The organism is Pseudomonas marvdashtae, assembly GCF_014268655.2.
Lineage (GTDB): Bacteria > Pseudomonadota > Gammaproteobacteria > Pseudomonadales > Pseudomonadaceae > Aquipseudomonas > Aquipseudomonas marvdashtae.
Map to the genome: position 1 here is coordinate 1,737,800 of NZ_JABWQX020000001.1, position 113,002 is coordinate 1,850,801.

Here is a 113,002-nt window from a genome sequence, read left to right on the forward strand (position 1 = left end):
CTCATTGGGCGCCAACCGATGTCGATGACTTCTCGCTGAACTTCCACTATTACGATGCCAAGGCCGACATGCCCGGTGGCTTGACCCAGGCCCAATACGACGCGGACCCGTACCAGTCCGACCGCGACTGGGACAACTTCAGCGGTCGGCGCAAGGATGTGTCGTTCAAGTGGATCCGCGAGATCAGCGAGCGCACCCAGGCCGAAGTGCTGACCTACTACTCCGACAGCTACCGCGGCAGCACCATCGCCTCTCGGGACCAGCGCAACCTGGTGTCGTACCCGCGCACGTATTACACCTTCGGTATCGAGCCTCGGGTGTCCCATGTGTTCGACCTGGGGACGACCACCCAGGAAGCCAGCGTCGGTTATCGCTACCTCAAGGAAGGCATGCACGAAGAGGCCAGTCGACTGGCATTGCGCAACAACGAACCCGTGGTGCGTCCGGGGTCCGATGGCCACGTGTATCAGGATCGCACCGGCGGCACCGAAGCTCACGCGGTGTACATCGATGACAAGATCGACGTCGGCAAATGGACCATTACTCCAGGCATTCGCTTCGAAAGCATCAGCACCGAATGGCACGACCGCCCGGTGCTCGACACCGCCGGCCGTCCTGTGCAGGAAAAGCGCCGCAGCATCGACAGCAACGAGCCGCTGCCGGCCTTGAGCGTGATGTACCACCTGTCCGATGCCTGGAAAGTGTTCGCCAACTACGAGACCTCGTTCGGCAGCCTGCAGTATTTCCAACTGGGCCAGGGCGGCGATGGCAACAACACCGCCAACGGCCTGAGCCCGGAGAAGGCCAAGACCTATGAAATCGGCACGCGTTACAACGATGACGTGTGGGGCGGGGAAGTGACGCTGTTCTACATCGATTTTGACGACGAGTTGCAGTACATCAGCAACGATGTCGGCTGGACCAACATGGGCGCCACCAAGCATCAGGGCCTGGAAGCTTCGGTGCATTACGACATGGCCGCGCTGGATCCACGCCTCGACGGCCTGACCGCCAGCGCCGGTTTCACCTACACCCGCGCGACCTATGAAGGCGAAATCCCCAGCTTCAAGGGCCGTGACCTGCCGTTCTATTCCCGCCAAGTAGCCACCGTGGGCCTGCGCTATGAGGTCAACCGCTGGACCTACAACCTCGACGGCTTCGCCCAATCCAAGCAGCGCTCACCGGGCAACAGCGTGAATCCCGACGGCAGCTTCAGCGACAACTACATCACCGACGGCAGCGCCGATGGGCAGTACGGCGACATGCCGGGCTACATGCTTTGGAACGTACGGGCCGGCTATGACTTCGGCGAGCAGCTGTCAAACCTGAAAGTCGGTGCTGGGGTGAAGAACCTGTTCGACCACCAGTATTACACCCGTTCCAGTGACAACAACTCGGGCATCTACGTCGGCGCGCCGCGTACGTTCTTCGTGCAGGCGAGTGTGGGGTTTTGATCCAGTACCCGGCGGCTTGAAACGCAAATCTCGTGGCGAGGGAGCAAGCTCCCTCGCCACGGGTGAATCTACAAGGCTTCAGACCTTCAACACCTTCCCACTGGCCGCCACCGCTACCAACGACATCGCAATCAAACCGAACGCGATGCTCAAGCTGCTGCCATGGGCAACGAACCCTATCAGCGCCGGGCCGGCGAGGATGCCGGCGTAGCCGATGGTGGTGATGGCCGGGACGGCAATGGCTTCCGGCATCAGGGTCTGTTTGCCGACGGCGGTGTAGAGCACTGGCACGATGTTCGAGCACCCGGCGCCGACCAGCGCATAGCCGAGCAGCGCCGCTTGCCACATTGGGGCGAGAGTCGCCATGAAAAAGCCCGCTGCGGCGATCGAGCCGCCATAGATGATCACGCGCCTGGCACCCAGGCGATGCACCACGGAATCGCCCGTCAACCGGCCGACGGTCATGGTCAGCGCAAACGCGGCATAACCCAGCCCGGCGTAGGCGGTATCCACCGCGCGCTCGGTGGTCAGGAACACCGCGCTCCAGTCCAGTACCGCACCTTCGGCCAGGAACACGATAAAGCACAGGATACCGATAAACAGCACCACGCCATGGGGGATGGCAAACGCCGGCCCCGAGCTTTCACTGCCGTAGGGCAACAGGTGCGGCGCAGCCTTGAACAACGCCACCAGCAACACCGCGTTGACCACCAGGGTCGCCGCCAGCGGCGACAGCCCCAGGCCGAGCAGGGCGCTCACACCCGCCGCGCCGATGATCCCGCCGAGGCTGAACATGCCGTGGAAGCCCGACATCATGGTCTTGCCACTGGCCCGCTCGACGATCACCGCCTGCAGGTTCACGGTCGAGTCCACGGTCCCGAGCCCGGCGCCGAACAGGAACAGTGCCGCCACCAGCCAGGGTAGCGAGGTCATCGTCGCCAGCAGCGGCAAGGCCAGGCAGATCAGGATCGTGCCGCCACTGAGCACCCGACGGCAGCCGAACCGCGTCGCCAGCGCGCCGGAAATCGGCATCGCCAGGATCGACCCGACCCCAAGGCACAGCAGCAGCAACCCGAGGGTGCCTTCGTCCAGATTCGCCCGCGCCTTGGCGTAAGGCACCAACGGCGCCCAGGCGGCGATGCCGATACCTGCGATGAGATAGGCGATGCGGGTGGACATCTGTTCCAGGCGTCCGGGAACAAATGTGGGAGGGGGTGTAATTGCAGTCATGAAACGTCCTTGGCTTTCGTGCGGTGCGGTGATGCAGGTGGGGGCCTATGCTTGCATATCCACTGACCTCGCTGCGACCCCAAGGTGCCGACGCGATGTTCGCACCCACCACAAGCTTTGCCCCTGTGGGCCCAGCCGGCATAAAGTGGCGATTCTTTCGCTGGTTGACCGGATCAGGTGCATGACACGATTTTATGATGCGCGTGGCAATATTTATGGCGTGGTTTCACCGCAGCAGGTCCGTGCCCATGGCATTGACTTGCCGCTGTCTGCCGCCCAGGCCGCACAAACGCGAGAAGCCTGGAGCACCGCCGCCGTGCAGGCCTTCTGCGGTTGGGCACCGGGAAAGGCACCGCCGGACGCCAAGGCCCATCGCAGTGACGGTTTATTGATCGGCCCGTTCCAGGACGAGCCGCCCTTTGATCTGCTGATCGTCAATACCGACGGCACACTGGCCGAGCGCAGTGGCAATGGGCTGACGATTTTCTCCCTGTCGCTGCAAGAACGAGGATGGCTGCCGGAGGATGATGACTGCCTGCTACAGGTTCATCACGACAAGCACGGCGGCTCACCACTGCAAACATCGGTTCGCGCCGCTGAATTCGAAGGTGTCAAAGGCTTTTGGCTGGACTTGGGCGCACCGTCGTTCGGTCCCTTGGCCGTCGATGCCGAAGGCACGGAAAGCGTGACGTTCAACCAGTGCGACGTGAGTCGCGTTCCACCGCTTCATGCATTGAACCTGGCCTGGTGCTACAGCCAGTTCGTGCGCATCGGCAATCCTCATTGCGTGACCTTGGTGGATGACGCGGCCGCGCTGCCGAGCCTTGCACAGATGCGCGCCGAGCCGCTGTCGCAAAACCTGGCTCGTATTGCCTATGCGGCGCCCGGCGGGACGGGGATGCCTTGTTTGGCGGGGGTAAACCTGCAGTGGGCATCGCCCACGGCCGAGGGACGGATCGACGCCCGGGTGTTCGAGCGGGGCGAAGGTCCCACCGCGTCGTCTGGCACCAGCGCCAGCGCCGTGGCCAGCGCTGCGTGGCGGGTGGGCTGGGTGAAGGCCGGGCCGGTGCGCGTCGTGATGCCCGGCGGCACTGCGCCGATCCTGCTGGAGGAACAGGCGGGTGAATTGGTCCGGGTCAGCCTGTTCGGCACGGCGCGGCTTCTGCCATAGCGTATCAGCGCGCCAATGACGTTTCCACTGGCAAGCTCCCGCTCGCCGATTTTGCGCTTCAGCCCAACTGCGGGCCAAATTCCACCACCGGCATCTGCCGTTTCATCAGCACTTCGCCGTTGCGGATCGAGTAGATCGGCAGGCCTTGGCTGCGGATCACTTCGTAGTCGCTGTCAGCCGAGAGGATCAGCAGGTTCGCCGGGCGTCCGGGTTCCAGCCCGTAGCGTTCGCCCAGGGCCATGGCCTTGGCGCTGTTGTCAGTGACCAGGTCCAGCGCGCTTTGCAGGTTGCGGTAGCCGAGCATATGACAGATATGCAGGCCGGCTTCGAGCACTCGCAGGATATTGCCGTTGCCCAGTGGATACCACGGATCGACGATGGAGTCCTGGCCGAAGCACACGTTCATCCCGGCTTCGAGCAGCTCATTGACGCGGGTGACGCCGCGGCGTTTGGGGAAGTTGTCGAAGCGTCCTTGCAGGTGAATGCTTTCGGTGGGGCAGGATACGAAGCTGATGCCCGAATGCCCCAGCAGGCGGAACAGTTTGGCGCAGTAGGCATTGTCGTAGGAACCCATGGCCGTGGTGTGGCTGGCGGTCACCCTGGCGCCCATGTCGCGGCTGCGGGCTTCTTCGGCGAGCACTTCCAGGAAGCGCGAATGCGGGTCGTCGGTTTCGTCGCAATGCACATCCACCAGGCAGCCGGTGCGCTCGGCCAGGTCCATCAGGAACTTCACGGAGCTGACGCCCTGGTCGCGGGTGTATTCGAAATGCGGAATGCCGCCCACCACGTCGGCGCCCATGCGGATGGCTTCCTCCATCAGCTCGCGGCCGTTGCGGTAGGACTCGATGCCTTCCTGGGGGAAAGCCACGATCTGCATGTCGACCAGATGACGGCTTTCCTCGCGCACTTCCAACATCGCCTTGAGCGCGGTGAGCGCCGGATCGGTCACGTCGACGTGGGTGCGCACATGCTGGATGCCATGGGCGGCAAGGGCCTGCAGGGTTTTCTTGGCGCGGGTCTTGGTGTCTTCCTCGGTGATGGTGGCCTTGCGTTCGCCCCAGCACTCGATGCCCTCGAACAGCGTGCCGCTCATGTTCCAGCGCGGCTCACCGGCGGTGAGGGTGGCGTCCAGGTGGATGTGCGGCTCGACGAAGGGCGGCACCACCAGGTTGCCGCCGGCGTCGAGGTCTTCGGGCCCCAGGGTGGGGGCCTCGGTCTGGCGGGCGATGTTGGCGATCAGGCCGTTTTCCAAGTGCAGTTCATGCAAGCCTTCGCGGTTGCGCAGGCGGGCGTTGATGATGTGCATCGGACAATCCTTTATAGGTCTTGGAGTGGCGCGGTGGCGGTGCGGCTACCCAGTACGCCGATCAATAGCACATACGTTAGCGCGCCGGTGGCGATTCCTACCAGTGGCGCGATCCATGGCGAGTTGAATGCCGCGAGGGTGCCGACGCCGTAGGCACATAAGCCTGGCCAATTGAACGCCGGCAGTTGCGCCTCGGCCAATCGAGGATAGCGACCACGCCAGCGGAAGAAGAAATCGGCCATGATCACGCCGCCAATGGGCGGGATGACCGTGCCAAGCAGGATCAGATAAGGCACCAGCATGTCGTACATGCCCAGTAGCGCCAGCAATGTGCCGATCACCGCGCCAGCCAGTGTGACCGTCCTGCGGCGACGGGTGCGCAGCAGGTTGCAGCCGGCCACGGCGAAGTTGTAGATGGTGTTGTCCTGGGTGCTCCAGATATTGAGCAGCAGCATGGCCATCGCGGCCATGGCGAAACCCTGCAACAACAGGACTTCGACCACGTCCGGCTGCTGATAGACGATGGCTCCGTAGGCACCGATCAGGACCATCAGGCCGTTGCCGATAAAGAAGCCAATCAGGCTGGCCAGGACCGCGACCTTCGCTGAGCGGGAAAAACGTGTCCAGTTGGTCGCCTGGGTAGCACCGCTGACAAAGGTGCCAAATACCAGCGTGATCGCGGTCGACCAGTCCAGGCTGCCCGTGGGTACCACCGCCAGCAGGCCATCAAGGCCGCCGACCTTATCCGTCGCTACCCACATGGACAGCATCAGCAGCAACATCATCGCCGGGACGGCGATGTACGAGAGGATTTCCAACCCTCGATAGCCAATGTAGGCCGTGGCGCAGAACCCCAGCCCGAACAGCACCATCAGCCCCAGCACCGTGCCTTGGTTCAGTTCGAAATACTTGCCCAGCACCACCGCCGCGGTGGCCGTGCCCCAGGCATACCAGCCGATCTGAGTGAAACCCAGGATCAAGTCGCTGAGCTTGCTGCCCACCTCGCCGAAACACAAGCGCCCCATCAACACCGAATTGAGCCCGCTCCTGAAGGCGATGTAACCCAGGCCTGCGGCATACAGGCCCAGCAGCAGGTTGCCAATGACGATGACGCTGAGCATCTCGGCGAAACCGAACGCCACGCCCAGCTTGCCTCCGGCAAACATGGTCGCGGTGAAAAAGGTGAAGCCCAACAGCACCATGGCCGTGGAGGCCAAACCCTTGCGCGCATGCATCGGCACTTCGCTCAAAGGATAGTCGTTGCCCGGATCGTTCTGAGTCATGTGGCGTTCCTTGCGGAAAATAGGAAAAACGCAAGCGTGCAGCGGCCGTGCCAAACCAGCGATCCCCGGTTATCTATAGCCAAGTTGTGGATCCGATGGGGTTCAAGGAACAAAAGCGGAGCAGGGATGGGGCAAGTTGGAACACGGACCGTCCGGCTCAGAGGCCCGCTTCCACGAAACGATGCGTTCAGGTCTGAACGTGCACCAATAAAAATCGCAACAGCGCCGCGACGACGGCTTCCGGCGCGTCTTCCTGAACCAAGTGCCCGGCGTTCGGTACCGGGTGAAACTGCGCGCCCGGAATCATGTTGTGCAGCGCCCGGCCGCGCTCGATGGGGATCCATTGGTCATCCTCGCCCCAGAGGATTTGCGTCGGGCAGCGCACTTGCGGGTACAGGTCCTGGACCTGATGGGTGTAGCACTCGTCCATCTGCGCAATCTGCCGATAGAGCGCGGCCTGGCCGGTCTCGCCGAGCCATGGCTGCACATAGGGCGCCAGTTCTGCGTCCGGGATGTCTCGTTTGATTGCGCCGCGGATATACGCCGGCACGATGGCTCGCTGAATGTAATCGGGCAAGCCGCTGAACGCCGCTTCATGCTGGCGCACGTGCTGGACAAAAGGTGAACCCCAGGGCGACAAAGCCACCGGGTCGATCAGCGTAAGGCTTCGGTAGTCCTTGCCATCGAGCAGATGCGCACGCAAGGCGGTGGCACCGCCGAAGTCATGGGCCACGACGTCTGGACAGTCCAGGCCCCAATGCTCAAGCAGCCGTGCGAACAAGCGGTTCTGCACGCCGAGAGACACATCGGCGTCAGGTTGCGCGGACTGGCCGTAACCCAGCAGGTCGAAGTAATGGACTTTATGCGTGGTGAAGAACAGCGGGGCGATCCGGTGCCATACATAAGAAGAGAATGGCGTGCCGTGCACAAACACCAGCGACGGGCCGTCGCCTTGGACGGCGTAGCGGATGGGGTATCCGTCGAAGTTGTAGACCTGATCCAGCGGCCAGTGGGTCATGATTGTGTCCTCTTGGCATGTTCGAGCCAGAAAGCATAGACACAAAACCCTGACGCGAGTCTGCAGACAACAACCTGTGCGAGGGGATTTATTTACTCGCCGTGATAGATGCAACCGCTGGTGCAGGTCTCATGGATACGAATGGCGCTGAGTTCCGGCAGCAACGGCTTCAACTCGTTCCAGATCCACTTGGCCAAGACTTCGCTGGTGGGATTTTCCAGGCCCGGAATGTCATTAAGGTAGTTGTGGTCCAGGCGCTCGTAGAGCGGCTTGAAGATCGCCTTGATTTCCGAGAAGTCGCGAATCCAGCCGGTGTGCGGATCGATGTCGCCACTGAGGTGGATTGCTACCTTGAACGAGTGACCATGAAGGCGACCGCACTTATGGCCATCCGGCACGTGAGGCAGGCGGTGGGCGGATTCGAATGTAAATTCCTTGAAGATTTCCATAGATTTGGCTCTTTGAATGGGCGGGCGCGAGGCAGGCGGCGCAGTTTATCAGTTTGATCCAGGTGTTGCGCGAGCGTGCTGACTAAAGGGTCAGCAAACGCTCGCCCAATCCGCCATTGGCGGCCAGCTCGAGGAACTCGTCGCCCAGCCGGCGGCTTTCGTCCATCGCGGTGCTCCAGTATTTGCGACGGCTCGCGTCATCGCCCATGAAACGCTTGAAGTCGTTGCGGTCCGGCAGTTTGCCGAACGGCAGGCGGGACAGGTATTCGCGCGACGGCGCCAGCAGCAACACGTCCTGCAGGCGCTCGACGTTGCCGCGACGCCACGGCAGGCCCTTGTCGAACCAGCCGGGGATGACCCGATCGGTAAAGTGCGGATACAGGACGATGTCTTCGCCGCTGTAGGGAAGGTCGAGGTGGTAATCCAACAACCCGCCATCGCGGAAGGTCCCGGCACCGGCGCCAGGCAAGTCGCGCACGCCTTCCATCACCATCGGGATCGAGCCCGACGCCAGCAACGCCTGGCGCAGGTTGCCGGCCACCAGCGGCACGAAGCGCGACGGGAAGTCGGTGAGCGGATGCAGCGGCGGCGCCAAGCGGGGATCGTGCACGATCAGCCGTTCGAAATGCCGCGACAACCGCGCCCGGCCGCGCAGGTTGTCGGCGATCACCGACGACAGGCCCAGACCCAGCCGTGCGCGGTGATCCAGTGCAAGGCTGCCGTGGCTCTTGACCACCATGATGTTGAGCCGGTAATGCGGGTTTTCGAGAATGCTCAGGTCGCGCCCGTCAAGCAAGTCATTGAGCATGCGTTGCGAACTCTGGCTGACCCCAGCCATGGTCACGCCTTTGGCAAAGCTCTGTTCGTTATACAAGCTACCCAGGCGGCGGATTCCTTCTGCAGCGTCCGGCAGGCAGGCGCTAGCAAAGCGCCAGGAACCCACCGAAGCGCCGATCAACGAACGCTCTCGCGGGGCGGCGGGCAGCCATTCGCCGAACAATGCCAAGTCCAGCCCCTGGATACCCAAGGCCTTCGGACCACCGGCGGCGCCCGGAAGGATGCCGACGTCGGCGGGCTTGAGGCCGGCCTGGCGGATGCGCTGGAAGGCGCGAGGGCCGGCCTTGAGCGTGAGGGCAGGATACTTGATGTGAATGGCGGTCATACCGATCTCGAATACAGGCAAGCGGGTGATTATAACGACACACCTCGCAGATTTGACTTGGGTCCAATGATGGCAATTCAGTTTCAGTTAAGTTCCTGCCGATACAGTTGTCCGGTGAAGATTATAAGAAGGAGATAACCCGTGAACCGTCTGACTGCCTTTTCCATCGTGACGCTTCTGGTGATCGGTGCCGGGCTGGCTCAAGCGCGAGACCTCAGCGCCGCCGAAGCCCAAAACCTTTTGGACGCTGGTACCATCCTGCCTTTCAAAAAACTCAACGCCACCGCCCTGGCCGAACACCCTGGCGCCACCCTGACCGATACCGAGCTGGAGGAAGAGTATGGCAAGTATCGTTACAAGGTGGACCTGCGGGATGCCAAGGGCATCGAGTGGGACCTGGAGCTCGACGCCGTCACCGGCAAGGTGCTCAAGAATCATCAGGATACGTAATGAAGTTTAATCAACGCACCCGGGGCCGCTGGGCGCTGGTGCTGCTGACATTTTGTTCGCTGGCCGTGGCGCGGGACCTGGATCAGGACGAAGCCTTGCAATTGCGCCAGCAGGGCGTGATCTTGCCGCTCGAGCAGCTGTTGCAGCAGGCGCTGGACCGGCATCCGGGCGCGAAACTGTTGGAGGCCGAGCTGGAAGAAAAAAACGGCGTCTACATTTATGAAGTCGAGCTGCTGGACACCGATGGCGTTGTGCGCGAATTGGACCTGGAGGCCGCGACCGGCCGTTTACTCAAAGATAAGGAAGACTGATGCGCCTGCTATTGGTGGAGGATCACGTTCCCCTGGCCGACGAGCTGATGGCCGGGCTTGCCCGTCAGGGCTACGCCGTCGATTGGCTCGCCGATGGTCGCGACGCGATTTACCAGGGCAGTAGCGAGCCCTATGACCTGATTATCCTCGACCTTGGCCTGCCAGGGGTGCCCGGGCTTGAGGTCCTGGCCCAATGGCGTGCCGGAGGCTTGACCGCCCCGGTGCTGATTCTCACCGCCCGCGGATCCTGGGCGGAGCGTATCGAAGGGCTCAAGGCCGGCGCCGATGACTACCTGACCAAGCCGTTCCATCCAGAGGAACTGCACCTGCGGATCCAGGCGCTGTTGCGTCGTTCCCACGGCCAGGCGAACCAACCGACGCTCCAGGCGGCGGGGCTGCACCTGGACGAAGGCCGGCAGTGCGTGATTCGTGACGGCGCGGAAATCCAGCTGACCGCGGCGGAGTTTCGCTTGTTGCGCTATTTCATGCTCCACCCCGAACAGATCCTCTCCAAAAGCCATCTCGCCGAGCACCTGTACGACGGCGAGACCGAGCGCGATTCCAATGTGCTGGAAGTCCACGTCAATCACCTGCGGCGCAAACTGGGGCGCAGCGTGATCGAAACCCGTCGCGGCCAGGGGTACCTGTTCGGCGGGCAGGCGCAGTGAGATCCATCCAGCGGCGCTTGAGCCTGGGCTTGATCGGCGTGATGGTCGTGGTCGGCCTGGTCCTGGCGCAGACCAGCCTGTGGCTGTTCGAACTGGGTTTGCAGCGCTACCTGGAGGCGGGATTGCGCAACGACAGCGAGAATCTGCTGGTGGCGTTGGTCCGTGGTCCGCAAGGTTTGCAACTGGACGAGCGACGTTTGTCGCCGGCTTATCTCCGGCCGTTTTCCGGGCATTACTTCCGCATCGATTTTGCCGACACGCATTGGCGCTCCCGCTCCCTCTGGGACCAGGAGCTGCCGCGGCTCGATCATCCGGGCCTGCACAGCAATCTGCAGCTGGGGCCTGAGGGTCAGAAACTGCTGGTGCTGCGCACCGACTATCGGCGCCTGGGCCAGGCGATTTCCATCAGCGTGGCCCAGGACTACACGCCGGTCCGTGACAGCTTCCTGCGGATGCAGCAGATTGGCGTTGGCCTCGGCTTGGCGGGGTTGCTGCTGATCCTGTTGTTGCAGCGCTTCACCGTGCACCGTGCCCTGCGTCCTTTAGAGAGGGCCCGGGAGCAGATTGCCCAATTGCAGCGCGGGCAGCGCTCGCAACTCGACGAACAAGTGCCCAGGGAACTGGAGCCGCTGGTGGCGCAGATCAACCATTTGCTGGCCCATACCGAAGACAGTCTCAAGCGTTCACGCAACGCCCTCGGCAACCTGGGCCATGCCTTGAAGACGCCGCTGGCGGTGCTGCAAAGCCTGGCTTCGAACGAGAAGCTCGATCCATATCCCGAGTTGCGCAAGCTGCTGCTGGAACAACTTGAGCAGGTTCGCCAGCGCCTGAACCGCGAACTCAACCGCGCCCGGCTGTCCGGCGATGCCTTGCCTGGCGCGCACCTGGATTGCGACGCCGAACTGCCGGGGCTGCTGGCGACCCTGAACATGATCCATGGCGAGCATCTGCATCTGGCTTACATCGCACCGCCCGGCTTGCACCTGCCTTGGGATCGCGAAGACCTGCTGGAGTTGCTGGGCAACCTGCTGGACAACGCCTGCAAATGGGCCGACGCCGAAGTGCGCCTGAGCGTGATCGAAACGGCCGAGGGCTTTAGCCTGGTGGTGGAAGATGACGGTCCCGGTATCCCCGAGGATCGCCGCGACCAGGTCTTCAGCCGCGGCACGCGCCTGGATGAGCAGACCGACGGCCATGGCCTGGGGCTGGGCATCGTGCGCGACATCGTTGATACCTGGGGCGGCACGCTGGCGTTGGACAACAGCGAGTGGGGCGGGTTGAAGGTCGTGATCCAACTGCCTCGGCGCTGATCCGGGTGCGGGGCGCCTTTGGGTGAACAAGCAAGCCCGCACACGGCACATCTGGAATGAATGCAAAACCCGCCGCTTGACCCTTGCAGCTTGCCGCCGCTTGCTGCAAAGTCGCGACCTTTTTGTCCGGTGGCTTTCCATCGCTGTGCTCTGAGGTAACGATGATAAATGCAGTAATTGCCGCGGTTGGCGTCATGCTGGTGCTCAGCCTGTCCCGCGTGCATGTGGTGATCGCGCTGATTGTCGGCGCACTGGTGGGCGGCTTGATGGGCGGCCTGGGCATCGAGGCGACGCTCAAGGCGTTCAATGCCGGGCTTGGCGGCGGCGCGACAGTGGCGTTGTCCTACGCCTTGCTCGGCGCTTTCGCGGTGGCAATCGCCAAGTCAGGCATGGCCCATGCCCTGGCCGACAAAGCCCTGGCCATGGTCGATCGTCAGGACGCCGCGGGTGGTTCGGGCGTCAAGTGGGTACTGATTGGCCTGCTGGGCACGGTTGCGGTCGCTTCGCAGAATATCCTGCCGATCCACATCGCCTTCATCCCGCTGCTGGTGCCGCCACTGCTTTATGTGCTGACCAAGCTGCAACTGGATCGTCGATTGATCGCCTGCGTCATGACCTTCGGCCTGATCACGCCCTACATGTTCCTGCCGGTGGGCTTCGGCAACATCTTCCTCAACGAAATCCTCTTGGCCAATATCGCCCGCAGCGGTGTGGACGTCAGTGGCATCAACGTCACCCACGCCATGGGCATCCCGGCGCTGGGCATGGTGTTTGGCCTGGTGCTGTCGTTTATCACGTATCGCAAGAAGCGCGTCTATGACCTGAAGAAAATTGCCAAGGCCGAGCAAGTGGCCGTGCGCTACAACCCGCTGAGCCTGCTGGTGGCGGGTCTGGCGATTGCGGCGGCGTTCGCCATTCAACTGTTGCTGGATTCGATGATCATCGGCGCCTTGGCTGGCTTCCTGATTTTCTCGGTATCGGGCGTGGTGCGCTGGCGCGAGACCGACGATCTGTTCACCGAAGGCATGAAGATGATGGCGATGATCGGCTTCATCATGATCGCCGCCTCGGGGTTCGCCGAAGTGATGAAGGCCACCGGTGAAGTCCAGAGCCTGGTGGAAACCTCAGCGGCCTGGATCGGCCACAACAAGGGCGTCGGGGTATTGCTGATGCTGTTGGTGGGCTTGCTGGTGACCATGGGCATCGGCTCATCGTTTTCCACCGTGCCGATCCTGGCGACGATTTTCGTGCCGTTGTGCCTGCAACTGGGCTTCAGCCCATTGGCGATCGTCTGCATCGTCGGCACCGCCGGCGCCTTGGGCGATGCTGGCTCGCCTGCGTCGGACTCGACCCTCGGCCCGACCTCCGGCCTGAACATCGACGGCCAGCATCACCACATCTGGGATACCGTGGTCCCAACCTTCATCCACTACAACCTACCGCTGCTGGCGTTTGGTTGGGTGGCGGCGATGGTGTTGTAACACCAGTTGCAGTCGGCTCCTTCGCGACCAGGCTCGCGAAGGAGCCTTCAAACTCAGCGTCCCGGTTTCTCGTCCGCTCGGCGTACCGTCTCACCTTGTCCTACAGTTTTCCCGCGTAGTGCCGTTAACACGTCTAACCACGCCATAAAACCTACAAGAGTGAACAGCATGCGCCTGAGCTTGAAGGCTAAAGTCCTGTCCCTGGCAATACTGCCGGTATTGCTGTCCGCGGTGATCATCAGTCTGACCACTGCGTTCATCTTGAAGGAACAGGCCAGCAAAGAAGTCCAGCAGACCCGCGAACGCCTGCTCAGCGAGGCCAAGGCCACGCTGCAGAATTATGTCGCGGTCGGGCTTACCGCCATCAAACCGCTGTACGATGCCGCCGCACCCGGTGATAACGAGGCGCGCGCCCAGGCGATCAAGCTGCTGTCGAATATCAGCTACGGCAAGGACGGCTACTTTTTCGGCTACGACTCCGAGACCATTCGCCTGTTCAAGGCCAACAGCCCGGATGGCGTGGGCAAGAGTTTCAAGGACAACCGCGACCCGAACGGTGTCTACGTCAACCGTGACCTGGTGAAAGTCGCCAAGGACGGGACGCATTACCTGGAATACAGCTCGCCGCTGCCCGGCAGCAAGGACCTGGTGCCCAAGCTCGGCTACACCGACTACCTGTCCAAATGGGACATGGCGGTCGGCAGCTCGGTCAACCTGGACGGCATCGAAGCCCAGGTGGCGCTGGTGGAAGCCAAGGTCCATGATCGCCTGCAAGGCGTGATCCTGAGCATCGTCGGGATCGCCGCCGTGGTGTTGCTGGTGATCGCGGTGGTGGGCCTGGTGCTCGCCAATACGATCCTGCGTCCTCTGCACTTGATGAAAGCCAACCTCGATGACATCGCGGCGGGCGAGGGCGACCTGACCCGGCGCTTGACCATCACCAGCCAGGATGAACTGGGCCAACTGGCCGGTTCGTTTAACCGCTTCGTCGACAAGATCCACGGCCTGGTAAGGCAGATCACCGACATGACCTCGCAACTGACCGGGCTGGTAACGCAAGTGTCCGAACAGGCCCAGCGTTCCGAGCAGGCCATGGAGCGCCAGCGCCACGAAACCGACCAGGTCGCCACGGCGATCAACGAGATGTCCTCCGCTGCCCAGGAAGTCGCTCGCAGTGCCCAGGGCGCCGCCGTCGCGGCCCAGCAGACCGACGAAGAAGGGCAATCGGCCAAGCGCGTGGTCGCCGGCAGCATCCAGCAGATCCATGCGCTGGTAAACGACATCCGCAGCAGCGGCGTATCTTTGGACAGCCTGCAGCAGGACGTGGCGTCGATCGTCAGTGTGCTTGGCGTGATTCGTTCGATCGCCGAGCAGACCAACCTGCTGGCGCTCAACGCTGCTATCGAGGCCGCGCGTGCCGGCGAGGCGGGCCGTGGTTTTGCGGTGGTCGCCGACGAAGTCCGCGCCCTGGCCAGCCGAACCCAGCAAAGCACCCAGGAAATCCAGGGCATGATTGACCGCCTGCAATCGGGCACGCATGCGGCGGTGGAGGCCATGCGCCGGTCCAGCGAGGCGGGCGACGGCACGTCATTGCAGGCCAACGAGGCGGGCGCGTCGCTGGACACCATGGCGCAGTTGATCGGTACCATCAATTCGATGAACGCCCAGATCGCCAGCGCGGCCGAAGAGCAGACCGCCGTGGCCGAGGAAATCAACCGCAGCGTGCACCAGATTGCCGTGGCGGTGGACAGCGTCGCTGACGAAACGCAGCTTGGCGCCCAGACCTCCCGCAGCCTGGCCGAGCTGGGCCAGCGCTTGGGCAAACTGGTGGGGCAGTTCCGGATCTGACCTCGGCGCGGCAGGAGCTGCCGAAGGCTGCGATCTTTCGCTTTCGATCCAGATGTTTTCACCCGGGCAACCGGGTCCTATCGGGAAAGAAGGATCGCAGCCTTCGGCAGTTTCTGCCGGCCCGCGCAATTACCTTGCATCAGCGAGGCGCACATCGCGCATCAACAACCCAAACCGCAAATCCACCGCATCCGGGATCGGCACGTAAACCACGTGTCCATCCCCCGGCGCCACGTCGATGCCTTGGCCTTTGACGTCCTGCAACTGGTGCAGGTCGAAGTGGAAGTTGCCCTTGGGCGTCATCAGTTCCATGTGATCCCCCAGGCCGAAGCGGTTCTTCACCTTTATCTCCGCCATGCGTTCGCGGCGTGCGCCGGTCAGTTCGCCGACGAACTGCTGGCGCTCCGAGACCGAGCTGCCGTTCTGGTAGTTCTGATATTCGTCGTGCACATGACGCCTCAGGAAACCCTCGGTATAGCCACGTTGGGCAAGGGATTCCAAGTCGGCCATCAGGCTGCGGTCGAACGGCCGGCCGGCGACCGCGTCGTCAATGGCGCGGCGGTACACCTGGGTGGTCCTGGCGCAATAAAAGTGCGATTTGGTCCGGCCTTCTACCTTCAAGGAATGCACACCCATGCGCGTCAGTCGCTCGACGTGTTGCACCGCACGCAGGTCCTTGGCATTCATGATGTAGGTGCCGTGCTCGTCCTCGAAGGCCGGCATGGATTCCTCCGGGCGATTGGCTTCCTGGAGCAAGAACACCTGGTCGGTGGGCGCGCCGAGACCCAGGGTCGGTTCGGGCTGGTACGCCTGCACAATGTCTCCCGCCGCGTTCTCCATTGCCGGTTGCGCCGAGTACTTCCAGCGGCAAGCATTGGTGCAGCTGCCCTGATTGGCGTCGCGCCTGTTCAGGTAACCGGATAGCAGGCAGCGCCCGGAATAGGCCATGCACAGCGCGCCGTGAACGAACACTTCCAGCTCCATGGCCGGCACTTGCTGGCGAATCTCGTCGATTTCTTCCAGCGACAGTTCGCGAGACAGAATGATCCGGCTCAAGCCCTGTTGCTGCCAGAACTCGACGCTGGCCCAGTTCACCGTGTTGGCCTGCACCGACAGATGGATCGGCATGTGCGGGAAATGCCGGCGAACCAGCATGATCAGCCCAGGATCGGACATGATCAAGGCGTCCGGCGCCATGGCGATCACCGGTTCGAGATCCTTGAGGAACGTGCGCAGCTTGGCGTTGTGCGGGGCGATGTTCACCACCACATAGAAGCGCTTGCCCATGGCATGGGCCTCTTCAATTCCCAGCGCCAGGTTGGCATGGTCGAATTCATTGTTGCGCACCCGCAGGCTATAGCGGGGCTGGCCGGCGTATACCGCGTCGGCGCCGTAGGCAAAGGCGTAGCGCATGTTTTTCAGGGTGCCGGCGGGGGCGAGCAGTTCGGGGGCTACGAGGGGCATGGTGGCGTCGAATCGCAAAAAGCGCCGAGGGTACGCCGAGGCCTGCCGGACGGTATTGATCTGGATCAGTGTGGCGCAACAGACGCGACGGCACTCCGGCGAATCCTGGCTGACTAACGTTTATCTGCCAAGGACATGGAAAGCAAATGAACCGCAAGAATCTCCAAGATAAATCCCAGATGCTGTTGCTGATCCTGGTCAGCATCGCCTTCGTCTGGATCCTGCTGCCATTTTATGGAGCGGTTTTCTGGGCGGTCATCCTGGGCATCGTCTTCGCGCCGCTGCAGCGACGCCTGCAGCTGAGACTCAATTGGCCGCGCAACCTCACCACACTGCTTACCCTGACCATCTGCATGCTCATCGCTATCTTGCCGGTGATCGTCATCAGTACCTTGCTGGTTCAGGAAGGTGCGGCGCTGTACAAGAGCCTGGAAAGTGGCGAACTGGACGTCGCCGATTACCTGGCCCGCTTCAAGGACGCGCTGCCGCCTTATTTTCAACATTTGCTGGACCGTTTCGGCCTGGGCAACTTGAGCGGGCTGCGGGACAAAATCGTCAAGAGCGCGATGCAGGGCAGTGAATTCTTCGCCACCCAGGCTTTCAGTTTCGGCCAGGGCACGTTCCAGTTCCTGGTGAGCTTCTTCGTCATGCTCTATCTGTTGTTCTTTTTCCTGCGCGACGGTCCTGAACTGGTGCGCAAGGTCCGTTCGGCCATTCCCCTGGCGGAGCACCAGAAGCGCCGTCTTCAACTGAAATTCAACCGGGTCGTCCGGGCGACCGTAAAGGGCAACCTGCTGGTAGCAATCACCCAAGGCGCCTTGGGCGGCTTGATTTTCTGGATCCTCGGCATTCCGACGGTTCTGCCCTGGGCGGTGCTGATGGCATTCCTGTCGCTGTTACCGGCCGTGGGGGCGGGCATCGTCTGGGCGCCGGTTGCGGTGTATTTCCTGTTGGCGGGTTCGATCTGGCAGGGCGTGGTGCTGACGTTGTTCGGCGTATTCGTGATCGGCCTGGTGGACAATTTCCTGCGCCCGATCCTCGTGGGCAAGGACACCAAGATGCCGGACTACATGGTTCTGGTCTCGACCTTGGGCGGCTTGGCGGTGTTCGGGTTGAACGGCTTCGTCATCGGGCCGCTGATTGCGGCATTGTTCATGTCCTGCTGGGCCTTGTTCGTCGAAGGCAAGCCGCGGGTGCAACTGCCTTAGGCAGTCAGCACATAAGGACCGATACGTTGCGACAAAGCCTGGGCGGCGGGCAGCGAAGTCAGCGGGCCGCTGATCGTCACGCCGTCCTGCACCAGATACCAGCAAGCCAGTAGGCCACGCTCCCTGAGCGGGGCGGGTACGGCACTGCCAATCACAGACATGATTTGAACCTTGGGCATGGGAACCTCCATCAATCGATGGGGTTACCTTACGACTCAACCGGGATGACGAAAAATCAACCGCTTCAATAGTAGGAATCGATGCCGCTCAATCGACGACCAGATCGAGCATGTGCACCACTTCCTGCTCATTGAGCACGCCCTTGCGCACCAGGTTTTCCGCCAGCAGGGAAAGGAACTTGGCAGTGCGGTGGCCTTCCAGCTGCTTGAGTTCGGTCAGCACGTTGTACACCTTGCTGGAGGTGCAGATTCCAACAATGCGATGGGGATTTTGTGTTGGCATGGCTTCGTCCTTGTTGTTATGAAGCTGTTCGGCGGACAGCGACAGTGTGCGGCACTGCCATGACGCTCGGGTGACAGCTCGGTTTTTTGGAAAAAGGAAGCAGGATTCAGACCATAGTGCCTTGTTGGCGCCAAACTATTGTCCCGTTAGCGACCTCAGGCAGGCGGGTATGCGGCCACTCATCGAAAAATGCCCACAAAAAAGCCCCTGGACCTTTCGATCCAGGGGCTTTGATTTGTTGCTATCTGGCTCCACGACCTGGACTCGAACCAGGGACCCAGTGATTAACAGTCACTTGCTCTACCAACTGAGCTATCGCGGAATGGCGCGTATGTTACTGATTGGAAAAGAGAAGTCAAGCGTCCGTTGCCCGGCGGCACATTCCTTTCGCCTATCGAGGTACTCAACAACGATTGGCTGTTACCGCAATGGCGAGAGAGGACTACCATGGTTGCCCGGAAGTGGCAGGATGCGCTGCCGGCCATTCGCCGACTTTAAGGTACGCGCCATGAACCACCTGTTACCCCTTCACCCAGCCCACCGCACCGAGGTGTGCCTGTGAGCACCGCCCAGATCAGCTTGCCCAAGGGCGTGGGGCCTCACGCCGAGAAACTCTACGACGCCATCACCCAGGCCAGCACCGCCGAGGAACTGAACCGTGCCGGTGGCAAGGCCGAGGGTTTTGTCCTGGGGCTGGAAAGCACCAAGGCTATCAAGAGCCAGGTGGCCGAGTCGTTGTATGTCATCTACGACGATGCGGCGAGCCAGCGGGCGACGGAGTTATAGCCTCACAGAAGCAGTCACAAAAGCATCAGGCCAAAAAAAGGGAAGCCCAATGGCTTCCCGTTTTTTCATCCGGCCCGAAACCGTCAGATCACCTGGACGATGGCCTTGGTCACCGCGTCGATGTTGTTCTGGTTCAGCGCGGCCACGCAGATGCGGCCGGTGTCCAGGGCATAGATGCCGAACTCGTTGCGCAGGCGCGTCACTTGCTCAACGGTCAGGCCGGAGTAGGAGAACATCCCGCTCTGGCGTGCGACGAAGCTGAAATCGTGATGCGGTGCGGCCTTGGCCAGCATGTCGACCATCTGGTCGCGCATGCCGCGAATGCGCAGGCGCATCTCGGCCAGTTCGGCTTCCCACTGCGCCCGCAGCTCAGGGCTATTGAGCACGGCGGCGACGATGCTGGCGCCGTGGGTCGGCGGGTTGGAGTAGTTGGTGCGGATCACGCGCTTGACCTGGGACAGTACGCGGGCACTTTCTTCCTTCGACTCGCTGACGATCGACAGGGCGCCAACGCGCTCGCCGTACAACGAGAACGATTTGGAAAACGAGCTGGAGGCGAAGAAGGTCAGGCCCGACTCGGCGAACAGGCGCACGGCCGCGGCGTCTTCGTCAATGCCTTCGCCAAAGCCCTGGTAGGCCATGTCCAGGAATGGCACGTGGTTCTTGGCCTTGACCACCGCCAGCACGTTTTTCCAGTCTTCCGGGCTCAGGTCCACGCCAGTCGGATTGTGGCAGCAGGCGTGCAATACAACGATCGAGCGGTCGGGCAGGGCGCTAAGGTCTTCCAGCAGGCCGCTGCGATTCACGTCGTGAGTGGCGGCGTCGTAATAACGGTAATTCTGCACCGGGAAACCGGCGGTTTCGAACAGGGCGCGATGGTTTTCCCAGCTTGGGTCGCTGATGGCCACGACGGCGTCAGGCAGCAATTGCTTGAGAAAGTCGGCACCGATTTTCAGTGCGCCGGTGCCGCCCACGGCTTGGGTGGTAATGACGCGACCGGAAGCGATGAGCGCGGAGTCCTTGCCAAACAGCAGGGTCTGGACGGCCTGGTCGTAGGCGGCGATGCCATCGATTGGCAGGTAACCACGGGAAACGTGCTGAGCCACGCGAATCGTCTCGGCTTCAACCACGGCGCGCAGCAATGGAATACGCCCCTCCTCGTTGCAGTAAACACCCACGCCCAGGTTGACCTTATTGGTACGAGGGTCGGCGTTGAAAGCTTCGTTGAGGCCCAGGATGGGGTCGCGTGGTGCCAATTCGACAGCAGAAAACAGGCTCATTATTGCTCGGCTCTGAATGGAGAGTGAGGGGACGTGTCGCGCTCCAGCCGAATGCACTAGAGCGGTGCACAAACGGGGAGCTAGTATAGAGGCCATCACGGGGCAGGGCGACAGGCTATTCGGTGTTTGCGGTAAGTATTTTCGATTTTTTTCGACCGTTAGTCCCTTCCGCGCATCAAAGTCTTCAAAGGGTGTAGGACGTTCGTCTTGAAAGCGAAGGCATTCACCTCCACATTGAGTGCATTCCAGCTTTTTCCTCGGGCGACGTCAGTCGTTTCGGTCTTTCTCGTTCCCGTCGCTTGATCGACAGGAGTGAACCAGGGGTTATGTCATGTCTGAATTCCAGCTAGTTACCCGATTCCAGCCCGCCGGCGATCAGCCGGAAGCCATCCGCCTGATGGTCGAAGGCATCGAGGCCGGCCTGGCGCACCAGACGCTGCTCGGTGTGACCGGCTCGGGCAAGACCTTCAGCATCGCCAACGTAATCGCCCAGGTGCAGCGCCCGACGCTGGTGCTCGCTCCGAACAAGACCCTGGCGGCGCAGTTGTATGGCGAATTCAAGGCGTTTTTCCCGAATAACGCGGTGGAGTATTTCGTCTCCTACTACGACTACTACCAGCCCGAGGCCTACGTGCCATCGTCGGACACCTTCATCGAGAAGGATGCCTCGATCAACGACCACATCGAGCAGATGCGGCTATCGGCGACCAAGGCGTTGCTCGAGCGCAAGGACGCGATCATCGTCACCACGGTGTCGTGCATCTATGGCTTGGGCAGCCCGGAAACGTACCTGAAGATGGTGTTGCACGTGGATCGCGGCGACAAACTCGACCAGCGCGCCTTGCTGCGTCGCCTGGCGGACTTGCAGTACACGCGCAACGACATGGATTTCGCCCGGGCAACGTTCCGGGTCCGCGGCGATGTGATCGACATCTACCCGGCGGAATCCGACCTGGAAGCGATCCGTATCGAGCTGTTCGACGACGAAGTGGAAAGCATCTCGGCCTTCGACCCGCTGACCGGCGAGGTCATCCGCAAGCTGCCGCGCTTCACCTTCTATCCCAAGAGCCACTACGTGACCCCGCGGGAAACCCTGCTGGACGCCATCGAAGGGATCAAGGTCGAGTTGCAGGAACGCCTGGAGTACCTGCGTTCGAACAACAAACTGGTAGAAGCCCAGCGCCTGGAGCAGCGGACCCGCTTCGACCTGGAAATGATCCTCGAACTGGGTTACTGCAATGGTATCGAGAACTACTCGCGCTACCTGTCGGGCCGTCCGTCCGGCGCGCCGCCGCCGACCTTGTATGACTACCTGCCGGCCGATGCCTTGTTGGTCATCGACGAATCCCACGTCAGCGTGCCGCAGGTCGGCGCGATGTACAAAGGCGACCGTTCCCGCAAGGAAACCTTGGTGGAATACGGTTTCCGCCTGCCATCGGCCCTGGACAACCGGCCGATGCGTTTCGATGAATGGGAGAGCGTGAGCCCGCAGACGATTTTCGTCTCGGCCACCCCCGGCAACTACGAAGCCGAGCATGCCGGCCGCGTCATCGAGCAATTGGTCCGGCCGACCGGGCTGGTCGACCCGCAGATTGAAGTGCGCCCGGCGCTGACCCAGGTCGACGATCTGCTCTCGGAAATCAGCAAGCGCGTGGCACTGGAAGAGCGAGTGCTGGTCACTACGCTGACCAAGCGCATGTCCGAGGATCTCACCGATTATCTGGCCGACCATGGCGTGCGGGTGCGTTACCTGCACTCGGACATCGACACGGTGGAGCGGGTCGAGATCATCCGCGACCTGCGCCTGGGCACCTTCGATGTGCTGGTGGGGATTAACCTGCTGCGCGAAGGCCTGGACATGCCGGAAGTGTCGCTGGTGGCAATTCTCGACGCGGACAAGGAAGGTTTCCTGCGCTCCGAGCGCTCGTTGATCCAGACCATCGGTCGCGCCGCGCGTAACCTCAACGGCCGGGCGATTCTGTACGCCGATCGCATCACCGGCTCCATGGAGCGGGCCATCGGCGAGACCGAGCGCCGTCGCGACAAGCAGATCGCCTTCAACCTGGCCAATGGCATCACCCCCAAGGGCGTCTTCAAGGATGTCGCCGACATCATGGAAGGCGCCACCGTGCCCGGCTCGCGCAGCAAGAAGCGCAAGGGCATGGCGAAGGCCGCCGAAGAAAGCGCGCGCTACGAGGCCGAACTGCGCTCACCGAGCGAAATCGCCAAGCGTATCCGGCAACTGGAAGAGAAAATGTACCAGCTGGCCCGGGACCTCGAGTTCGAGGCGGCGGCACAGTTGCGCGATGAGATCGGCAAGTTGCGTGAACGCTTGCTGACGGTCTGAGTTCGCGGCAGCTTCGATGGTCCTGCCGCGAGCGTGCTTGCGGCAGGGCCATTCGGTCTGAGGGTTGCCCACTCATATCCGCTCTCACTGGAGCCCGCCCGCCATCGCCTGTTACCATTCGCCCCCTGTTTCATCTTCGCTTTTATATTCTTTTCGAGACATGCCATGACCACCGTCCGTACCCGCATCGCGCCGTCGCCCACTGGCGATCCTCATGTCGGCACCGCTTATATCGCCTTGTTCAACTATTGCTTTGCCAAGCAGCACGGCGGTGAGTTCATCCTGCGGATCGAGGACACCGATCAATTGCGTTCGACCCGCGAGTCCGAACAGCAGATTTTCGACGCGCTGCGCTGGCTCGGCATCGACTGGAGCGAAGGCCCGGACGTCGGCGGTCCACACGGTCCGTACCGCCAGAGCGAACGGGGTGAGATCTATAAGCAGTATTGCCAGCAACTCGTGGACATGGGGCACGCGTTCCCGTGCTTCTGCACCGCTGAAGAGCTGGACCAGATGCGCGCCGAGCAAATGGCTCGCGGTGAAACCCCGCGCTACGACGGCCGTGCGCTGCTGCTGTCCAAGGAAGAAGTCGCCCGTCGCCTGGCCGCTGGCGAGCCTCACGTGATCCGCATGAAGGTGCCGAGCGAAGGCGTCTGCGTGGTGCCGGACATGCTGCGTGGCGATGTCGAGATCCCATGGGATCGCATGGACATGCAAGTGCTGATGAAGACCGACGGCCTGCCGACGTACTTCCTGGCCAACGTGGTCGACGACCACTTGATGGGTATCACCCACGTCTTGCGCGGTGAAGAGTGGCTGCCGTCGGCGCCGAAACTGATCCTGCTTTATGAATACTTCGGCTGGGAGCAACCGCAGCTGTGCTATATGCCGCTGCTGCGTAACCCGGACAAGAGCAAGCTGTCCAAGCGCAAGAACCCGACCTCGGTGACGTTCTACGAGCGCATGGGCTTCATGCCCGAGGCGATGCTCAACTACCTGGGGCGCATGGGCTGGTCGATGCCGGACGAGCGCGAGAAGTTCTCGCTGCAGGAAATGGTCGAGCATTTCGATCTCTCGCGCGTCTCCCTGGGCGGGCCGATCTTCGACGTCGAGAAGCTGTCCTGGCTCAACGGCCAGTGGCTGCGCGACTTGCCAGTCGAAGAATTCGCCACGCGGGTGCAGAAGTGGGCGTTCAACCCTGAATACATGATGAAGATCGCTCCTCATGTGCAGGGCAGGGTGGAGACGTTCAGCCAGATTGCGCCATTGGCCGGCTTCTTCTTCGCCGGTGGCGTGACCCCGGACGCGAAGCTGTTCGAGTCCAAGAAGCTCTCGGGCGATCAGGTCCGCCAGTTGATGCAACTGATCCTGTGGAAACTCGAAAGCCTGCGGCAGTGGGAGAAAGACAGCATCACCGCGACCATCCAGGCGGTGGTCGAATCGTTGGAATTGAAATTGCGTGACGCCATGCCGCTGATGTTCGCTGCGATCACCGGCCAGGCCAGCTCGGTCTCGGTGCTCGACGCGATGGAAATCCTCGGGCCGGACCTGACGCGTTTCCGCCTGCGCCAGGCCATCGACCTGCTCGGTGGCGTGTCGAAGAAGGAGAACAAGGAGTGGGAAAAACTGCTGGGTGCGATCGCCTAAGCGGTCGGTGAGGCTGGACATACCCCGGTTTTGCGGGGTATGTCGGTAAGTGATTGTTATCCCGGCAAAAAACTTTCAATTTCTTTGAAAATAAATTTGACAGCCCTCCGATACGCCCTTAAGATTCGCCCCGTCCTCAGCGATGAGGGGCTATAGCTCAGCTGGGAGAGCGCTTGCATGGCATGCAAGAGGTCGACGGTTCGATCCCGTCTAGCTCCACCAATTTACACTTCAAGGCCTGGCCACACCGGCCTTGAAGCGATCAGCACTCAGTGTTGATCAGTTGTATAGAAGGGTTTGCGTCCCCTTCGTCTAGTGGCCTAGGACACCGCCCTTTCACGGCGGTAACAGGGGTTCGAGTCCCCTAGGGGACGCCAGTTTTACAGAAGTGATGTTGCAAGATGTCGCTCCGCCGCGAGGCGAAAATCCGGGGCTATAGCTCAGCTGGGAGAGCGCTTGCATGGCATGCAAGAGGTCGACGGTTCGATCCCGTCTAGCTCCACCAATTTACACTTCAAGGTCTGGCCACACCGGCCTTGAAGCGATCAGTCCTCAGCGCTGATCATGTTCAGAAGGTTTGTGTCCCCTTCGTCTAGTGGCCTAGGACACCGCCCTTTCACGGCGGTAACAGGGGTTCGAGTCCCCTAGGGGACGCCACGATTACCCGCTCTGCGGGATTTTATAAGGGTCATTCAATTCTTGAATGGCCCTTTTGTTTGTCTGGCGTTCAGCCAATTTCCCATCCTCAATGAATATGTCTGACCGGCGGTTGAAGATTTCGCTTGCAGAAATTTATTATGGGAATAATATTTCAATCGTAATATTCGGAGGCAACGATGAACGATAAAAAGGCACAAACCCGTGAACGCATTCTCAAGGCCGCCAGCGATGCGCTGATCCAGCGCGGGCCGGCCGAGCCGAGCGTCGGCGAGGTGATGGGCGCGGCGGGGCTGACGGTGGGCGGTTTCTATGCCCATTTCGAAAGCAAGGATGCCTTGATGCTGGAGGCGTTCAAGCAATTGCTCAGCCGCCGCCGTGGCTTGATCGCCGATATGGACTCCGAACTCACCGGTGAAGAGCGGCGCGCGTTGGTTGCGGCGTTCTACCTGTCGCGCAAGCACCGCGACTCCACCGAGCAAGCGTGCCCGATCCCGGCGTCGGTCGGCGAGCTCGGGCGGCTGCCGGATGCGTTTCGTGAAGTCCTCAATGAACACATCGAGCTGATGGTCGCGCAATTGGCCGCCAGCCCGGAAGACGCCGACAAAGCGTTGTCCGACATCGCCTTGATGGTCGGTGGCCTGGCCCTGGCCCGGGCGTTGGGCCCGGGCGAGTTATCGGATCGTTTGCTGCGCGCCGCCAAGTCGGCGGTGCGCTGAGCTAAGGCGCAAGCCCTGGAGATGAGCATGGACAGGTTGAGCTGGATTCGTGGCGTCAATGGCACGCTTGGCCGGATAGCACCGAGCCTGGTGGCGAAGAAAATGCGCAAGGTGTTCATGCATCCCCGCAACCTGCCGCCGCGGGACTGGGAATTGCCCTTGCTGGTCACGTCCGAGCGCATCACCTTGCGCTTCGGCCTGTCCGCCTTGCGCTGGGGCAAAGGCCCGGCTGTCCTGCTGATGCACGGTTGGGAAGGGCGGCCCACTCAATTCGCGGCGCTGATTACCGCGCTGGTAGACGCCGGTTACACCGTGGTGGCGCTGGATGGACCGGCCCATGGTCGTTCGCCGGGGCGCGAGGCCAATGTCCTGCTGTTCGCCAGGGCGATGCTCGAAGCTGCCGCCGAGCTTCCGCCGTTGCAGGCAGTCATCGGCCATTCCATGGGCGGTGCCAGTGCCATGCTTGCAGTGCAGTTGGGCTTGCGTACCGAGACGCTGGTCAGCATCGCCGCGCCGGCACGTATTCTTGGTGTCCTGCGTGGATTCGCGCGGATGATGGGCCTGCCGCCTCGGGCACGTTCAGCCTTCATTCGCCAGGTGGAACAGGACGTGGGCATGCAGGCGTCGAAGATGGATGTCGCGCAATACCAGTTGGATATTCCAGGGCTGATTGTCCACGCCGAAGACGACAATTCAGTCTCGGTCAAGGAGTCGCAATTGATCCATGAAGCCTGGTTCGACAGTCGCTTGCTGCGCTTGCCCCAGGGTGGGCATCAGCGAGTGCTGGCCGATCCCCGTGTTATTGATGGTGTGTTATCACTGTTGGCCGGGCGCAGCCTGCAGGCGCGGCAATCGGCCTGAGCTTCCGTTACACTGCCCCGATCCATTTTGACAGGAGACGGGCATGGGTTGGGATCGCGCAACGCCGTTCATCATTGATCTTCAAGTGAGTGCCGAAGACATCGATGGGCTGGGCCACGCCAATAACGCGGTGTACGTCACCTGGCTGGAACGCTGCGCCTGGCGGCATTCCCAGCGCCTTGGCCTGGATCTGGTGGAATACCGGCGGCTGGACCGGGCCATGGCGGTGGTGCGCCATGAAATCGATTATCTGGCGGCGGCCTACGAGGGCGACGAGCTGCAGTTGGCGACCTGGATCGTCGATTGGGACCAGCGCCTGAAAATGTCTCGGCATTTCCAACTGGTCCGCCCCAGTGATAACGCGACGTTGTTGCGCGCCCAGACTACATTTGTCTGCATCGAACTCTCCACCGGCCGCCCCAAGCGCATGCCGCCGGAGTTCATCGAAGGCTATGGCCCCGCGCTTATCGCTTGTTGAATTGCCGATTTGGTAAGCGAAATCCGCTAAACTGCCGCACGTTTTTTCGTTGAGTGTGTTTTCCATGCAAATTGCCCTGGCGCCCATGGAGGGGTTGGTCGACAACATCCTGCGGGACGTCCTGACCCGTGTTGGCGGTATCGATTGGTGCGTCACCGAGTTCATCCGTATCAACGACCGTCTGCTCACACCGGCTTACTTTCATAAGCTCGCCCCGGAATTGTTGACCGGCGCTCGAACGGCGGCAGGCGTACCGCTGCGGGTGCAGCTGCTGGGTTCCGACCCGGTGTGCCTGGCGGAAAATGCCGCGCTGGCCTGCGAGCTGGGCTCCGAAGTGATCGACTTGAATTTTGGTTGTCCGGCCAAGACCGTGAATAAATCCCGAGGCGGCGCGGTGCTGCTCAAGGAGCCGGAGCTGCTCAACCAAATCGTCGAGCATGTACGTCGTGCCGTCCCCAGGCATATCCCCGTCACCGCCAAGATGCGCCTGGGTTTCGACAGCCCGGACGGCGCGCTGGTCTGCGCCACGGCGCTGGCCGAAGGCGGTGCGGCACACATCGTCGTGCATGCGCGGACCAAGACCGACGGCTACAAGCCACCGGCGCATTGGGAGTGGATTCCGCGCGTCCAGGAAGTGGTCAAGGTGCCGGTGTTCGCCAATGGTGATATCTGGAGCGTGGAAGACTGGCGCCGCTGCCGCGAAATCAGCGGTGTCGAAGACATCATGCTCGGACGCGGCCTCGTTTCCCGTCCCGACCTGGCCCGGCAGATCGCCGCTGCCCGGGCCGGTGAGCAAGTGACGCAGATGTCCTGGGCCGAGCTGCAACCGATGCTCCAGGATTTCTGGATGCAAGTGGTCGAGCAACTGACCCCGCGCCAGGCGCCCGGCCGATTGAAACAATGGCTGGCGATGCTGACCCGTAATTACCCCGAGGCGGTTGAGCTATTTACCGCCCTGCGCCGGGAAACCGATCTGGACGCAGTGGGGCATTTGCTGGGTGTGAAACGCACCGAAGCGGCCTGAAAAAAATTCAGAAAAAGCTCTTGAAAAGTTTTTGGCGGTCCCTAGATAAGGGTTACGCGATGCCGAATTCGGGTCGCGGAGACAAAAAACCTTGCTGAACTTTTCAGGAGATTTGAATCATGAGTACTGCATTTTCCCTGGCCCCTCTGTTCCGTTCCTCGGTGGGCTTCGACCGTTTCAACGACCTGTTCGAAACCGCGCTGCGTAACGAACCGGGCAGCAGCTATCCACCCTACAACGTGGAAAAACATGGCGATGACGAGTACCGCATCGTAGTCGCCGCCGCCGGGTTCCGGGAGGAAGATCTCGACCTGCAAGTGGAAAAAGGTGTGCTGACCATCAGCGGCGGCAAGCGCGAGGCCAGCAACGACAGCGTGACCTTCTTGCACCAGGGCATCGCCCAGCGTGCGTTCAAGCTGTCCTTCCGGTTGGCGGATCATATCGAGATCAAGTCCGCTGGCCTGAGCAACGGTCTGTTGAGCATCGACCTGTTGCGCGTGGTACCGGAAGAGGCGAAAGCCAAGCGCATTCCAATCAACGGTGCGCAGCAGAAACCTGCACTGGAGAATTGATCCAACGCCAATGAAGAAGGGCGCCGAAATGGCGCCCTTTTTCATTTTGTATCGCTAGAGGATTAAGTTGTGGCGAGGGGATTTATCCCCGCTGGGTTGCGAAGCAGCCCCAAAAAAGAACAGACGACGCTGTTCAGCCTGACACACCGAGGCGACGGTTTTTAGGGCCGCTTCGCTGCCCAGCGGGGATAAATCCCCTCGCCACAAAAGCCTGTCTTGTATCGCGGTCCAAATTACGGCAACAACCGCTCAAACGCCTCCAGCGGCAACGGTCGGCTGTGCAGGTAACCTTGGTACAAATGGCATTCAAGCCCCTGCAAAAACTGCAATTGGTCCAGCGTCTCAACCCCTTCGGCGATCATTTCCAGGTTCAGGCTGCGGGCCATGGCGACGATGGCGCGGATGATTTCGGCGTCGTTGGGGTCGCTGGTGGCATCGCGTACGAAGGATTGGTCGATTTTCAGCGTGTCCACCGGCAGCCGCTTGAGATAGGTCAGCGATGAATAACCGGTGCCGAAATCGTCCATGGCGAAGCTCACGCCCATTTTCTTGAGACGGCGCATCTTGCCGATGGTGTCGTCCAGGTTCTGGATCACGATGCCTTCGGTGATTTCCAGTTTCAGCATGGCGTAGGGCAGGCCGTGGCTGGCGAGGCAGTTTTCGATGCGCTCGACAAAATCGCTCTGGCGGAACTGCCGTGGACTGATGTTCACGCACAGCTTGAACCGTTGCGGGTCAACCTTGCCCTTGGCGATCAGTTGCTTGAAGCCATCGCAGGCCTCGTCGAGGATCCAGGTGCCGACCTCCAGGATCAAGCCGCTGTCTTCCAATACCTTGATGAACTCACTGGGCGACTGCGCGCCCAGGTCCGGGTGATGCCAGCGCACCAAGGCTTCGGCGCCGATGATGCGGTTGTCGCGGGCGTCGACCTGGGGCTGGAAATGTACGCTGAATTCGTTACGGGCCAGGGCCTGGCGCAAATCGGTTTCCATGCGCAGCCGTTCGCTGGCGGCTTTTTGCATGGTGGCGTGGAACATCTGCGAGGTGTTGCGTCCCGAGTCCTTGGCGCGGTACAGGGCTATGTCGGCGCGCTTGAGCAGGTCGGTAGGCGTGGAGCCGTGGTCCGGAATCAACGCCATGCCGATGCTCGGGGTGACTTGCAGCCGTTGGCCGTCGAGGAACATCGGTTCCGAGAGTAATTCACGCAGGGTATCGGCGAGGGTCTGGACCTGTTGTGTGACCGCGCCGCGCGTACCTTCCAGGCCGCTGAGCAGTACCACGAATTCATCACCGCCCAGTCGCGCTACGGTGTCTTCGAGGCGGACGCTGGCTTCGAGGCGCGCGGTGATGATTTTCAGCACCGTGTCGCCGACCGGATGACCGAGGGAGTCATTGATGTGCTTGAAGTGGTCCAGGTCGAGGAACAGCAAAGCCCCGCGCAGGTTATGGCGCTTGAGCAAGGCGATCTGCTGGCTCAACCGATCCAGCAGCAGCGCCCGGTTAGGCAGATTGGTCAGTGGATCGTGGTAGGCCAGGTGGCGGATCTGCGCTTCGGCGTTGCGCAGCAGGCTTACGTCCCGGGCGGTCAGCAACAGGCATGCGGTCTCGTTGAGCGTGATGGGCTCGACCGACACTTCGACGGTGAGGGTTTCTCCGCGTTTGTTGCGTCCAAGCATTTCCTGATGCACGACGCGGCCCTTGAGCTGCAATTCGGCCAGCAGCGCCGTTCGCTGTTTCTCTTCGGCCCAGATGCCGACCTCGTAGACCGTGCGGCCAATCACCTCGTCGGCGCGGTAGCCGGTCAGGCGGCAGAAGCCGTCGTTGACCTCCAAGTAGCGGCCGCTTTCAAGTTCGGTGATGGTGATGGCGTCGGGGCTGGAATGGAACGCCTTGGCGAACTTCTCCTCGCTGGCCTTTAGCGCCGCTTCGGAGCGTTGCTGCTGGGTGATGTCGCGCAGTGTAGTGACTATGCAGGGCTGGTTGCCGACGTGGATCTGTCGGCTGGAAATGACGCAGGTCAACGGCTGGCCATTTTTGTGATAGACCACCATGGCGACGTTGCTCAGCGATTGCTCGCGGATCACCCGCTCGATGCGTTGCAGGCTGCTGCCCGAGGCGTCCCACAGGCCGATCTCGTCGGCGCTGCGACCGAGCACGTCGCTGGCTGCCCAACCGAAGGTCTGGGTGAAGCTGGAATTGATCTCGAGGAACCTGCCGTCATCCTGGTGGGTGACGCAAATCGGGTCCGGGCTGACCTGAAACAGAGTGGCGAACTTTTCCTCCGACGCCGCGAGGCTCTGCTCGCGCTCTACCTGGTCGGTGATGTCAAGCAAAGTGCCGGCCATGCGCAAGGGGCTGCCGTCGTCGTTGCGGTAGAGGCGGGCGCGGCTTTCCAGATAGCGGGAGGTGCCGTCCGGCAACTGCACGCGATAAGTCAATTGATAGTTGCCCGCCGGGCCTTCGCGCAGGCTGCGGTAAGCGTTGCGCATGTTGTTGCGTTCCTCGGTGGGCACGCCTTCGAAAAACGCGTCGAACGATTCGTGAAAAGCCTTGGGCTCCAGGCCATGAAGTTGCGCGGCCCGGGCCGAGCCGTAGAGCATGCCGCTGGGAATGTGCCAATCCCAGGTGCCCAGTTGCGCCGAGTCGAGGGCCAGGTCGAGGCGGTCCTGGCTGTCCTTCAGGGCCTGTTCGGCGAGTTTGCGTTCGGTGGTGTCGAGGAACGTGCTCAGCAGGTACGGTTGGCCTTCCAGTTCGACTTTCTGGGCGCTGAGAATACCGTTGTGAACCTGGCCGTTGCTGGCCCGGAACTCCACTTCCATGCTGATCAGTTCGCCTTTGGCCTTGGTCGCCTCAACCAGCTTCGCCCGCTGCGAAGGGTCGACCCACAAGCCCAATTCGAGGGTGGTACGGCCAATCACAGCGTGCACCGGCCAGCCGAACAGGCTTTCGAAATACTGGTTGGCTTCGCTGATGAGCCCGTCCTCCTGGCGGGTCAGCAAGACCATGTTAGGGCACAGGTGAAAAAGCGTGGCGAAGCGCTTTTCCGAGCTGCGCAGTGCCTGTTCCCGTTCGCGCTGGTGGGTGATTTCGCGGATCACCCCGATCATGCGGGGGCGGCCGTGCTTGTCCGGCAACACACTGCCGTTGATTTCCAGCCAATGCAGGCTGCCGTCGGGCCAGACGATGCGGTGGTGCATCGCCTGTTCCAGTGGCGCGCCGGCCACCGCCGCGTGAAAAGCGCGTATGGCCCTGGCTCGGTCTTCGGGCAATAGCAGGTCGAGGTAGTCCACGTCCGCCGGTAACGGCTGGCGCGGATCGAATCCGAACAGCGCCTGGGTGCCTCGCGACCAACTGATCTGCCCGGTGTCGATGTCCCACGACCACGCACCCAGGCGCGCACCGTTCAGGGCGGCCAGCAACTGTGGCGCGCTGTCCCAGCTTTGCTCGGACCGCTTCGGGTCGAGTGCCTGGATGCGCGGCAGGGGCGGGAGGTGGTCGGCGGGTTTGGGCATTCTTTAGCGGGCCTTGGGCAGATGGGGGTTAAGCGCAGGCGTAATGGCCCTATAGGAGTAGCACAACTTATGCCGGTGTCCGTGGCAGATCGACTTGTGCATCCAATAGAGCCATGAAAGCCCGCGCAGCGTTCGACAGCGTCCTTTCGGTGTGCAAGATATAGCCTAGCTGGCGACTGAGCTGTATGCCCGGTAAAGGCACGCGCGCCACCTGTTCATCGAGCATGGTGCGTGGCAAAACGCTCCAGGCCAGGCCGATGGAGACCATCATTTTTATGGTTTCCAAGTAATTCGTGCTCATGGCGATGTTCGGCGTCAGCCCCTGGGCCTCGAACAGCCGTCGCACAATGTGGTGGGTGAAGGTGTTGCCGCCTGGAAAAACCGCCGGATGCAGGGCGATGTCCGCCAGGCTCACCGCGCCGTTGTCCAGCAATGCATGTTCCGGCGCGACCACGAAATCCAGCGGGTCGTCCCACACCGGTGTGGCTCGCACCAGTGAGTGGGGCTCGGGGGCCAGGGTAATAACCGCCAGTTCCGCCCGGCCATGGAGGATTTCCTCGTAGGCCACTTCTGAATCCAGGAACTGAATATCCAATGCCACCTGTGGGTAACGTCGGGTGAATTCCCTTAACAGCGGCGGCAGTCGATGCAAGCCGATGTGGTGGCTGGTGGCGAGCGTCAGGCGCCCGGTCACTTCGCCGGTCAGGTTGGTCAGGGCACGGCGGGTGTCGTCCAGCACGTTGAGGATCTGATAGGCCCGTGGCAGCAGGGCCCGCCCGGCTTCGGTCAGGCCGACTTCCCGGCCCAGCCGGTCGAACAGGCGCACCTTGAGTTGCTGTTCCAGCCCGGCGATGCGCTTGCTGATGGCCGGCTGGGTCAGGTGCAGGCGCTCGCCGGCGCCGGAGAAACTGCCGGTTTCGGCGATGGCAATAAAGGCATTGAGGTTGGCAAGGTCCATGGCGTTTCTGGTCGGATTCCAGTTAGTTATGCAAAGCATGAAAAATATGAATTTGAGTTATTTAATGTAGCCTCTTACCATCAGCCTCACAAGCCAAGGGGTTATTGATTCGTTCGAGGCCCGGGGCATAGAAACAAGCTGATGAGGAAACCGTCTGATGGCCGGCAAAACGCTCTACGACAAACTCTGGGACTCGCATTTGGTCAAGCAGCGCGACGATGGCTCGGCGCTGATCTACATCGACCGTCACATCATTCACGAAGTGACCTCGCCGCAAGCCTTCGAAGGTCTGCGCCTGGCCGGGCGCAAGCCTTGGCGCATCGATGCCAACATCGCCACCCCGGACCACAACGTACCGACCACGCCGGAGCGCAAGGGCGGCATCGAAGCGATTGCCGACCAGGTCTCGCGCCTGCAAGTCCAGACCCTCGACGATAACTGTGACGAATACGGCATCGTGGAATTCAAGATGAACGATGTGCGCCAGGGCATCGTCCACGTCATTGGCCCGGAGCAGGGCGCGACCTTGCCCGGCATGACCGTGGTCTGCGGCGACTCGCACACTTCGACCCACGGTGCTTTCGGCGCCCTGGCCCATGGCATCGGCACCTCCGAGGTCGAGCATGTGCTCGCCACCCAGTGCCTGGTCGCCAAGAAAATGAAAAACATGCTGGTGCGCGTCGAAGGCCAGTTGCCGTTCGGCGTGACCGCCAAGGACATCGTCCTGGCCGTGATCGGCAAGATCGGCACCGCCGGCGGTAACGGCCATGCCATCGAATTCGCCGGCAGCGCGATCCGCGACTTGTCCGTCGAAGGCCGCATGACCATCTGCAACATGTCCATCGAGGCCGGCGCCCGCGTCGGGCTGGTGGCCGCCGATGAAAAAACCGTGGAGTACGTCAAGGGCCGTCCGTTTTCGCCCAAAGGCGCCGAGTGGGGCATGGCGGTCGAGGCCTGGAAAGACCTGGTCTCCGATGCCGATGCCCAGTTCGACACCGTGGTCGAGCTCGACGCGACGCAGATCAAGCCGCAAGTGAGCTGGGGCACCTCCCCGGAAATGGTCTTGGCCGTGGACCAGAACGTGCCGGATCCGGCCAAGGAAATGGACCTGGTCAAGCGTGACTCCATTGTCCGCGCCTTGAAGTACATGGGCTTGAGCGCCAACCAGGCGATCACCGACATTCAGCTCGACCGCGTATTCATTGGCTCTTGCACCAATTCGCGGATCGAAGACCTGCGCGCCGCTGCCGTGATCGCCAAGGGCCGCAAGGTCGCCTCGACCATCAAGCAGGCCATCGTGGTGCCGGGCTCGGGCCTGGTAAAAGCCCAGGCCGAAGCGGAAGGGCTGGACAAGATTTTCCTCGAGGCCGGTTTCGAATGGCGCGAGCCAGGGTGCTCCATGTGCCTGGCGATGAACCCGGATCGCCTGGAGTCGGGCGAGCATTGCGCCTCGACGTCCAACCGAAACTTCGAAGGCCGTCAAGGCGCCGGTGGCCGCACGCACCTGGTGAGCCCGGCGATGGCCGCCGCCGCTGCCGTCAACGGCCGTTTTGTCGATGTCCGCGAATTGATCTGAAGGAGCGCAGCATGAAAGCTTTTACCCAGCACACCGGTCTTGTCGCGCCTTTGGATCGTGCCAACGTCGACACCGACCAGATCATTCCCAAGCAGTTCTTGAAGTCCATCAAGCGTACCGGCTTCGGCCCGAACCTGTTCGATGAATGGCGCTACCTGGATGTCGGCCAGCCGTACCAGGACAACTCCAAGCGTCCGTTGAACAAGGATTTCGTGCTCAACGCCGAGCGTTACCAGGGCGCCAGCGTGTTGCTGGCGCGGGAGAACTTCGGCTGCGGTTCCAGCCGCGAGCACGCGCCATGGGCCCTGGAAGAGTACGGTTTTCGCAGCATCATCGCGCCGAGCTACGCCGACATTTTCTTCAACAACAGCTTCAAGAACGGCTTGCTGCCGATCATCCTCAGCGATGCCGAAGTGGATGAGCTGTTCCAGCAGGTCGAGGCCAACCCTGGCTATCAATTGCAGGTCGACCTGGCCGCCCAGACCGTGACCCGTCCCGACGGCAAGGTGCTGGGTTTCGAGATCGACGCGTTCCGCAAGCACTGCCTGCTCAACGGCCTGGATGACATTGGCCTGACCTTGCAGGACGGCGAGGCGATTGCCACCTTCGAGGCCAAGCACCGGGCGAGCCAGCCTTGGTTGTTTCGCGATGCTTGATTTTGCGTAACGAGTAAAGACGCCAGAAACACGAAACCATAAGGACATCCCATGACCAGCGCCGCCCACAGTCAGGTTGTACAAAAGCAATTCGGTGAACAGGCCTCGGCCTACCTGAGCAGTGCCGTGCACGCCCAGGGTGCTGAATTCGCACTGCTACAGGCGGCGTTGGCCGGTCGCGGCGATGCCCGCGTGCTGGATCTGGGCTGCGGCGCTGGCCATGTGAGTTTCCACGTGGCGCCGCTGGCCGGTGAAGTGGTGGCTTATGATTTGTCCCAGCAAATGCTCGACGTAGTTGCCACGGCGGCAGCGGAGCGTGGCCTGGGCAATATCAGCACGGTACGTGGCGCCGCCGAGCGCTTGCCGTTTGCCGACGGCGAGTTCGATTTCGTCTTCAGCCGGTATTCGGCGCATCATTGGAGCGACCTGGGCCTGGCGCTGCGCGAAGTTCGCCGGGTGCTCAAGCCGGGTGGGGTGACGGCGTTCATCGACATCCTGTCGCCGGGCACGCCGCTGTTCGATACCTACTTGCAAAGCGTCGAAGTGCTGCGCGACACCAGTCATGTGCGCGACTATTCGGCTGCCGAGTGGTTGCGCCAGGTCAGCGAGGCGGGGCTGCACACCCGTAGCACCTCCCGTCAGCGCTTGCGCCTGGAGTACCAATCGTGGGTCGAGCGCATGCGCACCCCGGACGTGATGCGAGCGGCGATTCTTGAGTTGCAGCGCTCGATGGGCGATGAAGTGCGTGAATATTTTCAGATTGAGGCCGATGGTTCGTTCAGTACGGATGTGCTGGTGCTGTGGGCCGAGCGATAACATTTTTCCCGGCCATGCCCAGAGGCGTGTTCCGACAGAGCAAATGAGGAAAGCATGAGCAAGCAGATTCTGATTCTCCCAGGTGATGGCATTGGCCCGGAAATCATGGCCGAGGCTGTCAAGGTCCTGGAGCTGGCGAACGACAAGTACGGCCTGGGCTTCGAGCTCAGCCACGACGTGATCGGCGGCGCGGCCATCGACAAGCACGGCGTGCCGCTGGCCGATGAAACCCTGGACCGTGCCCGCGCGGCCGATGCCGTGCTGCTGGGCGCCGTGGGTGGCCCGAAATGGGACAAGATCGAACGCGACATCCGTCCTGAGCGCGGCCTGCTGAAGATTCGCGCGCAACTGGGCCTGTTCGGCAACCTGCGCCCGGCGATCCTTTACCCGCAACTGGCCGATGCCTCGAGCCTGAAGCCGGAAATCGTCTCGGGCCTGGACATCCTCATCGTCCGCGAGCTGACCGGCGGTATCTACTTCGGCGCCCCGCGTGGCACTCGTGAGCTGGAGAACGGCGAGCGCCAGGCCTATGACACGCTGCCGTACAGCGAAAGCGAAATCCGCCGCATCGCTCGGGTCGGCTTCGACATGGCCCGCGTGCGTGGCAAGAAGCTCTGCTCCGTGGACAAGGCTAACGTGCTGGCGTCCAGCCAACTGTGGCGCGAAGTGGTCGAGCAGGTGGCCAAGGATTACCCGGACGTCGAACTGAGCCACATGTACGTCGACAACGCCGCCATGCAACTGGTACGCGCGCCGAAGCAGTTCGATGTGATCGTCACCGACAATATGTTCGGCGACATCCTGTCCGACGAAGCGTCGATGCTCACCGGCTCCATCGGCATGCTGCCGTCGGCCTCCCTGGACGCCAACAACAAGGGCATGTACGAGCCATGTCACGGTTCGGCGCCGGACATCGCCGGGCAGGGCATTGCCAACCCATTGGCGACCATCCTGTCGGTGTCGATGATGCTGCGTTACAGCTTCAACTTGAACGATGCCGCCGACGCGATCGAAAAAGCCGTCAGCGTGGTCCTGGACCAAGGCTTGCGCACCGGTGATATCTGGTCGCAGGGTTGTACCAAAGTCGGTACGCAGCAAATGGGCGATGCAGTAGTCGCCGCGCTGCGGAATCTGTAATCTTTGCGGCCCACCGCTTCGACGGTGGCCCACTTTTGTATAGGTGTAGTTGCGATGAAACGTGTAGGTCTGATCGGTTGGCGCGGCATGGTCGGTTCCGTGCTCATGCAGCGAATGCTGGAAGAGCAGGATTTCGATCTCATTGAGCCGGTGTTTTTCACCACCTCCAATGTCGGTGGCCAAGGCCCATCCGTGGGCAAGGACACCGGTGCGCTCAAGGATGCCTACAGCATCGAAGAGCTCAAGACCCTCGACGTGATCCTGACCTGCCAGGGCGGCGACTACACCAGCGAAGTGTTCCCCAAGCTGCGTGAAGCCGGCTGGCAGGGTTACTGGATCGACGCCGCTTCCAGCCTGCGCATGCAGGACGACGCGGTGATCATCCTCGACCCGGTCAACCGCAAGGTCATCGACCAGCAGCTGGATGCGGGCACCAAGAACTATATCGGCGGCAACTGCACCGTCAGCCTGATGCTGATGGGTCTTGGCGGCCTGTTCGAAGCCGGCCTGGTGGAATGGATGAGCGCCATGACCTACCAAGCGGCGTCCGGTGCCGGCGCGCAGAACATGCGTGAGCTGATCAAGCAGATGGGCGCGACCCACGCCGCCGTCGCCGATGATCTGGCCAACCCGGCCAGTGCCATCCTCGACATCGACCGCAAGGTCGCCGAGGCGATGCGCAGCGATGCCTACCCGACCGAGAACTTCGGCGTACCGCTGGCCGGCAGCCTGATCCCCTGGATCGACAAGGAACTGCCCAACGGCCAGAGCCGTGAAGAGTGGAAGGCCCAGGCCGAAACCAACAAGATCCTGGGTCGCTTCAAGAGTCCGATCCCGGTGGACGGCATCTGCGTGCGTATCGGTGCGATGCGTTGCCACAGCCAGGCGCTGACCATCAAGCTGAACAAAGACGTGCCGATTGCCGACATCGAAGGCCTGATCAGCCAGCACAACCCTTGGGTCAAACTGGTGCCGAACAATCGTGAAACCAGCATGCAGGAGCTGAGTCCGACCAAGGTCACTGGCACTCTGAACGTGCCGGTGGGCCGTCTGCGCAAACTGAACATGGGGTCGCAATTCGTCGGTGCCTTCACCGTTGGCGATCAACTGTTGTGGGGCGCGGCCGAGCCGTTGCGTCGCATGTTGCGGATCCTGCTCGAACGTTGATCGATTGCTGCCGTGAAAGAACCCGTGCCTTGTGAGAGGTGCGGGTTTTTTTATGTGCCGGCAGCGGTTTTCCTACGCTCAATTGCTTGCCCGCCAACCAGCCGGTAAAGTGCCGCTCCCCACGTTTTACCTGAGGTAGACCCATGAGCCAGTCCTTTGATATTGCCGTGATCGGCGCCACCGGTACTGTCGGCGAAACCCTAGTCCAGATTCTTGAAGAGCGGGATTTTCCGGTCGGCACCCTGCACCTGCTGGCCAGCAGCGAATCGGCGGGAAGCTCGGTGATGTTTCGCGGCAAAAACGTGCGGGTACGTGAGGTCGATGAATTTGATTTCAGCAAAGTCCAACTGGCGTTCTTCGCGGCCGGACCGGCGGTCACCCTGAGTTTCGCCCCGCGTGCCACGGCTGCCGGCTGTGCGCTGATAGATCTGTCCGGCGCGTTGTCGCCAGAACAGGCCCCGCAGATTGTGCCGGAGGCCAACCCGAAGAAGCTGGCTGGCCTGCGCAAGCCGATCCAAGTCAGCAGCCCCAGCGCCTCGGCGACGGTGTTGGCTGTTGCATTGGCACCGCTGCGCGAATACTTGGAGATGGAGCGCATCAGCCTGACCGCCAGCCTCGCCGTGTCCGCCCAAGGACGCGCGGCGGTGAGCGAGCTGGCGCGCCAGACCGCCGAGCTACTCAACGCTCGCCCACTTGAGCCGAAATTCTTCGATCGGCAGATGGCATTCAATCTGCTGGCCCAGGTCGGTGCTCCGGATGAACAGGGTCACACATCGCTGGAAAAACGCCTGGTGGGCGAGTTGCGCCAGGTGCTGGAACAACCTTTGTTAAAGATTTCCGTCACTTGCATTCAAGCCCCGGTGTTTTTTGGCGATAGCTTTAGCGTGACCGTGCAGTCTGCCCGTGCCATTGACCTGGCGAAGATCAACGCAGCTCTGGAAGCGGCCCCTGGCATCGAGCTGGTAGACGCGGGCGATTACCCGACCCCAGTGGGGGATGCGGTGGGGCAGGACGTGGTTTATATCGGACGCGTACGCGGCGGTATCGACGACCCGGCGGAACTAAATATGTGGCTGACGTCAGATAACGTGCGCAAGGGTGCGGCGCTCAATGCGGTGCAGGTGGCTGAGTTGTTGATAAAAGACCTGCTGTAAAAGATACTTGGCAACAATTTGTCGAATGGTTCTAGCTGGGCGCTATGCTTGGTCAGAATGCTGAAGGCGAACCTCCCTCCCGGGGACTTCTCCTGGGCATGAGTGAAACGATCGCGCGCGCCGTCGCTTCGGGGCTGCGCGCAATGCCTTACGGCAGCGGCATCAACACCTTCTCGCTGGCCGAGGAATGTTCAAACAAAGGAAGAGGCTATGGTTCAAGTTCGCAAACTGGTGTTAGCAATAGCGGCCGCCTCGGCGCTGTCCTCCGGTATGGCGCAAGCGCTCGGGCTCGGGGAATTGACCCTGAAGTCGCCGCCGAACCAACCTCTTGTGGCGGAGATCGAGTTGCTCGATGTCCAGCAGCTGACGGCCGCCGAAGTCGTGCCAAGCCTGGCCCCGCCCGAAGAATTCGCCAAGGCAGGCATCGATCGCCAGGCGTTTCTCAATGACCTGAGCTTCACCCCGGTCATCAACGCCAACGGCAAGAGCGTCCTGCGGGTAACGTCCAGTCGGCCAATGTCCGAGCCCATGGTCAAGTTCCTCGTGCAAGTGATGTGGCCCAATGGCCGTTTGCTGCGCGACTACAGTGTGCTGATCGATCCTTCCAAATTCTCGCCGCAGGCCGCCGATGCCGCCAGGGCCAAGCCGTCCCAGGCGGTCTCTTCGCCAGTAACCGGCGCCACCAAGCCTTCCCAATACACCACCACGCCGCGCGACACCCTGTGGGAAATCGCCGCCAAGGTGCGCAATGGCGGGTCCGTGCAGCAGACCATGCTGGCGATCCAAGCGCTGAATCCGAACGCATTCATCAACGGCAACATCAATCTCCTCAAGACCGGCCAAGTACTGCGCCTGCCGGACCCAGTGCAAAGCACCGCGTTGCCACAACCCCAGGCCATCGCTGAAGTGGCCGCGCAGAATGCTGCCTGGCGCCAGGGGCGTCGGGGTGTGGCAGGTAACGGTCGACAGCAGTTGGACGCCACCAAGCGTGGCGCTAATGAAGGCGCCCCAGCCCAGGCGGCCGGTCGCGATAACCTGAGCCTGGTTTCCGCCGAGTCGGCGAAGGCCGGCAACAAGGGCAAAGGGGCCGCTGGCGATGCCCAGGCGCTGAGCGACAAGCTTGCGGTGACGCAGGAGAGCCTCGATTCGGCCCGCCGCGACAATGAAGAACTGAAAAGCCGCATGGCCGATCTGCAAAGCCAGCTGGACAAGCTGCAGCGCCTGATCGAGCTGAAGAACAATCAACTGGCCACGATGCAGGGCGAGGGCGCCGCTGTTCCTCCGGCCGGCGGGTCGACCCCGACGATGTCGGCAGAGTTGACCCCTGGGCCGTCGGCACAAGCGCCGACACCAACGCCAGCACCCGAAGCCGCCTCAGAGGCGACTCCGCAGGCCACTCCGGTCGAGTCGACAGCTGCTGCTTCCGATGAGAAAAAGTACAACGACCTGCTGACCAATCCGATCCTGTTGGGTCTGATCGGCGGTGGCGCGTTGGTCCTCTTGCTCCTGCTGTTGTTGCTCGCCCGTCGCCGCAAGGCCCAGCAGGAAGCTGAGAAACATCTGCGCATGGCCCGAGCCCTCGAGGAGGAGGCCGACTTCTCCCCGGAGCTCGATCTGCCCCCGAGCAGCTTCGAGGGCATTGACGTTCCACCGCCAAGCGTAAAGCTCGAGCCCAAGCCAGCCCCGGCGCCAGTACCCAAGCCAGCGCCGTTGGTTGCGCCCGTGATCGTCACGCCACCGATCGCCGCACCGCTGGTGGCACCGGCCGCCGAGCCTTCCGATGACGATGTGTTGCCCCAGGCCCAGTCTCACATCGACCGCGGTCGCTTGAATCAGGCCGCTGACCTGCTGGAGCAAGGCATCAAGGCCGAGCCCCAGCGCAGCGATCTGCGATTGAAATTGATGGAGGTCTATGGCCAGCAAGGCGACCGCGACGCCTTTGTGGCCCAGGAGCGCCAACTGGTCGCCAACGGCGAGAACTACGCGCAGGTTGAACAGCTCAAGAGCCGTTTCCCGGCCATGGCGGTCGCCGCCGGCGCAGGCTTGGCCGCTGCGGCGGTCGCCGCCGAACTGGATGCTCAATACGTCAAGTCGCTGCTGGAAGACACGCCGGCGACCAATGAAGAGCTCGACAGTGCCTTTGACTTGAGCCTGGACGATCTGGAAACACCGACCCCCGCGGCGCCGGAGCCTGCTGTCGAGCTGGACGCATTTCCAGCCGACGACGACTTGGACTTCGAGGCGCTGCTCAAGCAGCAGACCGAAGCCAATCAGGCTGACGAAAGCCTCGACGATCTGTCGGACTTCGACCTGGACCTGGGTGCCGATGCTCCGGCGCCAGCCTTGGCTGATGAAGACTTCCTGCTGGACCTGGACGACGATCTCAAAGGCTTGGACACGCCAGCCGCCGACACGCCTGCCCTGGATGACACCCCGTCCGACGATCTCGAGCTGCCAGCGGATTTCGATCTGTCCCTGGCCGACGAAATGGACGCCCAGGACCGGCCGAAAGACGCTTTCGAATCGGAGTTGGATGATGTCAACGCCGAGTTGGATCGCCTGTCCGACAGTCTGAGCCAGCCAACCTTCACCGCCGAAGATGCCTTGGCGAGTGCTGGCGATGAACCGGAAGACTTCGACTTCCTCAGCGGCACCAACGAAGTGGCAACCAAGCTCGACCTGGCCCAGGCCTACATCGATATGGGCGACAGCGACGGTGCGCGGGATATCCTCGGCGAAGTCCTCAGCGAAGGCGACGCCACGCAGAAAAGCGAAGCGCAGGAAATGCTCTCGCGCCTGGCGTGAGTCAGCAGTAGACCAAGAACGGCAGCCGATGAGGCTGCCGTTCTTGTTTGCGCGCGATTCATCGTGGCGAAGGACCGCCGGTTGCACTGGCATCCCGTCGCTGCGGCCTTATAATGCCCGCCTTTGCGTATCTCAGCAGGCTGTAATTCCTTGGCAAACATAGACAACCCAGCCGCCGAAATGGCGGCCGACGGCTTCTTCCGGATCGCCCTGGGCGTTGAATACAAAGGCTCGCGCTATCGCGGCTGGCAGCGTCAGGCCTCCGGCGTACTGACGGTGCAGGAAACCCTTGAAAACGCGCTGTCCAAAGTCGCCGACTCGCCCGTGTCGCTGCATTGCGCCGGGCGTACCGATGCCGGCGTGCATGCCTGCGGCCAGGTGGTGCATTTCGACACCCAGGTCGAGCGCTCGATGAAAGCCTGGGTCATGGGCGCCAACATCAACTTGCCCCACGACGTCAGCGTCAGCTGGGCCAAGGCGATGCCTGCGCATTTTCACGCGCGCTTCAAGGCCATCGCCCGGCGTTATCGCTACGTGATCTACAACGACCAGATCCGTCCGGCGCACCTGAACGAAGAAATCACCTGGAACCACCGCCCGCTGGACGTCGAACGCATGGCCGAGGCCGCGCAATACCTGGTCGGTGTCCATGACTTCAGTGCCTTTCGCGCCGGCCAGTGCCAAGCCAAGTCGCCGATCAAGGAACTGCATCACCTGCGCGTGACTCGTCACGGCAAGATGATCGTGCTCGACATCCGCGCGAGCGCATTCCTGCATCACATGGTGCGCAACATTGCCGGCGTGCTGATGACCATTGGCGCGGGTGAGCGACCGGTGGAATGGATCAAGGAAGTGCTCGAGAGCCGCATCCGCCGTACCGGTGGCGTCACCGCGCACCCGTTTGGCTTGTATCTGGTGCAGGTGGAATACCACGATGAGTTCGAGCTGCCGGAACGTTACATCGGGCCACATTTCCTCACGGGCTTCTCGGAACTCGACGGCTGACGGCCTTCGTTGCATTTGTTACCATCCGGGACTTTCACGGATTTGCCTGAGGGTTTACCCACCATGCCGGTCGTTCGCAGCAAGATTTGCGGGATCACCCGCGTCGAGGACGCGTTGGCGGCGGTCGAGGCCGGTGCGGACGCCATCGGGCTGGTGTTCTATGCCAAGAGCCCGCGAGCGGTGACGGTGCAGCAGGCGAGGGCGATCATCCGGGCGTTGCCGCCGTTCGTGACCCCTGTAGGGTTGTTCGTCAACGCCAGCCGTTGCGAGCTGGGCGAGATCCTCGATGCGGTGCCGCTGGCCATGCTGCAGTTCCATGGCGACGAGACGCCGGACGATTGCGAGGGCTGGCATCGACCCTATATCAAGGCGTTGCGGGTCAAGGCAGGCGATGACATTTCGGCCAGTTGCCAAGCCTTTTCCGGTGCCAGCGGCATCCTGCTGGACACCTACGTGGAAGGCGTTCCGGGTGGGACTGGCGAAGCGTTCGACTGGGCTTTGGTGCCTCGAGGTCTTTGCAAGCCGATCATCCTCGCCGGTGGCCTGACCGTGCAGAACGTGGCTGAGGCCATTGCCCATGTTCGCCCCTATGCGGTGGACGTCAGCGGCGGGGTGGAGCAGGCCAAGGGCATCAAGGATCAGGCAAAGATTCGCGCGTTCATGGCTGCTGTTCGCAACAGCCAGTAGTCAATGTGACGGCTGGCAGACTGCCGCCGTCCATACCTGCACTGTACAAAGCAGGCAGGCACCGCCTCCGGGTGGGTCGATAGCGTAGTGGCGACCGCAGTGCAGCGGTTGTCGGGATGGCTGAGGAGGTTGGGCTGCACGCAGGTCATGTTTCGCGCTGACCGTGGTGGCCGTTCGATCCTCGCCGCACAATGAATTTAGCTCAAGGGCATACGCGGGGCCGCGAACCAAAGCGTTCGGGCCGCCGGTACTGGAGAAAGAAAGCATGAGCAACTGGTTGGTAGACAAACTGATCCCTTCGATCATGCGTTCCGAGGTGAAGAAAAGCTCGGTGCCTGAAGGTCTGTGGCACAAATGTCCGTCCTGCGAGGCGGTGCTGTACCGTCCCGAGCTGGAAAAGACCCTGGACGTTTGCCCCAAGTGCAACCACCACATGCGCATCGGCGCGCGTGCCCGTATCGATATTTTCCTCGACGCAGAAGGTCGCGTGGAACTTGGCGCCGACCTGGAGCCGGTGGACCGCCTGAAATTCCGCGACGGCAAGAAGTACAAGGATCGCCTGACCGCTGCCCAGAAGCAGACCGGTGAAAAAGACGCTCTGGTGTCCATGAGCGGTACCTTGCTGGGCATGCCGGTGGTGGTTTCGGCTTTCGAGTTCTCCTTCATGGGCGGTTCCATGGGCGCCATCGTCGGCGAGCGCTTCGTTCGCGCCGCCAACTACGCCCTGGAAAACCGTTGCCCGATGATCTGCTTCGCCGCTTCCGGCGGTGCGCGGATGCAGGAAGCGCTGATCTCTCTGATGCAAATGGCCAAGACCTCGGCGGTGCTGGCGCGTCTGCGTGAAGAAGGCATTCCGTTCATCTCGGTGCTGACCGACCCGGTCTACGGCGGTGTTTCCGCCAGTCTGGCGATGCTGGGCGACGTGATCGTCGGCGAGCCGAAGGCGCTGATCGGCTTTGCCGGCCCGCGTGTGATCGAGCAGACCGTGCGCGAGAAGCTGCCGGAAGGCTTCCAGCGCAGTGAGTTCCTCTTGGAGCACGGCGCCATCGATATGATCATTCACCGCCAGGAACTGCGTCCGCGCCTGGGCAACCTGCTGGCGCAGCTGATGGGCCTGCCGACGCCGAAATTCGTCGCCGCACCGATCGAGCCGATCGTGGTTCCGCCAGTGCCTGCCGGGCTATGACCCAACGCACCCTGGGCGACTGGCTTGCCTACCTCGAGCAGTTGCATCCATCGGCCATCGACATGGGGCTGGAGCGCTCGCAAGCGGTAGCGTCCCGCATGGGACTGGCCAAGCCGGCGCCCCGGGTCATCACGGTGACCGGCACCAACGGCAAGGGTTCGACCTGCGCCTTTGTGGCTTCGCTGCTGCGTGCCCAGGGGCTGAGCGTCGGGGTCTACAGTTCGCCGCACCTGCTGCGCTACAACGAGCGGGTACAGGTGAACGGCGTCGAGGCGACTGACGCCCAGCTGTGCGAAGCCTTTGCCGCGGTGGAAGCCGGGCGGGGCGAAACATCCCTTACCTATTTTGAGATGGGCACCCTCGCGGCGTTCTGGTTGTTCGTTCGTGCCGGCCTGGATGCTGTCGTGCTGGAAGTCGGCCTGGGCGGACGGCTGGATGCGGTCAACCTTGTCGATGCGGACGTCGCGCTGGTCACCAGCATTGGCGTGGACCATGCCGATTACCTGGGTGATACCCGTGAATCCGTGGCGTTCGAAAAAGCCGGCATCTTCCGCCAGGGCGCGCCCGCGCTCTGTGGCGACCTCGATCCGCCGCAGCCTTTGCTGGACAAGGTTCGCGAGCTGGGCTGCCCATTCTTCCTGCGCGGGCGGGATTTCGACCTGGCGATGACCGAGCAGCATTGGCAGTGGCGCGGCACCGATGCCAAGGGCAACCCGGTGGAGCTGCATGATCTGCCGCTGCTCGACCTGCCGATGGAAAACGCCGCGCTGGCGCTCCAGGCTTACTCGTTGTTGGGCTTGCCTTGGGACGCCGGCCAGAGTATCCAGGCGTTGCAGGCAACCCGCGTCGTCGGTCGTCTCGACCGCCGTTCGTTCGATTGGCAAGGCAAGCGCATCAACCTGCTGCTGGATGTCGGCCATAACCCCCATGCGGCCCAGTACCTGGCCGAGCGCCTGGCGCGACGGCCGGTGGCAGGCAAGCGTTTGGCGGTGTTCGGGCTGCTGTCGGACAAGGACTTGGATGGCGTTGTCGACGCGTTGAATGCTAGTGTCCAGCATTGGGCCGTGGCGCCGCTGGATTCACCGCGCTCGCGTCCGGCAGGCGAGTTGAAGGCAGCATTGCAGCGTCGTGGCGCTTCGGTTGATGCCTATGGCAGCGTGACTGACGCGTTGGAAGGGCAGTGCGCCCTGGCGACGGCCGCTGATGAGATCCTGCTGTTCGGATCATTTTTTTGCGTTGCCGAGGCCCTTCAATGGTTAGCCCGGCGCTCCACGGAGGAAGCTGCAGATGGCATTGCTGGATAAAGCGTACAAGCAGCGCATGGTCGGGGCCTTGGTATTGGTGGCCTTGGCAGTGATTTTCCTGCCGATGCTGTTTTCCCGTCAGGACGAGCAGCGCCAGGTCACGGTTGATGCTCCGTCCGCGCCCCAGGCGCCATCCGTGCCGCCGGTACAGGTCGAACCGGTGGCGGTGCCCGAGCCGCAGGCGTTGCCTCAAGAGCCTGTTCCGAGCGACGAGGAACTGGCCGAGCAATCCACCGAGCCTTCCGCGCCGACTGCCTCCGCGCCCGCTGCCGTAGCGCCTGCTCCGTCGGCGCCGAGCAAGCCGGTCGTTGCGCCAACGCCTGTTCCGGCCACACCAGCGGTCAAGCCGCCGCCAAGCCAGCCGATCACCCCCGCTACCAAGCCGGACACCACGCAAAGTCGCGTCGATGCCAACGGCCTGTCGGTCAGTTGGTCAGTGCAACTGGCGAGCCTCACCAGCCGCGAAAGCGCTGAAAAACTGCAGAAAAACCTGCGCAGCCAAGGCTATAACGCCTATATCCGTTCCGCCGATGGCAAGAACCGGGTGTTTGTCGGCCCGCTGATCGAGCGTGCCGAAGCCGACCGCCTGCGTGACCTGCTCAATCGCCAGCAAAACCTCAAGGGTTTCGTGGTGCGTTTCCAGCCAGAGCGCGGTTGAACGGCCATTTAGCTGATTTGAGTCATGCAGCTTACCGACAGCCCTGCGCTCTGCTAAAATGCGCCGCCTTATCCGTCTGTAGGCTGCACCGTGCCATTTACCTGGGTTGACTGGGCGATCGTTGCGATCGTCGCCATCTCCGCATTGATCAGTCTGAGCCGCGGCTTCGTCAAGGAAGCCCTCTCGCTGCTGACTTGGATCATCGCGGGAGTCGTCGCCTGGATGTTTGGTGGCTCGCTGTCCCAGTACCTCGCCGGATACATCGAAACCCCATCGGCTCGCGTGATCGCGGGTTGTGCCATCTTGTTTATCGCCACCTTGCTGGTTGGCGCAATGATCAACTATCTGATCGGTGAACTGATTCGCGTCACCGGGCTTTCCGGGACCGACCGGTTCCTGGGCATGGCCTTCGGCGCGGCGCGTGGCGCGTTGCTGGTGGTCGTGGCCGTCGGGCTGCTGAGCCTGGGGCCGGTCCAACAGGATACGTGGTGGCAGGAGTCCCGGCTCGTGCCACAATTTCTATTGGTCGCAGACTGGTCCAAGAACCTGATCCTGGGTTGGAGCAGTCAGTGGCTTGCCAGCGGTATCAGCGTACCCGCTGAAATACCGTTCAAGGAACACCTCTTGCCGATGGCCAAAACGCCGCAGTGAGTGTTGTTCAGTTCAGATCCATTAAGTAGGGGTTGCGTCGCATGTGTGGCATCGTCGGTATCGTCGGTAAGTCGAACGTCAATCAGGCGCTGTATGACGCGCTAACCGTGCTCCAGCACCGCGGCCAGGACGCTGCCGGTATCGTGACCAGCCATGACGGCCGGTTATTCCTGCGCAAGGACAATGGCCTGGTGCGCGACGTGTTCCATCAGCGTCACATGCAGCGCCTCGTCGGCCACATGGGCATCGGCCACGTGCGTTACCCGACCGCGGGCAGCTCGACGTCGGCCGAGGCCCAGCCGTTCTACGTCAATTCGCCGTACGGCATCACCCTGGCGCACAACGGCAACCTGACCAACGTCGAGCAACTGGCCAAGGAGATCTACGAATCTGACTTGCGCCACGTCAACACCAGCTCTGACTCGGAAGTGATGCTCAACGTGTTCGCCCACGAGCTGGCCCAGCGCGGCAAGCTGCAGCCGACCGAAGAGGACGTGTTCGCCGCCGTGACCGACGTGCACAACCGTTGTGTCGGTGGTTATTCGGTGGTGGCGATGATCACTGGCTACGGCATTGTCGGCTTCCGTGACCCGCACGGTATTCGTCCGATCGTATTCGGCCAGCGTCATACCGACGAGGGCGTCGAGTACATGATCGCCTCCGAGAGCGTGTCCCTGGACGTGCTGGGCTTCACCTTGATTCGCGACCTGGCCCCGGGCGAGGCCGTCTACATCACTGAAGACGGCAAGCTATATACCCGCCAGTGCGCGACCAACCCGAGCCTGACCCCGTGCATCTTCGAGCACGTCTACCTGGCGCGTCCGGACTCGATCATCGACGGTATCTCGGTCTACAAGGCGCGCCTGCGCATGGGCGAGAAGCTGGCCGACAAGATCCTGCGCGAGCGTCCTGACCACGACATCGACGTGGTCATCCCGATTCCGGACACCAGCCGCACCGCGGCCCTGGAACTGGCGAACCACCTGGGCGTGAAGTTCCGCGAAGGCTTCGTGAAGAACCGCTACATCGGCCGTACCTTCATCATGCCCGGCCAGGCTGCCCGGAAAAAATCCGTACGCCAGAAGCTCAACGCGATCGAGTTGGAATTCCGCGGCAAGAACGTGATGCTGGTGGACGACTCCATCGTGCGCGGCACCACCTGCAAGCAGATCATCCAGATGGCCCGCGAAGCGGGTGCCAAGAATGTGTATTTCTGCTCCGCGGCCCCGGCCGTGCGCTACCCGAACGTCTACGGCATCGACATGCCGAGTGCCCATGAGCTTATCGCTCATAACCGCACGACCCAGGAGGTCGCCGACCTGATCGGCGCCGACTGGCTGATCTACCAGGACCTGCCGGACCTGATCGAAGCGGTCGGCGGCGGCAAGATCAAGATCGAGCAGTTCGATTGCGCGGTATTCGACGGCAAGTACGTCACCGGCGATATCGACGAGGCCTACCTGAACCGGATCGAGAACGCGCGTAACGATGCGTCCAAGGCCAAGACTCAGGCGGTCAGCGCGATCATCGATCTGTACAACAACTGAGTCACGAACCGGCCCTGAGGGGCCGGTTTGCGTTTAACCGATTAAGGAGTGACAGCATGAGTCAGGATTGGGATGCCGGTCGGCTGGACAGCGACCTAGAAGGCGTAGCGTTCGATACCCTGGCGGTTCGCGCGGGTCAGCACCGTACACCGGAAGCCGAGCATGGCGATCCGATGTTCTTCACCTCCAGCTACGTCTTCCGCACCGCCGCCGATGCCGCGGCGCGCTTTGCCGGTGAGGTGCCGGGCAATGTCTATTCGCGTTATACCAATCCGACCGTCCGGGCATTCGAGGAGCGCATCGCCGCCCTGGAAGGTGCCGAGCAAGCCGTCGCCACCGCCACTGGCATGGCCGCGATCATGGCGGTCGTGATGAGCCTGTGCAGCGCTGGCGATCATGTACTGGTGTCACGCAGCGTTTTTGGCTCGACCATCAGCCTGTTCGAGAAGTACTTCAAGCGCTTTGGCGTGGAGGTCGACTACGTACCCCTGGCGGACCTGTCCGCTTGGGATGCCGCGGTCAAGGCCAATACCAAGCTGCTGTTCGTCGAATCGCCGTCCAATCCGCTCGCTGAACTGGTGGACATCGCCGCGTTGGCGGAGATCGCCCACGCCAAGGGCGCCATGCTGGTGGTCGACAACTGCTTCTGTACCCCGGCGCTGCAACAGCCGCTCAAATTGGGCGCGGATGTGGTGGTGCACTCGGCCACCAAGTTCATCGACGGCCAAGGCCGTTGCATGGGCGGCGTTGTCGCCGGTCGTGGCGAGCAGATGAAAGAAGTGGTGGGTTTCCTGCGCACTGCCGGGCCGACCCTCAGCCCGTTCAACGCCTGGATCTTCCTCAAGGGCCTGGAAACCCTCGGCCTGCGCATGAAAGCCCATTGCGCCAACGCCCAGGTCCTGGCCGAGTGGCTGGAGCAGCAGGACGGCATCGAGAAAGTCCATTACGCCGGGCTCAAGAGCCATCCTCAACACGATCTGGCGGCGCGCCAGCAACGCGGTTTCGGCGCTGTGGTGAGTTTCGAAGTCAAGGGGGGCAAGGAGGGCGCCTGGCGCTTCATTGATGCCACTCGACTGATTTCCATCACCGCCAACCTGGGTGACAGCAAGACCACCATCACGCACCCGAGCACCACGTCCCATGGCCGCCTTTCGCCGCAGGAGCGTGAAGCGGCGGGCATCCGCGACAGTCTGATCCGCGTTGCGGTCGGCCTGGAAGACGTAGCGGACCTGCAAGCCGACTTGGCCCGCGGGTTGGCGGCCTTGTGATCGAGCTGGCAACGCCGCCGAGCGGTACTCACGGCCGGGTTGCCCTGGTGACGGGCGCCGCACGGGGGATCGGCCTGGGTATTGCCGCCTGGCTGATCTGTGAAGGCTGGCAAGTGGTGCTGACCGACCTGGATCGCGAGCGTGGTTCCAAGGTAGCGAAAACCCTGGGCGACAACGCCTGGTTCATCACGATGGATGTGGCGGACGAGGCGCAGGTCGCCACCGGTATTGCCGAGGTGCTCGGGCAGTTCGGGCGGCTCGACGCGCTGGTGTGCAATGCGGCCATCGCCGAGCCGCACAACATCATCCTGGAAAGCCTGGACCTGGCTCACTGGAACCGGGTCCTGGCGGTGAACCTCGGCGGGCCGATGCTGCTGGCCAAGCATTGCGCGCCTTACCTGCGCGCCCACAATGGCGCCATCGTCAACCTGGCCTCGACCCGCGCCGCGCAATCGGAACCCGACACCGAGGCCTATGCCGCAAGCAAGGGGGGGCTGTTGGCGCTGACCCACGCCCTGGCGATCAGCCTGGGCCCGGAGATCCGCGTCAATGCGGTCAGCCCTGGCTGGATCGATGCGCGGGACCCATCCCAACGTCGCGCAGAGCCATTGACCGACGCCGATCATGCCCAGCATCCGGCGGGCAGGGTAGGCACGGTGGAGGACGTGGCGGCGATGGTGGCGTGGTTGTTGTCGCGCAACGCCAGTTTCGTCACGGGTCAGGAGTTCATCGTTGACGGCGGCATGACCAAGAAGATGATTTATCAGTGACGAGCGTCTCTGTGCCTCGTTTGAACTGTTTTTAAAAAACTTCAACGCTGCTATTGACTTAGCTTCGGTACCTGCGTAAATTTCGCGGCCTCAACGCAGCAAAGGGTGATTAGCTCAGCCGGGAGAGCGTCTGCCTTACAAGCAGAATGTCGGCGGTTCGATCCCGTCATCACCCACCATGTTTCTTGAGAGTCTTGCGAAAGCAAGATGGAAGCTGTCAAAAGCCTCCACCGACGCGCAGCGGTAGTTCAGTCGGTTAGAATACCGGCCTGTCACGCCGGGGGTCGCGGGTTCGAGTCCCGTCCGCTGCGCCATATTTTCCGAAGCAGGTTCGCCTGGTTCGAGATTAAAGCCCAAGGGTTTTGATCAGACGAGTTAACTGGACGCAAGTCCATAGCGATACGCAGCGGTAGTTCAGTCGGTTAGAATACCGGCCTGTCACGCCGGGGGTCGCGGGTTCGAGTCCCGTCCGCTGCGCCATATCTGCTTCGAGGCCCACTGAACGCCTTGAAGCTAAGAAGAAAGCTGAAAAGCTCCTTCTAGTCGATAGCAAAGACCCTGGTCGAAAGGCCGGGGTTTTTTGTTTTCGGAATTTGAAAGATTGGAACAAGCCCCGTGGCGAGGGAGCTTGCTCCCGCTGGGCTGCGAAGCAGCCCCCTGTTGTTGGCCGCCTCAGAACCCCAACTTATCCCGCAAGCCGTAATACCAAGCTCCCATCGCCGCAAACGGCGTACGCAACAACTGACCGCCGGGGAAGGGGTAGTGGGGCAGGTCAGCAAACGCATCAAAACGCTCCGCTTGCCCTCGCAGCGCCTCGGCCAATACCTTGCCCGCCAGGTGCGTATACGTCACGCCATGACCGCTGCAGCCCTGGGAATAATAAATGTTATCCCCCAGCCGCCCGACCTGCGGAAGACGCGACAGCGTCAGCAGGAAATTTCCGGTCCAGGCGTAATCGATCTTCACATCCTTGAGCTGCGGGAACGCCTTGAGCATCTTCGGTCGAATGATCGCCTCAATGTTCGCCGGATCCCTCGCGCCATACACCACGCCGCCGCCAAAGATCAGACGCTTGTCGCCTGTCAGCCGGTAGTAATCGAGCAGGTAGTTACAGTCCTCGACGCAATAATCCTGCGGTAGCAGGCTACGGGCCAACTCTTCCCCCAGCGGCTCGGTGGCAATCACCTGGGTGCCGCAAGGCATGGACTTGGCCGCCAATTCCGGCACCAGATTGCCTAGATAAGCGTTGCCCGCCACGATAATGAACTTGGCCCTGACCTTGCCCTGCGGCGTATGCACCACCGGACTGGCGCCGCGCTCGATGCGCACCGCCGGCGACTGCTCGTAAATTACCCCGCCCAGCGACTCCACCGCCGCCGCTTCGCCCAACGCCAAGTTAAGCGGATGAATATGCCCGCCGCTCATGTCCAGCATGCCGCCCACATACTCCTCGCAAGCCACCACTTCGCGAATGCGCCGCTGATCCAGCAGCTCCAGCTGGGTATGGCCAAAACGCTCCCATAAACACTTCTGCGACTCCAGATGGCCCATCTGTTTATCAGTGAGCGCGGCGAACACACCGCCGTCCTTCAGATCACACTGAATCTGATACTTCGCCACCCGCTCACGAATGATCCGCCCACCCTCGAACGCCATGTTGCCCAGTAACTGCGCCTGTTGCGGGCCGACGCTGCGCTCGATCACATCAATGTCGCGGCTATAACTGTTAACGATCTGCCCGCCGTTGCGACCCGAAGCGCCAAAGCCCACCTTGGCCGCCTCAAGCACGGTGACCTTGAAACCGTTCTCCAGCAAAAACAGTGCAGAGGACAGGCCGGTATAACCGGCGCCGATCACGCACACATCGGTTTCGACGTCATCCTGCAGGGCAGGGCGCGAAGGCGTCGGATTGGCCGATGCGGCGTAATACGACGCTGGGTAGGCTGTGTTCGCCATTCTGGAACCTCTGTTTTATATTTTTTACGAATGCAGCGATCCTACCCGAGATAAAAATCCGCCGCCAGCCACCGCAAAATCTTCGTCGCATCGGCGCAATTAAATATTTTGCATATTCATAGGGTTAGGTGAAAAAAAGGTATTGACACCCCTCCGGAATTCCGTAGAATGCCGCCTCACAGCAGGCACGTAGCTCAGTTGGTTAGAGCACCACCTTGACATGGTGGGGGTCGTTGGTTCGAGTCCAATCGCGCCTACCAAACAAAATCCGCTCTGCTGGGCGGTCTAGAAGGGCTCACCGAAAGGTGGGCCTTTTTTTGTTGGATGCGTTTCAAGCTTTCCCAAAGCTTTTTACATCCCACCTCACAACGCTCATTCGACATCCAACTCAACGTATCCAATCGCCGTAGTGTCGGATGTTGAGTTGTCGAGTACATAAGGACATGGTCATGCGAGTCGTCACTTTCGTAACTTTTCTCTCTGTAGCACTTGCTGGTTGCTCTGGAATTCCTTCAGTTCCATACGAAGAGCCTGCCCAATCGGAGGGAATGGCGCGCGTTCGCGTTATTACGAACTCCGATGTGTTCGGCGATAGCATCACCGGCAGTTGTGCTCCTGCTACCCGGCATAAAATGGCTGAAGCCGGACGTTTCGGGCGGGACGGGACAGCGAACATCAACTATCCGCAGTACCCCCAGAAGTCGGCGAGCCTTGGCATGCCGCAACGAGTTTTCCCTACTCTTGCTCAGTACGTCCCTGCCATTCGGATGGGCGAAGGGGCTTACAAAGAAGTCGTAACCGAGTATCGCGTTAGGACTGATCTGCCGTTCCAAATGGCGACCCTGGGCGCGACCATTGGTAGCTATGGCAGCACTTACTCGACCTGCGGTGGCCAGGCGCTCGTTTACAAGCTGGAACCAGGGAGAGATTACGAAGCTTTGGCTGGGGTGAGTAGCAGACCAAACAAAGATGGTCAGCAGACGCTTGTTTGCATGTTCGCGGTTTTTGAACTCGCCGCTTTTCCTGGGACTTCAATTGTGATTCCCAAGAAGCTGACGCCTGCTGCGCCTCCGCAGGAAGTCTGCAAGAACTAACAAGCGCAGCCCGGCCATCAAGCCGGGCTTTTTATTGTCCGCTCGTCGACGCCATAGCACTCTCATTCTGAGCGCCGCCTCTCAGCTATATAGGCGCAGATTCCGCGCATTAGAGGAGACATAGCATGGTGGATGACAATAACGGCCCCGAAGCGCCGTACCCCGGGCCAGATGAGAAGACGCCCGACGCAGGCGAAGGCCATGGATCCGGGCTTGAGCAAGCTAAGTCTGAGCCGAAGCAGGGCACTGGCGAGAGACCGGAGGACTGGAGCCCGCCTCCTGGCAACCCGGGTTCTGACCAAGACGCCCAGACGAATCGTGAGAATGGTGGTGCTAAGTAGATTGCTGAACAGCATGACGACGGATAACCCAGCCATCGTGCCGGGTTTTTCGTTGCCTTCAATTTACATGAAGGAGCAGCGCTCGCGTTAATCGAGCTGCGGAGGAAAAAAGGGTCAGGTTTATCTTGCTTCGCTTCGCTGAGAGCTTCCATCGAACGGATTCGATCCTGGGGTCTTCCGGTAGGAGCGAGGTGGCGCTTGCGTCATTCAGACACTCTAATAGGCTGACGTTTAGCACTGGCAAGCCGAAGCGAGAATTGACACGGAGTACTTAGATGCAGCTAGCTGACGCAGTTCTCGGTGCTTACGATTGACTGCGGCTGACCGAAAACTGCCGTTTCTTACTGCTGCTCGGTCCACACGGCCAGTTCATAGCCATCTGGATCTGTGAAGTGGAACCTGCTGCCACCAGGGAAAGAAAATATCTCCCGGGTGAAAACAGCGCCTAGGGCCTTGAGCCGCCGTTGTGTTTCAGCGAGGTTGTCGGCGTACAAAATGATTAAAGGCCCACCGGGTCGAACGGGCTCGCCTGTAGTGAAACCGCCGGTGAGGCGGCCGTCAGTGAACTCGGTGTAGGTGGGACCGTAGTCGACGAATGTCCAACCGAATGCGCTGCCGTAGAAGGCTTTGCTACGGGCGATATCACCTACATTCAGCTCGATATTGTCGATTTGTCGGTCTTTGCCGCGAACGCTCATGCTCGCCTCCCTGGCTGATGTTTAGGGTGGCGAGTATAACGTCACTGTCGGCTCTCGACAGGCCCGGCGCATCGAGCTTGCATTGAACTACTTGCGCTTCAACTGCTGCCGGGATTGTTTCATTCGAAAGGTCAGGACTCAGGATGCGGTTGAGCGATTCTTTCCCTGAGTACACGGATTAAAAATTTCCCGAATACTCTCGCTGGTGCCTACATAGGTTTTGGTACCTGGTACCGCCACAGCCGAGTAATTCTTGCGATCGGTGACCCGAATAAAACTGCCTTGCGCAGCCGTGAAGCTCTCAGTGTTCGGCGGCACTAACACGCTCAGGAACTGGGCTTTCTTGTCGAGGGCCAAGGCACCTCCCACGCCTGCTCTCAGGTAGCCCCAGCAATTCAAGGAAGAGTCATGAACAGGACGCTCTGTACCGCGCTGAGCCTTTCGATTATTGCGTCATCCACCGGGTGCGCCACAAAACCTGCGAAGGAACCGTTCATAGCCCCCCAGATTTATGGCTATACCTTGAATCAACCGCTTTCCAGCGATGAGTTCAAGGCGCTTTCCGCTACCGGAGGCGAGTCGGGCACGGGCTCCAGGGTTTACAAGCGCGTCGATGACCAAGGCGATACCTACGAGGTTTTCCTTGATCGTCAGGTTCGCCCAGATTTTATTAGGAAGACGAGTCGTGCTTTTGCACGTCAGCCTGAATGTGAGACCGAGCTTGAGGCGCAGGTCGCCCAGTTGAAGCAGCTCCTGGCCAGCCACGAAAACCGTGCGCCAGTGCTGGGTGATCATTACGTGAGCTTGGACACCACGCAATGCAATGTCGGTCGGTACGATCAATCCCCAACCTATCGTTATGCCCTGAGCGTGTCCGAGGGAGTAGTCGCTCCTCCGTCGAAACGAGGCCTGGGCGATAAGATCCATGATGCCTACGGGGCCGTCTGGATGACTATGCTCGGCGTCGCCCTGTTGCCGTTTGCACTGGTTGGTGCAGTTGTGGTTAAGGCCACCGATTGAGTTTCGTGCGGTCCTGGTTTTTTGGGGGAAAGGGGGAGGTGGCTGGGATTTTTTGGTCATCCTGTCGACAAATTGGAGTTTTTTGTTGAAATTCATATGGGCTTTCAGCTTTGGCATACTGTTGACGGGGTGCACAAATACACCCGCTAACCTCATGTCTGAATCGGACAGTTACGATGGCTCGTTCCAGCCGAACGTTACTGCTCAATCTGCTTACCGAAACATCCGTCAAGCAAGCAGAATTTGTTTGGAGCACTCTCCGCTCGGGACTCCGGTCACAACAGAAGGTGAGTTCGATTCAGAGCTCGGTAGCGGGCAGATCACCCAGCGTATGGTTGCCCAAGGCGTGAGGCTCAGCTTGGCGATCATCACTATCGAGGCCACCCCTGAGGGTATCGTTGAGATAAAGCTATATACCCTCAAGGGATGGAGTTCGATTGGGGTCAAGGCGCCTACGTTGGACAAGCTTCGTTCGTGGATCAAAGGTGATAAATCTTGCTAAATGTCGACTGCGTTACGACGCACTGTTCTGCGCTCTTGGCGAAAGGGCTCGGTGCGTTGTGGTTTTTTGGGCGGCAGTGCTCTTTTTGGTGTAGCTCATCCAACACAAACAGCGTGAATGCATTCAACACCTCCGGAGCCGCGCTCGATCTGCAGGTCGGCCTGGTGTCATCATTGCCCAAGGAAAGAAATCATGGCCTACCAAGCTCCCGGAATTTGCTTCTCTGATGTCGAAACAGTCTCGTCTGAAACTCAGAGAAGGAGGCGACTGGCGTAACCCGGCTGACGTCACCAGCAAGCAATCAATCCTCGCTAAGCACCTTTATTTTTCGCTGCCAGTCTTGGGTTATGACCTGAAGACTGAGATCGGCCGACAACGCTATCTGGAGGAGCGGTGTCACCTTCTCATTACGCTGACCGAGACCCGGGAAGAGGCAAGGGAGATGGAGAGAACTGAAGAAAATAGCGGGGACTATCGGTTTGGAGGAAGGATTGAAGCCCTCCCGCTCGAGACTTAGCGGATGTGTGAATCTGAAGGCCAGACGGGAGCACGGTCTTAAGGCTGTGCCAAGTGAAGACTGGTGGGACTTAGATTGATGATATGGAAACTGGTAAGCGGATAGATACGATAAGTTAGCACTCTGTGAGTGATAACCTAAGCATTCTTCTATAAATGATATTGGATCAAGTTATGAAAAGCGGTGAGAGGACGCTCGGAGCTAGCCTCGCTAACAGAGTAGTGGTCCCCGCCGCTTGGTTATCGGGGATTGTGACGATAGGACTTTTGTGGGGCATGATAGAGTTTTCGTCCGGTAAGCTTACCGTCGAAGGACGTCAGCTCTTCCTGGCTTCTGTTTCTATTTTTTGCCTCGCCATATGGCATTTGATACGGCGCAAGAGACGAGCAAAAGCGCTTGTAGCATCCATCAACCTAAAAGAAGGTCTGAGTCTTGAAGATACTCAGCTGCTCGGCTTTCCAAGCCCCATATTTTTTGTCTTTGACCCCTCCAACAAGAAACTCGCTCAATGCCAAAGCGCCACCGGCGATTATCAAGTACGAGATATCACGTGGGTAATAGGCTGGCAGTGTGAGTGGAAACAGATTGACACCAGGGTGTCGGGTGGGGTTCTTCAAATAGTCGATGGGGCGGGCATGAGTGTTCCAGCCGACGAGATTCGGCGTAGATTCATAGGGTTCGTACTGGTTCTGACGGTTGCCGATACAAGCCATCCTCCCCTCCGTTTTCCAATGAACCGGAGCGCAGCTGAAGGGTGGTGTAGTCGGTGCAATGTACTGTTCAAGTGCTGAACACGAAGCATCACACCGGAAGATAATTATCTTTAAAACTCGCGGCAGCGCTGATGCAAACGGAAAAAGCGGGGGACAGACCACGATTATGAGACTGGCCGATTATAGACGGACCAAAATTGTGGTCTGTCCCCCTCGGTTCTCAAAAGCTTCTTGGAGATCAGCAAGACCCCTTCAAATGAAAAATGCCCGGCCCAGCGCCGGGCTTCTTGTATCTGCCTACCGATTCTTGGCCGAGTCGTAGACGCTGCTTCGTTCCCGCTTGCCGACGGCCAGCACCAGGATGACAATCCGTCCATCCTCAACGCGGTACACGAGTCGGTAGCCGGCGCCGCGCAATTTGATCTTGTAGCAGTCCTTCATGCCGTGAAGCGCATCTCCTGGCACTCGTGGCCCGGCCTGCCGTTCTTGAAGCTTTCGCAAGAACTGGAGGCGGATGGTGCCGTCGAGCTTCCGCAGTTCCTTCAGAGCTTTCGGATCCCACTCGACTCCGTACTCAACGGCCATTGGCGATATCTGCCTCGGCCTCGCCGATGAGATCGTCGAGAGATACTCGAACGGGTGTTTCGTTGGCATCGAGCCGTGCCTTGACCAAGTGAACCAGTTCCAGTTCGTCCAGGCGCTCAACCATCGCCTCGTACACGTTGGCAGGGACCATGTAGCCCATAACGCGGTTGTGATTCAGCACGGCCACGGGCAAGCCGTTGGCGCCGCTCAGGACGGCAGAGGGGTTCTTCTTGAGTTCGGATACGCTGACGGCCACATCGGCCAGGATATTTTGCATAGATAAGACTCCTATTTAGGTCGTTATTCTGGTCTTTTGCTGCTGTGTAGGCAAGCGCTCAGCGTTCCAATCCCTCGTTCAAAGGTTGGATGGAGCTTGGCTGCTCCGGACGTTTTTGTTTCGGGAAAAGGGGGGCGGGAAAAAGGGAAAAGATGAGGGATTTTTTTGCCGCTGCGGCTTATGAGGGCTCAAACGAGCGCCGCGAAAGGCATTGACGCAAATTCCTACACAAACCTCGGAAGCCAGCGCATTGCAGCATCTGGATAGGCAACTTATTGTCTCTATATCGCCCAGATGGGGATTCGGGTTTGGCGACTCGATTGAATGAAGCGCAGAAGCTCCTGCTCCTTATCAATTGAAGAGGTACTGCTCATGACCCGATACATGCCCATCACCGGCATCGACTGCATCCCCGCAACCCTGCTCATCGACACCGAAGCACCTCTAGACGTCCTTTTCGAAACCGCCGATTACCGCATCCGCACGGTGACCCAAGTCTTGGAAAATATCGCGTTTCGCTCGGACATCAGCTCAGACACCGTGGTGCTCACTGATTTTTGTAAATTGCTGACCACGTCATTGCGCGATGGCTGTGATGTCATGGATGTGATCGGACGACGATTGCGGGCGCAGGTGGCGGAATAATGAAAGCGGGCGACTAATCAGTCGCCCGTTTCATAAAGCTTGGGAGAAAATTCAAGAGGGCAGGACATGTGTCCCCATTGACTGCAGGGTATGGGTAAAGAAGAGGCGAAGCCAAAGAACAAGGAAACCCATACTCAGACAGGCGAATGTTCAACTCCATGCCCAGGCTGCGCATGAAGATCAATGCCTAGCGCATGAATGACCTTGAGTACGGTATCAAATCTCGGCTTTGACCCGGGTGCGAACGCCTTATACAAACTTTCTCGCCCCATGCCAGAGTCCTTAGCGATCTGCGCCATGCCTCGGGCCTTGGCGACATAGCCGATCGCTCGGAGAAATTCCTCGCTATCACCATCAGCCAGCACCTGAGAAAGGTATTCACTGATGGCTTCGTCGCTATCGAGCAGTGCCGCCATGTCAAATGTCGTCAGGTGTTGGCTCATGTTCAAATCTCCTTTGCCAATTTCTTCGCTCGCCGGATATCAGCACTCTGTGAAGACTTGTCACCACCAGCCAATAGCACGATGACCACTCCACCGCGCATGGTGAAATAGACCCGGTAGCCGGCGCCTACATCCACACGCAACTCTGAAATACCATCACCGACAGGTTTTACATCGCCCAGGTTACCTGCTGCTGCGCGATCAATGCGGCGGGCGATAGCGATTTTTGCTCGCAGATCACGGACCGATGAATGCCAAGCAGTGAACGTCTGCGTTTGCTGGATGAGATAATTCATGGGTTGACCGTATCCAGTTGGATACTGGAAGTCAAGATACTGATGTTGGTCATCGGTCTCCAGTCTTTGACCGTTGATGCGGTTTGTCTGTAAAACCGCGCCATCCCTTTTTAGGGCGGCTTCGCCACCCAGCGGGAGCAAGCTCCCTTGCCACGGGGTCTGTGTTGTCGCGGCTCAGGCAGCCAAAGGCCAACCAACACGCGCTGCACGGCGCAGGCTCGCCTTAACAACCAAACGATGAAACGGGGCAATAACGAAGATGTAGGCTCGGCCCAGACGGTTGTGGCACTGGACTACGGTTGAAAAAATCAGTTGGCGACTGCCTGCTGGCTCTGCCTCTTCAGAGCAGAGGATTGATATCCGAAAGTCGAGGTGCTTGTCATCCTCTCCCAACACGATCTCAGTCTGGTTCGTGCTGTAGACCTTGAAGATTTGAATTCGGTTAGCAAGGGTTGCCAGATGTCTGGCTGTCTTGAGGCCAAAACAGGCAACGACGGTGTCTCGGACTTGCATGAGCCATCCGATCCAGGGTGGCTGATGGGAAAGGATGAATCGCGCGAGCAAATCTGGATCGCTGGAGGTGCCCGCAGGGAGCTGAATTGCAAAAGCGTCCGCCAGGTTCGTCGCCGTGTAAAGGTGGGTGACGCCGGACCTCGAGGGGACCGGCACGGACTGAATGAGCTCAAATTCTCGGGGCATTGGGGATCTCTTCCTGAGTTTTAACTACCAATTAGATGACATGCCATGTCGCGTTTTTTGTTGGGAGGCGCCAACTTCTCCTTGTCGGATACTGAGCCCGATCAGCGCATCATACAGCGCCTGCTGCCCAGCGGGCAGAACAGGGAGCAACGTCGCACGGCGCTTGTCGGCATCGAACCAGGATTCAACCAACCATCCCACCAGGTAGAGCGCCGAAAGGCATCCGCCAGCGGTCGCAACGTTGCCCTGGCATACAAGAGGCTGGTCCACGGGCTCAAGTCCCAGCGCTTGCAAGCCCGATCGTGCATCGGGGTGTGTCGTTGCCTGGCCGCGGAGCAGCCCAAGCCGTTGGAGAATGAAAGCTCCGGCACAGATGGCGCCGATTCGCTGGTGTCTGGGGTCTAGTTCAAACGACGGCAGGAAATCCGGGTCGGCCAGTGCGGCGGGTATTCCTTCCTTGCCGCTGGCGAACAATACCGCGTCGGCACTGTTGGCCTCGGAAAGCGGACCGTGCACCGGAACAGGCAGGCCGTGCGCCGAGCGCACGACAGTGCTGGAACCCAATATTCGAACGTGCCAGTCCTCGGTGTTGCGGCCTAAGATGTCCCACATCAGGAATAGGTCGATGTCAGTGAATTGGTCGAACGCAACCAGAGCGATTTTCTTCAAGGCGAGCTCCATGAAAAGTACCGGCATGCAAAACGCAACGGCTATCTTTGCCTGAGTTCAAAGCGTATCAATCGGCTGCGCGCCATACACAGCCTGTATGGCGCTAAATAGGGAGCGAAATAACGAATGGAAAAACTAACGCGTCACCATTGGATCGCTGCTGGTTTTGAGGCCCTCGACCAGACAGGGCATATTGGCGTGTCAGCCGAGAGTCTATCGCGCCGATTGAATGTGACCCGCGGATCGTTCTATCACCATTTCCGCAATCGCGAAGACTTTGTCCGCACCTTGCTGGCCGCTTGGGAAGAAGACTACACGGAGCGCATGCTCGCTTTTGCGGCCCAGGGTCGTAGCACGGGCGAAATCTTGAAACGCTACTTGAGTATTGCCGCTGAGAAACAACCTGGGCGGGAAGTTTCCATCCGAGCCTGGTCGCTGCACGATCCGTTGGTAGCCGAGTATCAACAGCGCGTTGACACACGACGACTGGACTTCGCGGTACGAGCGTGCCGCCGCTTCGCCCATAGGCCAGGCGAAGCAGAGGTGATGGGGCAGGTGGCCCATATATGCCTGATTGGGGGCCAACAGGCAGGGCTGCGGCGTGATGCCGCTCGCTTCAACAGTTTTGTGCATCGAGCCTTTTCACTTTTTGAAGGAGCTCTTCCACCATGGCGGACTTGGTCACGAGAGGGATGAGCATGGGGAGGCCTGATCTGATGGCGTTGTGGACGGGTCATGGGTGGGGGCCGCGAATAGCCAAACCCTGTGTTCCGATGTCTATTCGGGATGAGGACCGTTAATGCCGTACAACTACACGAACGGCCGCTACTTGGTCTTCAAAGGCCGGGGCAGCGATGGGGCGCCCTTGGGCCGGATTCACCAGGACGGAATAGTTCGAAACCTCCTGGGTGAGCCGCTGTATTACATAAACATGGACGAACATGCGTTCAGTTCGGTCGATTTTGTCTTTCAGGGCGGTATACAAAAAAGTCGCGGCACGTTTTATGTGCTCAGCGACAAAGTTCTTTTCACATTTTCCGAGATGATGGTTAAGCCACTGGGAAACGAGACTGAGGAGGAGGCGCTTCACAGGGAGTTCAAAAGGAGGGCGCTAAGTTTGGCAGGGCAGATCATCCAGGCGAAAAATGAGATGGTGCAGGCACGCTTGGATATGGCCTGGTCCAATTTAAATCTTTTCCGCCGTTTCCGTGCCTTCCTCACGAGCCGAGCCCGCAGGGAGCGAACATCGCCAGGGTGGCGTTACAGTGGGCTGGAAAGTGATCATGAGCTTAAATCGACGTCTGTCCCCGCGTCCTCCAGTGAGTTCAAAATCATAATCTGTCCCCAGTCTCAGCAAAGAGGGGCAATCAATGCCCAAGAAACTTCAGGAAAGCAAAACAGCAACGGCCGCTGACATCGAGCGCTCTATCCTGGCTCTGAACAAAATGGCTGAACGCCTCTGGGGCGACGGGCGGGAAGCTGAGGCGAAAGCCTTGCTCGATGCCTTGGATGCTTTAAACAGGGCGCTCGACAGGATCAGGATTGGGGAGAGCCGCAGGGTTCTTCATTGAGCATTAGAGTGTTTACGTGATGGCCGCTCGTCAACGGGCGCACTTGCGCAAGATGTGGGCCGCAGGGGTTACAGGGTTGCCAATGAGCTTGCCCTGAGTAATCTCCTGGTCTCTGCGGTGCAAGCGGTCTCGATGGTCACTAACCGATTCCTGCCCAATGAACAGCGCAATTCCAGGGACGGCCCCCTGCAGGCAGTGAGCATCGCTTCGTAATGATTTGACCGGTGGTCCGGCCCTTTGGAATTACTGCCGCCCGGGAGACTCCATCCCATCGAGGAATATGTATTCCTCAATGGCGGTGAACACCGCCCCGAGGTAAATGGAATGACGTCGTTCGAAGAATTCAGGGCCACATTCCATGAGCTTCTCAAAGAGCTGGATGCCGCGGCGTCATGCGACCGAAAGTCCCACTTTCGCGGTATCGGCGCCTGGTTCCGGACCATACACCAACACACCTTTCTCGGAAGGCATGCCGAAGCTTTTTACAACAGCAGGTGTGACCACGCCGAGATGCGCCCCTAGGTGTCCCGCCGCAACGGGCACGGGAGCGGCGTCCAGAAGCCGATAGAAATAAATCCGTTTCTGATCTGTATTGGCAACCCCATGGCGCCGCAGAAAAGGCTCTACTCAACGCTCACCCAGTTCCTAGGCAATGTCGCGGGTGGCTAGGTCCTGGTATCGATCCCTTCCCCTGATAGCGTTGTGTGAAAAGGTTAATGACGGGCTTTGTGAAGTGCACGAAACGCCGAGCTTATCCGAATGGAAAGGGGCTGTGCCCTGCGGGTTTTCAAACCTTGCCGAGCTAGCTGGATGTCTCCATAAATATGCTTGGCGAGGTTTTTCAATCCGGCTTCTCCTCGATAGTCGCTTCTTACCAATCCCACCACTGCAAATGATTCCCCGGTCTCTCCTGTTACCGTGAGCGAGGCAGTGCCGTCAGCGCACAGGGTACATTTGACCGTGCATCCTGGCAGCAGGCGTCCCAACGCGTCCTCAATCTCGGCCCTACCTAGCTTGTCCACGACGCAACCTCGGGTTCGTTTGGGCCAAAGCATAGCCAGAATACAGGCAGTGATACAGAGATCTGACGAAAGCGAACGTTTTTCCGCACCTACTTTCTATTCACCTGAATGGCCTCGAATTAGAATTGACGTTAGCATTTCATTCGTCCGGCTAAAAAAGCCTGTTTTTCAGATCAGGGTCACATTGTGGAAAAGCTAAAACGCCTTCAAAGCGGAATCGAAGGGCTCGACGCTCTGCTGAATGGAGGGCTGGTCGCAGGTGCTTCATACATAGTCCAAGGCCGCCCAGGTTCAGGCAAGACTATCCTCGCCAACCAGCTTGGATTCCATCATGTGCGCAATGGAGGCCGAGTTTTAGTCGCCACGCTGCTGGCCGAGTCACATGACCGTCTTTTCCAGTTTCTTTCTACCCTGAGCTTTTTTGACGCATCCAAAGTTGGCGCTGAGATCCAATTCGTCAGCGCATTCGATACGTTGGAAAACGAAGGTTTGGATGAGGTAGTGAAACTGCTTCGGCGCGAGATCAGTCGGCAAAAGGCTACCGTCATGGTCGTCGATGGTTTGCTCAATGCGCGTTCCAAGGCCGATTCGTCTATCGACACCAAGAAGTTCATCTCAGAGCTGCAAGGGCATGCGGCTTTCGCCGGTTGTACCGTACTGTTCCTCACTAGCTCTCGGCTTGACGACGGTAGCCCGGAGCACACGATGGTGGACGGTGTGATCGAAATGGGAGAAGAGCTGTTCGGTACGCGTTCGGTACGGCGTATTCAACTGCGTAAGACTCGCGGTAGCAGCGCATTGACCGGCCTCCACGAGTGTGAAATCACCGATGACGGCTTAGTTGTCTATCCGCGCCTCGAAAGCCTGTACAGTCGCCCTTCCTCGCCTGACAGTGCGGACCTGACGCGTATCGCCAGTGGAATCGAGTCGCTGGATGACATATTGGGCGGGGGGTTACACAGCTCAAGTGTATCTTTGGTCATGGGCCCCTCCGGGATCGGTAAAACGACGCTGGGTCTCAAATTTCTGGCCAAGTCGACGGTAGATGCCCCAGGCCTGCATTTTGGATTTTATGAAAGCCCGCAGCGGCTACGCCTGAAAGGCCGCTCACTGGGCATCGACATCGAAGCCATGGAAGCAAGCGGTGCGTTGAGCATTGTCTGGCAGCCCACCACCGAAGGGTTGCTGGATGGGCTCGGCGCGCGGCTGCTGAGCATCGTTAAAGAAAAAGGTATCAAACGCCTATTCATCGATAGCCTAAGCGGCATGACTCGGGTTTCGACAAATCCGGGGCGGATTACAGATTTCTACAGTGCGCTTATGAACGAGCTGCGCTCCCGAGGCGTTACGGTATTCGCTTCTTGGGAAATGCGTGACCTGTTTGGTTCCGAGGTCAGCGCACCGAACTCTGACCTATCAAGCATCGTCGATAACCTGATGCTCATGCGTTTCTTTGAGAATGGTTCTGAACTAAGCAGGACGCTTTCCATTCTTAAGGTACGAGATAGCTCCTATGACCCTTCGCGATTCGAGGTGGTCATTCGTGATCAAGATGTTTACCTGAAAAAGGCTTTGAGAAATGAACCGCCAGTCGCCACTGAGTCATCGCCTGGTTCAACATCATAGGTCTTTGGGCAGGTTGAATTGACATGACCACCATCCTGGTCGTCGACGACGAGTATTTGATCGCTGACATTATCAGCTTCGCGCTGGAGGACGAGGGCTTCATGGTCGTAAAGGCCAGCAATGGTCGAAAAGGACTCGAGGTGCTCGAAAGAGAGCGTCCAGCGTTGATTGTTACGGACTTCATGATGCCCGTCATGGACGGCCTGGAGTTCGCCACCGCCGTGCGAGCTCTTTCCTCCACCCATCATTTGCCAATCATCTTAATGAGCGGTGCCCAGGCGCACATAGGTATGCAGAGATCGGATTTATTTGATGCTGTGCTGCCAAAGCCATTCGACATAGAGTCGATCATCGCGGAAGTAAAAAAGCTCTTGGCTTCGGAGTAGTTCGTAAGTGGACCCGTCCGCAGGCGCGCTCTCAGCCTTAGGGGCAGGATGCGTTGAACCGCGCCCTTGATCGCATAAGGATCGGGGAGAGCCGTAGAGTGCTTCACTGAAGCCCGCCAAGTCCCATGGCTACAAACCGATCCTGCAGGCCGAGAGTCGAGGACGGAGCGTGACCGGCCCGGGAAGTCGTGAATTAATTTGAACTGCCCGGGCCATGGTCTGCCGAACGCCTATCACCAAGAGGACAAGCGCATGAGCGACGAACAGAAAAAAGAGCCGCCCAAGGACGACACTCCCGCCCATTCCACCGAGCAGGAGCGTGAACGTTTGAAGGATTTCAACAAGGACGGAATTCCGCCGGGGTCTTCCTGAGTGCAGCGGCGCCGTTCGCTGGAAGCGCTTTAAACAGCGCGACCGAAAAATATTTTACCGGACCACACAAACCCAGTGATGGCCATGCCGATACGGCGCGCGGATAAACGCCACGTCCGAGACCAGTACCATGCCGCGGTCCTGAAGTGCTTCGGTCAGTTCTACGAGTGTCTCTGCTTCGATAGTCATTGCTGTTACCTCGTCAGATGACTGCCTTCATAATTTTTGACCGGACGCCGCGACGGGTAATTCATTTTTCTAACGAGCTGATCCAAGGGCACTCAGCGCCTGTCAGCTCTTGCTGCTGACTCAAGATGCTGCTGACTCAAGATGCCGCTGGCTCTAGCGTATCTTTATAATTCAGAGACTGAAAACTGGGTCCAACTGTTCAACGATGTCAGTTGGGGAGACGACGGCCTTCATTTCACGGCCTTCGCCTACAGCAACAAGCCAGATCTTTATGACCATCCGTATCATAAGTCCAAGACTCCGCAAGTGATCGCTATCAACGACGACGGGACGCTTAAGCAAATATCGTTCATTAAAAGCACTGATCGCTCCGAGTCGACACTGTTCCGAAAGAGCGCCAAGTAAGGTCATGTCTAAGGCATCGGTGTCATTCGATAGGGCATCAGGATAAAAAAAGCCCCACAGGGACGTGGGGCTTATTGATTACTTCTTCAGTTGCTTGCGAACATCATCGGCCACCGGCCCAGCAGCCTTGACTGCTGCCTTGAGCTCGTCTTCGGTTACGCCGAATTCTTTCGCCCAGTATCTCAATTCCCAGTCTTCGGAAGTGTTAATGCGGTTCCGGTCCTGGGGCCCGCGATTGCTCAAGTCGTCAGCCATTGTCGAGTTCCTTTGAGAAGGCCTGGTAACGCCAGGCGACTCTCAATGGACAATCAGGCTGGGCTGTTTGCGCAATTTTTATGGCTTATGTCAGAGGCGCATGCCTTTAAGCGGATTCCAGCCTTGCTCGCCTTTCACCTCTTTCAAGTAATAGGCGTAGTTGGTCATGAGCGCGTACATCATCGACATGGCGATGTTCAGGCCCATGCTCAAAGGTCGCGGGAAATCCATGCCGACGATGGCGAAAATCACGCTCAATACGATATTGATTGCCAGGAAAATACCCAACAGGGCCAGGTTTTTTTTCCACAGGCCCAGAACGAACAGGTAGATAGGCCCGAAGAAAAATGCAATGACGTTGGCATTGATCAGTATCTTCTTCTTGAAGTCTGGCAGCGTCTTGACGGCTTCCTTGTAGCGCGGGTCGTTTGGTGCGCCATAGGTGTCAAAGAAGGCGAAGCGCTCCTGCCATTTGGCGCTGTATTTATCGGTGCCTTGTACTTGTTCAGTGCTGCTCATTTTTCCGTTCCTTGTGTTCCATGAAAGTGGATTTCTTCCGAAAGTCCCGCGCTTCTGTCTTTAGCCTTGGATCCGAAGCGTTGTGCTGCCCGCTTTATAAGCGTTCACGCACAGAAATACCGCACCGGTCGTTTAAATGGCTAGCTGATCTGTGATGGACATCACGATAGTCCGGCGCACGCAGGCAAGGAATACTCAGGAAGGGGGCGGAAAGGGAAAAAGGCAGGTCATCCTGAATCGCCCGTTCAACAACGGGCGACAGGATCATCCAGCACTCAGGTCAACACTCAGAGCATGGCCTCCGCAAAAACATGGTCTTGGGTCATCGTCAGAAAGTGCAGCGGCATGTCCTGCTTTGCTTGTGGGCACGGCATTTCAAAACTGCCAACTACCTGGCTTTCAAGTGCGCTCAGCCGCATCGACTCCTCTTCCTTTAGTTTTGCCATTCTCGCGTGGTTCGCTGCGATTTCATTGAGAGTTGACACGGTACATCTCCAGTGGCTGACCAAGCATGAGAATTTGCCGCCGCGCCAGAAAGACGTCGTCCTGGGCTGCTACGACGTTCCGGTGCAAACCTTGCGCCAGAGGCAGCGGCGTTATGCGAGCCTCTTTCCCCAAGCGACCAGCGGCATGAAACGATGGTGTTCAGGCCGGCAACGTTTCAACTTTGCCTCAGAAATAAGTCACTGATAATACAAACCCATCCTTGGGCATGAAGTACGTTGACGATGCAGGCAACCGACGCGCAGCGTGATATGGAACTAATATCACCGTGAGTCTCTATATCTTTACAGGGGACATCCCCTTTTTCGAGAGAACTGCCATGTTCAAATCGCGCTCGTTGATTGCTGCAGTGACCTGTTTTGCCTTGGTCACAGGTCCTGGAATCGTTGTTGCGGACCCGGGTAACGGCAAGGGAAACGCTCAGTTCGATCAAGGCCAGGGGCAAGGCGGCAAGGGCGGGCAGGGCAACAAGGGTGGCCAAGGTAATGCCGGCAACAAGGGCAACCAGGGAGGCAAGGGCAACCAGGGCGGTGGCGGCGATTGGCATAACGGCCCGAGCGTCGACCGTGGCGGCATTCTTGGCGTGATTGGTGGCTATCGTGATTACTGGAGCCCCGGTCCGGCGCTGCCGCCGGGCATCCAGAAAAACCTCGCTCGCGGCAAGCCGTTGCCACCGGGCATTGCCAAGAAGCTCGACGGACGTTTATTGGGACACTTGCCGCACTATGACGGTTATGAGTGGCAACAGGTCGGCACGGACTTGATCCTGGTGGCGATCGCCAGCGGCATCATCTATGAAGTGCTCAACGGTGCGTTCGATTAACCCGCTGTTCCAACGAAATCGCAGCCTCTTCAGAGGCTGCTTTCGTATCAACTTTCAAGCTGCCGCAGGCGTTTGTACAGCGTATTGCGGCTGACCCCCAGCCGTCGCGCCAGATGTGAGATGTTCCCGCCCACTGCTTGCAACTGACGGTTCAGGTCCTCGGCATCATTCAGGTCCACCGTCAGCGGCTCAGGCGTTTCTACCGGCTCCATTTCCAGATCGACAAAGAAATCGTCGGGCAGATGCTCCGGCCGGATCGGCTGTTCCTCGGCCATCGCCAGGGCCACTTGCAGCACGCTGCTGACTTGCCGCAGATTGCCCGGCCAGGGATGGCGTTCGAACAGGTCGAGGACTTCGCGGCTCAGGCCCGCCCATTGGGTCGGTTCGCGGTGGTGTTCCCACAGGCGTTTGAACAGTGCCTGTTTGTCGCTGCGCTCGCGCAGCGGTGGCAGTTCCAGGGTCAGGCCGCCAATGCGGTAGTACAAATCTTCGCGGAATCGCCCCAGTTGCACCTGTTCACGCAGCGAGCGGTTGGTGGCGGAAATGATGCGGATGTCCACCGCAAACAGCTCGGCGCTGCCCACCGGTTGCACGCAACGCTCCTGCAATACCCGCAACAGGCGGGCCTGGGTCGGCAGCGGCATGTCGCCGATTTCGTCGAGGAACAACGTGCCGCGATCGGCCTTGCGGATCAGGCCGATGCTGCCCTTTTGGTTGGCGCCGGTGAAGGCGCCTTTTTCATAACCGAACAATTCCGATTCCACCAGCTCGGCGGGTATGGCTGCGCAGTTCACCGCGATAAATGGCTGCTTGTTGCGCGAACTGGCCTGGTGCAAGGCTTTGACGAATACTTCCTTGCCGACACCGGTCTCGCCGTGGATCAGCAAAGGAATGTCTTTTTCCAGCAAGCGCTCGGCTTGCCGCACGGCTTTTTCCACGCGGCTGTCGCCAAAGTGCAGGGTGTTGAGGCTGATAGTGGTAGTGGCGGGAGTCGGCGCAGACGGGGACACCGGTTCGGCGAAGACGCGTGGTTTGATCAGCACCTGTTTCGGACGTTTGAGTAAGCACTGGAATCGATTGCGTCCAGACGCCTGCAAGGCAAACGGCAGGCCGTCGGGCTGGTTCAGCAACTCCATCAGCGAGACCTTGAACAGGCTCTCGATGCTCACCCGCGACAAGCTAAGGCCCAGCAGATTATCCGCGCGACGATTGGCCGAGAGCACTTGACCGCTTTCATCGAAAATCAACAGCCCGGCCCACTGGCTGTCGAGGTTGTTCAGTCCTGTGTTGAAAGTCAGTTGGAAGTGTTCACCGCGAAACAGGTTGAGGATCAGCCGGTTCTCCACGGTCTGGCTCATCATCTTGACCATGCCCAGGGTGTGGGACGGCGGCAAGTAACTGTCGCTGGAGACGTCCAGCACCGCGATGACCTTGCGCTCGGCGTCGAAGATCGGCGCCGCGGAGCCGGTCATGAAGCGGTTGGCCTTGAGGAAGTGTTCATCGTGTTCGATGTGCACCGCCTGCTCGCAGGCCAATGCGGTGCCGATGGCGTTGGTGCCCGTGCAGCGCTCCATCCAGCTCGCCCCGGCGCTGAAGCCATGGGCCAGTTTCGGTTCGATGAACCGCTGGGTGCCCCACGACGTCAGCACTTGGCCCTGATTGTCGGCCAGCATGATCAGGCAATTGGAATTGCTCAGGATGTTCTCGTAATACGGCAGGACTTCCTGGTGCGTGGTCTGCACCAATGAATGCTGGCTTTCCAGCAACTGGGCGATGCCCTCGGCGGGCAGTTGGTCGAACGCGGGCACGCTCTGGTGATTCAGGCCAAAGGCGCGGCAGCGGGACCAGGAGGCCTGGATGATGGCCTCGTGGGACAAGGCAGGAGCAGGTGCGGCCATGGGGCACTCTCGTAGGTGCGGTTTTTTATTGTTGTGGCAAGTCTCGCACAGACTCCTTGTGCTGGGGCAATCCCGCCTCCATCGACTGGAGGCCAGGCTAACCGAAAGCGTTCATTCAGTGTTGTTCAAAATTGTTCATTGTCAACCTGCTCATTGTTCAGTTGTTCATTCCCCATTGTTCACTTGTGTTCATCAGCGAATGCCATTTTCCACTGATCAGAACCCAATCCTAGTAAAATCATGAGTTTACGATTTCTGGCACGGCTTTCGCTTTTGCACTTGGGTCGCTTGACTCCAAATAATAAAAAGGCCGAGCCATGTCATTAAAGCTTGAGCACATCTGTCGCACCGTCGAAGGCCAGACCTGGATCGACGATGCCAATCTGAGTTTCGAACCCGGATCCTTCAACGTCCTGCTGGGCCGCACACTGTCTGGCAAGACCAGCCTCATGCGCCTGATGGCCGGGCTGGACAAGCCCGACAGCGGCCGCATCCTGATGAACGGTGTCGACGTCACCAACCGCCCGGTGCGGTTGCGCAACGTGTCGATGGTCTACCAGCAGTTCATCAACTACCCGACCATGACTGTTTTCGAAAACATCGCCTCGCCGTTGCGCCAGGCTGGGGTGTCCGACGAGGTCATCCAGGGCAAGGTCCTGGAAACCGCGAAGATGCTGCGGATCGAAAAATTCCTCAAGCGTCATCCGCTGGAGCTGTCCGGCGGCCAGCAGCAACGCACGGCCATGGCCCGTGCGCTGGTCAAGGACGCTGAGCTGATCCTGTTCGACGAGCCGCTGGTGAACCTGGACTACAAGCTGCGCGAAGAGCTGCGCCAGGAAATGCGCGAGCTGTTCCAGGCCCGCCATACCATCGCCGTCTACGCCACCACCGAGCCTAACGAAGCGCTGGCCCTGGGCGGCACGACGACGATCCTGCATGAAGGCCGGGTGATCCAGAGTGGCAAGTCGTCCTCGGTGTATCACCAGCCGCAAACCGTGCTGGCCGCCGAGTTGTTTTCCGAACCGCCGATCAACCTCATGCCGGGACGTATCGCCGGCAATGAAGTCAGCTTCGCCAATTTCGTCCACTTCCCGCTGAACGTCGATCTGCGTCCGGTGGGCGAGGGCGAGTTCCGTTTCGGCGTGCGCCCCAGCCATATTTCGCTGGTGCCGAGTAACGACGACGACCTCGAACTGGCAGTGACCGTCGAAGTGGCCGAGATCAGCGGCTCGGAGACGTTCCTGCACGTGCGCAACGAACATTTCCTGCTCGTCCTGCATTTGCCCGGCGTGCACGAATACGATGTCGACGCGCCGATCCGCATCTACATCCCGACCCACAAATTGTTTGTCTTCGACGCCCAGGGCAAGCTCGTCCAAGCCCCCGGGCAGCGCATTGCGAGGGTTGCCTGATGGCCGAAATTCGTTTGCAGAACCTCGCCCACAGCTACACCAGCACCCCGGCGGGCCCCGAAGACTACGCGATCCGCGAGATGAACCACATCTGGGAGCAGGGCGGCGCCTATGCGCTGCTCGGGCCTTCGGGCTGCGGCAAGTCGACCTTGCTCAACATCATCTCCGGTTTGCTCAGCCCCTCCGAAGGGCAGGTGATGTTCGACAGTAAAGTCGTCAACGACCTGACCCCAGAACTCCGCAACATCGCCCAGGTGTTCCAGTTCCCAGTGGTGTACGACACCATGACGGTGTTCGATAACCTGGCGTTCCCGCTGCGCAACCAAGGCATGGCCGAAGCGCGGATCCACACCAAGGTGCAGGAAATCGCCGAGGTCCTCGACCTGCAGAACCTGCTGGACAAAAAGGCCCGCAACCTCACCGCCGATGAAAAGCAGAAAGTCTCCATGGGGCGCGGATTGGTGCGCGACGATGTGTCGGCGATCCTGTTCGACGAGCCGTTGACGGTGATCGACCCGCACCTGAAATGGAAACTGCGGCGCAAGCTCAAGCAGATCCACGAGCAGTTCAACATCACCATGGTCTACGTCACCCACGATCAGTTGGAAGCCTCGACGTTCGCCGACAAGATCGCGGTGATGTACGGCGGCCAGATCGTCCAGTTCGGCACGCCTCGGGATTTGTTCGAACGCCCGAGCCACACCTTTGTCGGCTATTTCATCGGCAGCCCCGGCATGAACCTGATCGAGGTCACGGCGCGGCCCGGCGGCGTCGGTTTTGCCTCGACTCACTTGCCCTTGTCGGAAACCTTGCAACGTCGTGTCGCCGAAGCCGAAGGCAAAAGCCTGAAGGTCGGTATCCGTCCGGAGTTCATCCATGTCTGGGACGGTCCATACGACGACGCGATGCGAGCCGAGGTCGTGCATGTCGAAGACCTCGGCACCTACAAGATCCTGACCCTCAACCTCGACGGTGCGCCGCTGAAAGTGCGCCTGGCCGAAGACAAACCGGTGCCGGAAGGTACGGCGTACATCAGTTTCCCGGCGCAATGGCTGATGGTCTATGCCGATGAATATCTGCTCGAACCCACTGGCGAGGTGCAGCCATGAACAAGGTGCAGAACAACAAGGCCTGGTGGCTGGTGCTGCCGGTATTTTTGCTGGTGGCCTTCAGCGCCGTGATCCCGATGATGACCGTGGTCAACTATTCGGTGCAGGACATCTTTGACCAGTCCAGCCGCTACTTCGTCGGCGCCGACTGGTACAGGCAGGTGCTGCTCGATCCACGCTTGCACGACTCGCTGCTGCGCCAGTTCATCTACTCGGCGTGCGTGTTGCTGATCGAGATCCCCTTGGGGATCGCTATCGCCCTGACCATGCCGACCAAGGGCAAATGGTCGTCCCTGGTGTTGATCATCCTGGCGATTCCGCTGCTGATCCCGTGGAACGTAGTGGGCACCATCTGGCAGATTTTCGGTCGCGCCGACATCGGCCTGCTGGGCTCGACGCTCAACGCCATGGGCATCAACTACAACTATGCGGCCAACACCATGGACGCTTGGGTCACGGTGCTGGTGATGGACGTCTGGCACTGGACTTCACTGGTGGCGCTGCTGTGCTATTCAGGGTTGCGGGCGATTCCAGACGTCTACTATCAAGCGGCGCGGATCGACCGGGCATCCAGCTGGGCGGTGTTCCGCCACATCCAGTTGCCGAAGATGAAGAGCGTGCTGCTGATCGCCGTGATGCTGCGCTTCATGGACAGCTTCATGATCTACACCGAGCCGTTCGTACTCACTGGCGGCGGGCCGGGCAACGCCACGACGTTCCTCAGCCAGACCCTGACGCAGATGGCCATCGGCCAATTCGACCTGGGCCCGGCGGCGGCGTTTTCCCTGGTGTACTTCCTGATCATTCTGTTGGTGTCCTGGCTGTTCTACACCGCCATGACGCACTCCGACGCCAACCGTTGAGGCCCGCACAATGAGCAAGAGAAAGCTGATTCCGCTTTTGATCTACATCCTGTTCCTGCTGGTGCCCATCTACTGGCTGCTGAACATGTCGTTCAAGAGCAACACCGAGATCCTTGGCGGCCTGACCCTGTGGCCGCACGATTTCACCTTCCACAACTACAAGGTGATCTTCACCGACCCGAGCTGGTACACCGGTTACCTCAACTCGCTGTACTACGTGAGCCTGAACACGGTGATTTCCCTGGCGGTCGCGCTGCCGGCGGCCTATGCGTTCTCGCGCTACCGCTTTCTTGGCGACAAGCACCTGTTCTTCTGGCTGCTGACCAACCGCATGGCGCCACCGGCGGTATTCCTGTTGCCGTTCTTCCAGCTGTACTCGTCGATAGGGCTGTTCGACACCCACATCGCGGTGGCTTTGGCCCACTGCCTGTTCAACGTGCCGCTGGCGGTGTGGATCCTCGAAGGCTTCATGTCCGGGGTGCCAAAAGAAATTGACGAGACCGCCTACATTGACGGCTACAGTTTCCCCAAGTTCTTCACCAAGATCTTCATTCCGTTGATCGGCTCCGGCATCGGCGTCACGGCGTTTTTCTGCTTCATGTTCTCTTGGGTCGAGCTGTTGCTGGCCCGGACGTTGACCTCGGTGAATGCCAAGCCGATCGCGGCGGTCATGACCCGCACGGTGTCGGCGTCCGGGATCGACTGGGGGGTGCTGGCGGCGGCGGGGGTGTTGACCATCCTGCCGGGGATGCTGGTGATCTGGTTCGTTCGCAACCACGTGGCCAAGGGCTTTGCCCTGGGCCGGGTCTGAGGAGTCGATGATGGAATGGATGAACTGGACCGCCCCGACGGCGGCATTCTTTGGGGTCATTGCCTTGCTGCTGGCGGGCATGACGACGTGGGAATTGCGTTCGCCGAGTATCCCTCGGCGTGGTTTCCTGCCGATTGCCACGACCCGTGGCGATCGGTTGTTTATCGGTCTTCTCGGTAGCGCCTACCTGCACCTGCTGGTGATCGGCGTTACCGACTGGAGCATCTGGATAGCGTTCGCGTTGTCTTTGGTGTGGCTGTTGGCAGTGATGCGGTGGGGCTAGTCGCGAAGGTTCGACGACGATCAGGCTCTTAAACCCAAACAGGAGGTCTCTATGTTCGATAAAAACAATAAGCTGCGACATAGCGTTTCATTGGCAGCCATGCTGGCACTCAGCGGGCTGAGCGCTGCGGCCTGGGCCGATGCCTATGAAGACGCCGCTAAAAAGTGGATCGGCAGTGAATTCAAGCCGTCGACCCTGACAGCCGAGCAGCAGCTTGAGGAACTGAAATGGTTCATCAAGGCCGCCGAGCCGTTTCGCGGGATGAAAATCAACGTGGTGTCGGAAACCATCGCCACCCACGAATATGAATCCAAGGTACTGGCCAAGGCCTTTAACGAAATCACCGGGATCCAGCTGACCCACGACCTGCTCCAGGAAGGCGACGTGGTGGAGAAGCTGCAGACCCAGATGCAGTCGGACAAGAATATCTATGACGGCTGGGTCAACGACTCGGACCTGATCGGTACGCACTTTCGCTACGGCAAGACCGAATCGATCACCGACCTGATGGCCAACGAAGGCAAGAATTTCACCTCGCCGACCCTGGACCTCAAGGACTTCATCGGTATTTCCTTCACCACCGCGCCGGACGGCAAGGTCTATCAACTGCCCGACCAGCAGTTCGCCAACCTGTACTGGTTCCGCGCCGACTGGTTCGAGCGTGCGGACCTGAAGGCCAAGTTCAAGGAAAAGTACGGCTACGAGCTGGGCGTACCGGTGAACTGGTCGGCCTATGAAGACATCGCCAAGTTCTTCTCTGAAGACGTCAAGGAGATCGACGGCAAGCGCGTCTACGGTCACATGGACTACGGCAAGAAAGACCCGTCCCTGGGCTGGCGCTTCACCGATGCCTGGTTCTCCATGGCCGGCGGCGGCGACAAGGGCCTGCCCAACGGTTTGCCGGTGGACGAGTGGGGCATTCGCGTCGAAGACTGTCATCCGGTCGGTTCCAGCGTGACCCGCGGCGGCGACACCAACGGCCCTGCGGCTGTGTTCGCCACCACCAAATACGTGGACTGGATGAAGAAGTACGCGCCACCGGAGGCGGCGGGCATGACTTTCTCCGAATCCGGACCGGTGCCGGCCCAGGGCAACATTGCCCAGCAGATTTTCTGGTACACCGCATTCACCGCCGACATGACCAAGCCGGGCCTGCCGGTGGTGAACGCCGATGGCACGCCGAAATGGCGCATGGCGCCTTCGCCGCGCGGTCCGTATTGGGAAGAGGGCATGAAGCTGGGCTATCAGGACGTGGGTTCCTGGACGTTCATGAAGTCCACGCCTGAGAAACAGCGCCTGGCGGCCTGGCTCTATGCGCAGTTCGTGACGTCCAAGACTGTGTCGCTGAAAAAGACGATTGTTGGCCTGACGCCAATTCGCGAATCGGACATCAACTCCCAGGCGATGACCGACCTGGCGCCGAAACTCGGTGGCCTGGTGGAGTTCTACCGCAGCCCGGCCCGTGTGCAATGGTCGCCGACCGGGACCAACGTGCCGGACTATCCACGCCTGGCGCAATTGTGGTGGAGCCACATCGCCGAAGCGGCAAGCGGCGAGAAGACTCCGCAACAGGCCCTCGACGGCCTGGCCAAGGATCAGGACGCGATCATGACCCGTCTGGAACGCTCCAAGGCCCAGGCCACCTGCGCGCCTAAGATGAACCCTGAGCGCGACGCGCAATACTGGTTCGACCAACCGGGCGCACCGAAGCCGAAACTGGCGAACGAGAAGCCTAAAGGCGAAACCGTGAGCTACACCGAGCTGTTGAAATCATGGGAGGCGGCACGCAAGTAATGCTTCAAGCGTGACAAACGAACGGCACCGAGAGGTGCCGTTTTTTTTCGGGCGGTAAAGCCTGCATCATCTCGAATCCTTCGTCAGGACGTAGAACTGGAAGAGCTGTCCAGTGACGCTACACGAGGCGAGACGGGAAACGAGCGTCAATGCGCATCGGCTGGCCAGGTAGTCCATCGCCGGCAGCACGGGCGTATGTCCGAACACGATAAGCCTGCCGCCGACGACCAGTGTCTCCACCAATCGAGGCAGCAACTGTTCGGCTTCGGAACGGGTCATGACTTCCGCGTTGAGAAACCGAAGCACGAGTACATCGTAATAGAGGCTGACGGGGTCGGCGTCGGCGGCATCGGCCCGCCGAAAGTCAACCGAACGTCCATAGCGATTGCGGGCCGCCTCTATCATCGAGGGCGAACGATCCGAGCCGATGCAACGGCTGTCTGGCAGGGCAAGGGCCAGTTGATGAATGAACGTGCCGGTGGAGCAGGCCGGGTCATGGATCACCGCGCCAGGTTTCAGCCAAGACCGCAGCAGCGTGCAGCAGTGGTGTCGCAAGTGTGCTTCGCCCTTGTCGAGCTTGCTGGCGAGACCTTCAGTGAACGCCCAATAGTCGGGAGGGCAGACGAACTCTCGTCCGTTGCGCCGAAGGGCGGGGAAAGGAAAGTAGATCTCACTGTCGGGGGCTCCCAGCGCATCAGCGAACGCGGCCACTTTGTCCGCCTGCCGAGTGGCCCGGTAATCGAGCACCAGGCCCTCATCACCCCAGTGCAGTTGGCCGAGCGGCCCGAGCAGCATCCAGGGTGCGAGCCGACTGTCCAAGCGCAGGCGCGCGTGTTCATCCCGTTGCAGTGTCTTGCGGCCGACCCAGTCGCGTCCCCGGCAACGCAGGATGAAGATGTGGTTGAGCCCGACGCCCCTGGGTTCGACAAAGCGCGCCCATGATCCTGGCGCCACGGGCTCGGCCTGCAACAGGTTTTCCAGCTCCAGTTCGCGCCGCAGACGCTGCCGCGTCATCGGTTCAGGCATCGGTCGTCGCTCCCGCCAGGGCGCGTTGTCGTCCGCGCGCCATGGGCACGACAACGTTCCCGCTGGAGACGATGTAGAAGCGCTCCAGCCCGGGCACCACGACATTGACCAGTGTGGTGCCTGCCTCGGAACGGTAAAGCGTCGAGCTGCCGGCCATGTATCCATGTTGGTGAAGGTTATCGGCCAATTGCCGGATCTGCTGATCCAATGGGCAGGCTCCGTCGACTGTCGGCAGCCGAATGATTTTTTGCGGCCGGGTGTCGAGTAGATGGCGTGGATCAAAGCGCATGCAGCGTCGCAAGCGGGCAAATCTGGCCAAGTGGCGCTCGGCCTTGGACAGTTGGTCGCGCAGCGGGGATTCGCTGGCGTTCAGGTGCAGTTGAACCAGTTCGGTCAAGGCGCGCGACGCGGCGTGACGCGGGTCGAGCGAAGTGCCCGCGCCGAAAACGCCCACCAACCCGTGGTCGGTGTCGGCAAAGGCCAGGCACGTGGTGGTCGAAAACTCTGTGCTGATGTCCAATAACACGATTGGCACGTCGATCTCCGCCTGGGCATCGGCCCACAGTCTGCCCACCGCCTCTTCGGTGGGCAGGCGCTGGACTCTGCGCAGGGGCGTGGCGTTCTGGTAATAAAAATGATCCAGCAGGAATATCGAGATCGCATCACGCTCCACGCACTCGTTGAGGCCGTGAAGTAGCGCTTCGTCACGGGTCGCGCCGATGGCGGTGCCGCTGTTGCTGGAATAGCGCCGTAGCGAACGGTAGTCGGTCGTATCGGTTGGCAGGGGATCATTTGCATAAAGCGGCATCGTCAATGCGATGGGGTAGTGGAACGAGGTGCCGTCAGTGATGGCCGTGTAGGAGCGGCAGGCGATCCGGCAGTCAGGCTGGTCCTGCAGGGTATTCAACAAGTCGTCTTTGTCGAGTGCGACGCCGCTCAAGTCAGGGGGCGTCAACAGACTGAGGTCCGTGGCGAGGGCCGGGTCGCTTAAATAATGTTCCAGTGCTTCGTACAGCGCGCCGACGCGAGCCGATTCGGCATATCCCTTGCCGCACCCCATGACTTTTGCCCGCGAGTTACCGACTTCAGCCTGGACCGAGACGACCCGGTTGCCCAGTGCGCGCAGGCTGCTTTGCAATCCCAGGGCCAGCAGCTCGGCTTCGATTTGCCGTGCTGCCTGAGCCAGGGACAATTCGCGCTCTGGCGCGAGAGATGCGTCCATGTGTCGTCACTCCTGGTATGGGGGTGGGTGGTGGGGGGGTATGGGGGCACGGCGTGCCCCCATTTTTCATTACTCGGCGTCAAGCTCGGCTTGTTCCGTCGGGCTCAGTTGCAGGCCCTCCAGTAATTGCTCCGGGGCGAGAACATCTGGATTGTCTCGGTCGTTACACAGCTCAGACAGATCGTTAACCATCATGCTGGCGGAATAGCCCATGGGTTCAGTCCCTTTTTCTAAAGTTGATCGAAGGCAATTTGGAAGCGCCAATGCTGCGGCGCGGAGGAACGTTATGAAGCTCACGGAGCCAGGTCAAACATGACGATTTGTAAGCGGGGCCGGTGGCGACCATGGCCAACGCATTCGCTTTCACTGTCGTGCTTGAAAGCCCTGATCCCATGAACTCGGGGCTGGGGCGAGGGCGATTCGGATAAGGATGTGAGACCTAGGCGCGTTCAAAGTGGGAAAAAGCGTAATGAACGGCGAGGTATTTCCTAAAGCGCTGTGATCCACCATTTGGAGGATTGCGCTTGCCGGGATATCAGAGGGGGGAGCTGATGCTTTTTCCTACAAGATTTTGAACGATCCAGCAGGCGTCAACCGGCCTTGGCCGGACTGGCGCCAGCGCGTCCTGCGACTGGCGACGCTGTGGTTTTCATCAATGTATCCAGTGCCTGCCGATAAGTCCGACCCGCCAGGCTCATGCTGTTGTTATGCGTGGCCCCCGGCACCAGCAACAAGTGCTTGGGTTCGCGGGCGGCATTGAACAATTGCTCGCTGAAGCGAGGCGGTACATAGCGGTCGGCGGCGCCATGGACAACCAGCAACGGCATGTTGATCTCGCCGATCTTGTCGATGGAGTCGAACTTCTGCGACAGCAACCAGCGCACCGGCAAGGAGGTGTTCGCCATCGCGGTGGCGACATCGCCAAGGGATGTGAAGGTGGATTCGATGACCAAGCCCCGGGCCGGCACGACGCTGCCATTGCTGGCGGCTTCCTGGCCCAGTTCCGCCGCTAGGTCGACGGCGACCGCGCCGCCCAGGGAGTGACCGTAGATCAACCGCAGCGCCGGGTCCGGTTGCAGCACTTCGAGACGCTCCCAAGCGATTCGCGCGTCCTCATAGACGCTGGCTTCCGACGGCAGGTCGCCCTGGCTCTTGCCGAAACCGCGGTAATCGATCGCCAGCACCGAATAGCCCAGCGCCCTCAGTTGCTGGATGCGAAACAACTGGCCAGTCAGGTTCCAGCGCACACCATGCAGGTACAGGATGGCCGGGGCATTCTTGCGTTCGGCCGGCCACCACCAGCCGTGGAGATTTTCCCCGGCCTTGAAGCTTTTCGGCTTGAGATCGAACTCCTGCACCCCGCTGGGGAGCCCGCTGAACCAGCTCGCCGTCCCCGGCTCGATGCGAAACACCAATTCGCGCTCCTTGTGCTGCAACACGGCGCAGCCCACCGGCAGGCCGACGACCAGCGCAGCCATGAAAGACCAGGCCAGCCAACGTTGCTTTAGGCGAGAGAGAAAAGATGAGGACATCGACGCGATTCGCTACTTGGGGCAGAAGCTGCGTTTTAGCAGATTCCTTCCAGGGTACGCTGGAATTTCGGACGGTGTGCTTGCCACCGTTGCGCAGCCCAGCGGGGATAAACCCCCTCGCCACAGGGCCTCGTTGTGCCTCCAGACGGTAGGCAACCCGATCGAACTCTCACCGTTTCGCCCGACTCGAAAACTCGACACCCATCAATATCGAGGACGAAGCCATGACGCTTGAGCATTCCAAAGGGCAAACACCTGTCGGCAACGCTGCACCCGCGAAGGACGCCGTCGGCGAGCCGGTGCCAGTGGTGGAGCGCGACGTGCAGCGCCCCGATCCGGCGACCGACAAGGTGGATAAAACGATCACGCCGAAGTCGATCAAGAGCCACGAGCAGGACGCTGAAAAACTGCAGGACAAGGTCAGGCAAGTTGAGAAAAAGCTCGACCGATAAAGAGGGTCAATCAAGCAGGGGGGCAGGGCCAGCCCGCTCGCATGCCTGATCGAAAGCGGGCATGTTGGCCATCGCCGTAGCGGAGCTGGTCACGCCTGCTTCGAAGGCCCGCGGGATCAGTTCGTTTCACTGAGGCTGAGCCCGAAGTCGTCTGCGTTGATGATCGTTTGGTGAGGCATGGGTGTTCTCCTAGGGCTTGCTGGAAGGCGATGCCGTCGTCGCGGCAGGCTTGGCCTTGCGCTTGCCCAGCCACGGTTTCAGGCTTTTCCAAAGCCGCAAGGCGAAACCCAGGAACAAACCATCAGGTTGCCAGGAATAAAAACTCCAACGCCAATGCTCCAGTTGTCCGGTCATGCGTTCGTGCAATTGATGACTGGAGTTATTGAGACTGACCCGTGACGCATCGATCCACCGCCAGTTTTCGTCCAGCCCCCAACGAATCCACTCTTCGAGCAACACCCGACCACTGCCGAGGTCGGCATGCTGCGGCAGGAAGGCCAGGTTGTAGTCGTACAATCGGCCTTGATCCAACAGGCCGAGGCGATAACTGATGCACTCGCCGTTTAGCTCCAGCGTCACCACCCGCACCAGCCCTTGGGCGGCGAGAGCGGTGAAGGCGTGGTTCATCCACTGCCTGCGCCTGGGGTCGGCAAAGATCCCGACGCCTTCCTCGCCTTTCCAACTGGCGGCTTCGACATCGGCAAGGGCCCGCAACAATTGCCCCATGCTGATGGCGTCTGGCGTTATCCGGCGGATCTCGGCGCCGCAAGCGGCGATCCGCTTGCGCGCCCGACGCAGCTTGTAGCGTGGGTCGCCAGAGATCTCCTGATGGTCGCTGTCGCTGATCAGGTGCACCGGAACCCGGCAACTGAGTCGCCGCTCTCCGGTGGAACTCAGCGCCATCCAGGCGCTGAGGACGCTTTGTTCACCGACCGGCTCGATCACTTCATTGAGTTGCAGCAACGCGTGGGGCAAGTGCTGACGGATCTGCATCAGCGCCTGGCCCATGCCTTCGGCGTCCACGCGCGCCAGCAGGGCGATGCGGTCGGCCATTGGAAAACCCAAGTGATGCAACACCCGGAACCGCAGCCCGCCGAATCGTTCACGTCCTGATACCAGGGGCAGGCAAAGGCATAAGGTCTGGTCCTCCCAGCCCAGCAACACATGCAATTGCTGCTCGGGCAACAAGGCGAATTCCGCCGCTTGCAGCCAGGCCAGAGTGTTGAACGGTGTGGTGTCGGCCACCTGGGTTCGCAGTTGCTCATAAGCAGAGACCGGAAAGTCCTCCGCGCCCAGGGAACGACACCATTGGAACCGGATCGCCATGGGGATCAGGCCGCCGAAGTCGAGGCAGCCGGCTGGGCCGGTTTACGAAAGGCGTCCAGTGCCGTGCCGGTATAAGACGTGTTGCGCAGGAACCGCCAATGGCCGAGCAAACGGTATAGGTGGGTGATCTGCCCGCGCTCCTGGAAGCCCATGCGGATGTGCATCTTGATCGCCTGGATGTTCTGCAAATCGCAGACATCGACCATGGTGCTGCAACCATGCTCCGCCATGACTTTCCACACCTCCAGCTGCATGTCCGCCGAGATACTGGTACCCCAGTATTTGCGAATCGCTTCGCCACCGAACTGAAAATACTCGCCAGGCTTGACCGGAAAGTTGCAGCGGTAGAAATGGCGGTCGAAATAGTCCCGTGTACTGGCCCAGGCGAAGCCCACGGTATCGCCCCGATCATCCAGGTACATCAAGCCTGTGTAGCCTTCGGCCGCCAACTCGCGCATGGTTTCGACGCGGTCGCCGAAGTGCCGGGCAAACGCATCGGCGTTGGCGATTGTGATGAACTCCAGGCGCATCGGTGGGTAGGGCTTGAGGTTATGTGGGGGGAGCGGGGTCCGTATGTCATGCTCCAGCCACACCAGTCTGGTGTGGGCAAATACGTAGCGTCTGCATAGCTGTTTTAGAACGGCGCGCAGACCTTTTTTCTGGATGCGATCACGCAATGTTTGCAGAGCGTTCATGGTGCCTCCTGACGGGTGGCAGGGTTGGGGGAGAGGGGAGCTGCCCAATTGAGGGCGAATATGGTTTCCCCTGGCAGGAGAAACCCGACCTGGCCGGTCTTGCAATCAAACGCAACGCTGTGGCTGCGGTTGTCCGGGCCGAAATACATCAGTGTCATGCCTGGCTGAGGGCAGACCGTGCCGTCGAGGCTGACCTGATGGGTTCGCGTGCTTTTGTTCACGCCCAGCAGACCGCGTTGCTTGCCGGTGGCCATGGCCAGTACGTCGACTTCAAAAGCGTCATTGTCCAGGCGCAGCACCTGGTCGAGCCAATGCTGTTGAATGAACTGCTGGGCCAGGCCCACGGGCTTGAGCTCGAAGCGCTCGTTGTCCAATACCCGCACCATGCCCTTGGGGTACTCCGGTTCGTCGGCGGCCATGAACCAGTTGAGCATGTCCAGCCAACCGTCTGCCGAGGCGTTAATGACCACCGACGTCCACCATAGGGCGGCGTAGTGAGTTTCCTGGTCGTAAGGGCTCAGACTCGAGCCGGCGGACATGTTGGTCTGATCCAACAGCAAGGCCTTACGCGGCCGACCCTGGCTGTCCAGGCCCACCAGGTGGGCGGCCTGACGGACACTGTCGCGGTAGACCCGGGTTGCCAGCAGATCGCGGATCATCCATTCATGCCAGGCCAGCGCGTCGATCTGATCGTTGGACGTTGCAAGCAGGCGCCGTGCCCAGTCGATCCCGCGCCTGTCAGCGGCATTTTCGGTGAAGGGGCCGTTGGTGAACTGGGAGCTGGCCGGCATGGCGATGCGGATACCGGCACGTGCGTTGGCAGGATCGGCGCGGACCTGGGCCGCCATGCTCTGGAACAGTTGCTGGAAACTGGTGAAGTCTGGGTAGTTGAGGTTCGGCTCATCGGCAAAACTAAGGTAATGGAGGCCTTTGCCGCCCAACGCGCGGGTCGACGTGAGCCAGGCTTGCAAGCCGCTGTGACTGGTCCGGTCGGCCTTTAGCTCTACCTCGCGCTGGCTGCCGGCCAAAAGGGTGATGTTTTGGCTGACGGCGAAGCGCTCCTGGTATAAACGTCGGAAGGCATCTTCATAAGTACCTCTGGCCGCCGTGATATCGACGAAGCTGTAAAGGCTTGCCGCTTGGGGCTTGAGCGCATCGAGCACGGCGTAGGTGGACGGCGGCAATAACTCGTAGGGCAGGGCGATGCCCAGCTTGGGGGTCGTGCCGAGCGCCTCGTCGTACAATTTCAGGTGGGTCTGGCCTGGATCTTCGCGCAGTGGCAGCAGGTGTGCCGGGTCCTGGGCGAACAGGTTGGCGGTGCCGTCCAGCCAAAACGCGGCCTTGCCGTTGCCCTGCAGATGCAAGCGCCAGACTTGTTCGACGTCAGCTATCGGCAGGGCGACCTGATCGAACTGCCAATAGGCCCGGTATGGCTTGAGGTTCAGTTGCAACTGCTTTCCGTCGTCGACGCGCCGGGCTTGCAGTGCACGTACGCCGCCGTGGAACTTGCCTGCCAGCACCGCCTGTTCGCCAGCCGCTACTTTGAAATACAGCTCGTCGCCGTCATGGGTTTCGGCATTGAAATGCACCTTTGTCGGGGCAAACAAGGCGCGGGTGCGCGCGTCGTGCTCAACGGTGTAGCGACGGAAGCTGTAGCCAGGAATTTCCAGGCGATAACTGGCTGCACCCGGCGGCAGCGGCCACAGGTGTTCGCCACGAGGCTGATCCGCCCTGACCAGGCGCTCACCCGCCAATCGTCCCTGGCCGTCGAGCAGATAAAGGTGTTCGGTATTGGCCTCGGCCTGCCAGGCGGGCACCCAGCGCACGGTGACGGTGTCTTGGCGGTCGGTTTGCAGGTACAGGCTGCCGTCACGGATGCCGGTCCATTGCATGGACGCGCCATGGACCGAGGCCGCCATGAGGAAAAGACATACACCCGCGCCCACCTTCCCTTGGGGGAGGCAGCCTGCTCGCGAAGCGGTCCGACTGGCGACAGTATTCAAGCGGATTTCCCCAGTAGCATCTGACGCATTGGCAGCAAATCGCTGGGCAGGATAATCAGCGTTCGCCACGGCGCCACGCCGCTGAGGCGGCAATACATCAGCAGCAGCCCCAGGGTCACGCTCAGATAGGCAATAGAGGAAGCCGCCGCGGCGCCGACGATGCCGTAGCGCGGGATCAAAACCAGGTTGAGCGCCAGGTTCAACAGCGCCCCTGCGCCCATCAGCAGCGAAACAGTGCCAGGGCGGTTCTTACCCAGCAGGTCCAGGCGCAGGATGCTCGCATAGCACAACCCGAACACCCCCGGCAGCAGCGCAAGCAGGGCAGGGTACGCCGGTTGATAGGCGATGCCGAACAGGGTAACGATCAGCCATTCGCCGACCAGGACCATGCCCAGGCAGGCGCCGAGCATGGCCGTGGCGGTCAGGCGCAAGGCCAGCGGGGTCAGGCGCTTCATGTCGCTGTCCTGCTGCAGCAGACGTTTCATCAGTGGCGTGGTGACCGCTTCCGGCACGATATGCAGCAGTTCGGCCGCCGCGCTGGCCATGGCGTAATGCCCCAGCGCGGTGCTGCCGAGCAGCGCGCCGATGAACAGGTAATCCGAGCGCGTCATCAGTTGCTGGAACAAAAGGTCTGGATGACTGCGGACACCGTAACGCAACAGTTCGACCTGGCCGGTGCGATCCCAATGCAGGGTGAACGCATGATCGCGGCGCAACCACATCCAGCCGGCCAGCACTACCAGGCTCAGGCCCGCCAGCCAACTGATCAGCGCCGCTTCCAGCGCGGTGTCTTTCCACATCCAGAACAGCGCCACGAACAGCAACAGCGGGATCAGGGATTCCATCAGCCGCAAGGCGTTGAACGCACCGACGCCGCCGGAGGCGTTGTGCAGCGTTAGCAGGCCGCTCTTGAGCACCGCCAGCGGCACGGCCAGCAACAGCAGCCAGGCCAGCAGTCCCAGTTGCGTGGTGACGTCCAGTTCGGTGCCGAATTCACGCACCAGCGCCACCACCAGCAGCGTCAGCAACCCTGCCAGCAGACAACCGAAGACCAGCACGTGGCTGAGCAACAGGCTCATCGAGCGATGCTGCGCCGCCTGATAACCCACGGCAGAATTCAGGCCCCCACTGGTGGTGGCGCTGATCAGGTCCGGCAGGGTGCTGAGCAGCGCCAACAGCCCGCGTTCGCTAGGCCCGAGGATGCGTGCCAGCAACACGTTGCGCAACAGGCGCAGGCCGATCATCGCCAGACTCGTGCCCATGCTCATCACCAAGAGCCTGAGGTAACGTGCTCGGTTCATGAACGGGCTCCTCGGCGAATACGCCAGGCCAATAACTCAGGGTGACAGGCGTTGCGCTGGCTGACGCCGAAACGTGGCAGGTTCAGAGGGTCTCGGTCATGGCGGTACAGTCCGGCCTCGGTGCCCAGCGCGAACGGAAAACCGTGGGCCGCCACCTGCTCGCGCACACGGGCGTCATTGTCACCGTTGGGGTAGCAATACACCGGCAGGGGTTGAGCGCAGCCGTTTTCCAAGGCCGTCCAGCTGCGGGTCAGTTCTTCGTGCAGGCGCTGGTCATCCAGCCCGGTCAGAATCGCGTGGCTGGCGCCATGGGGGCCGAAGCGGATCAGGCCGGAATCTTCGAGCATGCGCACTTGGGTCCAGTCCAGCGCCTGAGGTTGGGAACCTTGTGGGCAGACGTCGGTGACGTCGCTCAATATTTTTGGATCGAGGCTCTTGAGGCTTTGCAGGAAGTGCAGCAGTGCCAGGCTGCGGCGCTCGTCGTCGATATCATCGAGCAGCACCGGCAACGGTCGACCGACATGCTGCAAGTGCTCGATCAGCGAGCGCCGCGCCACCTGCCCATGGCTGCCCCACAAGGTTTCACCGATGCTTTCCCACCAGAAGTGCTGGCGGCTGCCGACGAAATCGGTGGATAGGAAAATGCTCGCCGGGACCTGGTACTGGCGCAGCAGCGGAAAGGCGTTCATAGCGTTATCGCGCCAGCCGTCGTCAAACGTCAGTGCCACCCGTGGACGGTTTGGAACGCTTTCCGGGTCGGCCAGCAACAAGCTCATCAATGGCACGCATTCAAAATGCTGCTGCAGCCAGATCAACAAGTGTTCGAACGCTTCGGGTCCCACACACAGCTCGTTGCGATGAGGCAATTCGGCGGCGCGGTCGTTGTTCAGTACCCGGTGCAACATCAGAATGACGCCGGCGCCGCGTAATGCATGGCGACCCAGGGACGTGTTCAGGTACAGCCAGCCGCCGGTGCGCTTGATTGTGGTCTTGATGCGGGTATTGATCGGCATGTAAGGCACTCATCGAGTCTGATCGGGATTCCATTGGTTGTAGCTGTGCCCGCGCACGAACTGCCACAGGCCGGCGACCATGCCGGCCAGGGTCACCAACACGAACGCGGCGAGGCGAAACGGTCTGGGCAAACGATGATGCACATCCAGCAGGCCGGCCACGGCGAAGGCGTAGCCCAGTAGCTGGGCAGACAGGGCCAGGCGATAGAAACCTTGCTCATCGAGCAGCCAGAGGTTGGCCACCAGCAGGGGCAGCAACAGCACCGGCGCCAACCGGCGGATCAGTTTGTGGCTGATCAACGCGATGGCGTACAGGCCATGGCACAGCGGGTTGAGTAGTTCACGTCGGGCCGCCAGACTGATCAGGCCGCCGACGGTGACGCGCTGGCGGCGGCTGAATTGTCGACCGGCCTCGTCCACGCCTTGATCGAGCACCTTGGCGTCGTCGACATAGACGACGCGTTTGCCGGTGACCGGTGCGCAGGTGTTGATAAAAAAGTCGTCGTTGACCAGGGCTGGAATCGGTTGGTACAGCTCACGGCGCAGCGCCTGCAGCGCACCGTCGGCCGAGACCGTGCAACCGGCGCGACTTTCCACCCGGCGCAGCCAGGCTTCATAGTGGCGGTACAAGCTTTCGCCCACGCTCAGGCCTGAGCCCGGGACGGGAATGTTCATATTGCCGACAGTTCCGCCGACTTCAGGATCGGCAAACGGCGCCAGCAGGCGGTCAAGCGTGCCGTCGAGCCAGTGAACATCAGCATCGGTAAACACCAGGATGTCGCCCGTGCAATGACTGACCGCGGCGTTGAGCACGCTGTTCTTGCCTTGGCGCGGCAGGTCGAGCACCTCGATGTGCGGGTCCTCGAAGCTGCGCGCCAGGGCCACGGTCTGATCGGTGGAGCCGTCGCTGGCGACAACGATCTGCAGGCTGGCGGCCTGATAGTCCTGGGCCAGCAGATTGCGCAGTTTGTTCTCGATATGCCGTTGTTCGTTGTGCGCGGCAACGATCACACTGACCCGTTGCGCAGGCAGGGGCTCAGGCCTGAACCTGGGAAAAAATGGCCCGGCAAGTGTCAGCAGCAACGGGTAGCCCAGGTAGGCGTATACCGGCAGTAACAGGCACAACCAGAAAATGAACTCAGCCACGGGCGGGTCTCCTTGCTTTCCAATGACAAAGACTGAGGACGAGCGCGGCGCCGGCCAGGTGCAGGCGCACCCAGTGCAGGCCCCAGAGTTGCAGGGTCAGCCACGGGTTACGGTGCTTGTGGCTCTGGTGCCAGCTCAGCGCCAACCCCGGCACGGTCGTCAACAGCCCCATCATGAGTGCATGTTGAGGCGCGCCAGTGACCAGCGCGAAGATCGCCAGCAAGTCCAGCAGCCAGACAAGCACAGCCAACATCGGGAAGCGCAACAGGCGCAGGCTCAAGCCGTTGGTACGCAGCAATTGCACCAGGCTGCCCTGGCGCCACAGTTCCTTGCCCATCCACTCGCGCCAGTTCATTTCGTAGCCCCAGTGCAGGGCGGTGTATTCATTGACCGACAGTAACCGTGCGCCCTTGGCCGTCAGGCGCAGGGTCAAGTCCTTGTCCTCACCGGTGCGCAGCGTCTCGTTGAACCCGCCGGCCCTGTCGAACCATTGGCGGCGCATCAGCAGGTTGGCGGTGGGCAGCCAATCCACGCGCTGCATGGTATGTCGCAAGGGGAGCGAGGTCCGCCGATGCCAGGCCGTGGCGTACCAGGGCGCCTGCGCGGGGGTGTACAGGTCCAGGCCGAATACGTCGGCGATGTCTGCGGTCTCCAACTCCAGCAAATGCGTCAGCCAGTCCTCGGGCATTTCGATGTCCGCGTCGATGAAGGCCAGCCATTCACCGCTGGCAACCTGTGCGCCGCGATTGCGCAGGGCACCGATCAGCACGCCTGGAACCACCAGCACCTGCGCACCGAACTGCCGGGCAATCTCCGGGCCCTGATCCTGCGAGCCGTTGTCGACCACGATCAACTCGCACGCAAGACCGGCGGCATTGGCGGCGCGTTGTGCGGCAAGCAGCGTGCGGCCGATGTGCCGGGCCTCGTTGTACATCGGAATGACGATACTGATGCGGCTCATGAACGGGCCTCCTGCGGCGCGACCTGTTCGGCGTCGTGGCGCAATATGCTGGTCAAGGCGAGCATGATCCACAGCAGCTTGTGGTTCGGCGCGCTGAGGAACATCAGGAACAACGCCAGCGACAGGAAACTCATGCCCAGGTGCGTCAGCAGGTCCGCCTGGGCCCATTCCCGGCGCTGAAGCCAGAGTTGGCGCGTGCGCATCAGGTTGTAGAGGCCCAGCCCAATCATGCCGACAAACATCAGGCCGCCTGGTATGCCGATTTCGCTGAATATTTCCAGGTAGGTGTTATGGGCCTGGCGGTAAAGATCGCCCCGTTTGCGATTGGCCGAGAACGCCTTGGCGTAGCCGGTGGGGGCATAGTGCTCCGGAAACGTCCCGGGGCCTGAACCGAGTATCGGCTTCTCGCGGATCATCTGGCTGCCCACCACAATGTACGAGGCGCGGCGACCCAAGGAGCCGTCCTTGTGGTCGTTGGTGCCGGAGCTGAGGATGCTCAAGGACTGGATGCGCGCCACGTAGCTGGCAGGCATCAAGGTGACTGCCGCCGGCACCATGAGTGCCAGGCCGAGCATCGCGAACCCCAGGTGCCGAGGACGCACGCGTGGGAGCTGCGCCCGATAGTGATACAACCCGATCATCAGGGTCAGCAACAGCACGACCAGTCCTGAACGCGACTCGGTCTTGGTCATCCCCCCCAGCAACAGCATGACCCCGCCACCCCAGAACAACCGGTGCAGCAGTTTCTGGCTGCGTAGGGTCAACAACAATGCCAGCGGTACGGTAAACGCAATCAACAGCGCAAAGCCGTTCGGGTCTTCCAGCAAACCCAAGGCGCGGCCCTGTTCCTGGTATTTGGCTGAAAATATCGCGAGCACGCAGGTCGCGGCGACGCTCACGGTCATCAGCCGGGCGAACATCTCCAGGTTCAGCTCGCGACCGATCAACAAGGTGATCACGAACAGGATCAGCCCTACTGCGAGTTCACGCAGACTGGTCAGGGACAGGCCCATGTTTTCCGAGATCAACAGGCTCAAGCCATACAACACCATGAAGCCGAGCAACGGTTTCCAGATGTTGCTACGCAAGCGCGTCGCAGGGATCTGGTGCAAGGCCAACTGCAACATCAGGATCAGGATCAGCGCCACGCCGAGGAATTTGCTGCCGGAAAACGCGTTGTCCTTGAACAGGCCTTCGAGCGGCAGCAGGGCGGCAATGCCCAGCAAGCCCCAGCCGGGCTTGCGGTACAGCATGGCGACGCCCACCAGCCCAAGCACCGCGCCCGGTGCGAGAAACGGATAAGGACTGGCCAGCAATGCCAGGCACACCAGCCCCAGCAGACTGACGATCGAGAGCGGGACAATCATGGCCGAGCCTCCCCCGCGGTGCGGATATAGAGTTGCGACCAGCGTTCGGCCAGCGTGCGCAGGTCGTAGCGGTCGCGTTGGGTGCGGCGTGCGTTGTCGGCGAGGATCTGCGCCAGGGGCGGTTCGCTGAACAGCGTTTCGATCTGGCGTGCCAGCTCCTCGCTGTCGGCCGGCGTGGCGAGCAGGCCGTTATGACGGTCCTGCAGGACATCGGGAATGCCGCCGACGCCGAACGCCACCACGGGCACGCCGGCCTGCATGGCTTCGAGCAGGATCATCGGCGTGCCTTCGGTGCGTGAACTGATCACCAGAGCATCGAGTCGGCTCCACCACTCGTTCATGTCCGTCTGGTAACCGGGCAATTCGATGCGCGTGGGCAGCCCTGCCTCGGCGATACGCTTGAGTAACGGCTGGCGTTCCGGGCCGTCGCCGAGCATGACCGCGTGCAGCGCCGCATGCCGCTGGCACAGCGGGATCATCGCGTCGAGGAACAGGTCCGGGCCTTTCTCGCTGCTCAATCGGCCGACGTAGCCGACCCGCCAGCGTTGCCTGTCGTCGCGATGAAGCAGCGGCGTTGTGACGGCCGGCAGTCCGTTGGGGATCACATCGAGCTTTTCCGCGCTCACGCTGGCCTGGCGGTGCTGCGCCGCGATGCTTTCAGCCACGCACACCACTCGCTTGACCGGCGCAGTGCGGCACAGTTGCAGACTCAACCACGTATAGAACCGCTGCTTGGGGCTGTGTGGTGTAAAGCCGTGCTGCGTGATCACCAGCGGCAGGCGCAACAGGGTCGCCGCGGCCCAGCCGAACAACAGGCCCTTGAAGTTGTGCGTATTGATCAGCGGGCGCTCGGCGCGCCGTTGCCGCAGATGCTGCAACAGTTCGGGCCAACTGGCGCAGTGGTGACAGTCGATCCCGGCCTGGCGGAACCGCGTGATCAAGGTCGGCGGCGCCGCCAGGAACAACACTTGGTGTTGTCCGGGCGTGGCCAGGCAATGATCGAACAGCATCCGCTCGGCCCCATAGAAGCCACCGCTGCCGAGCAGATGAATGATCGACAGGGGGAGGCTGCGGTGGGACGGGCTGAACGGCGCGTTCAATTTTTCACCCAATGGACAAGGCTGGGCAGGCTCCAGTTGCGATGCGGGTTGAGTTGCTCGGGCGACTGCTCGTTGATCACCAGCAGCACCGGTAGATCCAATTGGTGGCCGATTTGCGCCGGATGCTTGAAGCGATGGTCGAAGAACTCACGTACATAGACCAGGGCGATCGCCAACAACAGGCCGCTGAACAAGCCGAACGCGATGATCAGCACCGGCTTGGGAAACGCCGCCGCGGTGGGTTCGAATGGCGGGCTCAAGACTCGGGCGTTGGACAGGTCGTTGTCCAGCGAACGAGCAGAGCTGGCTTCGGCGAACCGCTGGGCATAGGTGGAGAATGCCGCATGCAGCGCGTTGATCTCGGTGTCCATCTGCCGCAGCTTGCTCTGGGTTTCCTGCAACTGGTGGATGCGCTCCTTGAAGGTGGCGATACGTTCGACTTTCTGATTGATCACCGAACTCACCACCGCCAGGTCGGTGGTGCGTTCCTGGATGCGGTTGTTCACCACTTTGAGGAATTGCTGGCGGGTGCGCATGATCTGTTCGCGGGCCAGCAACATCGGTTCGCTGCTGGGCTGGAAGATCGCCAGATCGTTCATGTAGCGGCCGACCTGGCTGGTCAATTGCTCGCCCATTTGCCTGATTTCCCGATCGTCGAAGGCAACGTTATCCACGGTGGTGGTGAAGGTGAACGGGAAGGTGTAGTCGTTGAACCGCGAGCTGTTCGCCGCCGCCAGGGCGGTCTTGAGGTAATCCAGCCAGCGTTGGCCTTGCAGCAGGCGATCCTGGTACTGGTTCAGGGCTTGCTCTTCGGTGTTGATCGCATTCAAGCGGAAAGTGATTTCTTCCTTGGGATCGGAAGAGCCGACGCCTTCAAGCAGCGTCAGGCGGTTGCCCTCCAAGCCGTCAAGGCGGGTCTGGTACTGGACTTTTTTCTGCTCGTAGAACGTCTGGGGCAATTCGATCGATTGCAGGTCCTGCCGACCGGTGAGGTAGTTCTGCAGCAATTGCGCCACGAACCGGGTGCCCTGGGCCGGGTCGCCGAAGCTGTAGACGATGGAGATGACGTTGGAGCCGGGCAGGGTCTCGATCTTGAGGTTTTCGATGGCCTCGTCGGTCAGCGTATCCAGCACGGTGTCGCGTACCGGATCGACCTCAAGCCCCAGGCCGTCGCGCAGCGGGTTGATGACGTACTCACGCAATGGCTGGGTGATGTAGCGCTTGAGCGGTTCGCTCACCCACTTGTTGAGGGCACCCGGGCTTGGGGTGTATTCACCCTGGTCGCGCAGGGTCTGGATGGTTTCGCGAATCAACGCCGGCGAGCGCAGGATGTTGGTCTCGGTTTCCATGTCCGCCAAGGACGGTGGAACGAACGTCGCGCTTTCCTGGTTCAGCGAAGTCGTGGCGTCGCCTTGGGAGAGCTTTTTCGACTGGACGATCACTTGGGCGGTGATATCGAAGCTCTGCTTGAGCATCAACGGCAGCACCAGGGCGATCACGGCGAAAATCAGGAAGACGCGCTTCACCCACTGCTTGTTGGCGAAGAAGATCCTGAAGAACTCGTGCAGATAGTTTTCCTTGGGGTTCATGATCGGTCACCTGGGTCAGTTGCTATCGCTGCTTGAGTTGTCGAGGTCGTAGCCGAAGCTGACGCCAATGCCCTGGAAGAGCACTACGTCGGCCAGTTGCCGGGCCATTTCGCCGGCTTTGGCCAGGCCGGTCTTGGGCACGAACAGCATGTCTTCCGGTTGCAGGTAGGCGATCTGCGAAGCGTCTCCGCTCAGGGCCTTCTCCACGTCATAGTGGCGGGCTTCAACCTGATTGCCGTTGCGGCGCATGATCACCACCGAGTCGAGCCTGGCCTTGACGTTGGTGCCACGGGCGAGGGTCAGGGCCTCGAGTACCGAGATCGGCCGGCGGATCGGATAGGAACCGGGTTGCGCTACTTCGCCCAGGACGTAGATCTCGTTGCCGGCAGTGGACTTGAGCAACACGTCCACAGTCATGTGGCCGGGCAGCTGGGCATAGCGCTCGTTGAGGAAGGTTTCCAATTGGGTGACGGTCATGCCTTGCAACGGCACGGCGCCGATTTCCGGGAAGCTTGCGTAGCCATCGCGGCCCACGATGATTTCCCGGCTCATACCGGTGCTCGGGTGGGTCAAGGTGTTCCTGAGTGCCGTTTCGCCGGCCAGGGGGCTGGTCACCAATACGGTCAATTGGTTGCGATTGGGCTGGAACAGCATTTTCTGGTCATAGGCCCGCTGCACCGCCAGGCGCGCTTCGTCGGTGGTCAGGCCGGAGACTTTCACCGAGGTGTTGGCGCCCGGCAGTTCGATACTGCCGTCGGGCATCACCTGTTGCGTGCCGTTGAGTTGGCTGGCGGCGGTGAAGTTCAAGGCAATCTGGTCGCCTGGCTGCACGCGGTAAGCCTGGGAAGAGGTGGTGTCGATGTGAAAAATCACATCCAGCACGTCCTGGGGCCTCAGGGTCTGTTCGACCCTGGGCATATCGGTGGCCTGGGCGTTCGCCGGCGCGGCCGTGAGAATATGCACCGGCATCGAGCGGGTATCGGTGGTGCTGGAGCAACCGGCAAGCGGCAGCAACAGCAGGACAAGCAGTCTGGCGTTCATCTCGTCATCCTTTTGCAGGCTTACAGGTTGTTGTAGAGCCACTTGGGCATGTAGTACTTGCGGCGGTTGAAGACGCTGCCGACCACTTTCGCGCCGGCTTGGGACAAGCGCTGGCGGGCGGCCTGGGCCACTTCCCAGCGCGTGTCTTCGCCGCGCACCACCAACACCACGCCGTCCACCTGGGTGCTGAGCACCAGCGTGTCGCTGGCCGAATACACGGCGTCGGCGTCGATCACCACGAAGCGGTACTGCGCCGCCAGTTGCCTGAACAGTGGGCGCAGTCGCTCGGGTGTCAGGCGTTCGGCGTTGTGTCCCAGGCGGCCGTTGGGCAGCAGGTCGAAGGGCAGGCTGGAAACCCGCACCACGCAGTCCTGCAACAACGGCGGGGTAAGGCTGTTGAAGAGCAGGTCGCTGAAGCCGCGCTCTTTTTGCAGCGACAGTTGCTGGCTGAGGTTGCGCGGCGATTGGCTGGCGTCGACCAGCAGCACGCGGCCGCTGCTCATCTGCGCCAGTTGCGCGGCCAGTGCCATGGCGCTGGTGCTGGTGCCGGTGCCGGTATTGGCGGCTGTCAGAAGAAGGATCCGCAGATCCGGGTCGAGCACGGTCGAGGTCAGGTTGGTCTCGCTCGGGCTTGCTATGGTCAGGATATTCGTCGAACCGTCCATTTAACTCGCTCCGTGGCCGCTGAAGACTTTGAAGGGGGTGATCATCAGGATCTTCAAATCCAGCAACAGGCTCTGCTCGGCGATATAGCTGAGGTCCAGTTCCACGCGCTGATCGAAGTCGATATTGCTGCGCCCGGAGATCTGCCAAAGGCCGGTCATGCCGGGGTAGATGCTCAGGCGCACGAGATGGCTGTCCTTGTAGCGGTAGGCGTTGAACGAGGTCGGGCGGGGGCCCACCAGGCGCATGTCGCCGATCACCACGTTGATCAGGTTCGGCAGTTCGTCGAGGCTGCTGCGTCGCAGGAACCGGCCAATAGGGGTGATGCGCGGGTCGTTATCGATCTTGAAATCGATGGCGTCGGCGCCGTGTTTGTTGAGGTGGCGCAGCGACTCTTTCAACGCCTCGGCTTCGGCGACCATGGTGCGGAACTTGTACATGCCGAAGACGCGACCGCGGTAACCGGTGCGTTTCTGCACGAACAACACCGGCCCGGGGCTGGAGAATTTCACCAGCAATGCCAGGCCCAGCAACAGCGGGCACAGCAGCACCAGGATCGCCAATGCGCCCAGGCAGGCCACCACGCGGTTGGTGCGCGAGACGGTCCAGGGCCGACCGCTGTCGCGACCGGTCAACCAGCCACGCCCTTGGCGATGGATGGCCGCGTCCAGGCGCCTGCGGTGCTCGGGGTCGACACGCTTGTCGCGTCCGGAGGCGCTGATAGGTATCTGTTGCTCATGTCGGGTCATAGACGCCTCCGCTGAAGTTCTGCCGCACCCAGCACGTGGGCGGGTTGTTGTGGGTAGTAATCGAGGAACCAGTCAACGAAGCGTCCGAGCCCGTCTTCGAGTTCGACGCAAGGCTGGAAACCGGTGGCCCGGGCCAGGTCGCTGGCATCGGCGCAGGTGTTGAGCACGTCGCCTGGTTGCAGGGGCAGCAGCTCGATCCGGGCGGCGCGACCCAGGTGCTTTTCCAACAGCGCCACGTAGCTGCGCAGCGCCACCGGGTGCTGCCCGCCGATGTTGTAGATGCGCCACGGCGCCAGGCTGCTGGCCGGGTCCGGTTGTTCGCGATCCCGGTGCACGGTCGGGTAGGGCGCGCGTTCGAGCAGCCGGGCGATGCTCTCGATGATGTCGTCGATGTAGGTGAAGTCGCGTTCGTGTTCGCCATGGTTGAACAGTTGCAGCACCTGTTCTTCGGCGATGGCTTTGGCGAACTGGATCGGCGACATGTCCGGCCGGCCCCAGGGACCGTACACGGTGAAAAAGCGCAGGCCGGTGCACGGGATGCCGAACAGGTGGCTGTAGCTGTGCGCCATCAGCTCATTGGCTTTTTTGGTCGCCGCGTACAGCGACAACGGATGATCAACGCCGTCCTGGACCGAATACGGAGTGCGCGCGTTTGCGCCGTACACCGAACTGGAAGAGGCGTAGATCAGGTGCTTGACCGGATGCCGGCGGCAACTTTCCAGAATGTTCAGGAACCCGGTGAGATTGCTGTCGACATAGGCGTGGGGGTTCTGCAGCGAATAGCGCACGCCGGCCTGGGCGGCGAGGTGAATCACCACGTCCGGGCGATGGGACTGGAACAACTCATCGATCGACGCCGCGTCGGTCAGGTCAATGCGCGCCAAGGGGAACTCGCCGGCCAGGGCTTTCACCCACGCCACGCGGTCGTGCTTGAGCTGCGGGTCGTAGTAATCGTTGAAGTTGTCCAGGCCGCACACATCATGGCCGTCGCGCAGCAGTCGCAGCACGCAATGGGCTCCGATGAAGCCGGCCGCGCCGGTCACCAGCACGTTCATGCCTGTGGCCCCTGGCCGAGCGTGCTGGGCACGGTGTGCCGCAAGCCGATGCCGCGATACAACAGCCCGGCGGCGGCCAGGTGTTCCGGGTTGTACAGGTTGCGGCCATCAATGATGACTCGGGCGCGCAGCTTACTGGCCAGCAGGTCGAAATCCACCACGCGAAAATTCTTCCACTCGGTGCAGATCACCAGCGCGTCGGCGTCCTCCAGGGTGTCGTCGCGGGTGGCGCACAGGTTCAGGTCTTTGCGATAGCCATAGAGGCGCCGACATTCGGACATGGCCTCCGGATCGTAGGCGTGGACGCGTGCGCCTTCGCGCCACAGTGCTTCCATGAGATAGCGGCTGGGAGCTTCGCGCATGTCGTCGGTGTTGGGCTTGAAAGCCAGGCCCCAAATGGCAATGGATTTGCCGGCCAGTCCGTCCGGGAACTGCTGGGTCAATTTTTCGAAAAGGATGTGCCGTTGGCTGTCGTTCACATCGGTGACGCTGCGCAGCAGGCGCAGCGGCATACCGCTTTGCTCGGCAGTGTGCAGCAAGGCGCGCAGGTCCTTGGGAAAGCACGAGCCGCCGAAGCCGCAGCCCGGGTAGATGAAGTGATAACCGATGCGCGGATCGGAGCCGATACCTTTGCGCACGGCCTCGATGTCGGCGCCCAGGCGCTCGGTGAGGTTGGCCAGTTCGTTCATGAAGCTGATGCGCGTGGCGAGCATGGCGTTGGCGGCGTACTTGGTCAGTTCCGCGCTGCGGTTGTCCATGAACATCAGTTTTTCGTGGTTGCGGCAGAACGGCGCGTAGAGCTCACTCATCTGATCCCGTGCCAGCGGATCGGCGGTGCCAATGATGATCCGATCCGGACGCATGCAATCGGCGAGGGCGCTGCCTTCCTTGAGAAATTCGGGGTTGGACACCACGCGCACGTTCAACTGCTTCAGGCCCCGGCGAGCCAGCACCTGGCGGGCGCATTCGGCGACTTTGTCGGCCGTGCCCACCGGTACCGTCGACTTGATGATCAAGGTGCGGTCGCTGTCCATGAAATCGGCGATCTGCCGGGTCACTGCCAGTACATGGGTCAGGTCTGCCGAGCCGTCTTCGTCGGCGGGGGTGCCGACGGCGATGAAAATCAGCTCGCCGTGATTGACCGCATCGCTGGCCTGGCAACTGAACGACAGTCGCCCGGCCTTGATGTTGTCTTCGAGCAGCCCGGACAGCCCCGGCTCGCTGATCGGCGGCACGGCTTGCTGCAGTTGCCGGATCTTGTTCGGGTCGATGTCGACGCACAGGACACGGTGCCCGACATCGGCCAGTGCCGCCGCCTGAATCAGCCCAACGTACCCCGTACCAAATACGCTCACGTCCATTTTTGGCGCGCCTCGTCAACCGTTTGATGTAACTCGGATGAAACTGTTTAGAGGGGTATAGCGCAGCTTCAGAAAATCGTGTCAGCAAAATGACAGTTGTCAGTGTTGGCAAACTCGACGGATTAGGGCTTTTTGATATCAAGTCATTGACAGACTTGGAAAAGCGCCGATTTTAAAGGGCTAAATCGAAGTGTAAGTAAGCGATGAACGGTATATATCCATAGATTTTCATATTTTAAGAGCGTCAAAGGTGTCACTTTTGGGCTAACTTTTTTTTGACGGTCCGATCGTTCATCGTCTTTCTTGCGCTTTGGAAACCCGCTGCTAGTGTGCAGAAAACAAACCTCGTTCCACGCCGCGATTGCGCCGAGAAAGACATGACCCGATACCTCAAGGAACTGCTGCTGGTGCTGTACTTGTTCAGGGGGCATGACTATTACCTTGAGCGTCTGGCGGCGCTGGGTTTTGGTTTTGCGACGGTGCTGTTTGGCGCAATGTTCGTTGCGCTGGTGATTGCGTTGTGGATGACTGCGTACATTCGCCAGGCATTGCTGCGGCATCTGTTTGCCTTGGCGATGTTTGTCTCGGCGGTGTTCTTTGAGGTGTATACCCGGGTCACCGACAGCTACCTGACCTATAGCCAGTTCGTGTCGCTGGTCTATTCGGGAGGGTTCATCGAGGAGGCGGCCTATCAATATCGCGACGTAATCATCAGCGCGGCGGCGGGCGGTTTGTTGCTGCTGTTGGGAATCGGCCTGAAGCCTCGGCGTAGCTTGCCATTGCCCGGTTATGTACCGATCGCCGCACCCTTGCTTGGGGTGCTGTTGCTCAGTGGGGTGCTGTTCGCAAGGGCGGGCGAGGGGGCACGCGGTCTGCCGGTCATGTACACGCCGCTCGCCTATCTGAATCTGTTCGGCTACGAAGCCTTGTACGACACCGTCGGACCCCGCGAACCGGTCAGTCTGGCTCGGCAATCGTCGTCGATCGACCACGATATCGTGCTAATAATCGATGAAAGCGTCGGCGGCAATTACCTCGATATCAACACGCCGTCTGGTGTGCTCAGCGGGCTCAAGACGCCGCCGCCCGGCGTGGATATTTTCAATTATGGCTATGCGGCGTCCGTCGCCAATTGCAGCGCCGACACTAACGTTACCCTGCGTTATGGCGGCACCCGCGCCGACTACATGCGCATCAACAATACGCAGCCGTCGATCTGGCAATACGCTCGCCATGCGGGGTTGCGCACGGTCTATATCGATGCCCAGCGCACCGGTGGAAACTTGCAGAACCTGATGACGAAACTGGAAAAACAGGACATCGATGAGTTCGTCCAATTCGATGCGGCGCGGGTGCGCGACCGTGACATGGCGGCAGCGGCGAAACTGGTGGAGCTGCTGGGCAACGACCGGGCCGAACTGGTTATCGTGAACAAAGTCGGGGCGCATTTCCCGGTTCACGACAAATACCCAGATGACTTCATGAGCTATCGCCCGGCCTTGCCGCGAGGGCAATTTCAGGACGTGTCCGACACCGGCAGCCGGGAGGGTTTCAACGGCCAGCAGGATGACTGGTTGCTGTATCGCAATGCCTACCAGAACACTTTGCTGTGGAATGTCGGTGAGTTTTTCCGCCGGGTCCTCCAGGCCGACTTGAGCCATGCCGTGTTGATCTATACCTCCGACCATGGCCAGGATCTGCACGAACGTGGCAACCCCGGGCTCAACACTCATTGCGGTGGTGACCCGGTGGACGAGGAAGGGCTGGTGCCGTTGGTGGTGATCCAGGGCAGCCAATTGCACACGCTGGATTGGCCCGGCGCCTGGGCGCAGAACAAGGATCGCTCCAGCCACTACAACGTCTTCCCGACGTTGCTGCAATTGATGGGCTACGACGCTGCGGGGATTGTCGCCCGCTATGGAAAATCCCTCAGCCAACCGACTGAAGACGACTTCACCTTCAACTACCGCTTCAATGCGCGGTTGGGAGCCAAGCCTGCGTGGAAGCACATCGACCTGAGCAACATCGTTACACCGGGGCCAACGAAGGCTGAGGTGGCGGCGGGACGGTGATCGGCGGTTCCTGAGGCACGGCAGTCGCAACAGGTTTGCAGCTACATGTTTATGGAACTCTCGCCGTCGCTCAACCTCCGCTATCCTGACGCCTCTGTCGGTTTGCCGAGTATCTTCATGCTTGAGGTCCGTAACGTCTTCAAAAGCTACGCCACGCCCCAAGGCTCCCTGCCGGTGCTGCAAGGCGTCGACCTGACGCTGGCGCCCGGCAGCAGCCTGGCGCTGATGGGCGAATCAGGTAGCGGCAAAAGCACCTTGCTGCATTTGGTCGCCGGGCTGGACAAAGTGGATCGGGGCAGCATTCGCAGCGGCGAATATCGCCTCGATGGCATGAGCGAACACCAATTGGCGAATTGGCGACGCACGGAAATCGGCCTGGTGTTCCAGCAGTTCAACCTGATCAGCAGTTTGTCGGTGGAGGACAACCTTACATTCCAGGCGCGTCTGTGCGGCCGTTTCAACGCCGAGTGGCAAACGCATCTGGTGCAACGGCTCGGCCTTGCAGACCTGTTGCGGCGCTATCCCGAGCAGCTTTCCGGCGGGCAGCAGCAGCGGGTGGCCTTGGGCCGGGCGCTGGCTTCCCGACCGCCGTTGCTGCTGGCCGACGAACCCACCGGCAGCCTCGACGAAGCCACCAGCGACGAGGTGCTGCAACTGTTGCTGGAACTGCTGGACGGCACGCCCACCAGTCTATTGATGGTCACGCACAGCCAGCGGGTGGCGGCGCGCCTGGCCCATCGCGTGGTGTTGCAAGGCGGACGCCTGGCGCAGGTGGCCCAGGGGTGATGATCTTTCGCCAAACCCTCAAGGCCTTGCTCAGCCATTGGCGCCGGCACCCGGTGCAATTTTTCAGTGTGTTGACCGGGCTTTGGCTCGCCACCAGTCTGCTCACCGGCGTGCAGGCGCTGAACAGTCAGGCCCGCGACAGCTACGCCCGGGCCAGCCAGCTCATCGGCGGCGAACCCCAAGCCAGCCTCACCGCACCCGGCGGCGGTACGTTTACCCAGCAATGGTTTATCGACCTGCGGCGCCACGGCTGGCCGGTGTCGCCGGTGTTGCAGGCCCGAGTGACGCTCCAGGGCCATGAGGACCAGCGCTTGCAACTGATGGGCATCGACCCGGTGTCGCTGCCTCCCGGTACGGCAGTGGCGGGGCAGGCGCGCGAGATGAGCGAAGTGGTGGCGTTTTTCACCGACCCCGGTCGTACCTGGATCGCTGCGCAAACGTTGCAGGCGTTGGGATTGAGCGAGGGCTCACGCCCGCGGACGGTTGAGGGGCAACTGCTGCCGCCGCTGCATGTGCAGGCGGACATGGCCCCGGGAATGCTGCTGATGGACATCGGTTACGCCCAACAAACCTTGGGACTGGCGGACCAATTATCCCGGTTGCTGCTGCCCGCCACGTTCAACGCGGTCTTGCCTGAGGCATTCAACGGGCGGTTGCAGTTCAAGCGCGCCGATGAAGAAAACAACCTGTCGCGCCTGACCGAAAGCTTTCACCTCAATCTCGACGCCCTCGGTTTCCTGTCGTTCGTGGTGGGGTTGTTCATCGTTCATGCCGCCATCGGCTTAGCCCTGGAGCAGCGCCGCGGTCTGCTGCGAACCCTGCGCGCCTGTGGCGTCAGTGCCCGCATGCTGGTCACTGGCCTGGCCTTCGAACTGGGCATGCTGGCCTTGCTCGGTGGGATCGCCGGGGTGCTCAGTGGTTATTGGCTGGCGAGCCTGCTGTTGCCCGATGTCGCGGCCAGCCTGCGTGGTTTGTACGGCGCCGAAGTGGCCGGGCAATTGAGTCTCAGCCCAGGGTGGTGGCTCAGTGGCGTAGGCCTGGGCCTGCTCGGCGCGTTGCTGGCCGGCGCCGACAGTTTGTTGCGTGCGGCGCGCTTGCCCTTGTTGGCCCTGGCCAACCCGCAGGCCTGGCACCACGCCCATGCACGTTGGCTGCGGCGCCAGGGTTGGGTGGCAATGTTGGCGGCGCTGATTGCGCTTTCGGCGCTGACGTGGGGTAACAGCCTCGGCAGCGGTTTTGTCCTGATGACGGCTTTGTTGCTCGGCGCGGCGCTGGCGCTACCGGTGTTGCTCAATGGTGCGCTGAACGTTTTATTGCGCCGCAGCCGTTCGGTGCTGGGCCAATGGTTTCTTGCCGACTGCCGCCAACAGTTGCCGACATTGAGCCTGGCGTTGATGGCGCTGCTGCTGGCGCTGGCCGCCAACATCGGCGCGGGCAGCATGACCTCGGGGTTCCGGCAGACCTTCAGCGACTGGCTCGAACAACGCTTGAGCGCCGAGCTTTACATCAACCCGCAAACCCCGGTCCAGGCGGGCGAGCTGCACGCCTGGCTCAAGCAACAGTCCGTCGTTGGCGCGGTGCTGCCCAACTGGCAGGTCTCGATTCCTTTGCAGGGCTGGCCCACCGATGTGTATGGGGTGGTTGATCATCCGACCTATCGCCAGCACTGGCCGTTGCTCGAATCGGCTGGCGATCAACCTTGGTCGCAACTGGCCGGCGGCGACACGCTGATGCTCAGTGAACAGCTGGCCCGGCGCCTGAATGTACGGGTCGGCGATGCCGTAACTTTGCCGACCCCGGAAGGGCCTTGGTCGCCGCGCGTCGTTGGGATCTACGCCGACTACGGCAACCCCAAGGGGCATGTGCTGGTCAACGCCCAACACCTGTTGGCGCATTGGCCTGAACTGTCACCGAATCGTTTCAACCTGCGCGTCGAGCCCTCGGCGATCCCCTCGTTACTGGCGGCATTGCAGGCCCGATTCCATCTGGACGACAGTCACATTGTCGAACAGGCGCGGCTCAAGGGCTGGTCGACCCAGGTATTCGAACGCACCTTTGCCGCCACCGCCGCGCTGAACAGCCTGACCCTGGCGGTGGCCGGGGTGGCGCTGTTCATCAGCCTGCTGACCCAGAGCCAGAGCCGTCTCAGCCAGTTGGCGCCCCTCTGGGCGTTGGGCATAACGCGGCGGCAACTGATGCTGCTCAACCTCGGCCAGACCTGGTTGCTGGCATTGCTGACCTTGGTATTGGCCTTGCCGTTGGGCATCGCCCTGGCCTGGTGCCTGGACGCGGTCATCAACGTCCAGGCGTTTGGCTGGCGACTGCCTTTACGGATATTCCCGTTGCAACTGGCGCAACTGCTGGGCCTTGCCATGCTCGCCACGCTGCTGGCGTCGGCTTGGCCGTTGTATGCGCTGTACCGCACGCAACCGGCGGATTTGTTGAGGACCTTCGCTCATGAAAATTAGAGTCGGCCTGCTGCTGTTGGCGCTGCTCAGTGGCTGCGATGACTCCCAAACCACACAAAAAGGCTTCGCCGGGCTGGGGGATACGGCCATCGCCTACGCGCCGGTGGTGCCGGGGCGGGTCTTCAGTTTTCCGGCTGATCACGGCGTTCATGAGGGGTTTCGCATCGAGTGGTGGTACGTGACCGCCAACCTCAAGGACGCCCAGGGCCGGGATTTTGGCGTGCAATGGACGCTGTTTCGCAGCGCTCTGGACGCCGCGCCCGCCGCCAGCGGCTGGCGCAACCAGACGATCTGGCTCGGTCATGCCGCAGTCACGTCCGCCACCGCGCATCACGCCGCCGAGCGCTACGCCCGGGGCGGGGTGGGGCAGGCCGGCGTGCAGGCGACGCCTTTCGATGCCTGGATCGACGACTGGCAGTTCAGTACGAAAGCCGCAGGGGCCGATCCGCTGGCGGACATGCAGCTGAAGGCCGCTGGCGCGCGCTTTCGCTACGACCTGCGGCTGACCTCAAGCCGCCCGCTGGTGTTACAGGGCGACCAGGGTTTCAGCCAGAAATCCGAGCAGGGCCAGGCTTCGTATTACTACAGCCAGCCGTTTTTCCAGGCCAGCGGCGAACTCGAAATCGACGGCCAGCGCTACACGGTCAGCGGCCCGGCCTGGCTTGACCGTGAGTGGAGCAGCCAGCCGTTGACGGCGAACCAGACCGGCTGGGACTGGTTTTCCCTGCACCTGGGCACCGGCGAACACGTCATGCTCTACCGCATGCGGCACAAGGACGGTGCGCCATACCTCACGGGTACGTGGATTGACGCCCAAGGCCAGGCGACAACCCTCAACGCTGGTGAAATCAGCCTCACGCCACAAGACACCGTCGAGGTCGCCGGCCGTTCGATGCCGGTGCGCTGGTCCATCAGCATTCCCGGAAAACAGCTCGACATCACCACCCGAGCCCTCAACCCCAACGCCTGGATGGACCTGCGCATTCCCTATTGGGAAGGGCCGGTGCAACTGAGCGGCAGCCATGGCGGCAACGGCTATCTGGAAATGACCGGCTACTGACAATCGCCGGAACTCCCCGCGTAGCTCGCCCCTCATACCTTATGAATGCCTCGCGGGAGCCCGTCATGAGCGATGATCTCAAACCTCCGACACTGGCCGACTGGCAGCGGCGGTTCGACGACAAGACTAACTTTCAGCAGTCGCCGGATGCTCATATCGCCGAGCTGGTGCGCCTGGCCGATGATCTGTTAGGCCAAGGGGCGATTGATCTGAAATGTTGGCAAGACCTCAAGGCCAAGGCCGAGGAACTCCACCAACGCTCGCCGGATGCCAACGTCGCGCAGGAAGTGGCAGACCCTGATGCCTGATTCCAAGGCTGACAACCCAAGGAGTTCACGATGAAGTCCAGCCCCGATCAACCGCAACACAACCCCGACGCCCCGGCCTTGCCCGGCGAAGTGGAACGTGACAACGACGCGCTGCGGCCCAACGACCCGGCCAAGCGCAAACAGCAGCAAGGCGACGCCGAAGCGCAGGAAACCGATGCGCAGAAAACGGCGCGGCGCGATTAAGTTTTTACAGTGAGCGGGTAAGCTGGCTCGCCACGTGTTGTGAATAATTATTTAAGCGGCGCTCGGGGAAATACCGTGGAAGCTCCACTATCATTGTCCCCGTTCGCCCAGTGCCTGGCTCTTTACCAGCGCATGGAATGCCGAGGCCGTCGCACTGGGCGAACACCTGCATGGCTTAGCCCGCGACCGGGGAGCGCCAGTCATCGGAGCCTGAGGTGCCACTGACTTCGTGGGTCCAGGTGATCTTGCGGTAGGTGAAGTGGACGTCCTCCAAATGGGTGAAGTGGCTGTTGCCCGGATCCTGGCAATTGAGCATGTAGTCTTTCATGTCGACGATGATCGCATCCTCCAGGGTGGTGGTGTAGTAGTGCTCCTGGGTGCCCGCCGCCGAGGTGCGGTACCACTGGATTTCAACCTTGGTCAGCCGCTCACCGCTGGTCAGGGCTGCGAGCAGCAGCGGCGAGGCTTTGTCGTAGACCTTGGTGATGACCAAAGGCTTGTGTATGCGCTGGCCGGTTGGCTGGCCGGACTGAGGGTCGCGGGGGATGGTGACCTGGTGCTGGAAGCCCTGCACCATGACTTGGTCTTCATGGCCTTCCTGGTAGGTATTACCCACCGAGTCGGCGGTAAATGCGCCGGCTGTGATCAGGCCTTGTTTGGTACCTTCGATGGACATGTAAGCGGGGGTAGCCAATGGATGCTCTCCTTCCTGGATAACTGAAGCCCCGGGGCGCGAATCGCCTCGAGGCGGCTGAGCGTTATCAAGAGCTATGCCATTTTTAAAAATATTAGAAAAATCAAAAGCCTACGTAGATTTATGATTCAGGCATCAGGCCAGAAGCAGTAAATATGCGTAACGGACTGCGCCGTGCAGGACGATCCATTGCCCAAGCAGCACCGGGGGCCTTATTGCCTGGGCAAAACGATCAAGTCCGAGGAGTTTTGATGACACGGTGCGCAGTTTCTTACGCCTTCGTCCTTCGGCCGTTTCCTACGCTTTCAAGGCAAGCCGGCATTCGTCGATGGAGCGCTGTTGCGTCTCGGCATACAACCCCAACTCGTCGATAGTCGCTTGTCCCAGCGCGGCTTCGAACGCGTGTCGATTGGATTGTCCGGCGTAGTGGCTCTGGGCTGTGTCACCCAGGTTCGACTGGAAGATGCCGGCGGCGCTGACGGGCAGGAAATCTTCGTAGACCAAGGGTTCGGCGCGCAGGTATTGCCGCTCCAGCAGGTGTTCCAGGGAGGCCGACTGTTCGATAGTGCCTTTGGCGGCGAGCCCCAGCGGCGTCACGAAATAGCGGAAGTAGGCCAGTGCCTGCCGGCGCAGGTCATCGTGGTTGTCGGGGAACTGGATGAAATGCTCAGCCATCAGCGTGTTGTAGCGTTCGGCATTGGCTTCGTTGGGAAACGCCCCGAGGGCATCGCGCGCGGCGTTCAGCAACTGGTCGTAGAGCGCGCGGCCCTTGGGGGTAAGGGCCGCGCCACGTTGTTCGATCTCGCCAAACCGTGCGCTATGGCTGCCTTGGGACGCGGGCTGGTCGGTGAACGCGACGGGCTCCTCGAGCGCCTTGAAACTGGTCTGGCGCAGCAGGATCGGGCACTGGCGACGGGGCGGTCCTTCGATCACGGCTTTGGGCGTGATGCCATGCACCGGCATCTGGTCCTGGACAATGTCGATGTCCAGGGTGCGCGGCGTCAGATGATTGATATGGGGCCCCTTGAACGCCACCACGTCGGCGATCAGGCGGTGCTGGGCGCTGAGCTGTCGATACTGTTCGGCGGTGACGGTGGCGCTGTGGTGCCAGCGAAAGGTTTCCAAGGCCTGTAGGACGAAGTCCTCGGCCTGGGGTTCGGTCAGGCCACCCTGGCGTTCGGCGAGGTCGATGAGCTCCTGGGCGCTTGGGGTGAAGATTTGCCGTTTAGCCAGCACCGACTCGGCAAAGGCTCGAAGTTCGGTGTTCTCGATCAGCTCCAGGCGCAACAGCGAAGTAAACACTCGGAAGGGGCTGATCTGCAGCGATGTTTCATGCACGGCGCGAAACGCCGTGGAATGCACCGGCACCCCGGCCGGCGTGAGGTCGTAGTAGCCCACCGGCTGCATGCCCATGACCGCGAACAAGCGGCCCAGGGTCGCCAGTTCGGCGGCGGTGCCGACGCGGATGGCGCCGTGGCGCTCCAGGTCCAGGCGCTGCAGTTCGCCGGTATTGCGTAGATGTTCGGCCAGCAGCGGGTCGTCCGCCAGCACCCGGGCGTTGGTGTGCTCCACCAGGTTCATCAATGCGCCGTAGAGCGGCACCTCGTCGCGGTACATGTCGGACATCGCCCTGGAGAAGCGTTGGCGGATCAAGTCGGGGCTGACGAAGCTCATCGTAAGAATTCCTGGCGAAGGCTGTGGGAAAGTTGGACGAAAGATCGCAGCCTTCGCCAGCGCCGACAAACGAAGAATCTTCAGGACTTCATTCTGCCAGGGACTGATCCACCAGCTCGATCCAATGTCGCACGGGCGTGCGACCTGCGCTGTCGAGGTGACTCTGGCAACCGACGTTGGCGGTGACGATCAGCTCCGGGCGGCCGCTTTCCAGCGCGTTCAGGCGGTTGTCGCGCAGCTGTCGGGCCAGGGTCGGTTGGGTCAGCGAATAGGTGCCGGCCGAACCGCAACACAAATGCCCGTCGGGCACCTCGGTCAGGTTGAACCCCAGCCGTGCGAGCAGGGCTTCAACGGTGCCGCCGAGTTTCTGCGCGTGCTGCAAGGTGCAGGGACAATGCACGGCGATGCGCTGGCTCCTGGCGGCGCAGATTTCTTCCAGCGGTTCGTTGCCGAGCACTTGCACCAGGTCCAATGCCCGCTCGCTGACCTGTCGGGCTTTGGCTGCATAGGCGTGGTCGTGTTCCAGCAAATGCCCGTAGTCCTTGATGAACGCCCCACAGCCGCTGGCGGTCTGGACGATCGCTTCGGCACCGTTTTGCAGGTGCGGCCACCAGGCGTCGATGTTGCGGCGGGCGCGGTCCAGTCCGGTTGATTGCGCGTCAAGGTGATAGTCCAGCGCGCCGCAACAGCCGGCTTCTACGCTGGGAATGACGCTGATGCCGAGGCGGTCCAGCACCCGTGCGGCGGCCGCGTTGGTGTTGGGTGACAGGCCCGGCTGCACGCAGCCTTCGAGCATCAGCACCGCGCGAGCGTGTCGCACCGCCGGGCGTTCGCCATGCGGTGCCGCGTCCCGGGGCAACTTGGCAACCAGGTTTGCCGGCAACACCGGACGGAACACTGCGCCCAGGCGCAGCAGCGTCTTGAACCGCTCGGGGCTGCCGGCCAACCCCCGCAGGCCGAGGCGCAGTGCGCGTTGGCTGGGCGGACGAGGCACGGCCGCGTCGACCACGGCGCGGCCGATGTCCAGCAAGTTGTGGTAATCGACGCCGGACGGGCAGGTGGTTTCGCAGTTACGGCACGACAGGCAACGATCCAGGTGCAGTTGGGTGCTCGCGGTGGCAGGCTGGCCTTCGAGCACCTGCTTGATCAGGTAGATGCGTCCGCGCGGACCGTCGAGTTCATCCCCCAGCAACTGATAGGTCGGGCAGGTGGCGTTGCAGAAACCGCAATGCACGCAACTGCGCAGGATCCGCTCGGCTTCTTCGGCACGGGGCAGGCGCTTGCTTTCGTCACTGAACCGAGTCTGCATCTAGAACTCCGCGTACATCCGGCCAGGATTGAACAAACCCTGGGGATCGAGTTGTGCCTTGAGCTGACGGTGATAGCGCAGCAGCGCCGGGGCCAGCGGCTGGAACGGCGTGTTGGTGGCACCTGGACAATAACAGGTGGCATGCCCGCCCAACTCTCGCGCCAGTGTCTGTACCGTGTCGGCATCGGTTTTCAGCCAGCGCTGCGCACCCGCCCAATCGATCAGCTGCGCGCCGGGCAGGGCGAGGGGACCGATATGGTTGGGCAACGACAGGCGCCACAGCGGCAACCCTTCATCGAAGAACGGTAGGCGATGTTCGTTCAGCGCTGTCCAGTATTGATCATCAATGACTTCACCGCCCAGGCGCTGATGCGCCGCGCTGACCGAACCTTCGCCGCCCTCCAGGCGCAAATTCAGACAACCATCCTCATGGCTGGCCGCGCTGAGGGGCAAAGGTTGTCGGCCCCACTCGGCGAGCTTTTCCAGGGCTTCGGCGCTGTCCATCTCCAGGCGAATGCTCAGGTGGTGGCGAGGTTTTGGCAGTACTTTCAGCGAGACTTCGGTGATCACGCCCAGGCAACCGAAACTGCCAGCCAGCAGGCGCGACAGGTCGTAGCCGGCGACGTTTTTCATCACCTCACCGCCAAAACGCAACAACGTGCCATGGCCGCTGATCAGGCGTGTGCCCAGCACATAGTCGCGCACCGAACCGGCCCACGGGCGGCGCGGTCCCGACAGCCCGGCGGCGACCATGCCACCCACCGTGGCTTCTTCGCCGAATCCCGGTGGTTCGCACGGCAGCCGTTGCCCGGCTGCGTCCAAGGCGGCGAGCAGTTCCCGCAACGGGGTTCCGGCCCGGGCGGTGACGACCAGTTCGGTGGGGTCATAGACAACAATGCCGCGATGCACTCGGGTATCGAGCACTTCGCCAGCCACGTCGTGTCCCAGGAAAGCCTTGCTGTTCGAGCCCTGGATGCGCAGCGGCGTGGCATTGGAACGGGCGCGGTTGACCTGCTCCAAGAGCAGGTCGCTGGCGTCACGGTCGACTTCGCCGATCATCAGAAACGCTCCAGTTCAGGAAACGGCAACTGCCCGCCGTGGATGTGCATGGCGCCGAATTCAGCGCAGCGGTGCAGGGTGGGGATGTTCTTGCCAGGGTTGAGCAGGCCGAGGGGATCAAACGCCACTTTCACGGCATGGAACAGGTTCAGTTCGTCGCTGTTGAACTGCGCGCACATCTGGTTGATTTTTTCCCGGCCGACGCCGTGCTCACCGGTGATGCTGCCGCCAACCTGGACGCACAGTTCGAGAATTTTTCCGCCCAAGGCTTCGGCGCGCTCCAGTTCGCCCGGCTGGTTGGCGTCGAAAAGAATCAACGGGTGCATATTGCCGTCGCCGGCATGGAAGACGTTGGCGACCCGCAAACCATACTCGACGCCAAGGCTGGCGATGCGCTGTAGCACTTCGGGCAGGGCGCGTCGGGGAATCGTACCGTCCATGCAGTAATAGTCCGGTGCCAGGCGGCCCACCGCCGGAAACGCATTCTTGCGTCCGGCCCAGAACCGCAGGCGCTCGGCTTCGTCCCGAGCCTGGCGCACCTCGGTCGCCCCGGCCTGTTGCAGGACGTGGCGCACCCGTTCGCAATCGTCTTGGACATCGGCCTCGACCCCGTCCAGTTCGCACAGCAGGATCGCGTCGGCTTCCACCGGGTAACCGGCATGGATGAAATCCTCGGCGGCGCGGATCGCCAGGTTGTCCATCATCTCCAGGCCGCCGGGAATAATGCCGGCGCCGATGATATCCGCCACCGCCCGCCCGGCCTTGTCCACCGAATCGAAACTGGCCATCAACACCTTGGCGACCTGGGGCCGGGGCAGCAACTTGACAGTCACCTCGGTGATGATTCCTAACAATCCTTCGGAACCGGTGAACAACGCCAGCAGGTCCAGGCCCGGCGAGTCCAGGGCTTCGCTGCCCAAGGTCAGGTGTTCGCCTTCGATGGTGAGGATTTCCAGCTTCAACAGGTTGTGCACCGTCAGGCCGTACTTCAGGCAATGCACGCCGCCGGCGTTTTCCGCGACATTGCCACCGATGGAACAGGCGATCTGCGACGAGGGATCCGGCGCGTAGTACAGGCCGAACGGTGCCGCCGCCTGGGAAATCGCCAGGTTGCGTACACCTGGTTGAAGTCGCGCGGTGCGGGCATCGGGGTCGATATGCAGGATCTGATTGAAGCGCGCCATCACCAGTAGCACGCCGCTCTCCAGGGGCAGGGCGCCACCGGACAAACCAGTCCCGGCCCCTCGGGCGACCACCGGGACGTTTTGCCCGTGGCACACCTTGAGCAGGGCCTGTACTTGCTCGACTCGCCGTGGCAACACCACCAGCATCGGCGTGGCGCGATAGGCCGACAATCCGTCGCATTCGTAGGGCCTGAGGTCTTCGTCGCGATGGAGGATTTCCAGGTCCGGGACCTGTGACTGCAAGGTGTGCAGCAGGGCCTGTTTGTCCACTTTGGGCAATGGGCCGTCGAGGTGTTCGTCGTAGAGGATGTTCATTTGGATCGATTCCTCAGATCTTGCAGGGTGCTCATTGCCCCAATCCCTTCAAGAAATCCCGGTACAACGCCGCGGTTTTGCCTGGTCGTTCAACCATCGGCATGTGGCCGACCCCGTCCCAGATCTCCACGCGAAGGTCGGCAATGCCCTTGCTCCAGACCGGTACGCTGCTGACGTCGATCAGTCGGTCCTTGCGTCCCCAGAGCAGCAACGATGGCGCGCGGATGCCAGCCAGGTGTGGCTCCATCGGCGGGCTGGCGCGAAGGTCGACGAAGATTTCCGCCAATTCCTCCCGGCGCTGTTCGTAACGCTGGGCGATCGCTGCCAACACCACGCTGGGCAACCAGGGGGGCGAGGCCATGGTCATGGCGTAGAACGGCGCGAAATCATCCCGCGAATAGACCAGGAACGGGTTGTGCCCGGCAGCCAGGTGACGCTCCATGTCGCTGGGCTCGGGAGCGGTGACG

106 protein-coding genes, 9 tRNA genes and 2 pseudogenes (2 of these 117 cut by a window edge) are annotated in these 113,002 nt (G+C 60.9%); 63 read left to right on the forward strand and 54 right to left on the reverse strand.

Annotated features, from left to right (window positions below):
• Nucleotides 1–1,454, forward strand: partial view of a TonB-dependent siderophore receptor gene (locus tag HU742_RS07970; RefSeq protein ID WP_186642186.1) — the 3' portion only. 985 nt of this gene lie to the left of the window's left edge; only the last 1,454 of its 2,439 coding nucleotides appear in the window; the start codon falls outside the window, past its left edge; the stop codon is at nt 1,452–1,454.
• A 78-nt stretch (nt 1,455–1,532) separates the two neighbouring features.
• Here the strand turns inward: HU742_RS07970 and HU742_RS07975 are convergent, their stop codons facing one another.
• Entirely contained in the window at nt 1,533–2,684 is a 1,152-nt protein-coding gene (locus tag HU742_RS07975; RefSeq protein WP_186639941.1) for an MFS transporter, read from the reverse strand.
• Nucleotides 2,685–2,865: 181 nt separating this feature from the next.
• On the opposite strand from HU742_RS07975, the gene HU742_RS07980 reads away from it, so the two are divergent.
• Nucleotides 2,866–3,855: a diaminopimelate epimerase gene (locus tag HU742_RS07980; protein WP_186642187.1), complete on the forward strand. Its 990-nt coding sequence runs from the start codon at nt 2,866–2,868 to the stop codon at nt 3,853–3,855.
• A gap of 58 nt (nt 3,856–3,913) precedes the next feature.
• Here HU742_RS07980 and codA read toward each other — a convergent pair whose 3' ends face one another.
• The 5 genes from codA to HU742_RS08005 all read right to left on the reverse strand — a co-directional run bounded on the left by codA (nt 3,914) and on the right by HU742_RS08005 (nt 9,073).
• Nucleotides 3,914–5,161, reverse strand: coding sequence for a cytosine deaminase (codA, locus tag HU742_RS07985; RefSeq protein ID WP_186639937.1), 1,248 nt, complete (start codon nt 5,159–5,161; stop codon nt 3,914–3,916).
• 11 nt (nt 5,162–5,172) lie between these two features.
• Entirely contained in the window at nt 5,173–6,444 is a 1,272-nt protein-coding gene (gene codB / locus HU742_RS07990; protein WP_186639935.1) for a cytosine permease, read from the reverse strand.
• A gap of 187 nt (nt 6,445–6,631) precedes the next feature.
• Nucleotides 6,632–7,462 carry an alpha/beta fold hydrolase gene (locus HU742_RS07995; protein ID WP_186642188.1) on the reverse strand — a complete coding sequence of 277 codons (831 nt, stop codon included), beginning with the start codon at nt 7,460–7,462 and terminating at the stop codon, nt 6,632–6,634.
• Between the two features lie 92 nt (nt 7,463–7,554).
• Nucleotides 7,555–7,911 (reverse strand): 6-carboxytetrahydropterin synthase QueD, encoded by a 357-nt coding sequence (queD, locus tag HU742_RS08000; protein WP_003203918.1) that lies wholly within the window; start codon nt 7,909–7,911, stop codon nt 7,555–7,557.
• 82 nt (nt 7,912–7,993) lie between these two features.
• Nucleotides 7,994–9,073 carry a patatin-like phospholipase family protein gene (locus HU742_RS08005; protein WP_186642189.1) on the reverse strand — a complete coding sequence of 360 codons (1,080 nt, stop codon included), beginning with the start codon at nt 9,071–9,073 and terminating at the stop codon, nt 7,994–7,996.
• Between the two features lie 141 nt (nt 9,074–9,214).
• Between HU742_RS08005 and HU742_RS08010 the strand changes: the two genes are divergently transcribed.
• From HU742_RS08010 to ctpM, 6 genes are all read left to right on the forward strand, one after another.
• Entirely contained in the window at nt 9,215–9,523 is a 309-nt protein-coding gene (locus HU742_RS08010) for a PepSY domain-containing protein (protein WP_186642190.1), read from the forward strand.
• Nucleotides 9,523–9,834 (forward strand): PepSY domain-containing protein, encoded by a 312-nt coding sequence (locus HU742_RS08015; RefSeq protein ID WP_186614850.1) that lies wholly within the window; start codon nt 9,523–9,525, stop codon nt 9,832–9,834. Before HU742_RS08010 ends, HU742_RS08015 begins: the two co-directional genes overlap by 1 nt.
• The gene (locus HU742_RS08020; RefSeq protein WP_186639928.1) at nt 9,834–10,502 is read left to right on the forward strand and encodes a response regulator transcription factor; all 669 of its coding nucleotides are present in this window, start codon (nt 9,834–9,836) and stop codon (nt 10,500–10,502) included. The genes HU742_RS08015 and HU742_RS08020 overlap by 1 nt, the downstream gene beginning before the upstream one ends.
• A complete protein-coding gene (locus HU742_RS08025; protein ID WP_186642191.1) occupies nt 10,499–11,812 on the forward strand; it encodes an ATP-binding protein in 1,314 nt (437 codons plus the stop codon). Before HU742_RS08020 ends, HU742_RS08025 begins: the two co-directional genes overlap by 4 nt.
• Before the next feature lie 164 nt (nt 11,813–11,976).
• On the forward strand, nt 11,977–13,293 hold the full coding sequence (locus tag HU742_RS08030) for a Na+/H+ antiporter NhaC family protein (protein WP_186640020.1): 1,317 nt from the start codon (nt 11,977–11,979) through the stop codon (nt 13,291–13,293).
• Between the two features lie 168 nt (nt 13,294–13,461).
• Nucleotides 13,462–15,141, forward strand: a complete 1,680-nt coding sequence (ctpM, locus tag HU742_RS27175) for a methyl-accepting chemotaxis protein CtpM (protein ID WP_186614859.1) — start codon at nt 13,462–13,464, stop codon at nt 15,139–15,141.
• 129 nt (nt 15,142–15,270) lie between these two features.
• On the opposite strand, the gene trhP is transcribed toward ctpM, so the two are convergent.
• Entirely contained in the window at nt 15,271–16,605 is a 1,335-nt protein-coding gene (gene trhP, locus HU742_RS08040; RefSeq protein WP_186639924.1) for a prephenate-dependent tRNA uridine(34) hydroxylase TrhP, read from the reverse strand.
• A gap of 146 nt (nt 16,606–16,751) precedes the next feature.
• Between trhP and HU742_RS08045 the strand changes: the two genes are divergently transcribed.
• Nucleotides 16,752–17,813, forward strand: a complete 1,062-nt coding sequence (locus tag HU742_RS08045; RefSeq protein ID WP_186642192.1) for an AI-2E family transporter — start codon at nt 16,752–16,754, stop codon at nt 17,811–17,813.
• On the opposite strand, the gene HU742_RS08050 is transcribed toward HU742_RS08045, so the two are convergent.
• The 3 genes from HU742_RS08050 to HU742_RS08060 form a co-directional block, all read right to left on the reverse strand.
• The gene (locus HU742_RS08050) at nt 17,810–17,992 is read right to left on the reverse strand and encodes a hypothetical protein (protein ID WP_186614868.1); all 183 of its coding nucleotides are present in this window, start codon (nt 17,990–17,992) and stop codon (nt 17,810–17,812) included. The two genes, HU742_RS08045 and HU742_RS08050, sit on opposite strands and share 4 nt — an antisense overlap.
• Nucleotides 17,993–18,080: 88 nt before the next feature.
• Nucleotides 18,081–18,275 (reverse strand): hypothetical protein, encoded by a 195-nt coding sequence (locus HU742_RS08055; RefSeq protein ID WP_186639920.1) that lies wholly within the window; start codon nt 18,273–18,275, stop codon nt 18,081–18,083.
• A 246-nt stretch (nt 18,276–18,521) separates the two neighbouring features.
• Nucleotides 18,522–18,597 (reverse strand) — tRNA-Asn (locus HU742_RS08060).
• 236 nt (nt 18,598–18,833) lie between these two features.
• Between HU742_RS08060 and HU742_RS08065 the strand changes: the two genes are divergently transcribed.
• Complete coding sequence (locus HU742_RS08065; RefSeq protein WP_018612405.1) at nt 18,834–19,061, forward strand: hypothetical protein; 228 nt, start codon at nt 18,834–18,836, stop codon at nt 19,059–19,061.
• Between the two features lie 83 nt (nt 19,062–19,144).
• Here the strand turns inward: HU742_RS08065 and HU742_RS08070 are convergent, their stop codons facing one another.
• On the reverse strand, nt 19,145–20,341 hold the full coding sequence (locus tag HU742_RS08070; protein ID WP_186639919.1) for an amino acid aminotransferase: 1,197 nt from the start codon (nt 20,339–20,341) through the stop codon (nt 19,145–19,147).
• Nucleotides 20,342–20,672: 331 nt separating this feature from the next.
• On the opposite strand from HU742_RS08070, the gene uvrB reads away from it, so the two are divergent.
• The 11 genes from uvrB to HU742_RS08125 all read left to right on the forward strand — a co-directional run bounded on the left by uvrB (nt 20,673) and on the right by HU742_RS08125 (nt 28,646).
• Complete coding sequence (gene uvrB, locus HU742_RS08075; protein ID WP_186639917.1) at nt 20,673–22,688, forward strand: excinuclease ABC subunit UvrB; 2,016 nt, start codon at nt 20,673–20,675, stop codon at nt 22,686–22,688.
• Nucleotides 22,689–22,853: 165 nt separating this feature from the next.
• Nucleotides 22,854–24,335 (forward strand): glutamate--tRNA ligase, encoded by a 1,482-nt coding sequence (gltX, locus tag HU742_RS08080; protein ID WP_186639915.1) that lies wholly within the window; start codon nt 22,854–22,856, stop codon nt 24,333–24,335.
• 146 nt (nt 24,336–24,481) lie between these two features.
• Nucleotides 24,482–24,557 (forward strand) — tRNA-Ala (locus HU742_RS08085).
• 79 nt (nt 24,558–24,636) lie between these two features.
• A tRNA-Glu gene (locus HU742_RS08090) sits at nt 24,637–24,712 on the forward strand.
• 52 nt (nt 24,713–24,764) lie between these two features.
• Nucleotides 24,765–24,840, forward strand: a tRNA-Ala gene (locus HU742_RS08095).
• Nucleotides 24,841–24,916: 76 nt separating this feature from the next.
• A tRNA-Glu gene (locus tag HU742_RS08100) sits at nt 24,917–24,992 on the forward strand.
• 179 nt (nt 24,993–25,171) lie between these two features.
• A complete protein-coding gene (locus HU742_RS08105) occupies nt 25,172–25,711 on the forward strand; it encodes a TetR/AcrR family transcriptional regulator (RefSeq protein WP_186639913.1) in 540 nt (179 codons plus the stop codon).
• 27 nt (nt 25,712–25,738) lie between these two features.
• Nucleotides 25,739–26,572: an alpha/beta fold hydrolase gene (locus HU742_RS08110; RefSeq protein ID WP_186642193.1), complete on the forward strand. Its 834-nt coding sequence runs from the start codon at nt 25,739–25,741 to the stop codon at nt 26,570–26,572.
• 43 nt (nt 26,573–26,615) lie between these two features.
• A complete protein-coding gene (locus tag HU742_RS08115; RefSeq protein ID WP_186615484.1) occupies nt 26,616–27,050 on the forward strand; it encodes an acyl-CoA thioesterase in 435 nt (144 codons plus the stop codon).
• A 64-nt stretch (nt 27,051–27,114) separates the two neighbouring features.
• Nucleotides 27,115–28,074, forward strand: coding sequence for a tRNA dihydrouridine synthase (locus HU742_RS08120; RefSeq protein WP_186639909.1), 960 nt, complete (start codon nt 27,115–27,117; stop codon nt 28,072–28,074).
• A gap of 119 nt (nt 28,075–28,193) precedes the next feature.
• Complete coding sequence (locus HU742_RS08125) at nt 28,194–28,646, forward strand: Hsp20 family protein (RefSeq protein WP_030142036.1); 453 nt, start codon at nt 28,194–28,196, stop codon at nt 28,644–28,646.
• Between the two features lie 233 nt (nt 28,647–28,879).
• Here HU742_RS08125 and HU742_RS08130 read toward each other — a convergent pair whose 3' ends face one another.
• Both HU742_RS08130 and HU742_RS08135 read right to left on the reverse strand, forming a co-directional pair.
• A complete protein-coding gene (locus HU742_RS08130) occupies nt 28,880–32,158 on the reverse strand; it encodes a PAS domain S-box protein (RefSeq protein WP_186639907.1) in 3,279 nt (1,092 codons plus the stop codon).
• A 67-nt stretch (nt 32,159–32,225) separates the two neighbouring features.
• On the reverse strand, nt 32,226–33,116 hold the full coding sequence (locus HU742_RS08135) for a LysR family transcriptional regulator (RefSeq protein WP_186615491.1): 891 nt from the start codon (nt 33,114–33,116) through the stop codon (nt 32,226–32,228).
• A 157-nt stretch (nt 33,117–33,273) separates the two neighbouring features.
• Between HU742_RS08135 and leuC the strand changes: the two genes are divergently transcribed.
• The 19 genes from leuC (at nt 33,274) to HU742_RS08230 (ending at nt 51,983) form a co-directional block, all read left to right on the forward strand.
• The gene (gene leuC / locus HU742_RS08140; protein ID WP_186642194.1) at nt 33,274–34,692 is read left to right on the forward strand and encodes a 3-isopropylmalate dehydratase large subunit; all 1,419 of its coding nucleotides are present in this window, start codon (nt 33,274–33,276) and stop codon (nt 34,690–34,692) included.
• An 11-nt stretch (nt 34,693–34,703) separates the two neighbouring features.
• The gene (gene leuD / locus HU742_RS08145) at nt 34,704–35,348 is read left to right on the forward strand and encodes a 3-isopropylmalate dehydratase small subunit (protein WP_186639903.1); all 645 of its coding nucleotides are present in this window, start codon (nt 34,704–34,706) and stop codon (nt 35,346–35,348) included.
• Nucleotides 35,349–35,399: 51 nt separating this feature from the next.
• Nucleotides 35,400–36,164 carry a class I SAM-dependent methyltransferase gene (locus HU742_RS08150; RefSeq protein ID WP_186642195.1) on the forward strand — a complete coding sequence of 255 codons (765 nt, stop codon included), beginning with the start codon at nt 35,400–35,402 and terminating at the stop codon, nt 36,162–36,164.
• A 54-nt stretch (nt 36,165–36,218) separates the two neighbouring features.
• Entirely contained in the window at nt 36,219–37,301 is a 1,083-nt protein-coding gene (leuB, locus tag HU742_RS08155; RefSeq protein WP_053123468.1) for a 3-isopropylmalate dehydrogenase, read from the forward strand.
• Between the two features lie 54 nt (nt 37,302–37,355).
• Nucleotides 37,356–38,468 (forward strand): aspartate-semialdehyde dehydrogenase, encoded by a 1,113-nt coding sequence (asd, locus tag HU742_RS08160; protein WP_024779161.1) that lies wholly within the window; start codon nt 37,356–37,358, stop codon nt 38,466–38,468.
• A 143-nt stretch (nt 38,469–38,611) separates the two neighbouring features.
• Nucleotides 38,612–39,622, forward strand: coding sequence for an aspartate-semialdehyde dehydrogenase (locus HU742_RS08165; protein WP_186639899.1), 1,011 nt, complete (start codon nt 38,612–38,614; stop codon nt 39,620–39,622).
• 210 nt (nt 39,623–39,832) lie between these two features.
• Entirely contained in the window at nt 39,833–42,427 is a 2,595-nt protein-coding gene (locus HU742_RS08170) for a FimV/HubP family polar landmark protein (protein WP_186642196.1), read from the forward strand.
• Nucleotides 42,428–42,607: 180 nt separating this feature from the next.
• On the forward strand, nt 42,608–43,432 hold the full coding sequence (truA, locus tag HU742_RS08175) for a tRNA pseudouridine(38-40) synthase TruA (protein WP_186640018.1): 825 nt from the start codon (nt 42,608–42,610) through the stop codon (nt 43,430–43,432).
• Between the two features lie 63 nt (nt 43,433–43,495).
• Entirely contained in the window at nt 43,496–44,119 is a 624-nt protein-coding gene (locus HU742_RS08180) for a phosphoribosylanthranilate isomerase (RefSeq protein WP_186642197.1), read from the forward strand.
• Between the two features lie 265 nt (nt 44,120–44,384).
• The gene (gene accD, locus HU742_RS08185) at nt 44,385–45,305 is read left to right on the forward strand and encodes an acetyl-CoA carboxylase, carboxyltransferase subunit beta (RefSeq protein WP_030142025.1); all 921 of its coding nucleotides are present in this window, start codon (nt 44,385–44,387) and stop codon (nt 45,303–45,305) included.
• Entirely contained in the window at nt 45,302–46,609 is a 1,308-nt protein-coding gene (gene folC, locus HU742_RS08190; protein ID WP_186639893.1) for a bifunctional tetrahydrofolate synthase/dihydrofolate synthase, read from the forward strand. Before accD ends, folC begins: the two co-directional genes overlap by 4 nt.
• The gene (locus tag HU742_RS08195; RefSeq protein WP_186639891.1) at nt 46,593–47,267 is read left to right on the forward strand and encodes an SPOR domain-containing protein; all 675 of its coding nucleotides are present in this window, start codon (nt 46,593–46,595) and stop codon (nt 47,265–47,267) included. Before folC ends, HU742_RS08195 begins: the two co-directional genes overlap by 17 nt.
• A gap of 90 nt (nt 47,268–47,357) precedes the next feature.
• A complete protein-coding gene (locus tag HU742_RS08200) occupies nt 47,358–47,918 on the forward strand; it encodes a CvpA family protein (protein WP_003179770.1) in 561 nt (186 codons plus the stop codon).
• Nucleotides 47,919–47,959: 41 nt separating this feature from the next.
• On the forward strand, nt 47,960–49,465 hold the full coding sequence (gene purF / locus HU742_RS08205; protein WP_030142021.1) for an amidophosphoribosyltransferase: 1,506 nt from the start codon (nt 47,960–47,962) through the stop codon (nt 49,463–49,465).
• A 56-nt stretch (nt 49,466–49,521) separates the two neighbouring features.
• Nucleotides 49,522–50,733 carry an O-succinylhomoserine sulfhydrylase gene (locus HU742_RS08210; protein ID WP_186639889.1) on the forward strand — a complete coding sequence of 404 codons (1,212 nt, stop codon included), beginning with the start codon at nt 49,522–49,524 and terminating at the stop codon, nt 50,731–50,733.
• Nucleotides 50,730–51,503 (forward strand): SDR family oxidoreductase, encoded by a 774-nt coding sequence (locus tag HU742_RS08215; RefSeq protein ID WP_186639888.1) that lies wholly within the window; start codon nt 50,730–50,732, stop codon nt 51,501–51,503. Before HU742_RS08210 ends, HU742_RS08215 begins: the two co-directional genes overlap by 4 nt.
• A 103-nt stretch (nt 51,504–51,606) precedes the next feature.
• A tRNA-Val gene (locus HU742_RS08220) sits at nt 51,607–51,682 on the forward strand.
• Between the two features lie 58 nt (nt 51,683–51,740).
• Nucleotides 51,741–51,817: transfer RNA gene (locus HU742_RS08225), tRNA-Asp, on the forward strand.
• Nucleotides 51,818–51,906: 89 nt separating this feature from the next.
• Nucleotides 51,907–51,983: transfer RNA gene (locus tag HU742_RS08230), tRNA-Asp, on the forward strand.
• 192 nt (nt 51,984–52,175) lie between these two features.
• On the opposite strand, the gene HU742_RS08235 is transcribed toward HU742_RS08230, so the two are convergent.
• A complete protein-coding gene (locus HU742_RS08235; protein WP_186642198.1) occupies nt 52,176–53,459 on the reverse strand; it encodes an NAD(P)/FAD-dependent oxidoreductase in 1,284 nt (427 codons plus the stop codon).
• 183 nt (nt 53,460–53,642) lie between these two features.
• Between HU742_RS08235 and HU742_RS08240 the strand changes: the two genes are divergently transcribed.
• Nucleotides 53,643–53,719: transfer RNA gene (locus tag HU742_RS08240), tRNA-Val, on the forward strand.
• Between the two features lie 189 nt (nt 53,720–53,908).
• A complete protein-coding gene (locus HU742_RS08245) occupies nt 53,909–54,553 on the forward strand; it encodes a hypothetical protein (protein WP_186639884.1) in 645 nt (214 codons plus the stop codon).
• Between the two features lie 682 nt (nt 54,554–55,235).
• Here the strand turns inward: HU742_RS08245 and HU742_RS08250 are convergent.
• The gene (locus HU742_RS08250; protein WP_186639882.1) at nt 55,236–55,592 is read right to left on the reverse strand and encodes a VOC family protein; all 357 of its coding nucleotides are present in this window, start codon (nt 55,590–55,592) and stop codon (nt 55,236–55,238) included.
• Between the two features lie 408 nt (nt 55,593–56,000).
• On the opposite strand from HU742_RS08250, the gene HU742_RS08255 reads away from it, so the two are divergent.
• Nucleotides 56,001–56,612: a hypothetical protein gene (locus tag HU742_RS08255; protein WP_186642199.1), complete on the forward strand. Its 612-nt coding sequence runs from the start codon at nt 56,001–56,003 to the stop codon at nt 56,610–56,612.
• A 1,432-nt stretch (nt 56,613–58,044) separates the two neighbouring features.
• On the opposite strand, the gene HU742_RS08260 is transcribed toward HU742_RS08255, so the two are convergent.
• The 3 genes from HU742_RS08260 to HU742_RS08270 form a co-directional block, all read right to left on the reverse strand.
• Complete coding sequence (locus HU742_RS08260; RefSeq protein ID WP_186642200.1) at nt 58,045–58,344, reverse strand: hypothetical protein; 300 nt, start codon at nt 58,342–58,344, stop codon at nt 58,045–58,047.
• Nucleotides 58,345–58,641: 297 nt separating this feature from the next.
• The gene (locus tag HU742_RS08265) at nt 58,642–58,929 is read right to left on the reverse strand and encodes a type II toxin-antitoxin system RelE family toxin (protein ID WP_053123438.1); all 288 of its coding nucleotides are present in this window, start codon (nt 58,927–58,929) and stop codon (nt 58,642–58,644) included.
• Nucleotides 58,919–59,206 carry a type II toxin-antitoxin system Phd/YefM family antitoxin gene (locus HU742_RS08270; RefSeq protein WP_053123436.1) on the reverse strand — a complete coding sequence of 96 codons (288 nt, stop codon included), beginning with the start codon at nt 59,204–59,206 and terminating at the stop codon, nt 58,919–58,921. The genes HU742_RS08265 and HU742_RS08270 overlap by 11 nt, the downstream gene beginning before the upstream one ends.
• Before the next feature lie 372 nt (nt 59,207–59,578).
• Between HU742_RS08270 and HU742_RS08275 the strand changes: the two genes are divergently transcribed.
• Nucleotides 59,579–59,851, forward strand: coding sequence for a hypothetical protein (locus HU742_RS08275; RefSeq protein WP_018610855.1), 273 nt, complete (start codon nt 59,579–59,581; stop codon nt 59,849–59,851).
• Between the two features lie 134 nt (nt 59,852–59,985).
• Here the strand turns inward: HU742_RS08275 and HU742_RS08280 are convergent, their stop codons facing one another.
• The 4 genes from HU742_RS08280 to HU742_RS08295 form a co-directional block, all read right to left on the reverse strand.
• Nucleotides 59,986–60,294 carry an addiction module antidote protein gene (locus HU742_RS08280; RefSeq protein WP_186639872.1) on the reverse strand — a complete coding sequence of 103 codons (309 nt, stop codon included), beginning with the start codon at nt 60,292–60,294 and terminating at the stop codon, nt 59,986–59,988.
• Nucleotides 60,295–60,296: 2 nt separating this feature from the next.
• Nucleotides 60,297–60,590: a type II toxin-antitoxin system RelE/ParE family toxin gene (locus tag HU742_RS08285; protein WP_025212842.1), complete on the reverse strand. Its 294-nt coding sequence runs from the start codon at nt 60,588–60,590 to the stop codon at nt 60,297–60,299.
• 174 nt (nt 60,591–60,764) lie between these two features.
• Nucleotides 60,765–61,289, reverse strand: coding sequence for a DUF2867 domain-containing protein (locus HU742_RS08290; RefSeq protein ID WP_186642201.1), 525 nt, complete (start codon nt 61,287–61,289; stop codon nt 60,765–60,767).
• A 24-nt stretch (nt 61,290–61,313) separates the two neighbouring features.
• Nucleotides 61,314–61,958, reverse strand: a complete 645-nt coding sequence (locus HU742_RS08295; RefSeq protein ID WP_186642202.1) for a DJ-1/PfpI family protein — start codon at nt 61,956–61,958, stop codon at nt 61,314–61,316.
• A gap of 126 nt (nt 61,959–62,084) precedes the next feature.
• Here HU742_RS08295 and HU742_RS08300 point away from each other — a divergent pair, with 126 nt between their 5' ends.
• The 3 genes from HU742_RS08300 to HU742_RS08310 all read left to right on the forward strand — a co-directional run bounded on the left by HU742_RS08300 (nt 62,085) and on the right by HU742_RS08310 (nt 63,529).
• Nucleotides 62,085–62,654 (forward strand): TetR/AcrR family transcriptional regulator, encoded by a 570-nt coding sequence (locus tag HU742_RS08300; RefSeq protein WP_186642203.1) that lies wholly within the window; start codon nt 62,085–62,087, stop codon nt 62,652–62,654.
• Nucleotides 62,655–62,757: 103 nt separating this feature from the next.
• Complete coding sequence (locus tag HU742_RS08305) at nt 62,758–63,372, forward strand: hypothetical protein (protein ID WP_186642204.1); 615 nt, start codon at nt 62,758–62,760, stop codon at nt 63,370–63,372.
• Entirely contained in the window at nt 63,329–63,529 is a 201-nt protein-coding gene (locus HU742_RS08310; protein ID WP_186639862.1) for a hypothetical protein, read from the forward strand. Before HU742_RS08305 ends, HU742_RS08310 begins: the two co-directional genes overlap by 44 nt.
• 552 nt (nt 63,530–64,081) lie before the next feature.
• Here HU742_RS08310 and HU742_RS27040 read toward each other — a convergent pair.
• Nucleotides 64,082–64,213 (reverse strand): annotated as a pseudogene (locus HU742_RS27040) (APH(3') family aminoglycoside O-phosphotransferase); the annotation flags it as partial.
• A 524-nt stretch (nt 64,214–64,737) separates the two neighbouring features.
• Here HU742_RS27040 and HU742_RS08315 point away from each other — a divergent pair.
• Both HU742_RS08315 and HU742_RS08320 read left to right on the forward strand, forming a co-directional pair.
• Nucleotides 64,738–66,177: an ATPase domain-containing protein gene (locus tag HU742_RS08315; protein ID WP_186639860.1), complete on the forward strand. Its 1,440-nt coding sequence runs from the start codon at nt 64,738–64,740 to the stop codon at nt 66,175–66,177.
• A 23-nt stretch (nt 66,178–66,200) separates the two neighbouring features.
• On the forward strand, nt 66,201–66,563 hold the full coding sequence (locus HU742_RS08320) for a response regulator (RefSeq protein ID WP_186639858.1): 363 nt from the start codon (nt 66,201–66,203) through the stop codon (nt 66,561–66,563).
• Between the two features lie 426 nt (nt 66,564–66,989).
• On the opposite strand, the gene HU742_RS26880 is transcribed toward HU742_RS08320, so the two are convergent.
• The 4 genes from HU742_RS26880 to HU742_RS08335 form a co-directional block, all read right to left on the reverse strand.
• Complete coding sequence (locus tag HU742_RS26880; RefSeq protein WP_264082664.1) at nt 66,990–67,124, reverse strand: hypothetical protein; 135 nt, start codon at nt 67,122–67,124, stop codon at nt 66,990–66,992.
• A 483-nt stretch (nt 67,125–67,607) separates the two neighbouring features.
• Nucleotides 67,608–67,784, reverse strand: coding sequence for a DUF3606 domain-containing protein (locus tag HU742_RS08325; protein ID WP_186639856.1), 177 nt, complete (start codon nt 67,782–67,784; stop codon nt 67,608–67,610).
• Nucleotides 67,785–67,874: 90 nt separating this feature from the next.
• Complete coding sequence (locus tag HU742_RS08330; RefSeq protein WP_186639854.1) at nt 67,875–68,303, reverse strand: DUF2628 domain-containing protein; 429 nt, start codon at nt 68,301–68,303, stop codon at nt 67,875–67,877.
• Between the two features lie 287 nt (nt 68,304–68,590).
• Entirely contained in the window at nt 68,591–68,788 is a 198-nt protein-coding gene (locus HU742_RS08335; protein ID WP_186639852.1) for a hypothetical protein, read from the reverse strand.
• Between the two features lie 338 nt (nt 68,789–69,126).
• Here HU742_RS08335 and HU742_RS08340 point away from each other — a divergent pair, with 338 nt between their 5' ends.
• Entirely contained in the window at nt 69,127–69,630 is a 504-nt protein-coding gene (locus tag HU742_RS08340; protein ID WP_186639850.1) for an anti-virulence regulator CigR family protein, read from the forward strand.
• A gap of 47 nt (nt 69,631–69,677) precedes the next feature.
• Here HU742_RS08340 and HU742_RS08345 read toward each other — a convergent pair whose 3' ends face one another.
• Nucleotides 69,678–71,528, reverse strand: coding sequence for a sigma-54-dependent Fis family transcriptional regulator (locus HU742_RS08345; protein ID WP_186642205.1), 1,851 nt, complete (start codon nt 71,526–71,528; stop codon nt 69,678–69,680).
• Between the two features lie 317 nt (nt 71,529–71,845).
• On the opposite strand from HU742_RS08345, the gene HU742_RS08350 reads away from it, so the two are divergent.
• From HU742_RS08350 to HU742_RS08375, 6 genes are read left to right on the forward strand one after another with little or no spacing between them, the layout of a single operon-like run.
• Nucleotides 71,846–72,940: an ABC transporter ATP-binding protein gene (locus HU742_RS08350; protein ID WP_186609559.1), complete on the forward strand. Its 1,095-nt coding sequence runs from the start codon at nt 71,846–71,848 to the stop codon at nt 72,938–72,940.
• Nucleotides 72,940–74,049, forward strand: a complete 1,110-nt coding sequence (locus HU742_RS08355; RefSeq protein ID WP_186642206.1) for an ABC transporter ATP-binding protein — start codon at nt 72,940–72,942, stop codon at nt 74,047–74,049. The genes HU742_RS08350 and HU742_RS08355 overlap by 1 nt, the downstream gene beginning before the upstream one ends.
• The gene (locus HU742_RS08360) at nt 74,046–74,912 is read left to right on the forward strand and encodes a carbohydrate ABC transporter permease (protein WP_186639844.1); all 867 of its coding nucleotides are present in this window, start codon (nt 74,046–74,048) and stop codon (nt 74,910–74,912) included. The genes HU742_RS08355 and HU742_RS08360 overlap by 4 nt, the downstream gene beginning before the upstream one ends.
• Before the next feature lie 10 nt (nt 74,913–74,922).
• Nucleotides 74,923–75,723: a carbohydrate ABC transporter permease gene (locus HU742_RS08365; RefSeq protein ID WP_186639842.1), complete on the forward strand. Its 801-nt coding sequence runs from the start codon at nt 74,923–74,925 to the stop codon at nt 75,721–75,723.
• Between the two features lie 10 nt (nt 75,724–75,733).
• Entirely contained in the window at nt 75,734–76,006 is a 273-nt protein-coding gene (locus tag HU742_RS08370; RefSeq protein ID WP_025212861.1) for a DUF2160 domain-containing protein, read from the forward strand.
• 51 nt (nt 76,007–76,057) lie between these two features.
• Nucleotides 76,058–77,800: an ABC transporter substrate-binding protein gene (locus tag HU742_RS08375; RefSeq protein ID WP_186639840.1), complete on the forward strand. Its 1,743-nt coding sequence runs from the start codon at nt 76,058–76,060 to the stop codon at nt 77,798–77,800.
• 66 nt (nt 77,801–77,866) lie between these two features.
• Here the strand turns inward: HU742_RS08375 and HU742_RS08380 are convergent, their stop codons facing one another.
• The 4 genes from HU742_RS08380 to HU742_RS08395 form a co-directional block, all read right to left on the reverse strand.
• Nucleotides 77,867–78,826, reverse strand: coding sequence for a class I SAM-dependent methyltransferase (locus HU742_RS08380; protein ID WP_186639838.1), 960 nt, complete (start codon nt 78,824–78,826; stop codon nt 77,867–77,869).
• On the reverse strand, nt 78,819–80,048 hold the full coding sequence (locus HU742_RS08385; protein ID WP_186642207.1) for a YcaO-like family protein: 1,230 nt from the start codon (nt 80,046–80,048) through the stop codon (nt 78,819–78,821). Before HU742_RS08385 ends, HU742_RS08380 begins: the two co-directional genes overlap by 8 nt.
• 69 nt (nt 80,049–80,117) lie before the next feature.
• Nucleotides 80,118–80,261, reverse strand: coding sequence for a hypothetical protein (locus tag HU742_RS08390; protein WP_186637924.1), 144 nt, complete (start codon nt 80,259–80,261; stop codon nt 80,118–80,120).
• A 377-nt stretch (nt 80,262–80,638) separates the two neighbouring features.
• Complete coding sequence (locus HU742_RS08395; RefSeq protein WP_186642208.1) at nt 80,639–81,580, reverse strand: alpha/beta hydrolase; 942 nt, start codon at nt 81,578–81,580, stop codon at nt 80,639–80,641.
• Nucleotides 81,581–81,804: 224 nt separating this feature from the next.
• On the opposite strand from HU742_RS08395, the gene HU742_RS08400 reads away from it, so the two are divergent.
• Nucleotides 81,805–82,032, forward strand: coding sequence for a hypothetical protein (locus HU742_RS08400; RefSeq protein WP_186637919.1), 228 nt, complete (start codon nt 81,805–81,807; stop codon nt 82,030–82,032).
• Between the two features lie 12 nt (nt 82,033–82,044).
• On the opposite strand, the pseudogene HU742_RS26770 reads toward HU742_RS08400, so the two are convergent.
• From HU742_RS26770 to HU742_RS08475, 16 genes and pseudogenes are all read right to left on the reverse strand, one after another.
• Nucleotides 82,045–82,211 (reverse strand): annotated as a pseudogene (locus HU742_RS26770) (ChbG/HpnK family deacetylase); the annotation flags it as partial.
• A gap of 10 nt (nt 82,212–82,221) precedes the next feature.
• Nucleotides 82,222–83,358, reverse strand: coding sequence for a GNAT family N-acetyltransferase (locus HU742_RS08405; protein ID WP_186642209.1), 1,137 nt, complete (start codon nt 83,356–83,358; stop codon nt 82,222–82,224).
• Between the two features lie 5 nt (nt 83,359–83,363).
• Nucleotides 83,364–84,053, reverse strand: a complete 690-nt coding sequence (locus HU742_RS08410; RefSeq protein ID WP_186637913.1) for a GNAT family N-acetyltransferase — start codon at nt 84,051–84,053, stop codon at nt 83,364–83,366.
• On the reverse strand, nt 84,050–85,945 hold the full coding sequence (locus HU742_RS08415; RefSeq protein WP_225923551.1) for a hypothetical protein: 1,896 nt from the start codon (nt 85,943–85,945) through the stop codon (nt 84,050–84,052). Before HU742_RS08415 ends, HU742_RS08410 begins: the two co-directional genes overlap by 4 nt.
• Before the next feature lie 107 nt (nt 85,946–86,052).
• Nucleotides 86,053–87,357 (reverse strand): oligosaccharide flippase family protein, encoded by a 1,305-nt coding sequence (locus tag HU742_RS08420; protein WP_186642211.1) that lies wholly within the window; start codon nt 87,355–87,357, stop codon nt 86,053–86,055.
• Nucleotides 87,354–88,370: a polysaccharide deacetylase family protein gene (locus HU742_RS08425; RefSeq protein WP_186637903.1), complete on the reverse strand. Its 1,017-nt coding sequence runs from the start codon at nt 88,368–88,370 to the stop codon at nt 87,354–87,356. Before HU742_RS08425 ends, HU742_RS08420 begins: the two co-directional genes overlap by 4 nt.
• 9 nt (nt 88,371–88,379) lie before the next feature.
• The gene (locus HU742_RS08430; RefSeq protein WP_186637901.1) at nt 88,380–89,516 is read right to left on the reverse strand and encodes a glycosyltransferase; all 1,137 of its coding nucleotides are present in this window, start codon (nt 89,514–89,516) and stop codon (nt 88,380–88,382) included.
• Nucleotides 89,509–90,477 (reverse strand): glycosyltransferase, encoded by a 969-nt coding sequence (locus HU742_RS08435; RefSeq protein WP_186637898.1) that lies wholly within the window; start codon nt 90,475–90,477, stop codon nt 89,509–89,511. The genes HU742_RS08430 and HU742_RS08435 overlap by 8 nt, the downstream gene beginning before the upstream one ends.
• On the reverse strand, nt 90,474–91,844 hold the full coding sequence (locus tag HU742_RS08440) for an O-antigen ligase family protein (protein WP_186642212.1): 1,371 nt from the start codon (nt 91,842–91,844) through the stop codon (nt 90,474–90,476). The genes HU742_RS08435 and HU742_RS08440 overlap by 4 nt, the downstream gene beginning before the upstream one ends.
• Nucleotides 91,841–92,944 (reverse strand): glycosyltransferase family 4 protein, encoded by a 1,104-nt coding sequence (locus tag HU742_RS08445; protein WP_186637892.1) that lies wholly within the window; start codon nt 92,942–92,944, stop codon nt 91,841–91,843. The genes HU742_RS08440 and HU742_RS08445 overlap by 4 nt, the downstream gene beginning before the upstream one ends.
• Nucleotides 92,941–94,533 carry a GumC family protein gene (locus HU742_RS08450; protein ID WP_186637889.1) on the reverse strand — a complete coding sequence of 531 codons (1,593 nt, stop codon included), beginning with the start codon at nt 94,531–94,533 and terminating at the stop codon, nt 92,941–92,943. Before HU742_RS08450 ends, HU742_RS08445 begins: the two co-directional genes overlap by 4 nt.
• A 15-nt stretch (nt 94,534–94,548) precedes the next feature.
• Nucleotides 94,549–95,574 (reverse strand): polysaccharide biosynthesis/export family protein, encoded by a 1,026-nt coding sequence (locus tag HU742_RS08455; protein WP_186637888.1) that lies wholly within the window; start codon nt 95,572–95,574, stop codon nt 94,549–94,551.
• Between the two features lie 20 nt (nt 95,575–95,594).
• Nucleotides 95,595–96,239: a CpsD/CapB family tyrosine-protein kinase gene (locus HU742_RS08460; RefSeq protein ID WP_186637887.1), complete on the reverse strand. Its 645-nt coding sequence runs from the start codon at nt 96,237–96,239 to the stop codon at nt 95,595–95,597.
• On the reverse strand, nt 96,240–96,986 hold the full coding sequence (locus tag HU742_RS08465) for a sugar transferase (protein WP_186637886.1): 747 nt from the start codon (nt 96,984–96,986) through the stop codon (nt 96,240–96,242). It abuts the gene before it with no gap.
• Complete coding sequence (locus HU742_RS08470) at nt 96,983–98,041, reverse strand: NAD-dependent epimerase (RefSeq protein WP_186642213.1); 1,059 nt, start codon at nt 98,039–98,041, stop codon at nt 96,983–96,985. The genes HU742_RS08465 and HU742_RS08470 overlap by 4 nt, the downstream gene beginning before the upstream one ends.
• Entirely contained in the window at nt 98,038–99,402 is a 1,365-nt protein-coding gene (locus HU742_RS08475; RefSeq protein WP_186642214.1) for a UDP-glucose dehydrogenase family protein, read from the reverse strand. The genes HU742_RS08470 and HU742_RS08475 overlap by 4 nt, the downstream gene beginning before the upstream one ends.
• A 377-nt stretch (nt 99,403–99,779) precedes the next feature.
• On the opposite strand from HU742_RS08475, the gene HU742_RS08480 reads away from it, so the two are divergent.
• The 6 genes from HU742_RS08480 (at nt 99,780) to HU742_RS08505 (ending at nt 106,300) form a co-directional block, all read left to right on the forward strand.
• Complete coding sequence (locus HU742_RS08480; protein WP_186642215.1) at nt 99,780–101,474, forward strand: sulfatase-like hydrolase/transferase; 1,695 nt, start codon at nt 99,780–99,782, stop codon at nt 101,472–101,474.
• Between the two features lie 117 nt (nt 101,475–101,591).
• The gene (locus HU742_RS08485; RefSeq protein ID WP_186642216.1) at nt 101,592–102,260 is read left to right on the forward strand and encodes an ABC transporter ATP-binding protein; all 669 of its coding nucleotides are present in this window, start codon (nt 101,592–101,594) and stop codon (nt 102,258–102,260) included.
• Nucleotides 102,260–104,728 (forward strand): FtsX-like permease family protein, encoded by a 2,469-nt coding sequence (locus HU742_RS08490; RefSeq protein WP_186642217.1) that lies wholly within the window; start codon nt 102,260–102,262, stop codon nt 104,726–104,728. Before HU742_RS08485 ends, HU742_RS08490 begins: the two co-directional genes overlap by 1 nt.
• The gene (locus HU742_RS08495; RefSeq protein WP_186642218.1) at nt 104,718–105,788 is read left to right on the forward strand and encodes a lipocalin-like domain-containing protein; all 1,071 of its coding nucleotides are present in this window, start codon (nt 104,718–104,720) and stop codon (nt 105,786–105,788) included. Before HU742_RS08490 ends, HU742_RS08495 begins: the two co-directional genes overlap by 11 nt.
• A gap of 65 nt (nt 105,789–105,853) precedes the next feature.
• On the forward strand, nt 105,854–106,096 hold the full coding sequence (locus HU742_RS08500) for a hypothetical protein (RefSeq protein WP_186642219.1): 243 nt from the start codon (nt 105,854–105,856) through the stop codon (nt 106,094–106,096).
• Between the two features lie 30 nt (nt 106,097–106,126).
• Nucleotides 106,127–106,300, forward strand: coding sequence for a hypothetical protein (locus HU742_RS08505; protein WP_186637873.1), 174 nt, complete (start codon nt 106,127–106,129; stop codon nt 106,298–106,300).
• Nucleotides 106,301–106,475: 175 nt separating this feature from the next.
• On the opposite strand, the gene HU742_RS08510 is transcribed toward HU742_RS08505, so the two are convergent.
• The 6 genes from HU742_RS08510 to HU742_RS08535 form a co-directional block, all read right to left on the reverse strand.
• Nucleotides 106,476–106,994 (reverse strand): Hcp family type VI secretion system effector, encoded by a 519-nt coding sequence (locus tag HU742_RS08510; RefSeq protein WP_186609502.1) that lies wholly within the window; start codon nt 106,992–106,994, stop codon nt 106,476–106,478.
• A 297-nt stretch (nt 106,995–107,291) separates the two neighbouring features.
• The gene (hglS, locus tag HU742_RS08515; RefSeq protein WP_186642220.1) at nt 107,292–108,668 is read right to left on the reverse strand and encodes a 2-oxoadipate dioxygenase/decarboxylase HglS; all 1,377 of its coding nucleotides are present in this window, start codon (nt 108,666–108,668) and stop codon (nt 107,292–107,294) included.
• Nucleotides 108,669–108,756: 88 nt separating this feature from the next.
• Nucleotides 108,757–109,977: a glycolate oxidase subunit GlcF gene (glcF, locus tag HU742_RS08520; protein WP_186642221.1), complete on the reverse strand. Its 1,221-nt coding sequence runs from the start codon at nt 109,975–109,977 to the stop codon at nt 108,757–108,759.
• Nucleotides 109,978–111,036 carry a glycolate oxidase subunit GlcE gene (gene glcE / locus HU742_RS08525; protein ID WP_186642222.1) on the reverse strand — a complete coding sequence of 353 codons (1,059 nt, stop codon included), beginning with the start codon at nt 111,034–111,036 and terminating at the stop codon, nt 109,978–109,980. It abuts the gene before it with no gap.
• Nucleotides 111,036–112,535 (reverse strand): glycolate oxidase subunit GlcD, encoded by a 1,500-nt coding sequence (gene glcD, locus HU742_RS08530; RefSeq protein WP_186642223.1) that lies wholly within the window; start codon nt 112,533–112,535, stop codon nt 111,036–111,038. Before glcD ends, glcE begins: the two co-directional genes overlap by 1 nt.
• Before the next feature lie 31 nt (nt 112,536–112,566).
• Nucleotides 112,567–113,002, reverse strand: partial view of an alpha/beta fold hydrolase gene (locus HU742_RS08535; protein ID WP_186637863.1) — the final stretch only. Its footprint extends 494 nt past the window's final position; 436 of the gene's 930 nt are visible here — the last part of the coding sequence; its start codon lies off the right edge, out of view; the stop codon is at nt 112,567–112,569.

What these genes read in the sequence shown, in the direction of transcription:
- HU742_RS08440 (WP_186642212.1), bottom strand. Translation starts at nt 91,844, where the DNA reads ATGATTGTCCCGCTCTCGATCGTCAGTCTGCTGGGGCTGGTGTGCCTG.
- HU742_RS08130 (WP_186639907.1), bottom strand. Translation starts at nt 32,158, where the DNA reads ATGCCCAAACCCGCCGACCACCTCCCGCCCCTGCCGCGCATCCAGGCA.
- HU742_RS08450 (WP_186637889.1), bottom strand. Translation starts at nt 94,533, where the DNA reads ATGAACCCCAAGGAAAACTATCTGCACGAGTTCTTCAGGATCTTCTTC.
- leuC (WP_186642194.1), top strand. Translation starts at nt 33,274, where the DNA reads ATGGCCGGCAAAACGCTCTACGACAAACTCTGGGACTCGCATTTGGTC.
- HU742_RS08455 (WP_186637888.1), bottom strand. Translation starts at nt 95,574, where the DNA reads ATGAACGCCAGACTGCTTGTCCTGCTGTTGCTGCCGCTTGCCGGTTGC.
- HU742_RS08050 (WP_186614868.1), bottom strand. Translation starts at nt 17,992, where the DNA reads ATGCCCAAGGTTCAAATCATGTCTGTGATTGGCAGTGCCGTACCCGCC.
- HU742_RS08500 (WP_186642219.1), top strand. Translation starts at nt 105,854, where the DNA reads ATGAGCGATGATCTCAAACCTCCGACACTGGCCGACTGGCAGCGGCGG.
- truA (WP_186640018.1), top strand. Translation starts at nt 42,608, where the DNA reads ATGGCGGCCGACGGCTTCTTCCGGATCGCCCTGGGCGTTGAATACAAA.
- leuD (WP_186639903.1), top strand. Translation starts at nt 34,704, where the DNA reads ATGAAAGCTTTTACCCAGCACACCGGTCTTGTCGCGCCTTTGGATCGT.
- HU742_RS08275 (WP_018610855.1), top strand. Translation starts at nt 59,579, where the DNA reads ATGACCCGATACATGCCCATCACCGGCATCGACTGCATCCCCGCAACC.
- glcD (WP_186642223.1), bottom strand. Translation starts at nt 112,535, where the DNA reads ATGAACATCCTCTACGACGAACACCTCGACGGCCCATTGCCCAAAGTG.
- HU742_RS08410 (WP_186637913.1), bottom strand. Translation starts at nt 84,053, where the DNA reads ATGAACGCTCTGCAAACATTGCGTGATCGCATCCAGAAAAAAGGTCTG.
- HU742_RS07995 (WP_186642188.1), bottom strand. Translation starts at nt 7,462, where the DNA reads ATGACCCACTGGCCGCTGGATCAGGTCTACAACTTCGACGGATACCCC.
- HU742_RS08395 (WP_186642208.1), bottom strand. Translation starts at nt 81,580, where the DNA reads ATGTCCTCATCTTTTCTCTCTCGCCTAAAGCAACGTTGGCTGGCCTGG.
- HU742_RS08180 (WP_186642197.1), top strand. Translation starts at nt 43,496, where the DNA reads ATGCCGGTCGTTCGCAGCAAGATTTGCGGGATCACCCGCGTCGAGGAC.
- HU742_RS08135 (WP_186615491.1), bottom strand. Translation starts at nt 33,116, where the DNA reads ATGGACCTTGCCAACCTCAATGCCTTTATTGCCATCGCCGAAACCGGC.
- HU742_RS08400 (WP_186637919.1), top strand. Translation starts at nt 81,805, where the DNA reads ATGACGCTTGAGCATTCCAAAGGGCAAACACCTGTCGGCAACGCTGCA.
- leuB (WP_053123468.1), top strand. Translation starts at nt 36,219, where the DNA reads ATGAGCAAGCAGATTCTGATTCTCCCAGGTGATGGCATTGGCCCGGAA.
- ctpM (WP_186614859.1), top strand. Translation starts at nt 13,462, where the DNA reads ATGCGCCTGAGCTTGAAGGCTAAAGTCCTGTCCCTGGCAATACTGCCG.
- HU742_RS08170 (WP_186642196.1), top strand. Translation starts at nt 39,833, where the DNA reads ATGGTTCAAGTTCGCAAACTGGTGTTAGCAATAGCGGCCGCCTCGGCG.
- HU742_RS08320 (WP_186639858.1), top strand. Translation starts at nt 66,201, where the DNA reads ATGACCACCATCCTGGTCGTCGACGACGAGTATTTGATCGCTGACATT.
- HU742_RS08245 (WP_186639884.1), top strand. Translation starts at nt 53,909, where the DNA reads ATGCGAGTCGTCACTTTCGTAACTTTTCTCTCTGTAGCACTTGCTGGT.
- HU742_RS08285 (WP_025212842.1), bottom strand. Translation starts at nt 60,590, where the DNA reads ATGAATTATCTCATCCAGCAAACGCAGACGTTCACTGCTTGGCATTCA.
- HU742_RS08325 (WP_186639856.1), bottom strand. Translation starts at nt 67,784, where the DNA reads ATGGCTGACGACTTGAGCAATCGCGGGCCCCAGGACCGGAACCGCATT.
- HU742_RS08460 (WP_186637887.1), bottom strand. Translation starts at nt 96,239, where the DNA reads ATGGACGGTTCGACGAATATCCTGACCATAGCAAGCCCGAGCGAGACC.
- HU742_RS08120 (WP_186639909.1), top strand. Translation starts at nt 27,115, where the DNA reads ATGCAAATTGCCCTGGCGCCCATGGAGGGGTTGGTCGACAACATCCTG.
- HU742_RS08310 (WP_186639862.1), top strand. Translation starts at nt 63,329, where the DNA reads ATGCCCAAGAAACTTCAGGAAAGCAAAACAGCAACGGCCGCTGACATC.
- HU742_RS08475 (WP_186642214.1), bottom strand. Translation starts at nt 99,402, where the DNA reads ATGGACGTGAGCGTATTTGGTACGGGGTACGTTGGGCTGATTCAGGCG.
- HU742_RS08415 (WP_225923551.1), bottom strand. Translation starts at nt 85,945, where the DNA reads ATGCAATGGACCGGCATCCGTGACGGCAGCCTGTACCTGCAAACCGAC.
- HU742_RS08055 (WP_186639920.1), bottom strand. Translation starts at nt 18,275, where the DNA reads ATGCCAACACAAAATCCCCATCGCATTGTTGGAATCTGCACCTCCAGC.
- HU742_RS08360 (WP_186639844.1), top strand. Translation starts at nt 74,046, where the DNA reads ATGAACAAGGTGCAGAACAACAAGGCCTGGTGGCTGGTGCTGCCGGTA.
- HU742_RS08435 (WP_186637898.1), bottom strand. Translation starts at nt 90,477, where the DNA reads ATGAGCCGCATCAGTATCGTCATTCCGATGTACAACGAGGCCCGGCAC.
- HU742_RS08070 (WP_186639919.1), bottom strand. Translation starts at nt 20,341, where the DNA reads ATGAGCCTGTTTTCTGCTGTCGAATTGGCACCACGCGACCCCATCCTG.
- HU742_RS08005 (WP_186642189.1), bottom strand. Translation starts at nt 9,073, where the DNA reads ATGACCGCCATTCACATCAAGTATCCTGCCCTCACGCTCAAGGCCGGC.
- HU742_RS08290 (WP_186642201.1), bottom strand. Translation starts at nt 61,289, where the DNA reads ATGCCCCGAGAATTTGAGCTCATTCAGTCCGTGCCGGTCCCCTCGAGG.
- accD (WP_030142025.1), top strand. Translation starts at nt 44,385, where the DNA reads ATGAGCAACTGGTTGGTAGACAAACTGATCCCTTCGATCATGCGTTCC.
- HU742_RS08390 (WP_186637924.1), bottom strand. Translation starts at nt 80,261, where the DNA reads ATGGGCTATTCCGCCAGCATGATGGTTAACGATCTGTCTGAGCTGTGT.
- HU742_RS08280 (WP_186639872.1), bottom strand. Translation starts at nt 60,294, where the DNA reads ATGAGCCAACACCTGACGACATTTGACATGGCGGCACTGCTCGATAGC.
- HU742_RS08305 (WP_186642204.1), top strand. Translation starts at nt 62,758, where the DNA reads ATGCCGTACAACTACACGAACGGCCGCTACTTGGTCTTCAAAGGCCGG.
- HU742_RS08255 (WP_186642199.1), top strand. Translation starts at nt 56,001, where the DNA reads ATGAACAGGACGCTCTGTACCGCGCTGAGCCTTTCGATTATTGCGTCA.
- HU742_RS08250 (WP_186639882.1), bottom strand. Translation starts at nt 55,592, where the DNA reads ATGAGCGTTCGCGGCAAAGACCGACAAATCGACAATATCGAGCTGAAT.
- HU742_RS08385 (WP_186642207.1), bottom strand. Translation starts at nt 80,048, where the DNA reads ATGGACGCATCTCTCGCGCCAGAGCGCGAATTGTCCCTGGCTCAGGCA.
- codA (WP_186639937.1), bottom strand. Translation starts at nt 5,161, where the DNA reads ATGCACATCATCAACGCCCGCCTGCGCAACCGCGAAGGCTTGCATGAA.
- HU742_RS08405 (WP_186642209.1), bottom strand. Translation starts at nt 83,358, where the DNA reads ATGGCGATCCGGTTCCAATGGTGTCGTTCCCTGGGCGCGGAGGACTTT.
- trhP (WP_186639924.1), bottom strand. Translation starts at nt 16,605, where the DNA reads ATGCCCCTCGTAGCCCCCGAACTGCTCGCCCCCGCCGGCACCCTGAAA.
- HU742_RS08340 (WP_186639850.1), top strand. Translation starts at nt 69,127, where the DNA reads ATGTTCAAATCGCGCTCGTTGATTGCTGCAGTGACCTGTTTTGCCTTG.
- glcE (WP_186642222.1), bottom strand. Translation starts at nt 111,036, where the DNA reads ATGATCGGCGAAGTCGACCGTGACGCCAGCGACCTGCTCTTGGAGCAG.
- HU742_RS07975 (WP_186639941.1), bottom strand. Translation starts at nt 2,684, where the DNA reads ATGACTGCAATTACACCCCCTCCCACATTTGTTCCCGGACGCCTGGAA.
- purF (WP_030142021.1), top strand. Translation starts at nt 47,960, where the DNA reads ATGTGTGGCATCGTCGGTATCGTCGGTAAGTCGAACGTCAATCAGGCG.
- HU742_RS08355 (WP_186642206.1), top strand. Translation starts at nt 72,940, where the DNA reads ATGGCCGAAATTCGTTTGCAGAACCTCGCCCACAGCTACACCAGCACC.
- HU742_RS08105 (WP_186639913.1), top strand. Translation starts at nt 25,172, where the DNA reads ATGAACGATAAAAAGGCACAAACCCGTGAACGCATTCTCAAGGCCGCC.
- HU742_RS08235 (WP_186642198.1), bottom strand. Translation starts at nt 53,459, where the DNA reads ATGGCGAACACAGCCTACCCAGCGTCGTATTACGCCGCATCGGCCAAT.
- HU742_RS07980 (WP_186642187.1), top strand. Translation starts at nt 2,866, where the DNA reads ATGACACGATTTTATGATGCGCGTGGCAATATTTATGGCGTGGTTTCA.
- HU742_RS08195 (WP_186639891.1), top strand. Translation starts at nt 46,593, where the DNA reads ATGGCATTGCTGGATAAAGCGTACAAGCAGCGCATGGTCGGGGCCTTG.
- codB (WP_186639935.1), bottom strand. Translation starts at nt 6,444, where the DNA reads ATGACTCAGAACGATCCGGGCAACGACTATCCTTTGAGCGAAGTGCCG.
- HU742_RS08425 (WP_186637903.1), bottom strand. Translation starts at nt 88,370, where the DNA reads ATGCCGATCAATACCCGCATCAAGACCACAATCAAGCGCACCGGCGGC.
- HU742_RS08480 (WP_186642215.1), top strand. Translation starts at nt 99,780, where the DNA reads ATGACCCGATACCTCAAGGAACTGCTGCTGGTGCTGTACTTGTTCAGG.
- HU742_RS08265 (WP_053123438.1), bottom strand. Translation starts at nt 58,929, where the DNA reads ATGGCCGTTGAGTACGGAGTCGAGTGGGATCCGAAAGCTCTGAAGGAA.
- HU742_RS08350 (WP_186609559.1), top strand. Translation starts at nt 71,846, where the DNA reads ATGTCATTAAAGCTTGAGCACATCTGTCGCACCGTCGAAGGCCAGACC.
- gltX (WP_186639915.1), top strand. Translation starts at nt 22,854, where the DNA reads ATGACCACCGTCCGTACCCGCATCGCGCCGTCGCCCACTGGCGATCCT.
- HU742_RS08110 (WP_186642193.1), top strand. Translation starts at nt 25,739, where the DNA reads ATGGACAGGTTGAGCTGGATTCGTGGCGTCAATGGCACGCTTGGCCGG.
- HU742_RS08370 (WP_025212861.1), top strand. Translation starts at nt 75,734, where the DNA reads ATGGAATGGATGAACTGGACCGCCCCGACGGCGGCATTCTTTGGGGTC.
- hglS (WP_186642220.1), bottom strand. Translation starts at nt 108,668, where the DNA reads ATGAGCTTCGTCAGCCCCGACTTGATCCGCCAACGCTTCTCCAGGGCG.
- HU742_RS08345 (WP_186642205.1), bottom strand. Translation starts at nt 71,528, where the DNA reads ATGGCCGCACCTGCTCCTGCCTTGTCCCACGAGGCCATCATCCAGGCC.
- HU742_RS08490 (WP_186642217.1), top strand. Translation starts at nt 102,260, where the DNA reads ATGATCTTTCGCCAAACCCTCAAGGCCTTGCTCAGCCATTGGCGCCGG.
- HU742_RS08330 (WP_186639854.1), bottom strand. Translation starts at nt 68,303, where the DNA reads ATGAGCAGCACTGAACAAGTACAAGGCACCGATAAATACAGCGCCAAA.
- HU742_RS08015 (WP_186614850.1), top strand. Translation starts at nt 9,523, where the DNA reads ATGAAGTTTAATCAACGCACCCGGGGCCGCTGGGCGCTGGTGCTGCTG.
- uvrB (WP_186639917.1), top strand. Translation starts at nt 20,673, where the DNA reads ATGTCTGAATTCCAGCTAGTTACCCGATTCCAGCCCGCCGGCGATCAG.
- HU742_RS08375 (WP_186639840.1), top strand. Translation starts at nt 76,058, where the DNA reads ATGTTCGATAAAAACAATAAGCTGCGACATAGCGTTTCATTGGCAGCC.
- asd (WP_024779161.1), top strand. Translation starts at nt 37,356, where the DNA reads ATGAAACGTGTAGGTCTGATCGGTTGGCGCGGCATGGTCGGTTCCGTG.
- queD (WP_003203918.1), bottom strand. Translation starts at nt 7,911, where the DNA reads ATGGAAATCTTCAAGGAATTTACATTCGAATCCGCCCACCGCCTGCCT.
- HU742_RS08380 (WP_186639838.1), bottom strand. Translation starts at nt 78,826, where the DNA reads ATGCCTGAACCGATGACGCGGCAGCGTCTGCGGCGCGAACTGGAGCTG.
- HU742_RS08165 (WP_186639899.1), top strand. Translation starts at nt 38,612, where the DNA reads ATGAGCCAGTCCTTTGATATTGCCGTGATCGGCGCCACCGGTACTGTC.
- HU742_RS08115 (WP_186615484.1), top strand. Translation starts at nt 26,616, where the DNA reads ATGGGTTGGGATCGCGCAACGCCGTTCATCATTGATCTTCAAGTGAGT.
- HU742_RS08470 (WP_186642213.1), bottom strand. Translation starts at nt 98,041, where the DNA reads ATGAACGTGCTGGTGACCGGCGCGGCCGGCTTCATCGGAGCCCATTGC.
- HU742_RS08300 (WP_186642203.1), top strand. Translation starts at nt 62,085, where the DNA reads ATGGAAAAACTAACGCGTCACCATTGGATCGCTGCTGGTTTTGAGGCC.
- HU742_RS08260 (WP_186642200.1), bottom strand. Translation starts at nt 58,344, where the DNA reads ATGGCTTGTATCGGCAACCGTCAGAACCAGTACGAACCCTATGAATCT.
- HU742_RS08505 (WP_186637873.1), top strand. Translation starts at nt 106,127, where the DNA reads ATGAAGTCCAGCCCCGATCAACCGCAACACAACCCCGACGCCCCGGCC.
- HU742_RS08365 (WP_186639842.1), top strand. Translation starts at nt 74,923, where the DNA reads ATGAGCAAGAGAAAGCTGATTCCGCTTTTGATCTACATCCTGTTCCTG.
- HU742_RS08045 (WP_186642192.1), top strand. Translation starts at nt 16,752, where the DNA reads ATGAACCGCAAGAATCTCCAAGATAAATCCCAGATGCTGTTGCTGATC.
- HU742_RS08270 (WP_053123436.1), bottom strand. Translation starts at nt 59,206, where the DNA reads ATGCAAAATATCCTGGCCGATGTGGCCGTCAGCGTATCCGAACTCAAG.
- folC (WP_186639893.1), top strand. Translation starts at nt 45,302, where the DNA reads ATGACCCAACGCACCCTGGGCGACTGGCTTGCCTACCTCGAGCAGTTG.
- HU742_RS08485 (WP_186642216.1), top strand. Translation starts at nt 101,592, where the DNA reads ATGCTTGAGGTCCGTAACGTCTTCAAAAGCTACGCCACGCCCCAAGGC.
- HU742_RS08020 (WP_186639928.1), top strand. Translation starts at nt 9,834, where the DNA reads ATGCGCCTGCTATTGGTGGAGGATCACGTTCCCCTGGCCGACGAGCTG.
- HU742_RS08465 (WP_186637886.1), bottom strand. Translation starts at nt 96,986, where the DNA reads ATGACCCGACATGAGCAACAGATACCTATCAGCGCCTCCGGACGCGAC.
- HU742_RS08495 (WP_186642218.1), top strand. Translation starts at nt 104,718, where the DNA reads ATGAAAATTAGAGTCGGCCTGCTGCTGTTGGCGCTGCTCAGTGGCTGC.
- HU742_RS08125 (WP_030142036.1), top strand. Translation starts at nt 28,194, where the DNA reads ATGAGTACTGCATTTTCCCTGGCCCCTCTGTTCCGTTCCTCGGTGGGC.
- HU742_RS08150 (WP_186642195.1), top strand. Translation starts at nt 35,400, where the DNA reads ATGACCAGCGCCGCCCACAGTCAGGTTGTACAAAAGCAATTCGGTGAA.
- glcF (WP_186642221.1), bottom strand. Translation starts at nt 109,977, where the DNA reads ATGCAGACTCGGTTCAGTGACGAAAGCAAGCGCCTGCCCCGTGCCGAA.
- HU742_RS08420 (WP_186642211.1), bottom strand. Translation starts at nt 87,357, where the DNA reads ATGAACCGAGCACGTTACCTCAGGCTCTTGGTGATGAGCATGGGCACG.
- HU742_RS26880 (WP_264082664.1), bottom strand. Translation starts at nt 67,124, where the DNA reads ATGACTATCGAAGCAGAGACACTCGTAGAACTGACCGAAGCACTTCAG.
- HU742_RS08210 (WP_186639889.1), top strand. Translation starts at nt 49,522, where the DNA reads ATGAGTCAGGATTGGGATGCCGGTCGGCTGGACAGCGACCTAGAAGGC.